The 110912-nt window shown below is 71.3% G+C and carries 108 protein-coding genes, 1 tRNA gene and 1 pseudogene (1 of these 110 only partly in view); 21 read left to right on the top strand and 89 right to left on the bottom strand.

What is annotated here, in order from left to right; translation table 11 throughout:
- The 6 genes and pseudogenes from ACIO5D_RS06030 to ACIO5D_RS06005 form a co-directional block, all read right to left on the bottom strand.
- Positions 1-127: pseudogene (locus tag ACIO5D_RS06030) on the bottom strand (DoxX family protein) (its annotated part extends 368 nt beyond the left edge of the window); the annotation flags it as partial.
- Between the two features lie 204 nt (positions 128-331).
- Entirely contained in the window at positions 332-1927 is a 1596-nt protein-coding gene (gene guaA, locus ACIO5D_RS06025; protein ID WP_363605556.1) for a glutamine-hydrolyzing GMP synthase, read from the bottom strand.
- Positions 1928-2977: 1050 nt separating this feature from the next.
- Positions 2978-4783, bottom strand: a complete 1806-nt coding sequence (locus ACIO5D_RS06020) for a GMC oxidoreductase (protein WP_400794025.1) — start codon at positions 4781-4783, stop codon at positions 2978-2980.
- A 69-nt stretch (positions 4784-4852) separates the two neighbouring features.
- Entirely contained in the window at positions 4853-6496 is a 1644-nt protein-coding gene (locus ACIO5D_RS06015) for a succinic semialdehyde dehydrogenase (protein ID WP_400756147.1), read from the bottom strand.
- A 102-nt stretch (positions 6497-6598) separates the two neighbouring features.
- A complete protein-coding gene (locus ACIO5D_RS06010) occupies positions 6599-8332 on the bottom strand; it encodes a protein kinase (RefSeq protein ID WP_400653079.1) in 1734 nt (577 codons plus the stop codon).
- Positions 8333-8489: 157 nt separating this feature from the next.
- Positions 8490-9584 (bottom strand): protein kinase domain-containing protein, encoded by a 1095-nt coding sequence (locus ACIO5D_RS06005; RefSeq protein ID WP_363605550.1) that lies wholly within the window; start codon positions 9582-9584, stop codon positions 8490-8492.
- 57 nt (positions 9585-9641) lie between these two features.
- Between ACIO5D_RS06005 and ACIO5D_RS06000 the strand changes: the two genes are divergently transcribed.
- Positions 9642-10178, top strand: coding sequence for an SHOCT domain-containing protein (locus ACIO5D_RS06000; RefSeq protein ID WP_400653075.1), 537 nt, complete (start codon positions 9642-9644; stop codon positions 10176-10178).
- Between the two features lie 9 nt (positions 10179-10187).
- Here ACIO5D_RS06000 and ACIO5D_RS05995 read toward each other — a convergent pair whose 3' ends face one another.
- Positions 10188-12197, bottom strand: a complete 2010-nt coding sequence (locus ACIO5D_RS05995) for a protein kinase (RefSeq protein ID WP_400794024.1) — start codon at positions 12195-12197, stop codon at positions 10188-10190.
- Positions 12198-12448: 251 nt separating this feature from the next.
- Here ACIO5D_RS05995 and ACIO5D_RS05990 point away from each other — a divergent pair, with 251 nt between their 5' ends.
- Positions 12449-13015 (top strand): hypothetical protein, encoded by a 567-nt coding sequence (locus ACIO5D_RS05990; RefSeq protein ID WP_400653071.1) that lies wholly within the window; start codon positions 12449-12451, stop codon positions 13013-13015.
- 67 nt (positions 13016-13082) lie between these two features.
- On the opposite strand, the gene ACIO5D_RS05985 is transcribed toward ACIO5D_RS05990, so the two are convergent.
- The 4 genes from ACIO5D_RS05985 to ACIO5D_RS05970 form a co-directional block, all read right to left on the bottom strand.
- Positions 13083-14210: a GuaB3 family IMP dehydrogenase-related protein gene (locus ACIO5D_RS05985; protein WP_363605544.1), complete on the bottom strand. Its 1128-nt coding sequence runs from the start codon at positions 14208-14210 to the stop codon at positions 13083-13085.
- A gap of 209 nt (positions 14211-14419) precedes the next feature.
- On the bottom strand, positions 14420-15922 hold the full coding sequence (guaB, locus tag ACIO5D_RS05980) for an IMP dehydrogenase (protein WP_363605543.1): 1503 nt from the start codon (positions 15920-15922) through the stop codon (positions 14420-14422).
- A 251-nt stretch (positions 15923-16173) separates the two neighbouring features.
- Positions 16174-16878: a sigma-70 family RNA polymerase sigma factor gene (locus ACIO5D_RS05975; protein WP_363605541.1), complete on the bottom strand. Its 705-nt coding sequence runs from the start codon at positions 16876-16878 to the stop codon at positions 16174-16176.
- Between the two features lie 338 nt (positions 16879-17216).
- Positions 17217-17828: a response regulator transcription factor gene (locus tag ACIO5D_RS05970; protein WP_014136228.1), complete on the bottom strand. Its 612-nt coding sequence runs from the start codon at positions 17826-17828 to the stop codon at positions 17217-17219.
- 559 nt (positions 17829-18387) lie between these two features.
- Here ACIO5D_RS05970 and ACIO5D_RS05965 point away from each other — a divergent pair.
- The gene (locus ACIO5D_RS05965; protein WP_363605540.1) at positions 18388-18714 is read left to right on the top strand and encodes a WhiB family transcriptional regulator; all 327 of its coding nucleotides are present in this window, start codon (positions 18388-18390) and stop codon (positions 18712-18714) included.
- Between the two features lie 77 nt (positions 18715-18791).
- On the opposite strand, the gene ACIO5D_RS05960 is transcribed toward ACIO5D_RS05965, so the two are convergent.
- From ACIO5D_RS05960 to groES, 3 genes are all read right to left on the bottom strand, one after another.
- The gene (locus ACIO5D_RS05960) at positions 18792-19799 is read right to left on the bottom strand and encodes a LysR family transcriptional regulator (RefSeq protein WP_400756151.1); all 1008 of its coding nucleotides are present in this window, start codon (positions 19797-19799) and stop codon (positions 18792-18794) included.
- A gap of 141 nt (positions 19800-19940) precedes the next feature.
- Positions 19941-21572 carry a chaperonin GroEL gene (groL, locus tag ACIO5D_RS05955; protein ID WP_363605537.1) on the bottom strand — a complete coding sequence of 544 codons (1632 nt, stop codon included), beginning with the start codon at positions 21570-21572 and terminating at the stop codon, positions 19941-19943.
- Between the two features lie 134 nt (positions 21573-21706).
- Positions 21707-22012, bottom strand: a complete 306-nt coding sequence (gene groES, locus ACIO5D_RS05950) for a co-chaperone GroES (RefSeq protein WP_014136232.1) — start codon at positions 22010-22012, stop codon at positions 21707-21709.
- A gap of 279 nt (positions 22013-22291) precedes the next feature.
- Here groES and ACIO5D_RS05945 point away from each other — a divergent pair, with 279 nt between their 5' ends.
- The gene (locus ACIO5D_RS05945) at positions 22292-23509 is read left to right on the top strand and encodes a methyltransferase domain-containing protein (protein WP_400794023.1); all 1218 of its coding nucleotides are present in this window, start codon (positions 22292-22294) and stop codon (positions 23507-23509) included.
- Here ACIO5D_RS05945 and ACIO5D_RS05940 read toward each other — a convergent pair.
- The 5 genes from ACIO5D_RS05940 to tsaB form a co-directional block, all read right to left on the bottom strand.
- Entirely contained in the window at positions 23491-24405 is a 915-nt protein-coding gene (locus ACIO5D_RS05940; RefSeq protein WP_400756154.1) for a polysaccharide deacetylase family protein, read from the bottom strand. The genes ACIO5D_RS05945 and ACIO5D_RS05940 overlap by 19 nt on opposite strands.
- Before the next feature lie 75 nt (positions 24406-24480).
- Complete coding sequence (locus ACIO5D_RS05935) at positions 24481-24747, bottom strand: hypothetical protein (RefSeq protein WP_400653061.1); 267 nt, start codon at positions 24745-24747, stop codon at positions 24481-24483.
- A complete protein-coding gene (tsaD, locus tag ACIO5D_RS05930; RefSeq protein ID WP_363605533.1) occupies positions 24744-25847 on the bottom strand; it encodes a tRNA (adenosine(37)-N6)-threonylcarbamoyltransferase complex transferase subunit TsaD in 1104 nt (367 codons plus the stop codon). The genes ACIO5D_RS05935 and tsaD overlap by 4 nt, the downstream gene beginning before the upstream one ends.
- A complete protein-coding gene (gene rimI / locus ACIO5D_RS05925; protein ID WP_363605795.1) occupies positions 25840-26325 on the bottom strand; it encodes a ribosomal protein S18-alanine N-acetyltransferase in 486 nt (161 codons plus the stop codon). The genes tsaD and rimI overlap by 8 nt, the downstream gene beginning before the upstream one ends.
- A gap of 23 nt (positions 26326-26348) precedes the next feature.
- Positions 26349-27005: a tRNA (adenosine(37)-N6)-threonylcarbamoyltransferase complex dimerization subunit type 1 TsaB gene (gene tsaB / locus ACIO5D_RS05920; protein ID WP_400756155.1), complete on the bottom strand. Its 657-nt coding sequence runs from the start codon at positions 27003-27005 to the stop codon at positions 26349-26351.
- Between the two features lie 172 nt (positions 27006-27177).
- Between tsaB and ACIO5D_RS05915 the strand changes: the two genes are divergently transcribed.
- A complete protein-coding gene (locus ACIO5D_RS05915) occupies positions 27178-27750 on the top strand; it encodes a hypothetical protein (protein WP_400756307.1) in 573 nt (190 codons plus the stop codon).
- A 10-nt stretch (positions 27751-27760) separates the two neighbouring features.
- On the opposite strand, the gene ACIO5D_RS05910 is transcribed toward ACIO5D_RS05915, so the two are convergent.
- The 6 genes from ACIO5D_RS05910 to glmS all read right to left on the bottom strand — a co-directional run bounded on the left by ACIO5D_RS05910 (position 27761) and on the right by glmS (position 34803).
- A complete protein-coding gene (locus ACIO5D_RS05910) occupies positions 27761-27964 on the bottom strand; it encodes a hypothetical protein (protein WP_363605531.1) in 204 nt (67 codons plus the stop codon).
- A 112-nt stretch (positions 27965-28076) separates the two neighbouring features.
- Positions 28077-28574 carry a tRNA (adenosine(37)-N6)-threonylcarbamoyltransferase complex ATPase subunit type 1 TsaE gene (gene tsaE / locus ACIO5D_RS05905; RefSeq protein WP_363605529.1) on the bottom strand — a complete coding sequence of 166 codons (498 nt, stop codon included), beginning with the start codon at positions 28572-28574 and terminating at the stop codon, positions 28077-28079.
- Positions 28575-28716: 142 nt separating this feature from the next.
- On the bottom strand, positions 28717-29949 hold the full coding sequence (locus tag ACIO5D_RS05900; protein ID WP_363605528.1) for an alpha/beta hydrolase: 1233 nt from the start codon (positions 29947-29949) through the stop codon (positions 28717-28719).
- Positions 29946-31142, bottom strand: a complete 1197-nt coding sequence (gene alr / locus ACIO5D_RS05895; RefSeq protein WP_400659887.1) for an alanine racemase — start codon at positions 31140-31142, stop codon at positions 29946-29948. The genes ACIO5D_RS05900 and alr overlap by 4 nt, the downstream gene beginning before the upstream one ends.
- A gap of 119 nt (positions 31143-31261) precedes the next feature.
- Entirely contained in the window at positions 31262-32770 is a 1509-nt protein-coding gene (locus tag ACIO5D_RS05890) for an NAD(P)H-hydrate dehydratase (protein ID WP_400794022.1), read from the bottom strand.
- A 176-nt stretch (positions 32771-32946) separates the two neighbouring features.
- Positions 32947-34803, bottom strand: coding sequence for a glutamine--fructose-6-phosphate transaminase (isomerizing) (glmS, locus tag ACIO5D_RS05885; protein ID WP_400659892.1), 1857 nt, complete (start codon positions 34801-34803; stop codon positions 32947-32949).
- A 99-nt stretch (positions 34804-34902) separates the two neighbouring features.
- Here glmS and coaA point away from each other — a divergent pair, with 99 nt between their 5' ends.
- A complete protein-coding gene (gene coaA / locus ACIO5D_RS05880; protein WP_363605522.1) occupies positions 34903-35898 on the top strand; it encodes a type I pantothenate kinase in 996 nt (331 codons plus the stop codon).
- Between the two features lie 72 nt (positions 35899-35970).
- Here coaA and glmM read toward each other — a convergent pair whose 3' ends face one another.
- The 41 genes from glmM to rfbB form a co-directional block, all read right to left on the bottom strand.
- Positions 35971-37335: a phosphoglucosamine mutase gene (gene glmM, locus ACIO5D_RS05875; RefSeq protein ID WP_400659894.1), complete on the bottom strand. Its 1365-nt coding sequence runs from the start codon at positions 37333-37335 to the stop codon at positions 35971-35973.
- A gap of 165 nt (positions 37336-37500) precedes the next feature.
- Positions 37501-38004, bottom strand: a complete 504-nt coding sequence (rpsI, locus tag ACIO5D_RS05870; RefSeq protein WP_093861727.1) for a 30S ribosomal protein S9 — start codon at positions 38002-38004, stop codon at positions 37501-37503.
- A gap of 46 nt (positions 38005-38050) precedes the next feature.
- A complete protein-coding gene (rplM, locus tag ACIO5D_RS05865) occupies positions 38051-38494 on the bottom strand; it encodes a 50S ribosomal protein L13 (protein ID WP_363605520.1) in 444 nt (147 codons plus the stop codon).
- A 210-nt stretch (positions 38495-38704) separates the two neighbouring features.
- A complete protein-coding gene (locus ACIO5D_RS05860) occupies positions 38705-40363 on the bottom strand; it encodes an ATP-binding cassette domain-containing protein (protein WP_363605519.1) in 1659 nt (552 codons plus the stop codon).
- Between the two features lie 40 nt (positions 40364-40403).
- Positions 40404-41315, bottom strand: a complete 912-nt coding sequence (gene truA, locus ACIO5D_RS05855) for a tRNA pseudouridine(38-40) synthase TruA (RefSeq protein ID WP_400659898.1) — start codon at positions 41313-41315, stop codon at positions 40404-40406.
- A gap of 77 nt (positions 41316-41392) precedes the next feature.
- Positions 41393-41881 carry a 50S ribosomal protein L17 gene (rplQ, locus tag ACIO5D_RS05850; protein ID WP_363605516.1) on the bottom strand — a complete coding sequence of 163 codons (489 nt, stop codon included), beginning with the start codon at positions 41879-41881 and terminating at the stop codon, positions 41393-41395.
- A 125-nt stretch (positions 41882-42006) separates the two neighbouring features.
- The gene (locus tag ACIO5D_RS05845) at positions 42007-43029 is read right to left on the bottom strand and encodes a DNA-directed RNA polymerase subunit alpha (RefSeq protein ID WP_030055844.1); all 1023 of its coding nucleotides are present in this window, start codon (positions 43027-43029) and stop codon (positions 42007-42009) included.
- A 131-nt stretch (positions 43030-43160) separates the two neighbouring features.
- Positions 43161-43568 (bottom strand): 30S ribosomal protein S11, encoded by a 408-nt coding sequence (gene rpsK / locus ACIO5D_RS05840; RefSeq protein ID WP_030232513.1) that lies wholly within the window; start codon positions 43566-43568, stop codon positions 43161-43163.
- A 72-nt stretch (positions 43569-43640) separates the two neighbouring features.
- Positions 43641-44021, bottom strand: a complete 381-nt coding sequence (rpsM, locus tag ACIO5D_RS05835) for a 30S ribosomal protein S13 (protein WP_030232510.1) — start codon at positions 44019-44021, stop codon at positions 43641-43643.
- Between the two features lie 176 nt (positions 44022-44197).
- On the bottom strand, positions 44198-44311 hold the full coding sequence (rpmJ, locus tag ACIO5D_RS05830; RefSeq protein WP_003956441.1) for a 50S ribosomal protein L36: 114 nt from the start codon (positions 44309-44311) through the stop codon (positions 44198-44200).
- Positions 44312-44344: 33 nt separating this feature from the next.
- On the bottom strand, positions 44345-44566 hold the full coding sequence (infA, locus tag ACIO5D_RS05825) for a translation initiation factor IF-1 (RefSeq protein WP_014047798.1): 222 nt from the start codon (positions 44564-44566) through the stop codon (positions 44345-44347).
- A gap of 179 nt (positions 44567-44745) precedes the next feature.
- Positions 44746-45171 (bottom strand): large conductance mechanosensitive channel protein MscL, encoded by a 426-nt coding sequence (gene mscL / locus ACIO5D_RS05820; protein ID WP_363605514.1) that lies wholly within the window; start codon positions 45169-45171, stop codon positions 44746-44748.
- Positions 45172-45288: 117 nt separating this feature from the next.
- Complete coding sequence (map, locus tag ACIO5D_RS05815) at positions 45289-46128, bottom strand: type I methionyl aminopeptidase (protein WP_363605513.1); 840 nt, start codon at positions 46126-46128, stop codon at positions 45289-45291.
- Positions 46129-46276: 148 nt separating this feature from the next.
- Positions 46277-46930: an adenylate kinase gene (locus ACIO5D_RS05810; RefSeq protein ID WP_400659905.1), complete on the bottom strand. Its 654-nt coding sequence runs from the start codon at positions 46928-46930 to the stop codon at positions 46277-46279.
- Complete coding sequence (secY, locus tag ACIO5D_RS05805) at positions 46930-48240, bottom strand: preprotein translocase subunit SecY (protein ID WP_363605509.1); 1311 nt, start codon at positions 48238-48240, stop codon at positions 46930-46932. The genes ACIO5D_RS05810 and secY overlap by 1 nt, the downstream gene beginning before the upstream one ends.
- A 318-nt stretch (positions 48241-48558) precedes the next feature.
- The gene (rplO, locus tag ACIO5D_RS05800) at positions 48559-49011 is read right to left on the bottom strand and encodes a 50S ribosomal protein L15 (protein ID WP_400659908.1); all 453 of its coding nucleotides are present in this window, start codon (positions 49009-49011) and stop codon (positions 48559-48561) included.
- Positions 49012-49013: 2 nt separating this feature from the next.
- Complete coding sequence (gene rpmD / locus ACIO5D_RS05795; protein WP_030251557.1) at positions 49014-49196, bottom strand: 50S ribosomal protein L30; 183 nt, start codon at positions 49194-49196, stop codon at positions 49014-49016.
- Positions 49196-49819: a 30S ribosomal protein S5 gene (rpsE, locus tag ACIO5D_RS05790; RefSeq protein ID WP_030055834.1), complete on the bottom strand. Its 624-nt coding sequence runs from the start codon at positions 49817-49819 to the stop codon at positions 49196-49198. Before rpsE ends, rpmD begins: the two co-directional genes overlap by 1 nt.
- A 48-nt stretch (positions 49820-49867) precedes the next feature.
- On the bottom strand, positions 49868-50251 hold the full coding sequence (rplR, locus tag ACIO5D_RS05785; protein ID WP_209414075.1) for a 50S ribosomal protein L18: 384 nt from the start codon (positions 50249-50251) through the stop codon (positions 49868-49870).
- 3 nt (positions 50252-50254) lie between these two features.
- The gene (gene rplF / locus ACIO5D_RS05780) at positions 50255-50794 is read right to left on the bottom strand and encodes a 50S ribosomal protein L6 (protein ID WP_363605506.1); all 540 of its coding nucleotides are present in this window, start codon (positions 50792-50794) and stop codon (positions 50255-50257) included.
- Between the two features lie 22 nt (positions 50795-50816).
- Positions 50817-51224 (bottom strand): 30S ribosomal protein S8, encoded by a 408-nt coding sequence (rpsH, locus tag ACIO5D_RS05775; protein WP_350503566.1) that lies wholly within the window; start codon positions 51222-51224, stop codon positions 50817-50819.
- A 279-nt stretch (positions 51225-51503) separates the two neighbouring features.
- Positions 51504-51689: a type Z 30S ribosomal protein S14 gene (locus ACIO5D_RS05770; RefSeq protein WP_030393303.1), complete on the bottom strand. Its 186-nt coding sequence runs from the start codon at positions 51687-51689 to the stop codon at positions 51504-51506.
- Positions 51690-51693: 4 nt separating this feature from the next.
- Complete coding sequence (gene rplE, locus ACIO5D_RS05765) at positions 51694-52263, bottom strand: 50S ribosomal protein L5 (protein ID WP_238862989.1); 570 nt, start codon at positions 52261-52263, stop codon at positions 51694-51696.
- Complete coding sequence (rplX, locus tag ACIO5D_RS05760) at positions 52263-52574, bottom strand: 50S ribosomal protein L24 (RefSeq protein WP_030055828.1); 312 nt, start codon at positions 52572-52574, stop codon at positions 52263-52265. The genes rplE and rplX overlap by 1 nt, the downstream gene beginning before the upstream one ends.
- Before the next feature lie 15 nt (positions 52575-52589).
- Positions 52590-52961, bottom strand: coding sequence for a 50S ribosomal protein L14 (gene rplN / locus ACIO5D_RS05755; protein WP_030300391.1), 372 nt, complete (start codon positions 52959-52961; stop codon positions 52590-52592).
- A gap of 102 nt (positions 52962-53063) precedes the next feature.
- Positions 53064-53336: a 30S ribosomal protein S17 gene (gene rpsQ, locus ACIO5D_RS05750; protein ID WP_030055826.1), complete on the bottom strand. Its 273-nt coding sequence runs from the start codon at positions 53334-53336 to the stop codon at positions 53064-53066.
- Positions 53336-53560 carry a 50S ribosomal protein L29 gene (gene rpmC, locus ACIO5D_RS05745; RefSeq protein WP_030055825.1) on the bottom strand — a complete coding sequence of 75 codons (225 nt, stop codon included), beginning with the start codon at positions 53558-53560 and terminating at the stop codon, positions 53336-53338. The genes rpsQ and rpmC overlap by 1 nt, the downstream gene beginning before the upstream one ends.
- Positions 53560-53979: a 50S ribosomal protein L16 gene (gene rplP / locus ACIO5D_RS05740; protein ID WP_030232476.1), complete on the bottom strand. Its 420-nt coding sequence runs from the start codon at positions 53977-53979 to the stop codon at positions 53560-53562. The genes rpmC and rplP overlap by 1 nt, the downstream gene beginning before the upstream one ends.
- 5 nt (positions 53980-53984) lie before the next feature.
- On the bottom strand, positions 53985-54809 hold the full coding sequence (rpsC, locus tag ACIO5D_RS05735; protein ID WP_188301636.1) for a 30S ribosomal protein S3: 825 nt from the start codon (positions 54807-54809) through the stop codon (positions 53985-53987).
- Complete coding sequence (rplV, locus tag ACIO5D_RS05730) at positions 54809-55156, bottom strand: 50S ribosomal protein L22 (RefSeq protein WP_030232471.1); 348 nt, start codon at positions 55154-55156, stop codon at positions 54809-54811. Before rplV ends, rpsC begins: the two co-directional genes overlap by 1 nt.
- 58 nt (positions 55157-55214) lie before the next feature.
- The gene (gene rpsS, locus ACIO5D_RS05725; protein WP_030232469.1) at positions 55215-55496 is read right to left on the bottom strand and encodes a 30S ribosomal protein S19; all 282 of its coding nucleotides are present in this window, start codon (positions 55494-55496) and stop codon (positions 55215-55217) included.
- 11 nt (positions 55497-55507) lie between these two features.
- Complete coding sequence (gene rplB, locus ACIO5D_RS05720; protein ID WP_030232466.1) at positions 55508-56344, bottom strand: 50S ribosomal protein L2; 837 nt, start codon at positions 56342-56344, stop codon at positions 55508-55510.
- Between the two features lie 45 nt (positions 56345-56389).
- Positions 56390-56707, bottom strand: coding sequence for a 50S ribosomal protein L23 (rplW, locus tag ACIO5D_RS05715; RefSeq protein WP_030280768.1), 318 nt, complete (start codon positions 56705-56707; stop codon positions 56390-56392).
- A complete protein-coding gene (rplD, locus tag ACIO5D_RS05710; RefSeq protein WP_400794021.1) occupies positions 56707-57384 on the bottom strand; it encodes a 50S ribosomal protein L4 in 678 nt (225 codons plus the stop codon). The genes rplW and rplD overlap by 1 nt, the downstream gene beginning before the upstream one ends.
- A 4-nt stretch (positions 57385-57388) precedes the next feature.
- Complete coding sequence (gene rplC, locus ACIO5D_RS05705) at positions 57389-58036, bottom strand: 50S ribosomal protein L3 (RefSeq protein WP_400794020.1); 648 nt, start codon at positions 58034-58036, stop codon at positions 57389-57391.
- A gap of 14 nt (positions 58037-58050) precedes the next feature.
- Positions 58051-58359 carry a 30S ribosomal protein S10 gene (rpsJ, locus tag ACIO5D_RS05700; RefSeq protein WP_012785157.1) on the bottom strand — a complete coding sequence of 103 codons (309 nt, stop codon included), beginning with the start codon at positions 58357-58359 and terminating at the stop codon, positions 58051-58053.
- Positions 58360-58854: 495 nt separating this feature from the next.
- A complete protein-coding gene (locus tag ACIO5D_RS05695; RefSeq protein WP_400756160.1) occupies positions 58855-60663 on the bottom strand; it encodes a hypothetical protein in 1809 nt (602 codons plus the stop codon).
- Positions 60664-60875: 212 nt separating this feature from the next.
- Entirely contained in the window at positions 60876-61652 is a 777-nt protein-coding gene (locus tag ACIO5D_RS05690) for a glycosyltransferase family 2 protein (protein ID WP_400794019.1), read from the bottom strand.
- Entirely contained in the window at positions 61649-62050 is a 402-nt protein-coding gene (locus tag ACIO5D_RS05685) for a DUF2304 family protein (RefSeq protein WP_400654542.1), read from the bottom strand. The genes ACIO5D_RS05690 and ACIO5D_RS05685 overlap by 4 nt, the downstream gene beginning before the upstream one ends.
- A gap of 110 nt (positions 62051-62160) precedes the next feature.
- Positions 62161-63477, bottom strand: a complete 1317-nt coding sequence (locus ACIO5D_RS05680; protein ID WP_400654540.1) for a hypothetical protein — start codon at positions 63475-63477, stop codon at positions 62161-62163.
- Complete coding sequence (gene rfbB, locus ACIO5D_RS05675) at positions 63474-64448, bottom strand: dTDP-glucose 4,6-dehydratase (RefSeq protein WP_363605812.1); 975 nt, start codon at positions 64446-64448, stop codon at positions 63474-63476. The genes ACIO5D_RS05680 and rfbB overlap by 4 nt, the downstream gene beginning before the upstream one ends.
- An 82-nt stretch (positions 64449-64530) precedes the next feature.
- Between rfbB and rfbA the strand changes: the two genes are divergently transcribed.
- The 5 genes from rfbA (at position 64531) to ACIO5D_RS05650 (ending at position 69353) form a co-directional block, all read left to right on the top strand.
- Positions 64531-65406 (top strand): glucose-1-phosphate thymidylyltransferase RfbA, encoded by an 876-nt coding sequence (gene rfbA, locus ACIO5D_RS05670; RefSeq protein ID WP_400654537.1) that lies wholly within the window; start codon positions 64531-64533, stop codon positions 65404-65406.
- Positions 65403-66002: a dTDP-4-dehydrorhamnose 3,5-epimerase family protein gene (locus ACIO5D_RS05665; RefSeq protein WP_400654535.1), complete on the top strand. Its 600-nt coding sequence runs from the start codon at positions 65403-65405 to the stop codon at positions 66000-66002. Before rfbA ends, ACIO5D_RS05665 begins: the two co-directional genes overlap by 4 nt.
- 155 nt (positions 66003-66157) lie before the next feature.
- Complete coding sequence (locus tag ACIO5D_RS05660; protein ID WP_363605816.1) at positions 66158-67060, top strand: glycosyltransferase; 903 nt, start codon at positions 66158-66160, stop codon at positions 67058-67060.
- A gap of 27 nt (positions 67061-67087) precedes the next feature.
- Positions 67088-68044 (top strand): NAD-dependent epimerase/dehydratase family protein, encoded by a 957-nt coding sequence (locus ACIO5D_RS05655; RefSeq protein WP_400794018.1) that lies wholly within the window; start codon positions 67088-67090, stop codon positions 68042-68044.
- Positions 68045-68159: 115 nt separating this feature from the next.
- A complete protein-coding gene (locus tag ACIO5D_RS05650; protein ID WP_400794017.1) occupies positions 68160-69353 on the top strand; it encodes an acyltransferase family protein in 1194 nt (397 codons plus the stop codon).
- Here ACIO5D_RS05650 and ACIO5D_RS05645 read toward each other — a convergent pair.
- The 9 genes from ACIO5D_RS05645 to ACIO5D_RS05605 form a co-directional block, all read right to left on the bottom strand.
- Positions 69340-69807 carry a GtrA family protein gene (locus ACIO5D_RS05645; RefSeq protein ID WP_400654527.1) on the bottom strand — a complete coding sequence of 156 codons (468 nt, stop codon included), beginning with the start codon at positions 69805-69807 and terminating at the stop codon, positions 69340-69342. The genes ACIO5D_RS05650 and ACIO5D_RS05645 overlap by 14 nt on opposite strands.
- A gap of 29 nt (positions 69808-69836) precedes the next feature.
- Positions 69837-72242, bottom strand: a complete 2406-nt coding sequence (locus ACIO5D_RS05640; RefSeq protein WP_400794016.1) for a hypothetical protein — start codon at positions 72240-72242, stop codon at positions 69837-69839.
- 99 nt (positions 72243-72341) lie between these two features.
- Entirely contained in the window at positions 72342-73355 is a 1014-nt protein-coding gene (locus tag ACIO5D_RS05635) for a glycosyltransferase (RefSeq protein ID WP_400794015.1), read from the bottom strand.
- A 203-nt stretch (positions 73356-73558) separates the two neighbouring features.
- Entirely contained in the window at positions 73559-74752 is a 1194-nt protein-coding gene (locus ACIO5D_RS05630) for an acyltransferase family protein (RefSeq protein ID WP_400794014.1), read from the bottom strand.
- Between the two features lie 208 nt (positions 74753-74960).
- Positions 74961-76154, bottom strand: a complete 1194-nt coding sequence (gene tuf, locus ACIO5D_RS05625) for an elongation factor Tu (RefSeq protein WP_363605826.1) — start codon at positions 76152-76154, stop codon at positions 74961-74963.
- Between the two features lie 197 nt (positions 76155-76351).
- A complete protein-coding gene (gene fusA, locus ACIO5D_RS05620) occupies positions 76352-78457 on the bottom strand; it encodes an elongation factor G (RefSeq protein ID WP_400794013.1) in 2106 nt (701 codons plus the stop codon).
- A gap of 39 nt (positions 78458-78496) precedes the next feature.
- Positions 78497-78967 carry a 30S ribosomal protein S7 gene (gene rpsG, locus ACIO5D_RS05615; RefSeq protein WP_030055803.1) on the bottom strand — a complete coding sequence of 157 codons (471 nt, stop codon included), beginning with the start codon at positions 78965-78967 and terminating at the stop codon, positions 78497-78499.
- 2 nt (positions 78968-78969) lie between these two features.
- Positions 78970-79341 (bottom strand): 30S ribosomal protein S12, encoded by a 372-nt coding sequence (gene rpsL, locus ACIO5D_RS05610; protein WP_014144289.1) that lies wholly within the window; start codon positions 79339-79341, stop codon positions 78970-78972.
- Positions 79342-79768: 427 nt separating this feature from the next.
- Positions 79769-80377, bottom strand: coding sequence for a DUF1707 and DUF4190 domain-containing protein (locus tag ACIO5D_RS05605; protein ID WP_363605828.1), 609 nt, complete (start codon positions 80375-80377; stop codon positions 79769-79771).
- Between the two features lie 258 nt (positions 80378-80635).
- On the opposite strand from ACIO5D_RS05605, the gene ACIO5D_RS05600 reads away from it, so the two are divergent.
- From ACIO5D_RS05600 to ACIO5D_RS05585, 4 genes are all read left to right on the top strand, one after another.
- A complete protein-coding gene (locus ACIO5D_RS05600) occupies positions 80636-81442 on the top strand; it encodes an ABC transporter ATP-binding protein (protein ID WP_363605830.1) in 807 nt (268 codons plus the stop codon).
- Between the two features lie 5 nt (positions 81443-81447).
- A complete protein-coding gene (locus ACIO5D_RS05595) occupies positions 81448-83088 on the top strand; it encodes a transporter (protein WP_400654517.1) in 1641 nt (546 codons plus the stop codon).
- A gap of 123 nt (positions 83089-83211) precedes the next feature.
- On the top strand, positions 83212-84513 hold the full coding sequence (locus ACIO5D_RS05590) for a DUF2786 domain-containing protein (RefSeq protein WP_400756167.1): 1302 nt from the start codon (positions 83212-83214) through the stop codon (positions 84511-84513).
- A gap of 55 nt (positions 84514-84568) precedes the next feature.
- The gene (locus ACIO5D_RS05585) at positions 84569-85666 is read left to right on the top strand and encodes an ADP-ribosylglycohydrolase family protein (RefSeq protein WP_400794012.1); all 1098 of its coding nucleotides are present in this window, start codon (positions 84569-84571) and stop codon (positions 85664-85666) included.
- 12 nt (positions 85667-85678) lie between these two features.
- Here the strand turns inward: ACIO5D_RS05585 and ACIO5D_RS05580 are convergent, their stop codons facing one another.
- From ACIO5D_RS05580 to ACIO5D_RS05565, 4 genes are all read right to left on the bottom strand, one after another.
- Positions 85679-87052 carry a serpin family protein gene (locus tag ACIO5D_RS05580; protein ID WP_400794011.1) on the bottom strand — a complete coding sequence of 458 codons (1374 nt, stop codon included), beginning with the start codon at positions 87050-87052 and terminating at the stop codon, positions 85679-85681.
- Between the two features lie 121 nt (positions 87053-87173).
- Positions 87174-88388: a cytochrome P450 gene (locus ACIO5D_RS05575; RefSeq protein ID WP_400756170.1), complete on the bottom strand. Its 1215-nt coding sequence runs from the start codon at positions 88386-88388 to the stop codon at positions 87174-87176.
- Positions 88389-88469: 81 nt separating this feature from the next.
- Positions 88470-89210, bottom strand: coding sequence for an SIR2 family NAD-dependent protein deacylase (locus ACIO5D_RS05570; protein WP_400756172.1), 741 nt, complete (start codon positions 89208-89210; stop codon positions 88470-88472).
- Between the two features lie 298 nt (positions 89211-89508).
- Positions 89509-89582 (bottom strand) — tRNA-Met (locus tag ACIO5D_RS05565).
- Positions 89583-89783: 201 nt separating this feature from the next.
- Here ACIO5D_RS05565 and ACIO5D_RS05560 point away from each other — a divergent pair.
- From ACIO5D_RS05560 to ACIO5D_RS05535, 6 genes are all read left to right on the top strand, one after another.
- Positions 89784-90524, top strand: a complete 741-nt coding sequence (locus tag ACIO5D_RS05560) for a Crp/Fnr family transcriptional regulator (protein ID WP_363605839.1) — start codon at positions 89784-89786, stop codon at positions 90522-90524.
- A gap of 111 nt (positions 90525-90635) precedes the next feature.
- Entirely contained in the window at positions 90636-91469 is an 834-nt protein-coding gene (locus ACIO5D_RS05555) for a hypothetical protein (protein WP_363605840.1), read from the top strand.
- Positions 91466-93766, top strand: coding sequence for a hypothetical protein (locus ACIO5D_RS05550; protein WP_400794010.1), 2301 nt, complete (start codon positions 91466-91468; stop codon positions 93764-93766). Before ACIO5D_RS05555 ends, ACIO5D_RS05550 begins: the two co-directional genes overlap by 4 nt.
- Before the next feature lie 28 nt (positions 93767-93794).
- Positions 93795-94754, top strand: coding sequence for a hypothetical protein (locus tag ACIO5D_RS05545; RefSeq protein ID WP_363605842.1), 960 nt, complete (start codon positions 93795-93797; stop codon positions 94752-94754).
- A 15-nt stretch (positions 94755-94769) separates the two neighbouring features.
- Positions 94770-95312 carry a Pycsar system effector family protein gene (locus tag ACIO5D_RS05540; protein WP_363605844.1) on the top strand — a complete coding sequence of 181 codons (543 nt, stop codon included), beginning with the start codon at positions 94770-94772 and terminating at the stop codon, positions 95310-95312.
- A gap of 88 nt (positions 95313-95400) precedes the next feature.
- Complete coding sequence (locus ACIO5D_RS05535) at positions 95401-96567, top strand: M48 family metalloprotease (RefSeq protein ID WP_363605845.1); 1167 nt, start codon at positions 95401-95403, stop codon at positions 96565-96567.
- Positions 96568-96632: 65 nt separating this feature from the next.
- On the opposite strand, the gene ACIO5D_RS05530 is transcribed toward ACIO5D_RS05535, so the two are convergent.
- The 10 genes from ACIO5D_RS05530 to nusG form a co-directional block, all read right to left on the bottom strand.
- Complete coding sequence (locus ACIO5D_RS05530; RefSeq protein WP_363605846.1) at positions 96633-100526, bottom strand: DNA-directed RNA polymerase subunit beta'; 3894 nt, start codon at positions 100524-100526, stop codon at positions 96633-96635.
- A 101-nt stretch (positions 100527-100627) separates the two neighbouring features.
- Positions 100628-104104, bottom strand: a complete 3477-nt coding sequence (gene rpoB, locus ACIO5D_RS05525; protein WP_363605848.1) for a DNA-directed RNA polymerase subunit beta — start codon at positions 104102-104104, stop codon at positions 100628-100630.
- Positions 104105-104835: 731 nt separating this feature from the next.
- Positions 104836-105216 carry a 50S ribosomal protein L7/L12 gene (rplL, locus tag ACIO5D_RS05520; RefSeq protein ID WP_363605850.1) on the bottom strand — a complete coding sequence of 127 codons (381 nt, stop codon included), beginning with the start codon at positions 105214-105216 and terminating at the stop codon, positions 104836-104838.
- A 114-nt stretch (positions 105217-105330) separates the two neighbouring features.
- Positions 105331-105894 (bottom strand): 50S ribosomal protein L10, encoded by a 564-nt coding sequence (rplJ, locus tag ACIO5D_RS05515; RefSeq protein ID WP_363605851.1) that lies wholly within the window; start codon positions 105892-105894, stop codon positions 105331-105333.
- A 363-nt stretch (positions 105895-106257) separates the two neighbouring features.
- Complete coding sequence (locus ACIO5D_RS05510) at positions 106258-107124, bottom strand: hypothetical protein (protein WP_400794009.1); 867 nt, start codon at positions 107122-107124, stop codon at positions 106258-106260.
- Positions 107125-107176: 52 nt separating this feature from the next.
- Positions 107177-107383 (bottom strand): hypothetical protein, encoded by a 207-nt coding sequence (locus ACIO5D_RS05505; RefSeq protein ID WP_400654504.1) that lies wholly within the window; start codon positions 107381-107383, stop codon positions 107177-107179.
- A 107-nt stretch (positions 107384-107490) separates the two neighbouring features.
- Positions 107491-108285 carry a hypothetical protein gene (locus ACIO5D_RS05500; RefSeq protein WP_400794008.1) on the bottom strand — a complete coding sequence of 265 codons (795 nt, stop codon included), beginning with the start codon at positions 108283-108285 and terminating at the stop codon, positions 107491-107493.
- A gap of 196 nt (positions 108286-108481) precedes the next feature.
- Positions 108482-109204, bottom strand: coding sequence for a 50S ribosomal protein L1 (gene rplA / locus ACIO5D_RS05495; RefSeq protein ID WP_363605858.1), 723 nt, complete (start codon positions 109202-109204; stop codon positions 108482-108484).
- 77 nt (positions 109205-109281) lie between these two features.
- On the bottom strand, positions 109282-109716 hold the full coding sequence (gene rplK, locus ACIO5D_RS05490; RefSeq protein WP_363605859.1) for a 50S ribosomal protein L11: 435 nt from the start codon (positions 109714-109716) through the stop codon (positions 109282-109284).
- Positions 109717-109878: 162 nt separating this feature from the next.
- Entirely contained in the window at positions 109879-110772 is an 894-nt protein-coding gene (gene nusG, locus ACIO5D_RS05485) for a transcription termination/antitermination protein NusG (protein ID WP_400794007.1), read from the bottom strand.
- Positions 110773-110912: the final 140 nt, after the last annotated feature.

Below are 110912 nucleotides of genomic sequence, written 5' to 3'. Positions count from 1 at the left end.
AGAGCTTGTCCAGCGCCGCGTAGACGAAGGTGACGCCGAGGAAGATCCGCACCGGCAGCAGCGCGTACCGCGAGGCGAGGTTCTTGCGCCGGACCGCCCGGCCGGCCGCTCCCCCGCCGGCCACCATGGAGCTGCTGGCCTCCGACATCGCTCACACCTTCCTTCCCTGCCTGCCACGCCCGGGCAGGTCCGGTCCGCATTCTGCACGGTCGCGAGCGCTTTCGGTGGGAGGTCCCACCCGTCCGGCGCCCGGTACACCGCGAACGGCCGCGCCGCCGCTCCCTTGTCCACGGGAACGACGGCGCGGCCGCTCAGTGCCGGCGGGGAGCGGTCACTCCCACTCGATGGTGCCCGGCGGCTTGCTGGTGACGTCCACCACCACGCGGTTCACGTCGCGGACCTCGTTGGTGATCCGGGTGGAGATCTTCGCCAGCACGTCGTACGGCAGCCGCGACCAGTCGGCCGTCATGGCGTCCTCGGAGGACACCGGACGCAGCACGATCGGGTGACCGTAGGTACGGCCGTCGCCCTGGACGCCGACGCTGCGCACGTCGGCGAGCAGCACGACCGGGCACTGCCAGATCTCGCGGTCCAGACCGGCCGCGGTCAGCTCCTCGCGGGCGATCGCGTCGGCGTCGCGGAGCAGGTCCAGGCGCTCCTTGGTGACCTCGCCGACGATCCGGATGCCCAGGCCCGGGCCCGGGAACGGCTGGCGCTGGACGATCTCGTCCGGCAGGCCGAGCTCCTGGCCGACCATCCGGACCTCGTCCTTGAACAGCTTGCGCAGCGGCTCGACCAGCTGGAACTGCAGGTCCTCGGGCAGGCCGCCGACGTTGTGGTGGGACTTGATGTTGGCGGTGCCGGTGCCGCCGCCGGACTCCACCACGTCCGGGTACAGGGTGCCCTGGACCAGGAACTCCACCGACTCGCCGTGCTCGCCGGCCTCGGCCACGATCTCGGCCTGGGCCTGCTCGAAGACCCGGATGAACTCCCGGCCGATGATCTTGCGCTTCTCCTCGGGGTCGCTGACCCCGGCGAGCGCGGTCAGGAACCGCTCCTGCGCGTCGACGACCTTCAGCTGGACGCCGGTGGCCGCGACGAAGTCCTTCTCGACCTGCTCGGTCTCGCCCTTGCGCATCAGGCCGTGGTCGACGTACACGCAGGTCAGCTTCTCGCCGATGGCCTTGTTGACCAGGGCCGCCGCGACCGCGGAGTCGACGCCGCCGGAGAGGCCGCAGATGGCGCGCTTGTCGCCGACCTGGGCGCGGATCAGCGCGACCTGCTCCTCGACGACGTTGCCGGTCGTCCAGGTCGGCGCCAGGCCGGCGCCGCGGTAGAGGAAGTGCTCCAGGATCTGCTGGCCGTGGTCGGAGTGCAGCACCTCGGGGTGGTACTGGACGCCGTAGAGGCGGGCCTCGTCGTTCTCGAAGGCCGCGACGGGCACCACGCCGGTGGAGGCGGTGACCACGAAGCCCTCGGGGGCGGCGGAGCAGGCGTCGCCGTGCGACATCCACACCGAGTGCTGCGCCGGGACGCCCTCGAACAGGGTGGAACCGGCGCGGGAGACGGTCAGCGGGGTGCGGCCGTACTCGCGGGCGCCGGTGTTGTCGACGGTGCCGCCGAGCGTCACGGCCATCAGCTGGAAGCCGTAGCACATGCCGAAGACCGGCACCCCGGCCTCGAAGATCGCGCGGTCGATCCGCGGCGCGCCCTCCTCGTAGACCGACGACGGGCCGCCGGAGAGGATGATCGCCTTCGGGTTCTTGGCGAGCATCTCGGCGACCGGCATGGTGCTCGGCACGATCTCGCTGTAGACCCTGGCCTCACGCACCCGGCGGGCGATGAGCTGGGCGTACTGGGCACCGAAGTCGACGACCAGGACGGTGTCGGTCTCAGGTACGGACTGGTCGGGAATAGCAGAGGACACGGACGGCCTTCCGGCAGCGGTACGAAAGGTGTCGCGCGCCACGCGTCCTACAAGGGTGGCGGCGGGCGACGGGCTGGGGGTCTAGGGCCGAGTCTACCGGGCGGCCCGGTTTCACTCGTCTGCCCGCCGCCGGGACCGTGACCGGCCGGGTGGCCGGTTCGTTGCTCCAGACGACCGTACGACCGCGCCGCGCCCGCCAGGTGCGCCGCCTCCGCCCCGGCAGGGGCGCTGCCGTACGGGCTTGCAGGACCACGCGTGGAGCTCATCCCAGTCCACCGGCGCGCGTGGCGCCGCCGCGGTCCCGGCCCCGCCGGGAGCGGTGCGCCGTGGGACCGTGCGCCGGTGCGGCGGTCGGCCAGCAGGGGACAGCGAACCCGGCCGCGACTGGAATCAGGAAGGTGGGGCGGTCGGTCCCCGGGGACGCCCGGAGGCCGACCGTCGCACCCCGGCGCATGCCCTTTGCCGTCCCACGCCGCTACGCGCGTCCCCGTGCGCTCCGGCCGACCACCATCACTACGCACCGTGATCACCGCTGTGCCCGTCGGAGCCTCCCACGCGGACGGGCACAGCCCTCCCGAACCGGCCGGGCCGAAAATGGACTGTACCGAAGTACGCCGAATCGGTTGCAGAACAAGCCCTTCGTCCAGCACGATGCTGCTTGGAAGCAGTTCTCCCGGCGGGCCCGAGGCCCTTCGCGGAGGCCGTCCCCCGATGCCGCCAAGACCCGAGGCGGCAACGATTTTCACCTCACGCTCCGTGAGCGAAGGCCCGGCGCAGACACGCGCGCCGAACCGCCGCGCCGCGAGCGTGCGCGCCCCGCGCGACCGGCCCATCCACGCCGGAGCCGCGACGGCGCGACCCAGAATCCGACCGACCCGACGGCGCTCCTCCCCCGGCGCCGTCACCTCCAGCACCGGCGCCGCCCTGACGCCGAGTGCTGAGCGACAAAGGGCCCCGTTCCCCCGCGGGGCCCTTTGCCCTGTCCGGGCCCGGGCCGGCCTGGTCCCGACGGCTCGGGGTCACCGCGGACCCTGCGGCGGCACCGGCCCTTCAGGGCCGCTTCCTCGGAACCTCCGGCACGGCGAGCAGCGGCAGCCGCAGCGCGCCGAAGGCGTCCTGCGGAACGGCCGGCCGCACCGGCGCCACCGGGGCGACCCGCCGGTACTCCTCGCCCGGAGCCGGGCGCGGGTCCTCCTCGCCATTGTTGGGCCACATCGACATCGCCCGCTCGGCCTGTGCGGTGATCGTCAGCGAGGGGTTCACCCCGAGGTTCGCGGAGACCGCCGAGCCGTCCACCACGCTGATCCCGGGGTGCCCGTGCAGCCGGTGGTACGGGTCGACCACGCCGCTCTCCGGGGTGTCGCCGATCGGGCAGCCGCCGAGGAAGTGCGCCGTCATCGGGATGTCGAAGATCTCGCCGACGGTGCCGCCGGCGAAGCCGTTGATCTCGTCGGCCAGCGCCCGGGCGCCCTGCTCGGCGGCCAAAATCCAGGTCGGGTTGGGCGCGCCGTGGCCCTGGGTGGACGTCAGCCGGCTCCTGCCGAGGCCCTTCTTCTTCAGCGAGACGGTGATCGAGTTGTCCAGGGACTGCATCACCAGGCCGATGATGGTCTTCTCCGACCAGCGGTGCTGGTCCATCGACCGGGCGAAGGTCACCGGGTGCCGGGCCGCCGTCCCCAGGTAGCGCAGCCAGCGCGGGGTCCGGCCACCGCCCTTGACCTGCATGATCGACAGCGCGCCCATGGCGTTGGAGCCCTTGCCGTAGCGCACCGGTTCGATGTGGGTGTTCTCGTCCGGGTGGATCGATGAGGTGATCGCGACGCCCCGGGTGAAGTCCGCCCGGGAGCCGTACCGCCGGTCCGTGGTCTGCGCGCCGACCAGCGCCTCGGAGTTGGTGCGGGTCAGTTCGCCGAGCCGGCCGGAGATCCGGGGCAGGTGGCCGCCGTCGCGCATCCGGTGCAGCAGCGACTGGGTGCCGTAGGTGCCGGCCGCGACGACCACCCGGGCGGCGGTGACGGTCCGCGCCCCCGCCTTCACCCGGTCGGTGGTGGAGCGCGCGTCGGTCCGGCGTAGGTCCACCGCGTAGCCCGGGCTCCCGTCCGCGCCCCGGTGCTCGCGGATCCGGGCCACCGTGGTGAGCGGGTGGATCTCGGCGCCGCCGCGCTCGGCCAGGTACAGGTAGTTCTCGGTGAGCATGTTCTTGGCGCCGTGCCGGCAGCCGGTCATGCACTCGCCGCACTCCACGCAGGCCCGCCGCTTCGGGCCGGCGCCGCCGAAGTACGGGTCCTCGGTCTCGGCGCCCGGGGCCGCCCTGGCCCTCCCTTCGGCGTCCTTTCCGTCACCGAAGAAGACCCCGACCGGTGCCAGGTGGAAGGTGTGCCCGACGCCCATCCGCTCGGCGGCCGCCCTGAGGTGGACGTCGGACGGGGTGACGGTCGGGTTGAGCCGCACCCCGAGCATCCGCTGCGCCTGGTCGTAGAAGGGCGCCAGCTCCTCCTGCCAGTCGGTGATGTGGCGCCACTGGCGGTCCTCGAAGAACGCCTTCGGCGGCACGTACAGGGTGTTGGCGTAGTTCAGCGAGCCGCCGCCGACCCCGGCGCCGGCCAGGATCAGCACGTTGGCCAGCAGATGGATCCGCTGGATGCCGTACAGGCCGAGCCGGGGGGCCCACAGGTAGTCGGCCAGGGCCCAGGAGTTCCGGGGCAGTTCGTCGCGGTCGAAGCGCCGCCCGGCCTCCAGGACGGCCACCCGGTAGCCCTTCTCGGTCAGCCGGAGCGCGGCGACCGAGCCGCCGAAGCCGGAGCCGACCACGACCACGTCGTAGTCGAAGTCCGCCGCACCGCTGGACCCCACCATGTGCCACCGCTCCTTCGGGAAAAGAACTGACGTCGGGGACGGACCGGACGAGCCGCCCGGCGGGCGCGGCTACCGGAAGCGCAGCGCCTTCAGCACCCGCAGCCCGCCGGTGAACACCGCGGCGAACTGCCGGTCGTCCAGGCCGAACGCGGGCGCGAGCGGCACCAGCCGCTGGCCGGCGATGGTCTGCGCCTCGGTGAACCGCAGGATGCCGTCGGCGCCGTGCCGCCGGCCGAGCCCGGACTCCCCCATCCCGCCCATCGGCGCGGAGACCGAGCCGTACGCCGCCGCGTAGCCCTCGTTGATGTTGACCGTGCCGGTGCGCAGGCGGGCCGCGACGGCCCGGCCACGCCGCGAATCCCTCGTCCAGACACTGGAGTTCAGCCCGTACGCGGTGGAGTTGGCGGCGGCCACCGCCTCCTCCTCGGTGTCGAAGCGGTAGACCGAGACCACCGGGCCGAAGGTCTCCTCGGCGCAGACCGCCATCTCCGGGGTGACGCCGTCCAGGATGGTCGGCTCGTAGAAGAACGGGCCGAGGTCCGGCCGGGCCCGGCCGCCGGCCAGCACCGTGGCGCCGCCCTTGACCGCCTCGTCCACGTGCCGCGTGGTGGCGTCCAACTGCCGTACCGAGACCAGCGATCCCATGTCCGCGCCGTACGCGAGGCCGCCGCCCAGGCGCAGCGCCCGGGTCCGCTCGGCGAACCTCGCCAGGAACTCCTCGGCCACCGAGCGGTGCACCAGCAGGCGTTCGATCGCGATGCAGAGCTGGCCGGCCGAGGAGAAGCAGGCCCGGACGGCGCCCTCGGCGGCCCGGTCCAGGTCGGCGTCGGCGAGCACCAGCATGGCGTTCTTGCCGCCGAGTTCGAGCGAGGCGCCGACCAGCCGGGCGGCGGCGCGCTGGGCGACGTCCCGGCCGGTCCGGGTGGAGCCGGTGAACGAGACGTAGTCGGCGTGCTCGACCACGGCCGGGCCGACCACCGGGCCGTCGCCGACCACGATCTGCCAGAGGTCGGCCGGCAGCCCGGCCTCGACCAGCAGTTCCCGGGCCCAGAGCGCGGTCAGCGCGGTCTGCGTGTCCGGCTTGTTGACCACCGCGTTGCCGGCCACGAAGGCGGGCAGGGCGTCGCCGATGGACAGCTCCAGCGGGTAGTTCCAGGGCGAGATGTGCCCGATGACACCCTTGGGCCGGCGGGCCTCGACCGCCCGGGTCAGCACCGGCAGCGCCCCGCCGTGCCGCTTGTCGCGCAGGTACGCGTGGGCGGCGCGCCCGTAGTGCCGGGCCGCCATGGCGACGGCCAGCACCTCCTCGAAGGCGTGCAGCCGGGCCTTGCCGGTCTCGGCCTGGATCAGGTCCAGCACCTCGTCCTGCCGCTTGAGCAGCAGGTCGTGGAAGCGCAGCAGGACGGCGGCCCGGCGGCGCACCGGCAGCGCGGCCCAGGCGGGCTGGGCGCGCCGGGCCAGCTCGTACGCGACCTCGACGTCGGCCGGGGTGGACTGCGGCAGGCTCGCCAGCCGCTCGCCGGTCAGCGGGGCGACGGTCTCCACCAGGTGCGGCTCGCCGCTGGCCGTGACGCCGCCGGCCAGGCGGGAGACCAGCGAGGCCGGGACGGCCGAGGCGACGGTGCGGCCGCCGCCGGGCGCGACCGGGTTGCGGGCCGCCGAGCCGTCGCCGGTGTGCTCAGTGGCCGCTGCATCTGCTGTGAGGTCCGTCATACGGCGCAGCCTAGGCGCTCGGCGGCCGGTTCGGTACCCGCCGGTAACAAGAAACCGCCCGTGTCGGGCGCGCGCGCCGCCGCGCGCGCCCGCCGAACGGGTTCAGCGGGTCGGGGTGAAGTCGTTGAGCACCGTGGTGAACCGCCGCTCGCCCTCGGGCCAGTCCGCGTCCGGGCAGGACAGGTAGACGGCGTAGCCGGTGCCGTCGCCGTCGATGAACTCCGCCTCGATCGCCCGCCGCCGGCCACCCTCCTTGGCCGCGTAGCTGAACTCCCAGACCGCCGCGTCGTGGCCGTTCACCCCGACGCTGGTCAGCTTGTGCTGGCGGTAGTCCTTCAGCTTGGAGACGGTGGTCTCCATCTGCCGCAGGTGCTCCAGCGGCTTGACCGACTGGCCGACGGTGACGGCGAACTGCAGGTAGTGCGTCTTGTTGTCGGGGCTGTAGAAGATCTGGTTCGCGTTGTCCGTGCTGCGCTGCCAGGCCGGGGTGGCGACCGGCAGCGGGAAGCGGAAGCCCGCCGGGTCGTCCACCCAGCGGTAGCCGGGGGGCGCCGGTTCCGCGTTGCCGGGGGCGCCGGCCTTCGGCTCGCCGGAGACGGCCGGGTTGAGCTCCGTGACCGGGGCGTCGTGGTGACGGGTCACCAGGAAGGTGGCCCCGGCCGCGAGCACGGCGACGGCCAGGCCGATCAGGGCGAGCCGCAGTACGGTGCGGCGCTTGGCCGGGCCGCGCGCGGGCGCGACGGGGTGCACCACCGGCGCGGTGGGCCCGGTGGGTACCTCCACGGGCGCCGGGGAGCCGACGACGGCGCCGCCCGCGCCGTCCGTCCCGTCCACCCCGCCCGCGCCGTCCGCCCCTGCCGCGGCCGGCTGCGACCCGGTCGGTGGCTCCGGCTCGACGGCGGAAGCCGACTCGGACGGCTCCCCGTTGCGGTCCACCAACGGCACCGACCGGGTCGGCATCTTGAGCGGCGCGACGGCCTTCAGGCCGATGGTGTGCCCGGCCTGCACCTCGGCCAGCATCCGGGCCGCCTCGTCCGCGGCCGGACGGTCGGCCGGGTCCTTGGCCATCAGCGCGGCCAGCACCGGGCCCAGCGGCCCGGCCCGGCGCGGCTCCGGCAGCGGCTCGGCCACCACGGCGGCCAGGGTGGTCAGCGGCGAGGTCCGGCGGAACGGCGACTCGCCCTCCACCGCGGCGTACAGGGTCGCCCCGAGGCCCCACAGGTCGGAGGCCGGTCCCGGCCGCTCGCCCTGGGCCCGCTCCGGCGCCAGGTAGTCGGGCGAACCGACCAGGTCCCCGGGCCGGGTCAGCTCGGCCGAGCCCTCGTAGGTGGCGATCCCGAAGTCCAGCAGCACCACCCGGCCGGTCCCGCGCTCCAGCAGCACGTTGGCCGGCTTCACGTCCCGGTGCAGTACGCCCAGTTGGTGGCCCCGGTGCAGCGCGGCCAGCACCTGGCTGCCGACCTCGGCGACGGCGCGCGGCTGCAAGGTGCCGTCCTGGCTGATCACGTCGGCCAGCGAGCGGCCGTCGACCAGCTCCATCACGATCCACGGGCGGCCGTCCTGCTCCAGCACGTCGTGGACGGTGATCACGCCGGGGTGCTTGATCCGGGCGGCCGCGCTGGCCTCCCGCTTCATCCGGGCGTGCAGGATCTGCAGCTCCTCCTCGGGGAGGTGACTGACAGTGAGCTCCTTGACCGCCACCTCGCGGTCCAGCATCCGGTCCCAGGCCCGCCAGACCGTGCCCATGCCGCCCCGGCCGAGCCGGTCGCCCAGCTCGTAGCGCCCGGCCAGCAGCCGCTCCACCTCGGCCGCCTCCGGCCGGTCCTGCACGCCCATCGGCGACCGCTCCCCCTCATCCACCGCCGTCACCGCGACGGAGGGCCTGGTGCAGACCACAGTTCGAACAAATCCCACGCACACACTAGGCGCACCGCCCCCACCCCGGTAATCACCCCCGTCCGCCGTACCGCGACGGCTTCCCGGGCGGGCACCGTCAGCCTGCGAACAGCACCACAGCCGCCACCCCGAGCACCAGCAGCAGGAACACCCCGGCGACCAGCAGCGGGCCCAGCAGCGCCGGCGGCACCCGCGGCGGCCGGGCCGGCTCCGGGCCGGTCTCCGCCGCCACCGGCTCCCGGCCGGGCCCGCCCCGGCCGCGCCGACGCGGTGTCAGCGGCACCAACGGGCCCTCCGGCTTCACCGTGAGCAGCCCGGCCGCCCGTTCCTCGTCGACCGGCTCCGGCGCGCCCGCCAGCAGGTCCGCCAGCTCCCGCTGGATCTGCGCCGCCGTCGGCCGCAGCGCCGGATCGGGCTGGAGCAGCCGCTCCACCAGCGGCGCCAGCGGCCCGCACACCGCGGCCGGCTCCCGTCGCCCGTCGCGCACCGCCGTCACCAGCTCCGGCACCCCGTGGTCCGGGAACGGCGAACGGCCGGTCACCAGCCGCTGCATCAGCACGCCGAGCGCCCAGCAGTCGCCCGCCGGGCCGCCGTCCAGCGGCCAGCGCTCCGCCACCGGGCCGACCAGGGTGGCCCGCACCTCGTACCGGCGGCGCCCACCGGGCCCGCCCAGCTCCTCGGCCAGCGCCTCCTGCGCCACCCCGGACAGCAGCCCGCCCAGCAGCGCCGCGCCGTCCTCGCAGACCAGCACCGACTCGGTGGTCAGGTTGCCGTGCGCGAGGCCCGCCTCGTGCAGCGCCCGCAGCGCGCCCGACAGGTCCGCCGCCACCTCGGCCACCCGGTACGGCGGGACCGGCCCGGCCGCGGCCTGCTCGGACAGCGGCACCCCGGCCGGCCACTCCTCGACCGTCCAGAGCAGCTCGCCCTCGACGAACGCCCCGACCCCCTGCAGCAGCCGGGGATGCGTCGCCGCGGCCGCGCCCACCGCCCCCACCCGGCGGACCAGCCGCTCGCCCTGCTCGGGCACCGGGTCGTCGGGATCGTGACCGCTCGTCAGCAGGCCCGGCAGCTCCAGGCCGCGCAACAGGACGAGGGCTCCCGTCCGCTCGTCCACGGCGAGCGCGCGCGCCGCCTCCGGATGATCCGTCAGCCGGTAACGACCCGCCAGCATCTGCCCCGGGACCGCTCGCATGCGTGTTCCTCTCGCTCGCCGCCCAGCCTAATTGTCTGCCGCATTACGCTCGATCCCATGGACTGGACCGATCTGATCGACGCGGCCTTCGACGTGGCCGGCAACAACAACAGCGACACCCGGGCGGAGGCCCTGCGCACCGTCGAGGCGAACGTCGCACCCGACGAAAAGCCGGTCGCATCCACGGCCGGGCGCCATCCCGACCACTTCCGCAAGGGCGTGCTGGTCCTCACCACCCACCGGCTGCTCTTCCTCAAGGACGGAAAACCGCCGGTCCCGGTTCCGCTTTCGGCGGTCACGGACGCCACCGTGACCAGGACCCGGTTCAACGGCGAGGTGCTGCTGGTGGTCGCGCTCACCGGCTCGCACCGGTTCGAGGACGTGGCCAAGGCCGAGGTCTTCGCCGAGCAGATCCGGGCGGCCGCCCGGCTGTCCCGTAACGCTACGCCCAAGTCCCTCGCCCCCGCCCCGGCCGCCGCGCCCTCCACCGGTACCGAACTGCTCGACCAGCTGGAGCGGTTGGCCGCCCTGCACACCGCGGGGGCCCTCACCGACGAGGAGTTCGGCCGCGCCAAGCAACGCCTGATCGGCTGAGCACCCCGGCTACGGCGCGGGCTGGAAGGTCGCGAAGGCGGTCTCCCTGGCCTGGACGTTCTGCGGTGCGTTCCAGTCCGTGTCCGGGGTGGTCCAGTAGATGGCGTAGCCGTACTTGGCCGGGGTGCCGGTGACGAAGCCCCGGTTGAGCGAGTGCGTGCGGGGGCTGCCGGACGTCCACTCCCAGTCGGCGGCGTTGGTCCACTCGCGGTAGTTGACGGCCTGCAGCGCCACCCGCTGGTAGTTGGTGACGCGGCCGCGGAGCCCGGGCTCGGACTCCTTCCAGTCGGCGAGGGCGTCCGGGCCTGGGCTGGTGGTCCACTCGACGGTCAGGGTGCTGCCGCCGCCCTTGAAGATGTGCCGGACGGAGTCGGAGCCGGCCGATTCCAGCCAGTCCGGCAGCACGATCGAGAAACCGGACGGGTCCTTGTACGCGTGGTACCCGGCCGGCACGGCCGCACCGGCCGGGGCCGGCGGGGTCGGCGGGGCCGACGACGGCGCCGGGGCGGGCGGGGCGACGGTCTGCTCGGCGGGCGTGGTGACGGCGGACGGCGTGGTCGGGGCGGTGCTCGGGGCGGCGGGCGTGGTCGCCTCCGGGGCGCCGCTCGCCGGTTCCGTCCCGGCCGGGGGCGTGTCCGCCGGGGGCGTGTCCACCGGCGGGGCGTCCGCGCCGGTCGACAGCCCGACGGTGACTCCGGATCCCTGCGCCGCCCCGTTGTCGGAGCCGCCGAACGCCCGCACCAGCGCCACCGCCCCGGCGATCAGCAGCAGCACCAGGACCACCGCGACCACGGCCAGCCGCCGTCGGCCCTTGCGCGGGTCCGCACCGGCCGCCTGGGTCGCGCCCAGGGTCCACTCCCCGCTCACCGGCTGGACCGGCTCGGGCCCGGCCGCGGCCTCCGCCGCGGCGACGGGCTCCTCGTCCTTGGCCCGGCTGCCCACCCGGACGGTGCCGAGCAGCCCGCCGACCGGCCGCTTGCCGGTGGCCCCGCCCGCGTTCTCGGTGTTCTCGGTGTCCTCGCCGCTCCCGGCGTCCTTGCCGTCCTCGCCGGCGCCCTTGACGTCCCCAGCGTCCTCACCGCTGCCGGACGCGCCCTGGCCGGCCGCACCGGTCACCCCGGCCGCACCCGCCACACCCGCCGCCCGCACCGGCATCGCGTGCTCGGTGGTCGACTCGGCCCGCGCGGTGTCCTCGGCGACCACCCGCTTGAGCATCGACCGGGTCTGCGAGGCGTCCAGCCGCTCGACCGGGTCCTTCGCCAGCAGCCCCTCGATCACCGGCAGCAGCGGGCCCGCGTTCGTCGGCGTGGTGAGCTCCTCGGTCATCACCGCCGTGAGGGTGGCCAGCGCCGAACCCCGGTCATACGGCGGCCGGCCCTCGACCATCGCGTACAGCGTGCCGCCCAGCGACCACAGGTCGGCCGGCGGGCCTGGCTTCTGCCCCCGGGCCCGCTCCGGCGAGATGTACGAGGGCGCGCCGACCAGCATTCCGGTGGAGGTGACCGAGGCGTCGCCCTCGACACTGGCGATGCCGAAGTCGGTGAGCACCACCCGGCCGTCCTCGCCGATCAGCACGTTGGACGGCTTCACGTCGCGGTGCAGGATGCCGAGCGCGTGCGCGGCGCTCAGCACCCCCAGCACGTCGAGCGCGATCTCGGCGGCCCGGACGGGCTCCAGCGGCCCGTCCTCCTTGATCACGTCCGCCAGCGAGCGGGACTCGACCAGCTCCATCACGATCCACGGCCGGTCGTCCTCGTCGACCACGTCGAAGACGGTGACCGCCGAGCTGTGCCGGATCCGCGCCGTGGCCTTGGCCTCGCGCAGCGTACGGACGATCAGCCGGTGCTTCTCGTCCTCCTCGACGCTGGCGTTCATCCGCAGTTCCTTGACCGCGACGATCCGGCCCAGCATTTCGTCCTCGGCGCGCCAGACGGTGCCCATACCGCCGCGCCCGAGCACCGCGTCCAGCCGGTAACGGCCGGCCAGAAGGCGGCCGGTGGAACCCTGCGCCTGGGTCATTCGGAACGTTCCCCCATGTGCTGCTGGCGGTCGAGGTGACGGCGCGTCGGCCCGGCGTCGGGCCCGAACGCCAAGCCTCCATCATCCCCTGTCCCGAGGGCCCTCGACCACCCGGCCCCCGGCCACACCTCCGGCGAACCGGACGACGGTCGCGCTCCGTGCCCGATCTGTGATCGAAACCCCTGTCCGGCCGGGCCCGGGCGCTGCTAGCGTTCGGCAGCTCACAGTCTTTCCGGGGGGATTCGACGCCCATGACCGCACCCACACCGGGCGCTGACGGCCAGTCGGGACGGCCACGAACGGCTCAGCACTACTCGGTCGCGCCCGAACCGGACACCCCCGAGGGCTATGTCGCCCCCGGTATGCCCGGCGCCCCGGTGGCCGGTTACGAACCCGCGCCCGCGCCCGCCGCCGACGGCCGGCACCACCGCACCGGCCTGGCCGCCGCGACCGCCGCCGCCGCGATGCTGCTCGGCGCCCTGGCGTACGGCAGCGCGCCGGCCCGGGTGCAGGACACCATCGGCTGGCTGGCGATCGCCCCGGCCGCCGCCGTCGCCTGGCCGCTCGGCCGGCTGGGCGGCCACAGCCGGGTCCTGCCGCTGCTCGGCGCGGCGCTCGCGGCCGGCGCGCTCTTCCTCGGCCAGCTGCTGGGCCAGACCCGGCGTCTGCACGAGCTGGCGGGCACCCCGTACGGCGAGCTGCTCGGCGACGCGCTGACGCTCTGGCGCGAGGACCGCCGGCTGCTGGACGTCGCCTTCTACGGCATCGCCCTGATCGGCGGCTTCATCCTGACCCGCCGCACGGCCTCCCGGGACTGACCCGGAGCGACGAGGCCCCCACCGGACAGTGTCCGGTGGGGGCCTCGTCAACCGTGCGTGACCGGGCTCAGCGGTGGTTGAGCGCCGGGTTGACGGTCACCTCGACCCGCTGGAACTCCTTGAGCTCCGAGTAGCCGGTGGTGGCCATGGCACGGCGCAGCGCGCCGAACAGGTTCATGGTGCCGTCGGGGGTGTGCGACGGGCCGGTGAGGATCTCCTCGGTGGTGCCGACGGTGCCGAGGTCCACCCGCTTGCCGCGCGGCAGCTCCTCGTGGACGGCCTCCATGCCCCAGTGGAAGCCACGGCCGGGGGCGTCGGTGGCCCGGGCCAGCGCCGCGCCGATCATCACCGCGTCGGCGCCGCAGGCGATGGCCTTGGCCAGGTCGCCGCTGTAGCCGACGCCGCCGTCCGCGATCACGTGGACGTAGCGGCCGCCGGACTCGTCCATGTAGTCGCGACGGGCGGCGGCCACGTCGGCGACGGCGGTGGCCATCGGCACCTGGATGCCGAGCACGCCGCGGGTGGTGTGGGCGGCGCCGCCGCCGAAGCCGACCAGCACGCCGGCCGCGCCGGTGCGCATCAGGTGCAGCGCGGCGGTGTAGGTGGCACAGCCGCCGACGATGACCGGGACGTCCAGCTCGTAGATGAACTGCTTGAGGTTGAGCGGCTCGGCGGCGCCGGAGACGTGCTCGGCGGAGACGGTGGTGCCGCGGATGACGAAGACGTCGACACCGGCGTCGACGACGGCCTTGGAGAACTCTGCGGTGCGCTGCGGGGAGAGCGCGGCGGCGGTGACCACGCCGGAGTCGCGCACCTCCTGGATCCGCTGCTTGATCAGCTCGGCGCGGATCGGCGCGGCGTAGATCTCCTGCAGGCGGCGGGTGGCGGCGGCCTCGTCGTCGAGCCGGGCGATCTCGTCGAGCAGCGGCTGTGGGTCCTCGTAGCGGGTCCACAAGCCTTCGAGGTTGAGCACACCGAGACCGCCGAGGCGGCCGATGGTGATGGCCTGCTGCGGGGAGACCACGCTGTCCATCGGGGCGGCCAGGAACGGCAGCTCGAAGCGGTAGGCGTCGATCTGCCAGGCGATCGAGACCTCCTTCGGGTCCCGCGTACGACGGCTGGGGACGACGGCGATGTCGTCGAAGGAATACGCCCGGCGGCCGCGCTTGCCTCGCCCGATCTCGATCTCAGTCACTTCGAGCCCTTCTGGTTTGTTGCTCGTACCCGCCGGGTCACCCCGGCCGTCCCCAGTATCCCGCACGCGCTGTTACTCGCGCGCTCGCCTCCGGGGCGCCCCTTCGGCTCGGCACGCTCCTTCGGCTCGGCGAGGGGCGCGCCCCTCCCGGCGCAGGAGCCGGACACGCCTGAGGGGCCCGCGGTGGCGGGCCCCTCGGGCGGACGGTGTCAGCGCGTGGTGTAGTTCGGCGCCTCGACGGTCATCTGGATGTCGTGCGGGTGGCTCTCCTTGAGGCCCGCCGAGGTGATCCGGACGAACCGGCCCTTGCTCTCCATCTCGGCGATGGTGGCGGCGCCGACGTAGCCCATGGTCTGGCGCAGACCGCCGACCAGCTGGTGCAGCACGGCGGACAGCGGACCGCGGTAGGGCACCTGGCCCTCGATGCCCTCGGGGACGAGCTTGTCGTCCGAGGCCACCTCGGCCTGGAAGTAACGGTCCTTGGAGTACGAGCGGCCCTGGCCGCGGGACTGCATGGCGCCCAGCGAGCCCATGCCGCGGTAGGACTTGAACTGCTTGCCGTTGATGAACTGCAGCTCGCCCGGGGACTCCTCGCAGCCGGCCAGCAGCGAGCCCAGCATCACGGTGTCGGCGCCGGCGGCGAGCGCCTTGCCGATGTCGCCGGAGTACTGCAGGCCGCCGTCGCCGATCACCGGCACGCCGGCCGCCTGGCAGGCGAGCGCGGCCTCGTAGATCGCGGTGACCTGCGGGACGCCGATGCCGGCGACCACCCGGGTGGTGCAGATGGAGCCGGGGCCGACGCCGACCTTGACGCCGTCCACGCCGGCGTCGATCAGCGCCTGGGCGCCGTCACGGGTGGCGACGTTGCCGCCGACCACGTCGACCTTGACGGCCGACTTGATCTTGGCGATCCAGGCCAGCGCGTTGTGGCTGTGCCCGTGCGAGGTGTCCACGACCAGGAAGTCCACCCCGGCCTCGACCAGGGCCTGGGCCCGGTCGAACGCCTCGGCGCTGGCGCCGACGGCGGCACCGACCAGCAGCCGGCCCTCGGCGTCCTTGGCGGCGTTCGGGTACTTCTCGGCCTTGACGAAGTCCTTGACGGTGATCAGGCCCTTGATCCGGCCCTCGTCGTCGACCAGCGGGAGCTTCTCGATCTTGTGGCGGCGGAGCAGCCCGATCGCGTCCTCGCCGGAGATGCCGACCCTGCCGGTGATCAGCGGCATCGGGGTCATGATCTCGCGGACCTGGCGGCTGCGGTCCGACTCGAAGGCCATGTCACGGTTGGTGACGATGCCGAGCAGCTTGCCCGCCTCGTCCGCGATCGGCACACCGCTGATCCGGAACTTCGCACAGAGCGCGTCGGCCTCGGCCAGGGTGGTCTCCGGGCCGACCGTGATCGGGTCGGTCACCATGCCGGACTCGGAGCGCTTCACCAGGTCGACCTGGTTGGCCTGGTCCTCGACGGAGAGATTGCGGTGCAGGACGCCGACGCCGCCCTGGCGGGCCATCGCGATCGCCATCCGCGACTCGGTGACCTTGTCCATCGCCGCGGAGAGCAGCGGGATGTTGACGCGCACGTTCCGGGAGACTCGCGAGGAGGTGTCGACCTGGTTCGGCAGCACCTCGGAGGCCCCGGGCAGCAGCAGGACGTCGTCGTACGTGAGCCCGAGCATCGCGAACTTCTCGGGTACGCCTGCGGCGTTGTAAGACATTTCGGGGTACCTTCCGTGGCCGGCCTATTCCGCTCGCGCCCTGAGGGTGGGGGCGCTGTCATCGCTCACTCGCTCAGGCCGCCGAAACGCTCGGTGCCTTGGAGGAACCTCCAGGGGAACCCCGCCCGCACCCACGAAACTTTGGCGACCCGCCCAGGCGCCGATACCCCATCGTACTGGCACCGCGAATGTGTCCTCGTGTGCCCTTGACAACACCGGCCGCCCATGAGCCATTCCGCCCCGGGCCAGGATCAGGAGGACTCCTCCGCGAGCGCCCGCAGCCGGCTGAGCGCCCGGTGCTGCGCGACCCGGACGGCGCCGGGTGACATCCCGAGCACCTCGCCGGTCTCCTCCGCCGACAGCCCGGCGGCCACCCGCAACAGCACCAGCTCGCGCTGACGGGCCGGCAGGTTGGAGAGCAGTTCCTTGGCCCAGGCCGCGTCGCTGCTCAGCAGCGCCCGCTCCTCCGGGCCGAGCGCCTCGTCCGGCACCTCGGGCAGGTCGTCCTGCGGGACCACCGTCGAGCCGGGCCCGCGCATCGCGGCCCGCTGCAGATCGGCGATCTTGTGCGCGGCGATGCCGTAGACGAAGGCCTCGAAGGGCCGCCCCTGGTCCCGGTAGCGCGGCAGCGCGCAGAGCACCGCCACGCAGACCTCCTGGGCGACGTCGTCCACATGGTGCCGGGCACCACCCGGCAGCCGGACCAGCCGGCCCCGGCAGTACCGCAGCGCCAGCGGGTGGACATAGGCGAGCAGCGCGTCGATCGCCGGGCCCTCGCCGCGTACGGCGGCCGCGACCAGCTCGCCGACCAGCGGCGAACTCCCGCCGCCGAGCACCGGCGGACGGCCGGGGCCTGCCTCGCCGGGATCCGCGTACGACGCGTCGTGGCCCGCGCCGGAGGGCTCGGCCTCCACCGGGTCCGCCTCGCCGGGAGTACCGGCCACGTCGTCACGCATCGGTCCATGGTGCCTGGTCGAGCGGGAAAACGCGGCACCGCGTCCGGAGTTGTGCACCGGAACGTTATGCGGTGCGGCATCGTACGCCACACCGTCGCGCACCACCGGCCCCTCCTGCACCGTGCCGCCTCCCGCCCCGCCGCCGTCGGTGGTCCTGTCCGTCGCGCTGTCCGCCGAGTGTCCTGCGGCCGTGTGGTTCGCCGCAGTGCCTGTCCGCTGGTCCCCGAGGTGCTCCACTCCTCCATGGTGCAACCTCGGGACCGTAACGTCACACGCCTGTGCGGGGCCTGTCCTGGGAATCGCGAGCAGCGCGCCGCGACCGGCGGGGCCGCCGGTGGTCAGCGGACCAGGCCCCAGCGGAAGCCCAGCGCCACCGCGTGCGCACGGTCCGAGGCACCGAGCTTCTTGAACAGCCGCCGGGCGTGGGTCTTGACGGTGTCCTCGGAGAGGAAGAGCTCGCGGCCGATCTCGGCGTTGCTGCGACCGTGGCTCATACCCTCCAGCACCTGGATCTCACGCGCCGTCAACGTGGGCGCCGCGCCCATGTCGGGGCTGCGCAGCCGGCGCGGGGCGAGCCGCCAGGTCGGGTCGGCGAGGGCCTGGGTGACGGTGGCCCGCAGCTCGGCGCGCGAGGCGTCCTTGTGCAGGTACCCGCGGGCGCCCGCGGCCACCGCGAGGGCGACGCCGTCGAGGTCCTCGGCGACGGTGAGCATGATGATCCGCGCGCCCGGGTCGGCGGACAGCAGCCGGCGGACCGTCTCGACCCCGCCGAGGCCGGGCATCCGGACGTCCATCAGAACGAGATCGGAGCGGTCGGCCACCCAGCGGCGGAGGACCTCCTCCCCGTTCGTCGCGGTGGTGACCCGGTCGACACCGGGTACGGTCGCGACCGCGCGGCGAAGCGCCTCGCGGGCAAGCGGGGAATCGTCGCAAACGAGAACGGAAGTCATGACCGTCGTCCTCCGCAGCTGATCCGCGTCACGTTGAGCCTCCTGGCTGGTACGAATCTCTCCGACACGGCCGGTCGACGACGGACTCCGGGCCGATCGCCGCTACTCCCCGCGATCGTTCCCGACATCCGGCGCCCGCTTGCCGCCTCCGCACTTCCAACGACCGTCACTCGAATGAGTTACGGCTTTCAGAGCCATCTCCACCACTGTACGTGGCCAACCCATTACCGATCAGCCGCATCGCGGTGCACACGCCGCACTTTTGTGCCGCTCGCGCGCGGTCGGCGTACGACCCGCACACGGGTACGGAGTCGCGCGCGCCCGCGGGCCACCCGATTGCCACGTCCGCGCCCGCCGGAGCCCATGCCCTCTTTGCCCTTTTTTATAGCTTTTCTACGGTCATTGACTGTTGTGCCACTCTGTGGGTGACTTGTCCATGGAGTTGCCTTAAGTCATATTTCCAGGTGTCCACACCAGCGCATCGAAGCCTCGCCGCGCCGCACAGCAACACCCCGCTGGGGCCGGCCGGCGGCCGACGAGCCTCTGAAGGGAATGAGCCATGGCAGATTTCTCCCGCCTCCCCGGCCCCAACGCGGACCTCTGGGACTGGCAGCTCTCCGCGGCCTGCCGCGGCGTGGACAGCTCGCTCTTCTTCCACCCCGAGGGCGAGCGCGGGGCCGCGCGCAGTTCGCGCGAGGCCAGCGCCAAGGAGGTCTGCATGCGCTGCCCGGTGCGCACCGAGTGCGCCGCGCACGCGCTGGCGGTCCGCGAGCCGTACGGCGTCTGGGGAGGTCTGACCGAGGACGAGCGCGAGGAGATGATGGGCCGCTCGCGGCACCGTCTGGTAGAGGTACCGCTGGTCGCGCCGACGGGGGTACAGCACTAATCGCAAACCCGCGCCACGCCGTGGAGAAACGTTTCTTCGCGGCGCTTCAGGCCGCTCTGGCGCCGTACGACCCCGGGTCAGCGTCCGCCGGCCGCGCCCGCCAGCCGCTCCAGCATCAGCGCCACGGCCGGCACCTCCGCGAGGTCCGGCAGGGTCAGGGCGACCACCTGCCGCACCGCCGGCGCCCCCGAGGCGGTCCGCACCGGCACCGTGGACACGCCGTCAGGGCGCACCGACTCCAGCGCCAGCCCCGGCAGCACCGCCACCCCGAGCCCGGCCGCCACCAGGCCGACCACCGCCGGGTAGTCGTCGGTCGCGAAGTCGATCCGGGGCTCGAAGCCCGCCCCCGCGCACAGCTCCACCAGATGCCCCCGGCACTGCGGGCAGCCCGCGATCCACTGCTCCGCCGCCAGCTCCGCCAGCTCCACCGGCCCGCCGCCGCGCCCCGCCAGCGGGTGCGCGGCGGGCAGCACGCCGACCATCGGGTCGTCCAGCAGCGGGGTGACCACCAGGTCGGACCAGTCGGTGACGGCGGTGAGCTGCTGCGCCTCCAGGTTCGCCTCCGCCCGCGCCTCGCGCGGCACGCCGTGCGCGGGCGGCGCCGGCAGGGCCGGGGCGGCCCCGGCCGTCTGCGGGTAGCGGAAGGCCAGCGCGATCTCGCACTCCCCGCCGCGCAGCATCGCCAGCGACTCCGGCGGTTCCGCCTCGACCAGCGACACGCGCACCCCCGGATGGCCGTCCCGCAGCCGGGCGACGGCCGGCGGCACCAGGGTGGAGCTCGCGGTCGGGAAGGAGACCAGCCGCACCCGGCCGGCCCGCAGCCCGGCGATCGCCGCGACCTCCTCCTCGGCGGCCGAGAGCCCGGCCAGGATCCCGGTGGCATGCTTGAGCAGCACCCGCCCGGCCTCGCTGAGCTGCATGCCCCGCCCGGACCGGACCACCAGCGGGGTGTCGACGGACTTCTCCAGGGCCTTCATCTGCTGGCTGATGGCAGGCTGCGTACAGCCCAGCTCGCGAGCGGCCGCGGAGAAGGAGCCGGTGCGGGCGACGGCACGCAGAACGCGCAGATGGCGGGCCTCGATCATGACTCAGTTATAAGGCAAACTTTGCTATAAGCAAAATTCATCTGATAGTTGAATCCCGAAGCAGACCACCGGCCCATACGCCGCAGGCCCGGCCCGCGTCCCCGAGGGGAGCGGACCGGGCCTGCGGTCACTGATCAGACGTCAGTGGGAGTGGCCGTGGCCACCGTGCGAGTGACCGTGACCGGCCTCCTCGTCCTCCTTCTTCTCCACCACGAGGGTCTCGGTGGTGAGCAGCAGGGAGGCGATCGAGGCGGCGTTCTCCAGCGCGGAGCGGGTGACCTTGACCGGGTCGATGACGCCGGCCTTCACCAGGTCGCCGTACTCGCCGGTGGCGGCGTTGTAGCCCTGGCCCGCCTCCAGCTCGGCGACCTTGGAGGTGATGACGTAACCCTCCAGGCCGGCGTTCTGGGCGATCCAGCGCAGCGGCTCGGCCAGCGCCTTGCGGACGACCGCGACACCGGTCGCCTCGTCGCCCGACAGGCCCAGGCCGTCCTCCAGCACCTTGGCGGCGTGCACCAGGGAGGCACCACCGCCGGCGACGATGCCCTCCTCGACCGCGGCACGGGTCGCCGAGATGGCGTCCTCCAGGCGGTGCTTGCGCTCCTTCAGCTCCACCTCGGTGGCGGCGCCGACCTTGATGACGCAGACGCCGCCGGCCAGCTTGGCCAGGCGCTCCTGCAGCTTCTCGCGGTCCCAGTCGGAGTCGGTGTTCGCGATCTCGCCCTTGATCTGGGCGACGCGGCCGGCCACGGCCTCGGTGTCACCGGCGCCGTCGACGACGGTGGTCTCGTCCTTGGTGATGGTCACGCGGCGGGCGGTGCCCAGCACGTCCACACCGGCCTGGTCGAGCTTGAGGCCGACCTCCTCGGAGATGACGGTGGCACCGGTCAGGGTGGCCAGGTCGCCGAGGATCGCCTTGCGGCGGTCGCCGAAGCCCGGGGCCTTGACGGCGACCGCGTTGAAGGTGCCGCGGATCTTGTTCACCACGAGGGTCGACAGCGCCTCGCCGTCGACGTCCTCGGCGATGATCAGCAGCGGCTTCGAGGAACCGCCCTGGAGGATCTTCTCCAGCAGCGGCAGCAGCTCCTGGATGGAGGAGATCTTGCCCTGGTTGATCAGGATGTACGGGTCCTCCAGGACCGCCTCCTGCCGCTCCGCGTCGGTGACGAAGTACGGCGACAGGTAGCCCTTGTCGAACTGCATGCCCTCGGTGAAGTCCAGCTCCACGCCGAAGGTGTTCGACTCCTCGACGGTGATGACACCGTCCTTGCCGACCTTGTCGATCGCCTCGGCGATCAGCTCGCCGACCTGGGTGTCCTGCGCGGAGAGGGACGCGACGGCGGCGACGTCGTCCTTGCCCTCGATCTCGCGGGCGATGGAGAGCAGGTGTTCGGAGACGGCGGCGACGGCCTTGTCGATGCCCTTCTTCAGGGCGGCCGGGCCGGCACCGGCGGCGACGTTGCGCAGACCCTCGTTGACCAGGGCCTGGGCCAGCACGGTGGCGGTGGTGGTGCCGTCACCCGCGACGTCGTTGGTCTTGGTGGCGACCTCCTTGACGAGCTGCGCGCCAAGGTTCTCGTACGGGTCGTCCAGCTCGACCTCACGGGCGATGGTGACACCGTCGTTGGTGATGGTCGGGGCGCCGAACTTCTTGTCGATGACGACGTTGCGGCCCTTGGGGCCGATGGTCACCTTGACGGTGTCGGCCAGCTTGTTCACACCGCGCTCCAGCGAGCGGCGGGCGTCCTCGTCGAACTGCAGGATCTTCGCCATGTTCCCTATTCCCTCGGGGCTGCGGCCGGCCCACCGACCGCTGAAACTACGTGAACCAACAACCACGCCCCGGGCCCCTGTCACTGGGACACGGATCCGGGGCGGGCTGGAACGTCTTGCTTCCCGACGTCGCGTTACTTCTCGATGATGGCGAGAACGTCGCGAGCCGAGAGGACGAGGTACTCCTCGCCCTGGTACTTCACCTCGGTGCCGCCGTACTTCGAGTACAGGACGATGTCGCCGACGGCGACATCGAGCGGCAGACGCTGGCCGTCCTCGAAGCGGCCCGGGCCGACGGCCAGGACGACGCCCTCCTGGGGCTTCTCCTTGGCCGTGTCCGGGATGACCAGGCCGGAGGCCGTGGTGGTCTCGGCGTCGAGCGGCTGGACCACAATGCGGTCCTCGAGCGGCTTGATGGCAACCTTGCTGCTGGTGGTCACGTCCGAGCTCCCCTTCGGAGATTACGGGGTTTTCTAACGGGTAGGGGCGAACCTGCGAGCCTGCCGTCGCGGGGGTCAGACACGCTTCATCGCGTTAGCACTCACCAGGTGGAGAGTGCCAAGGACGACCATAGGGTGCGGTTAGCACTCAGTCAACCAGAGTGCCAACGGCGCGCCCTCGTGTTGCGCGTGGCGCGGTGGGCCCACGGCGCACCGGGGCCTGCGGGCAGGCGGCCGACGACGCGTCGCGCCGGGCCCGGGACCGGGGAGAATGACCGGGTGGACACCGAGAACCTGCAGCCCCTGCTGACCCCCGAGGGGCAGTCCCTGCTCGCCGAACTGCGTGAGTTCGCGCCCGAGGAGGAGCTGGCCCTGGCCACCCGGCTGCGGCGGGAGCACCCGGCGGAGCTGGTGTCGGCGGCGTTCGGGCAGGCCCGGCTGCGGCAGCGGGCCCGGGCGAAGTTCGGCCCGGACGCCGACCTGATGTACTTCACGCCCAACGGGGTCGAGCAGTCCACCCGGCGCAGCGTCGCCGAGTGGCGGGCGCGGCGCTTCGCCGGGCTGGGCGTGCGCCGGCTGGCCGACCTCTGCTGCGGCATCGGCGGGGACGTCCTGGCGCTGGCCCGGGCCGGGATCGAGGTGCTCGCCGTCGACCGGGACCCGGCGGCCTGTGCCGCCACCGCCGCGAACGCGGCCGCGCTGGGCCTGTCCGACCTGGTGGAGGTGCGCTGCGCGGACGTCGCCGACATCGATGTCACCGGCTACGACGCGGTCTTCACCGACCCGGCCCGCCGGACGTCACGCGGCCGGGTGTTCGACCCGGAGGCGTACGCCCCGCCGCTCTCCTGGGCGATCGAGGCCGGCCGCCGCACCCCGGTCGGCGCGCTGAAGGTCGCGCCGGGCATCCCGCACGAGGCCGTCCCGGCCGACGCCGAGGCCGAGTGGGTCTCCGACCACGGGGACGTCAAGGAGGCGGTGCTCTGGTTCGGCACCGGGGCCGGGCACCCGCACCGCGCCACCCTGCTGCCGCACGGCACCACGCTGACCGGCGGCGACCTGCCCGACCCGCCCGCCGGACCGGTCGGCCGCTACCTGTACGAGCCGGACGGCGCGGTGATCCGCGCCCACCTGGTCGCCGAGGTGGCCGGCCAGGTGGGCGGCCGGCTGATCGACCCGAAGATCGCCTACCTCACCTCGGACCGCCTGGTCGCCACCCCGTACGCGCACGCGTACAAGCTCACCGACGTGCTGCCGTTCCACATCAAGAAGCTGAAGGCGCTGCTGCGCGAACGGGCCGTCGGCACGGTGGTGATCAAGAAGCGCGGGATGGCGATCACCCCCGAGGAGCTGCGCCGGCAGCTGAAGCCGTCCGGGCCGAACAGCGTCACGGTGATCCTCAGCCGCACCGACCGGGGCCCGCTGATGATGCTGGGCCGGCCGGTGACGGCCGGGACGGCGGCGGATCAGGTGGCGGCGGATCAGGCCGGGGGCGCCTGAATGTAGTCCTCGAGCCGGGCCACCGCGAAGCCCTGCTCCTGGATGCGGGCCAGCATCTCGCCGAACATCTGCGTCATCGTCTCGCCCTTGAGGTCCTTCGGGCCCCGGAAGTGGGCGAGGACGATGTCGCCGGGCTTCAGCTTCTTGTCCGCCGCCTGGTACTGCATGTCGTGGATCTGCATCGACTCGCGCCAGAGCACGATGGCCCGCGGTCCGCACTGCTGCACCGAGCCGTTCAGCGCCGGGGTGTTGGCGCCGTCCCCGTAGGGCGGGCGGAACAGCAGCGGCGCGGTGCCGTACTGCTGGGTGAGCGCGGACTGGGCGTCGCAGATCTCGGACTTCTGCTTCTCCGGCGGGACCTTGCTCATCTGCGCGTGGTCCACGGTGTGGTTGTGGATGTGGTTGCCGAGCGCCTGGAGCGGCTTGAAGTAGCCGTAGTTGTCCTTGACGATGTCCCGGGTCAGGAACATCGAGACCGGCACTTTGAGGTCGGTCAGCATCTCGACGAACTTCGGGTCCTTCTCGGCGCCGTCGTCGATGGTGATGAAGACGACCTTGTCGGCCGTCTTCACATCGCTGAACACCGGTACGGTGCCGGTCCGTTCGAGCTTGATCGGCTTGTCGGCGGGCGCGGCCGGGGCGGGCGCCAGCGGCTTGAGGTTCCACTTCGCCCAGGCCGCCGGGTCCCCGGCGGCCGGTGGTGCGGCGGGCGTGGTGGCCGCGGCGGCCGCCGGGGTCTGCGCGCCGCCGCCCGAGGGGTGGGCCGCGGTGGACGGTGTGCCGCCGGCCGCCGCCGGCGTACCGCCACCGCTGCTGCCGCACCCGGTGGCGGCGGCCAGCAGCGCCAGCGCCCCCACCGCGTACGTCTTCGTCCTGCTCCGCCCGTACTTCTTCACCGCGCCGCGCTCCCCGGATCCGTCCAGCCGTCTCGCCCTAGAGCACGGTAGCGGCCGGCGCGGCGGTTCCCGTCCTCATGGCTCGACGTGCTCGCTGGTGAAGGACCAGCGGTGCACCGGGCGGCCGAGCAGGCCGGCCGGCGGCTCGGCGAGCGGAACGGGCTCGCCGGTCCACCAGGTGATCAGCAGCACCCGCTCGCCCGGGGCGCTGAACAGCTCGGTGCGGACCAGACCGGCCGCGCCGCGCAGGGCGGGCAGGGCGACGGCGTGCACCCAGGCGGTCAGCTCGGCGGCCCGCCCGTCGGCGGCCCGGGCCTCCCACATCGCGGCGGTGGTGCTCACCGGCCACCGCCGAGGGCCTGGTAGGCCTGGCCGTGGACGTCGCCGTGCCCGGACGCCACCGCCGGTACGTGCGTCTCGGTGACGGGCAGCGAGGAGTCGGCGGAGAGGTCGAAGGCGGACGGCGCGCGGTCCCGCCAGACCATCTCGGCGCCGAGCGCGGCGACCATCGCGCCGTTGTCGGTGCACAGGCCGGGGCGCGGCACCCGCAGCCGGATGCCCGCCTTGTCGCAGCGCTGCTGGGCCATCTCCCGCAGCCGCGAGTTGGCCGCCACCCCGCCGCCGATCATCAGGTGGTCGACGCCGTTGTCCCTGCACGCCTTGACGGCCTTGCGGGTCAGCACGTCGGTGACCGCCTCCTGGAAGGACGCCGCCACGTCGGCGACCGGCACCTCCTCGCCGGCCCGGCGCTTCGCCTCCACCCAGCGGGCGACGGCGGTCTTCAGGCCCGAGAAGGAGAAGTCGTACTCCGGGTCCCTGGGGCCGGTCAGGCCGCGCGGGAAGGCGATCGCCCTGCGGTCCCCCTCGCGGGCGGTGCGGTCCACCACCGGGCCGCCGGGGAAGCCCAGGCCGAGCACCCGGGCGACCTTGTCGAAGGCCTCTCCGGCCGCGTCGTCGATGGTCGCGCCGAGCGGGCGGACGTCGCTGGTGATGTCCTCGCTGAGGAGCAGCGAGGAGTGCCCCCCGGAGACCAGGAGGGCCATCGTGGGCGACGGCAGCCGGCCGTGCTCCAGCTGGTCCACGCAGATGTGCGAGGCGAGGTGGTTGACCCCGTACAGCGGCTTGTCCAGCGCCCAGGCGTAGGCCTTGGCGGCGCTGACGCCGACCAGCAGCGCGCCCGCGAGGCCCGGGCCGGCGGTGACGGCGATCCCGTCCAGGTCGCCCGCCCTGACCCCGGCGGTGTCCAGGGCGCGCTGGATGGTCGGGACCATCGCCTCCAGGTGCGCGCGGCTGGCGATCTCGGGGACGACGCCGCCGAACCGGGCGTGGTCGTTGACGCTGGAGGCGACCGCGTCGGCGAGCAGCGTGGTGCCGCGCACGATGCCGACGCCGGTCTCGTCGCAGGAGGTCTCGATACCGAGGACGAGCGGTTCGTCAGCCATGGCGGGTGTCCTTCACGTCTTTCTGAGGCGCGTCCGTTTGCGGGTCGTCGAGGCGCATCACCAGCGCGTCGACGTTGGCGGGCTGGTAGTAGCCGCGCCGGATGCCGACCGGCTCGAAGCCGAAGCGCTCGTACAGCCGCTGGGCGCGCGGGTTGTCCACCCGCACCTCCAGCAGCAGTTCGGCGCAGCCCCGCCGGGCGGCCTCCTGAATCAGGTCGGTGAGCAGTGCCGCGCCGAGGCCGGCGCCCTGGTGGCGCTCGTCGACGGCGATGGTCTGCACGTCGCCCTCGCCGGCCACCGCCATCAGTCCGGCGTAGCCGACGACGGCGCCGTCGCGGGTGGTGGCGACGGTGTAGTGGCGGGTGCCGCCGGGGTGGGTCTCGGCCAGCTCGGACCAGTACATCCCGGTGGACCAGGCGTCCTCGGGAAAGAGCCGCAGCTCCAGTTCCATCACCGGCGCGATGTCCCACCAGCGCATCCGGCGCAGGGTGGTGTCGCCGTTCACGCCGGGAGCACCGCCTTGTAGCCGGCGGGCACCTGGGCGTCCGGGCGGCGCAGGTAGAGCGGGACGTTGGGGAGCAGCTCGCGCCCGGCGGCCAGCTCGGCGGCGGCGAAGGCGGCGAGCGCGCCGGCCGAGACGTGCTCGGGGCCGTGCGCGCCGGGGAAGGCGTCCGGGTAGAGCAGCGCGCCGGCGCCGACGGCCCGCGGCCGCGGGGTCAGCTCGGCCGGGCGGTCCACGGCGGGCCCCTCGGTCCGGTGGCCCTCGGCGTCGTACGAGGCCCAGTAGACCTCCTTGCGGCGCGCGTCGGTGGCCACCGTGAACGGCTGCCCGGCCAGGCCCTCGGCCCGGGCCTGGTGGGCGATCGCGTCCAGGGTGCAGACGCCGTGCACGGGCAGGCCGAGCGCGTGGCCGAGCGCGGCGGCGGTCACCAGGCCGACTCGCAGGCCGGTGTACGGGCCCGGGCCGACGCCGACCGCGATGCCGGTGAGCCGGTGCTTGTCGACGCCGGCCGCCCGCAGCACCCGGTCGATGGCGGGCAGGAGCAGTTCGCCGTGGCGCCTGGCGTCGACCTGGTCGGTCTCGGCGAGGACGGCCGTGCCGTCGTGGACGGCGGCGGTGACGGCGGGGGTGGCGGTGTCGAACGCGAGCAGCAGCACGGGGTCAAGGTTAGACCGGTCGGCGGCGGTCGGGACGGCCGGACCTGCTCCGCCCGATCGACAGCGCGTTCCGTTTCGGAACACACGTCCGGCACGATGCGGGCTCGCCGGGTGAACCTGGCACGATGGGGCGGACGGTTTTGGACGGCGGTAGGAGCGGCACGTGGCGAAGATGGGTCCTGGAGTGGTGGTCACCGGGCTGACCCTGGGGGCCCTGGCGGTGGTGAGCCTGCTGGCCTTCCAGGCCAACGGTGCGCAGGACCGCGCCGGCGGCGTCCGCCCGAGCGCGAGCACGGCCTCGGTGTCGAACGATCCGGCCGCCCCGGCCACCCCGTCGGCCCCGGCCACCCCGACCGTCCCCACGCTGCCGACGACTTCCGGCAGCGGGCTGCGGGTCGTCTACTCGGCCGGCAGCCACTACGTCTGGCTGGTCGACCCCAAGAAGACCCCCCAGGTGGTGGCCTCCTTCGCGGTCACGCCGGGCTCGGTGGAGCCGACTCCCGGCAGCTACCCCGTCTACAGCAGGACCCCGACCACCACGGGCACGGACGGGCGGCAGATCGAGCACGTGGTGCGCTTCGCCCAGCAGAACGGCGTCGTGTTCGGCTTCAGCGCGGCCGTGGACGGCGCCACGCCGACCACCGACCCGCAGGCCAAGACCGGCGGTATCCGCAGCAGCCGCGAGGACGGCCAGCTGCTCTGGGACTTCGCGCCGCGCGGCACCAAGGTGGTCGTGATCGCCTGAGGCGGCTCGCTCAGGCGGCGCGCGGAGCCTCGGCGGGCACGGCCTCGACCGGCGCCGCCTTCCCGCGCTCGGGCACCGGCGGGGTGGACACCGCCTCCGCGGCCGCGCACGCGGCCAGCAGCGCGCGCATCGGCTCCCCCTGAGCGCGGCGGGCGGACTCTCCGGCTCCGGTGCCGCGCGGCGCGCGCTCCGGGGCGGGGGTGGTGCTCGACATGGCGCCTCCCTAGTTAGGCAGACCTAACCGCAGCACCCATCCCATCACGCCCGGCGCCCCGCCCGCAACACTTTCCCGACAGCCTGTCGGGAAGACGCCCCGAAGACACGCCCTAGGCCAGCGCGGCCAGCGCCACCCCGTCCCAGCGCGGGCCGATCCCGGTCAGCACCACCCGGCGCGGGTCCAGGTCGTCCTCGGCCCCGGCGCCGCCGAGGGCGCGCTCGATCCGTACCTCCAGCCGGTCCTCGGACAGCCGCTCGACCTTGCCCTCGCCCCACTCGACCACCACCACCGACTCCGGCAGCGAGACGTCCAGGTCGAGGTCCTCCATCTCGTCCAGGTCCCCGCCGAGGCGGTACGCGTCGACGTGCACCAGTGCCGGACCGCCGACCAGCGACGGGTGCACCCGGGCGATCACGAAGGTGGGCGACGTGACCGCCCCGCGCACCTGGAGCCCCTCCCCCAGCCCTCTGGTCAGCGTGGTCTTCCCCGCCCCCAGTTCGCCGGAGAGCAGCACCAGGTCCCCCGGCCGCAGCAGCGCGGCCAGTTCCCGGCCGAGCCGGCCCATCCGCTCGGGAGTGGGAACGGTGAGAGTCGCGTCCGAGCCCATGCGCGTGAAATGCCCTTCGATCCGTGCGGCGCGCCGACCGCCGGCCGCCCCCGCTACGGTGCCACATCCGGGTACCGGCGTGCTCCGGGCGGCGGTCCGTACCGGAGGCGGGGCCCCGGCCCGCCCGGCTCCCGGCGCCGGATCAGAGCAGGTCGCGCACGGACGGCGGCAGCGGCGCGGTGCCGCGGTAGCCGACGGCCCGCCGGAGCAGAGCGGCCAGGCACCGGTCGACGAGCCCGGGGTGTTCCAGCATCACCAGGTGGCCGGCGTCCTCGACCAGGACCAGTTCGGCGCCGGGCAGCTGCTCGGCGATCGCCTCGCTGTGGCCGGGCGGGGTGAGCAGGTCCTTGGTGCCGGCCAGCACCAGCGTGGGGATGTCGCGCAGGGTGGCCAGCGCGGTGGTCTTCTCGTGCGCGCCGAAGACCGGGTAGAACTCGGCGACCACGTCGATCGGGGTGGCGTCCAGCAGCTGTTCGGCGAACCGGACCACGCCCGGGTCGACGTCCTTCCCGCCGAAGGAGAACTTCCGGTAGAGGACGGCGGTGAGGTCCGCGCCCGCCCGCCGGGTCGCCTCCACCAGCCCGACCTGACGGCCGAGCAGCTTCATCACCCCCGGGGCGACCTTCTTGAAGAGCTTGGCGCCGGCCGCGGGCAGGCCGAGGCTGACGGCCTCCCAGTCCCCCGCCAGGGTGCCGACCAGCGCGACCCCGGCGACCCTCCCCCCGCCTTCGGCCGGGGTCACCCCCGTCCGGAACAGCTCCGGGTGCTGGTCGGCCAGCGCCATCACCGTCATGCCGCCCATCGAATGGCCGACCAGCACCAGCGGCCCGGTCGGCGCGACGGCGTCGAGCACGGCCTTGAGGTCCCCGCCCAGCTCGTCGATGCTGGCGGGCTCGCCGGCCAGGTACGAACGCGAGCGCTCGGATCGGCCATGGCTGCGCTGGTCCCAGAAGACCAGCCGCATGCCCTCGCGCAGCGCGGCCCGCTGGAAGTGCCAGCTGTCCTGGTTGAGGCAGTAGCCGTGGCAGAACACCACGGTCAGCGGCTCCGGCCCGGCCGGCGGAGCATCGGCCCCCGCGGTGTCCTGGGCCGACGGCTCGGGCCAGCCGGTGCCGTCCAGCTCCACGTACAGCTCGGTGCCGTCCGGCGCGGTCACCGTCACCGGACGTCCGCGCAGCGAGCCGTACGGGGCGTTGGCGTCCAGCTCGGCACGGGCCCGGCGGCGGGTCGCCCGGCCGACGGTCAGCCGCTCGATCGCCACCCCGGCGGCGGCGCCGGCCGCGACCACGCCGACCGAGATCCCGATCAGGCCGGCCCGGCTCACCCCGGTCGCCGCCCTGGCCGCGGCCACGACCGGGCCGGCCTCCTCGCTCATGCCGCCGGGCCTTCGGCGACACCGCCGGTGTAGCGGCGCGGCACCCGGGCGCCGAGCCGGGTCACGATCTCGTACGCGATGGTGCCGCAGGCCCGGCCCCAGTCCTCGGCGGTCGGCTCGCCCCGCTCGCCGTTGCCGAACAGCAGCACCTCCTCGCCGATCGCGGGCGTCTCGCCGCCGAGGTCGACGACGAACTGGTCCATCGCCACCCGGCCGGCCACCGTGCGCCACTTGCCCGCGATCTGCACCGGGCCGGTGCCGCTGGCGTGCCGCGGGATGCCGTCGCCGTAGCCGACCGGCACGAGCCCCAGCGTGGTCGGGCCCGGCGTGGTGTAGTGGTGGCCGTAACTGACCCCGTGCCCGCCCGGGACGTGCTTGACCAGCGCCAGCCGGGCCGTCAGCGCCATCACCGGGCGCAGCCCGAAGTCCGCCGGCGAACCGACCTCGGGCACGGGCGACAGCCCGTACATCGCCAGGCCGGTGCGGACCATGTCGTAGTGCGACTGCGGGAGCAGCAGCGTGGCCGGCGAGTTGGCGAGGTGCCGGACCTCGGGGCGCAGCCCGGCGGCCTCGGCGTACGCCAGTGCCTCGCGGTAGGCGTCCAGCTGGATCCGGACGGACGGGTGGCCCGGCTCGTCGGCGGCCGCGAAGTGCGACCAGATGCCGACCACCCTGAGCAGGCCCTCCGCCTCGGCGCGGCGGGCGGCGGCGACCAGCTCGGGCCAGTCGTGCGGCTGGCAGCCGTTGCGGCCCAGGCCGGTGTCGGCCTTCAGGTGCACCCGGGCCGGGACCCCGGTGGCGCGGACGGCGGCCAGCAGCTCGTCGAGCGCCCACCGGCCGCTGACCGAGACGTCCACATCGGCGAGCAGCGCCTCGCGCCAGGGGCCGCCGGGCGTCCAGAGCCAGCACAGGACACGGGCCTGGTCCGGGCCGATACCGGCGGCACGCAGCGCCAGCGCCTCCTGCGGGAGGGCGGTACCGAGCCAGCCGATGCCTGCGGCGACCGCCTCGCGGGCACAGCGGATCGCCCCGTGGCCATAGGCGTCCGCCTTGACCGTGGCCATCACCGCGGCGCTGCCGACGCGCTCGCGCAGCGCGGCGAGGTTGCCGCGCAGGGCGGCCAGATCGATGGTCGCCTCGGCCCGTACGCCGTCGGTGAGAGTGGCCGTGCCGGTCGTTTTCGCAGTTGTCATCAGGGTCAGTCTCCCAGACGTCCCAGGGTCCCCGCCGAACGGCCCGGCGGCGCGGCGGCCCCGGGCCGGTGCTCCGACCGGACCGACCCGGCCGCCCCGCCCTTCCGGACGCCCACGAATCACCACCGGTTCCGCCCCGGCCCGGAGCCCTCGGCGGACTCCCGGACGTCCTGCCAGACGGCCGGCAGGGCGGCGGCCACCTCCAGGGCCGTCACCGGCGCGCCCGGCTCGCCCGCCGCGTGGCGGCCGGCCAGGCCGTGCAGGTACGCGGCCACGGCGGCGGCGTCCAGCACCGGCAGGCCGGCCGCCAGCAGCGAGCCGGCCAGGCCCGCGAGGACGTCGCCGCTGCCGGCCGTGGCCAGCCAGGAGGTCCCGGTCGGGTTGACCCGGGCGGTCCCGCCCGGGTCGGCGACCACCGTGGTGGAGCCCTTCAGCAGCACCGTCGCCCGGTAGGCGGCGGCGAGCCGGCGCGCGGTGGCCAGCCGGGCGCCGGCCAGCTCCGCGGCGCTCGGCGGCGGGGTGCCGTCCACGCCCGCCAGCAGCCGGGCCGCCTCGCCGGTGTGCGGGGTCAGCAGCGTGGGCGCCGTCCGCCCGGCGAGGGCCCGCGGGCCGAGCCGGCCCAGCTCGGTGAGCCCGTCCGCGTCCACCAGCACCGGGACGTCGCTCGCCAGCGCCTCCGCGAGCGCCTGCCGCGCCCCCTCGCCGCCGCCCGGACCGACCACCCAGGCCTGCACCCGCCCGGCCCCGGCCGGGCCGCCGGCGGTGACCAGCGCCTCCGGGAACCGCCGCACCACCTCCTCGGCCGCCGTGCCGACGTACCGCACCGCGCCCGCGCCGCCGCGCAGCGCTCCCGCGACGGCCAGCAGCGCCGCCCCCGGGTAGGTCGCCGACCCGGCGGCCACCCCGACGACGCCCCGGCGGTACTTGTCGCTCTCCGCCTGCGGCAGCGGCAGCAGCTCCGCCACCTCGGCGTGCTGCAGCGCCTCGACCCCCGCCACCGGCAGCTCCAGCCCGATCCCCACCAGGTGCACCACGCCCGCGTACGAGGCCCCCGGGTCGATCAGCAGGCCCGGCTTGTACGTCCCGAAGCAGACCGTGACATCGGCCCGCAGCGCCTCGCCCGCCACCTCGCCGGTGTCGGCGTCCACCCCGCTCGGCAGGTCCACGGCCACCACGAGGCCGGTCCGCGGCGCCCGGGCGTACGGCAGCGCCGACGGGCGCAGTCCGCCGCGCCCGCCGATGCCGACGATGCCGTCCAGCACCAGGTCCGCGCGCGTGAACCCGGCCAGTCCGGCCTCCTGCTCCGCCACCACCCGTCCGCGTGCGGCCCGCAGCGCCGCCAGCCCGCCCGGGTGGGCGTGCTCCGGCGCGAGCAGCACCGCCGTCACCCGGGCCCCGCGCCGGGCCAGCGCCGCGCCCGCGTACAGGGCGTCACCACCGTTGTCGCCACTGCCCGCCAGCACCACCACCCGGCTGCCGTAGACCCGGCCGCGACGGCGGACCAGCAGCCGCGCGCAGGTGGCGGCGAGGCCGGCGGCGGCCCGCTGCATCAGGGTGCCCCCGGGCAGCCGGGCCATCAGTTCGGCCTCGGCGGCCCGGACCTCTTCGACACGGTGAGCACGGCGCATACGGAATCTCCCAGCGGGTCGGCTGCGGCGAGGACTACCGCCGACGCTACGCCCGCGTCCGGCCCGGGCGACACCTGCCGCGGCCCGCGGTCCGGAGGCTCGCCCCCGGACAGCACGGTGCCCCCGCGGTGGGGCAGAGCCACCGCGGGGGCACCGGACCGGCGAGCGGTTCCCCGCTACTCGACGGTGACCGACTTCGCGAGGTTGCGCGGCTGGTCCACCTCGTGGCCCTTGGCCGTGGCCAGCTCGCAGGCGAAGACCTGCAGCGGCACGGTGGAGACCAGCGGCTGCAGCAGGGTCGGGGTCACCGGGATGCGGATCAGGTGGTCCGCGTACGGGACGACCGCCTCGTCGCCCTCCTCGGCGATCACGATGGTGCGGGCGCCGCGGGCCCGGATCTCCTGGATGTTGGAGACGATCTTGTCGTGCAGGATCGACCGGCCGCGCGGCGACGGCACGACCACCACGACCGGCAGCCCCTCCTCGATCAGCGCGATCGGCCCGTGCTTCAGCTCGCCCGCCGCGAAGCCCTCGGCGTGCATGTACGCCAGCTCCTTCAGCTTGAGCGCGCCCTCCAGGGCCACCGGGAAGCCGACGTGCCGGCCGAGGAACAGCACCGAACGGGCGTCGGCCAGCGAGCGGGCCAGCTCGCGCACCGGCTCCATGGTCTCCAGCACCTGCTCGACCTGCCGGGGCGCGTCACCGAGCTCCTTGATGACGGCGGAGATCTCGTCGCCCCACTTGGTGCCGCGCACCTGGCCGAGGTAGAGCGCGACCAGGTAGCAGGCGACCAGCTGGGTCAGGAACGCCTTGGTGGAGGCGACCGCGACCTCGGGCCCGGCGTGCGTGTACAGCACCGCGTCCGACTCGCGCGGGATGGTGGAGCCGTTGGTGTTGCAGATCGCCAGCACCTTGGCGCCCTGCTCGCGGGCGTGCCGCAGCGCCATCAGGGTGTCCATGGTCTCGCCGGACTGGGAGATCGCGATGACCAGCGTGCCCGGGTCCAGGATCGGGTCCCGGTAGCGGAACTCGGAGGCGACCTCGACCTCGCAGGGGACGCGGGTCCAGTGCTCGATCGCGTACTTGGCGATCATGCCGGCGTGGAAGGCGGTGCCGCAGGCGACGATGACGACCTTGTCGACCGAGCGCAGGTCGGCGTCGGAGATCCGCAGCTCGTCGAGGGTGAGCCGGCCGTCGGTGCCGATCCTGCCGAGGAGGGTGTCGGCGACGGCCTTCGGCTGCTCGGCGATCTCCTTGAGCATGAAGTAGTCGTAGCCGCCCTTCTCGGCGGCCGAGGCGTCCCAGTCGACGTGGTACTCGCGCACGTCGGCCGGGCGGCCGTCGAAGTCGGTCACCGTGACACCGTCCCGGCGCAGCTCCACGACCTGGTCCTGGCCCAGCTCGATCGCCTCGCGGGTGTGCGCGATGAACGCGGCCACGTCCGAGGCGAGGAAGTTCTCGCCCTCGCCGCGCCCGACCACCAGCGGCGAGTTGCGGCGGGCGCCGACCACCACGTCCGGGGCGTCGGCGTGCACGGCCACCAGGGTGAAGGCGCCGTCCAGGCGGCGGCAGACCGTCCGCATGGCCTCGGCCAGGTCGCCGTCGTACACCTCGGCCAGCAGGTGCGCGACGACCTCGGTGTCGGTCTCGGAGCGCAGCGTGTGGCCGCGCTCGGCCAGCTCCGTCCGCAGCTGGGCGAAGTTCTCGATGATGCCGTTGTGGACCACTGCCACCCGGACGGCGTCATCCAGATGGGGGTGGGCGTTGGCGTCCGTCGGGCCGCCGTGGGTGGCCCAGCGGGTGTGGCCGATGCCGGTGGTGCCGCCGGGAAGAGGGGTCTCGGCGAGCGACTTCTCCAGGTTGGCGAGCTTGCCCGCCCGCTTGTCGGTGGCCAGGCTCCACTGCCCGTCGGAGCCCTGTACCTGCACCGCGACACCGGCCGAGTCGTAGCCCCGGTACTCGAGTCGCTGCAGGCCTGCGATTACTACGTCAAGGGCGGGCTGAGAGCCCACGTATCCAACAATTCCGCACATGCGTGCCAGCATAAGGGCGCTCCGGATGCCCTTTTCGCACCGTTCGCCCACAGCGCGTGACCGACACCACAAGCACCGTGAACGCCGCTACGGCCCACAATGGAGCACGTGCTGACCGAACTCTGTACGCGGGGCGCCGCCACGCCCGGCCCTTCGCCGTCCCCCTATGTGGACCTCAGCCGGGCCGAGTGGAGCGCGCTGCGCGAGCGTACGCCGCTGCCGCTGACCGCCGAGGAGGTGGAACGGCTGCGCGGTCTGGGCACCGCCCTCGACCTGGACGAGGTGCGCGACGTCTATCTGCCGCTGTCCCGGCTGCTCAACCTCTACATCCACGCCACGCACGACCTGCGCGGCGCGCTGGGCACGTTCCTGGACACCCCGGACACCGAGCGCACCCGCACCCCGTTCATCATCGGTGTGGCCGGCTCGGTCGCCGTCGGCAAGTCCACCACCGCCCGGCTCCTCCAGGCGCTGCTGGCCCGCTGGCCCGAGCACCCGCGGGTCGAGCTGGTCACCACCGACGGGTTCCTGCTGCCCAACGCGGAGCTGCGCCGGCGCGGTCTGATGGCCCGCAAGGGCTTCCCCGAGTCGTACGACCGCCGGGCGCTGATGCGCTTCGTCGCGGACGTGAAGGCGGGCAAGGAGACGGTCTCCGCCCCGGTCTACTCGCACCTGGTGTACGACATCGTGCCCGACGAGCGGCTCACCGTGGAGCGCCCGGACATCCTGATCGTCGAGGGCCTGAACGTGCTCCAGCCGGCCCTGCCCGGCACCGACGGCCGCACCCGTCTCGCGGTGGCCGACTACTTCGACTTCTCGATCTACGTCGACGCCCGCACCGACGACATCGAGAGCTGGTACCTGGACCGTTTCCGCAAGCTGCGGCAGACCGCCTTCCAGGACCCGAACTCCTACTTCCGCCGCTTCACCGAGGTGCCGGAGGAGGAGGCCATGGAGTACGGCCGCCAGGTCTGGCGCACCATCAACAAGCCCAACCTGCTGGAGAACGTGCTGCCCACCAGGGGCCGGGCCACCCTGATCCTGCAGAAGGGCCAGGACCACAAGGTCCGCCGGGCCCTGCTGCGCAAGCTCTGAGACGGCCGAGGGCCCCCGCCGGAGCGGGGGCCCTCGCCATGTCCTCGGCCCGGGCACGCAGGCCCGGGCACCTCAGCCCAGGTGGGTCAGAACCGCCTCGGCCAGCCGCTCCGCGACGGCCTTGGCCTGCACCTGGTCGGCGGCCTCGACCATCACCCGGACCAGCGGCTCGGTGCCCGACGGACGCAGCAGCACCCGGCCGGTGGCGCCCAGCTCGGCCTCCGCCTCGGCGACGGCCGCGGCCAGCTCGACGCTGGTGTTCACCCGGCTCTTGTCCACGCCCTTGACGTTGATCAGCAGCTGCGGCAGCCGGGTCATCACGGCGGCCAGGTCGGCCAGCGGCTGCTTGGTGGCGGCCAGCCGGGCGCCCAGCATCAGGCCGGTCAGGGTGCCGTCGCCGGTGGTGGCGTGGTCCAGCAGGATGACGTGGCCGGACTGCTCTCCGCCGAGCGCGTAGCCCTTCTCCTTCATCGCCTCCAGCACATAGCGGTCGCCGACCGCCGTCTGCACCAGGTCCACGCCCTCGCGCTCCATCGCCAGCTTGAAGCCCAGGTTGGACATCACGGTGGCGACGGCGGTGTTGCGGCGCAGCGTGCCGGCTTCCTTCATGGCGACGGCCAGGATCGCGATGATCTGGTCGCCGTCCACCTCGTTGCCGTCCGCGTCGGCGGCCAGGCAGCGGTCGGCGTCGCCGTCGAGGGCGATCCCGAGGTCGGCCCGGTACTCCGTCATCGCGGCGCGCAGCTTGGCCAGGTGGGTGGAGCCGACGCCGTCGTTGATGTTGAGGCCGGTGGGCTCCGCCCCCAGGGTGTGGACGACCTCGGCGCCGGCCCGGGCGAAGGCCTCGGGGGCGACGTAGGCCGCCGCGCCGTGCGCGCCGTCGATGACCACCCGGATGCCGTCCAGGCGGTTGGGCAGGACGCCGATCAGGTGGGCTACGTACTTGTCGAAGCCCTCGGTGTACTCGCGGACCCGGCCGACGTCCGCGCCGGTGGGCCGCTTCCACTCCTCGCTGCCCACCGAGTACGTCCGGTAGTGCGCCTCGATGGCGTCCTCGATCCGGTCGTCCAGCTTGTGGCCGCCGCGGGCGAGGAACTTGATGCCGTTGTCCGGCATGGCGTTGTGGCTGGCGGAGAGCATCACGCCGAAGTCCGCGCCGAGCGCACCGGTGAGATAGGCCACCGCCGGGGTGGGCAGGACGCCGACCCGCAGGACGTCGACACCGGCGCTCGCCAGACCGGCGATGACCGCGGACTCCAGGAACTCGCCCGAGGCACGGGGGTCGCGGCCGACCACGGCGACCGGGCGGTGGCCGTCGAAGGCACCCGCCTCACCGAGAACGTGTGCCGCCGCCACCGACAGCCCGAGCGCCAGCTCGGCCGTCAGCCCTTCGTTGGCCACACCGCGTACGCCGTCCGTACCGAAGAGTCGTCCCACTGTCCCGTCCTCCATCGCCGCTGCTGGCAGTCAATCTGATCGAATCCTCGGCCGCAGCACAACAGCCGGGGAGCACGACGCCCCGGAGTACACGGGGTACTCCGGGGCGTGAGAGCGCAACCAGGGGGGCGCACCACCAGGGCGGTACGCACCCCTGGGGCGCAATTAGCGCTTGCTGTACTGCGGCGCCTTGCGGGCCTTCTTCAGACCGGCCTTCTTGCGCTCGACGGCGCGGGCGTCACGCATCAGGAAGCCGGCCTTCTTGAGGGCGGCGCGGTTGTTGTCCACGTCGGCCTCGTTCAGGGCACGGGCCACGCCGAGGCGCAGCGCGTAGGCCTGGCCGGACACGCCGCCACCCGAGATGCGGGCGACGACGTCGTAGCGACCGTCGAGCTCCAGCAGCTTGAAGGGCTCGTTGACGGTCTGCTGGTGCACCTTGTTGGGGAAGTAGTTCTCCAGGGTGCGACCGTTGATCTTCCACTGACCGGTGCCGGGGACGATGCGCACGCGGGCGATCGCCTCCTTGCGACGGCCGAGGCCGGCGCCCGGGACGGCCTCGCCGAAGCGGCCGGCCAGGGACTCGGAGGTGTAGTTCTCCTCGGAGGTGTACTCGCCCTCGACGACGGTCTCGTCGAACTCGACCTCAAGGGTTTCAGTGGTCTCGGCCACGATGTTCCTCAGCTCTTTTCAGTGATGGGGGGCTTGGTGGCCGGAGTTACTGCGCGACCTGGGTGATCTCGAACGGCACCGGCTGCTGGGCAGCGTGGGGGTGCTGGTCGCCCGAGTAGACCTTCAGCTTCGAGAGCATCTGGCGGCCCAGGCTGTTCTTGGGAACCATGCCCTTGATGGCCTTCTCGACGGCCTTCTCCGGGTTCTTGTCCAGGAGGTCGTCGTAACGGACCGAGCGGAGACCGCCCGGGAAACCGCTGTGGCGGTAGGCCAGCTTCTGGGTCTTCTTGTTACCCGACAGGTGCACCTTGTCCGCGTTGATGATGATGACGAAGTCACCAGTGTCAACGTGCGGCGCGTAGATCGCCTTGTGCTTACCCCGGAGGAGGTTGGCGGCCTGGGAGGCCAGGCGGCCGAGCACGACGTCGGTCGCGTCGATGACGTGCCACTGACGCTGGACGTCGCCGGGCTTGGGGCTGTACGTACGCACGGTCGTAGCCTTCGCTTTTCAGTGAGTGAGTCCTGACAGGAGCACCTGAACGAGGGATCAGCCCGGCCCGCCTTGGACGCAATTCAAGGGGGGACCGCTGGTCGTCGGTCTGGTATCTCCGGCGTACCGACCTCTCACGTGAGATGGAGCGAGCCAATACGCACAACAAGCGACCAGCCTACCGGGCGCGCCGGGGTGGGTCAAAATCCCTCAGCGCTCGCGCTCCACCCTGGTCACGTCCCAGACCGGCTCGGCCGACTCGTAGACCCGGCCGTCCGCGCCGAACACCAGGAAGCGGTCGAAGGTCCGGGCGAACCAGCGGTCGTGCGTCACACAGAGCACCGTGCCGTCGAACGCCTCCAGCCCGGCCTGCAGCGCCTCGGCGCTCTCCAGGTCCAGGTTGTCGGTCGGCTCGTCCAGCAACAGGGCCGTCACCCCGGAGAGTTCGAGCTTGAGGATCATCAGCCGGGCCTGCTGCCCACCGGACAGCGACTCGAACTTCTGCTCCTCCTGGCGGTCCAGCTCGTAGCGGCGCAGCGCGCCCATCGCCGCGCCGCGGCTGAGCGCGTGCTCCTCCTCGACGATCGAGCGGACGGTACGGCCGAGCAGCTCCGGGTGGGCGTGGGTCTGCCGGAAGTGGCCGGGCACCACCCGGGCGCCGAGCTTCCACCGACCGGTGTGGGCGACCGTCCCGTCCCCCGCCAGCAGCCGCAGGAAGTGCGACTTGCCGGAGCCGTTGGAGCCGAGCACGCCGATCCGCTCGCCGTAGTAGACCTCCAGGTCGAACGGCTTCATCAGCCCGGTGAGCTCCAGCTGCTCCATGGTGAAGGCGCGCACCCCGGTACGCCCGCCCTTGAGCCGCATGGTGATGCTCTGCTCGCGCGGGGGCTCCTCCGGGCGGCCGGCCTCCTCGAACTTCTTCAGCCTGGTCTGCGCGGCGGCGTAGCGGGTGGCCAGGGCATGGCTGACGGAGGCCGCCTGGCGCAGGGTGACGACCAGCTTCTTGAGCTTGGCGTGCTCCTCGTCCCAGCGCCGGCCGAGCTCCTCGAAGCGCGCGAAGCGGTCCTTGCGGGCGTCGTGGAAGGAGTCGAAGCCGCCGCCGTGCACCCAGACGCTGCTGCCGGCCGCCCCCGACTCGACACTGATGATCTTCTGTGCGGTCCGGGAGAGCAGCTCGCGGTCGTGCGAGATGTACAGCACGGTCTTGGAGGTGGACCGGATGGCCTCCTCCAGCCAGCGCTTGCCCGGGACGTCCAGGTAGTTGTCCGGCTCGTCCAGCAGCAGCACCTCCTCGGGGCCGCGCAGCAGCGCCTCCAGGACGAGCCGCTTCTGTTCGCCGCCGGAGAGCGTGTTCAGGCCGCGCCACTGGGCCTTGTCGAAGGGCATCCCGAGGGCCGCCATGGTGCAGACGTCCCAGTCGGTCTCGTAGTCGTAGCCGCCGACGTCGGCCCAGTCCGAGAGCGCCTGGGCATAGGCCATCTGCGTCTTCTCGTCGTCCTGGGCGATCATCGCCAGCTCGGCGGCGTCCACGGCGCGGGCGGCGACGGCGATCCGCCCGGGGGCGACGGAGACCAGCAGGTCCCGGACGGAGGCGTCGGCGGGCAGCGCGCCCGGCGTCTCCTTCTGGTCCTCACGGCCGGTGGTGCCGACGAACTGGCGCATCACCCCGAGGCCGCCGCTGATGGTCACCGAGCCGCCGTGCGGCTGGATGTCGCCCGCGATCATGCGCAGCAGGGTGGTCTTGCCGGCCCCGTTGGCGCCCACCAGGGCGACCGCGGAACCCTCCCCCACCCGGAAGGACGCGTCGTCGAACAGCACCCGCCCGTCCGGCAGGTAGTACTCAAGGTGCGAAATCTCGACGTGTCCCATGGGGAGATTGTCCCAAGCGGTCGCCCTGGACCAAAACGGATTAACCAACCACCGGCTGTCCGGGCAGCGTCCGCATCCGGCGGGCCGCCCGGTTGCGCTCGGCGAGCTGGTCGTCCGGCGGGTAGCCGACCTCCTCCAGCGTCAGTCCGTACGGCCGGATGACGTTGACGGCGGAGTTGCGGACCCCGCCCGCCAGCACCTCGCCGGGGAACTCCACCGGCCGGTGCCCGTCGCCGACCAGCAGCATCGCGCCGACCAGCGCCCGCACCATGTTGTGGCAGAAGGCGTCGGCCCGGACGGTGGCGACCGCGAGAGAGCCCTCCTGGCTGGCGTAGCCGTCGACCGGGACGCGGTCCCAGCGCAGCTCCAGCAGGGTGCGGATGGTGGTCGCGCCCTCGCGCTTCTTGCAGTACGCCGCGAAGTCGTGCTCGCCCAGCAGCAGCTCGGCTGCCGCGTTCATCAGGTCGAGGTCCAGCGGGCGGTCGTGCCAGAGCACGTGCCCGCGCAGCAGCGGGTCCACCCCGCCGGGGTGGTCGGCGACCCGGTAGGCGTACCGGCGCCAGATCGCCGAGAAGCGGGCGTCGAAGCCGTCCGGCGCCTCGCCCACGCGGTAGATCCGGACGTCCCCCGGCAGCCGCCCGGCCAGCCTGCGCAGCAGCTTCTCGCGGTGCGCGGCCCACAGCTCGGCCGGCAGGTCCACGTGCGCGACCTGGCCGCGGGCGTGCACCCCGGCGTCGGTACGGCCGGCCACGGTGAGCGGGAACAGCTCGGGGCTTCGGGTGACGATCTGCAGCGCGGTCTCGATCTCCTCCTGCACGGTCCTGCGGCCGCCGCGCTGGCGGGCCCAGCCGGAGAACTCCGCGCCGTGGTAGGCGAGATCGAGCCGGACCCGGACGTACCCGTCGGCCGGGCCGTCCTTGACCGGCGGCCGCTCGGCGCAATCGTTGACCACTGCATCACTCCCAGAGATAACGGAACGGGCCCGCTCCCCCACGAATGGGAGAGCGGGCCCGCGACACCCAGAGGGGGTCAGGCCTGCTCGGCCTCGGCCTCGTCGGCCTTGGCGACGTCGACCTTGGTCTCCTCGACCTTGGCGTCGGCCTCCTTGACGGCGCGCTTGGTGGCGGCCTCGGCCTCGCCGACGGCGTTCTGCGCGACGGTCAGCGCCTCGACCAGCTCGATCACGGCCATCGGGGCGTTGTCGCCACGACGGGGACCGATCTTGGTGATACGGGTGTAACCACCCGGGCGGTTCTCGTAGCGCGGCGCGATCTCGGTGAAGAGGGTGTGCAGCACGGCGATGTCGGTGATCGTCTTGCGAACGAGGCGACGGTTGTGGATGTCGCCCTTCTTCGCCTTGGTGATCAGCTTCTCCGCCAGCGGGCGCATCCGACGGGCCTTGGCCTCGGTCGTGGTGATGCGGCCGTACTGGAACAGCTCCCGGCACAGACCGGCGAGCAGCAGCGGCTCGTGGTGCGGGCCGCCGCCGAGGCGGGCACCCTTGGTGGGACGCGGCATGGAATGACTCCTTGAATCTCCGACGGCGGCCGTACCAGGTACCGCCGCGGGCGTACGGACACGGTGTCCGCACGACTTTCATGGTGACGGGGGCGGCCCCGGGGAACCGCCCCCGTCATCAAATCTCAGTACTGCTCGGTCTCCGCGTAACCCGCGTCGTCCAGGTCGTCGGCGCCGAAGGCGTCGGCGGCGGCGGTCGGGTCGAATCCGGGCGGGCTGTCCTTGAGGGCCAGGCCCATGCCGGCCAGCTTCGCCTTGACCTCGTCGATCGACTTCGCACCGAAGTTGCGGATGTCGAGCAGGTCGGCCTCGGAGCGGGCGACGAGCTCACCCACGGTGTGGATGCCCTCGCGCTTGAGGCAGTTGTACGACCGAACGGTGAGCTCCAGCTCCTCGATCGGCAGCGCCAGGTCGGCGGCCAGGGCGGCGTCCGTCGGGGACGGGCCCATGTCGATGCCCTCGGCGTCGATGTTCAGCTCGCGGGCGAGACCGAACAGCTCCACCAGGGTCTTGCCGGCCGAGGCCATGGCGTCACGCGGGCGCATGGCGGGCTTGGTCTCGACGTCGACGATCAGCTTGTCGAAGTCGGTCCGCTGCTCGACACGGGTGGCCTCGACCTTGTAGGTGACCTTCAGCACGGGGCTGTAGATCGAGTCGACCGGGATACGGCCGATCTCCTGGCCGGAAGCCTTGTTCTGCACGGCGGAGACGTAGCCGCGACCGCGCTCGACGGTCAGCTCCATCTCCAGCTTGCCCTTGCCGTTCAGCGTGGCGAGGACCAGCTCGGGGTTGTGCACCTCGACACCGGCCGGCGGCGCGATGTCGGCGGCGGTGACCACACCCGGGCCCTGCTTGCGCAGGTACATCACGACCGGCTCGTCGTGCTCCGAGGAGACGACCAGCTGCTTGATGTTGAGGATGAGGTCGGTGACGTCCTCCTTGACGCCCGGCACGGTGGTGAACTCGTGCAGGACGCCGTCGATGCGGATGCTGGTGACAGCGGCACCCGGGATCGACGACAGGAGCGTACGGCGCAGGGAGTTGCCGAGGGTGTAGCCGAAGCCCGGCTCCAGCGGCTCGATCACGAACCGCGAGCGGAACTCGTCGACGACCTCTTCGGTCAGCGAGGGGCGCTGAGCGATGAGCATGTTTTCAGATCCTCCAGTTGACGTCGGCACCCACTATTTGATGCCGAACAGAACCAGCGTACGGGGTCCCGCTCGAAACGAGACCCCGTACGAGGTTGTGAAACAAGACCCGCGTGCCCGAAGGCGCTGCGTCAGACGCGGCGGCGCTTCGGCGGACGGCAGCCGTTGTGCGGGGTGGGGGTGACGTCCTGGATCGAGCCGACCTCCAGGCCGGTGGCCTGGAGCGAACGGATCGCGGTCTCGCGGCCGGAGCCCGGACCCTTCACGAAGACGTCAACCTTGCGCATGCCGTGCTCCTGCGCGCGACGGGCAGCGGCCTCGGCGGCCATCTGCGCGGCGAACGGGGTGGACTTGCGCGAGCCCTTGAAGCCGACGTGGCCGGCGGAGGCCCAGGAGATCACGTTGCCCGCGGGGTCGGTGATCGAAACGATGGTGTTGTTGAACGTGCTCTTGATGTGCGCGTGGCCGTGAGCGACGTTCTTCTTTTCCTTGCGGCGGATCTTCTTCGCGCCGGCAGCCTGACGACCCTTGGGGGGCATAAGTCTGTTCTCCTACTGAGGTGGTCGGTCCGCTGACCCGCGGGCCGGAGGGATGTCCGGTTTGGGGGCGGACTACTTCTTGCCCGGCTTCTTCTTGCCGGCAATCGCGCGACGCGGGCCCTTGCGGGTACGCGCGTTGGTGTGGGTGCGCTGACCGCGGACCGGCAGGCCACGGCGGTGACGCAGACCCTCGTAGCAGCCGATCTCGACCTTGCGGCGGATGTCGGCGGCCACCTCACGGCGGAGGTCACCCTCGACCGTGTAGTTGGCGTCGATGTACTGGCCCAGCTTCACGAGGTCTTCCTCGGAGATGTCGCGAACGCGGACATCCGGGTTGACACCGGTCTCGGCCAGGGTCTGCTGGGCGCGGGTACGGCCGATGCCGTACACGTAGGTAAGGGCGATCTCGATCCGCTTCTCACGGGGGAGATCAACGCCGGCGAGGCGTGCCATTCAAGGCTCCTGTGGTTCTTCAGAGGTCTTGCGTGCTACCTACTCCGACACCTCACGGTGAGGGAGCCCCGGCCTCTGACCGGGGGCGGCAGTCCGCCCGGAAACGGACGGATCGGGTAGCCCGCTTATGACGTTTTCGCGTCGCGCGAAGTACTACGAGAAATGCTGGGGAGAGATCAGCCCTGGCGCTGCTTGTGGCGCAGGTTGTCGCAGATCACCATGACCCGGCCGTGGCGGCGGATCACCTTGCACTTGTCGCAGATCTTCTTGACGCTCGGCTTGACCTTCATGCTTCAGGTTCTCCGGGTCTAGATCTGACGTTCTTACTTGTAGCGGTAGACGATCCGGCCGCGCGTGAGGTCGTAGGGGCTGAGCTCCACGACGACCCGGTCGTCCGGCAGGATGCGGATGTAGTGCATGCGCATCTTGCCGCTGATGTGCGCGAGGACCTTGTGACCGTTCTGCAGCTCGACCCTGAACATCGCGTTCGGAAGAGACTCGATCACGGTGCCCTCGATCTCAATGGCGCCTTGCTTCTTAGCCATGAACTGCGAGATCCACCTTCCGGGACCGGCTACCGTATGCGGCGCGCTCGTGCGAACCTGGGTTCACCCCGACCCGCTAGGGAAGAGGGCGTGCTGAAGCACGCTACGAGTGAGCCGACGGTCCATCGTACGCCAGCGCGTCGGCTGCACCAAAACGGGCCCCCGTCCGGCCGAGGCCGTCACACGACCGAGGCCACCGTCAGCGGCTGGACGTGGGCGGTGCAGGCCGAACAGCGGCTGGCCGCCTGGGGGATCTCGGTCAGGCACTCGGGGCACGGCCGCTTGGGGGTCTTCGGCTTCTTCGGCATGTAGCGGGCGGTGGCCTTGGTCACCGGCAGCACCACACAGAAGTACAGCACCGCGGCGGTCATGAAGAACGCGATCAGCACGTTGAGGAACTGCCCGTACGGGAAGGTGACGCCGGCCACCGTCGCCTTGTACGAGCTGAAGTCGCCGGCGGCACCGACCACCACGCCGACCAGCGGAGTGAGGAACGCCGACACGAAACCGGTCACCACCCCGGTGAACGCGGCGCCGATGACGACACCGACCGCCATGTCGACGACGTTGCCGCGCATCATGAAGTCGCGGAATCCCTTGAGCACTGCTCTCTCCTCGCTCGAAGCCACTGCCAGCCGATAAAAATAGGACAAAAGCCCTGGAGGTCCAAACCTCCAGGGCTCTGATCCCTTGTCAGAAGCGGCAGTTGGCCACCTTAGCGGTTACGCGAGGGGGTCCGGAGCCGCGGTGATGCCCAGCTTCGCCAGCTCGGCCCGGCCGCCGTCGAAGGCCGTCAGCACCAGCGGGCCCTGCTCGGTGACGGCCACCGAGTGCTCCCAGTGCGAGGCCCAGGTGCCGTCGTTGGTGACGACCGTCCAGTCGTCCTCCAGCACGGTGGTGTGCGGGGTGCCCAGGGACACCATCGGCTCGATCGCCAGCACGGTGCCGGGGATCAGCTTGGGACCCTTGCCGCGGCCGCGCTCGACGTAGTTCAGCACGTGCGGCTCCATGTGCATCGCGGTGCCGATGCCGTGGCCGCCGTAGCCCTCGGTGATGCCCCACTTGCCCTTGGGCGGCAGCGGCTGACGGCGGATGTAGCCCTCGATCGCCTTGGAGACGTCGACCAGGCGGTTGCCCTTCTTCATCTGGGCGATGCCGGCCCACATCGAGCCCTCGGTGACCCGGCTCAGCATCTCGACCTCGGGCCGGACCTCGCCGACCGCGACGGTGATCGCGGAGTCGCCGTGCCAGCCGTCCAGGATGGCGCCGCAGTCGATGGAGATGACGTCGCCCTCCTGGAGCACCCGGTCACCGGGGATGCCGTGCACGACCTCGTTGTTCACCGAGGCGCAGATCACCCCGGGGAACCAGAGACCACCGTGGTGGGCCCGGAAGTTCGAGGTGGCGCCGTGGTCCGTGATGACCTTGTCCGCGACGTCGTTGAGCTCCTGGGTGGTCACCCCGGGGGCGACCGCCTCGCGACAGGCCTTCAGCGCCTCGGCGACGACCAGCCCGGCCGCTCGCATCTTCGCGATCTGCTCGGAGGTCTTGATCTCCACCATCTGGTCACGCCTTCCTAGGGTTCCCGCCCGGTCCTTGCCGGGCGGCCGTGCACTCGTTCCACCGTACGACGCGGTACGGCCGCGCTGCCCCGGGAGGGCAAGCGCGGCCGTACGTACGTCGATGCTGCGTTCCGCCGTACTCGGCGGGTCAGCTGTCCTGCTTCAGCGCCTCGATCGCGCGCTGGGTGACCTCGTCCACCTTGCCGAGGGCCGGGATCGTCGCCACCAGGCCCTGCTGGGCGTAGTACTCGATGATCGGCTCGGTCTCCGTGTGGTAGACCTCCAGGCGCGTGCGCACCTTCTCCTCGGTGTCGTCCGAGCGCTGGTACAGCTCGCCGCCGCACTCGTCGCAGACGCCCTCGGTCTTCGGCGGGTTGTAGTCCACGTGGAACACGTGGCCGCCGTCCTTGCGGCACAGCCGGCGGCCGGCGATGCGCCGGACCACCTCGTCCTCGGGGACCTCCAGGTCCAGCACACCGTCGAGCTTGATGCCCTGCTCGGCGAGGAACCCGTCGAGCGCCTCGGCCTGGCCCAGGTTGCGCGGGAAGCCGTCGAGCAGGAAGCCGTTGGCGGCGTCCGGCTGGAGCATCCGGTCCTTGGCCATCCCGATGGTGACCTCGTCCGGCACCAGGCGACCCGCGTCCATGTAGCTCTTGGCCTCGAGCCCCAGCGGGGTGCCCTGACCGATGTTGGCGCGGAACAGGTCGCCGGTGGAGATGTGGGGGATGGACAGGGTCTTGGCGAGCAGGTGCGCCTGAGTACCCTTCCCGGCCCCGGGAGGCCCGACGAGGACGATACGCATCAGCGGAGGAACCCTTCGTAATTGCGCTGCTGGAGCTGGCTCTCGATCTGCTTCACAGTTTCGAGTCCGACGCCGACGACGATGAGCACGCTGGTGCCGCCGAACGGGAAGTTTGTCTGCTGTCCGAAGGCGACCAGGGCGATCATCGGGATCAACGCGATCAGGCCCAGGTAGAGCGAACCCGGCCACGTGATACGGGTGAGCACGTAGTTCAGGTACTCGGCCGTCGGGCGGCCGGCCCGGATACCCGGGATGAACCCACCATACTTCTTCATATTGTCGGCAACTTCTTCGGGGTTGAAGGAGATGGCGACGTAGAAGAAGGCGAAGAAGACGATCAGCAGGAAATAGGTGGCCATGTAGACGGGGTGGTCACCCTTGACGAAGTTGGTCCTGATCCACGTCGCCCAGCCGGCCTGGCTGTTGGTCAGCTGGACCACCAGGGCGGGGATGTACAGCAGCGACGAGGCGAAGATGACCGGGATGACACCGGCCTGGTTCACCTTGAGGGGGATGTAGGTCGAGGTGCCGCCGAACGCCCTGCGGCCGATCATCCGCTTCGCGTACTGGACGGGGATCCGGCGCTGGGCCTGCTCCACGAAGATGACCAGCATCACAACGATGACGCCGACCGCGACGACGGAGAGGAACTCCACCCAGCCGTCACCGATGGTGCCGGACTGCTTGATCGCCCACATCGAGCCCGGGAAGCCGGAGGCGATGGAGGTGAAGATCAGGATCGACATGCCGTTGCCGATGCCGCGATCGGTGATCAGCTCGCCCAGCCACATGATGAACGTGGTGCCGGCGGTCATCGTGATGACCATGACAGCGATCCGGAACACCGACTGGTCCGGGACGATCTGGTTGGCGTAGATGCAGCCCGAGAACAGCGCGCCGCTGGAGGCCGTCGCGACGATGCCGGTGCCCTGGAGCACGGCGAGCGCGATGGTCAGGTAACGCGTGTACTGGGTGATCTTCGCGGTGCCGGCCTGCCCCTCCTTCTTCAGCGCCTCGAGTCGCGGGATCACGACGGTGAGGAGCTGGAGGATGATGCTGGCCGTGATGTACGGCATGATGCCGAGCGCGAAGATCGTCAGCTGAAGGAGCGCGCCACCGCTGAACAGGTTGACGAGCCCGAAGAGGCCGCTGCTCTTGGTGTCTTTCACACACTCGTTGACAGCCTGGAAACTGACCCCGGGTACGGGAATGTGCGAGCCCAGCCGGAACAGCACCATGATGCCCAGCGTGAACAGCAGCTTCTTGCGCAGGTCGGGCGTCTGGAACGCCCGCGCGAACGCACTGAGCACGGTGCCTCCTGCGCCTCCCGCACGTCGTCGGCGGGAGGGTCGGTCCTGAATGGGGAGTTTGCGGTTCGGGCCCCCGTACAGACGGCACAGGCGAGCCTACGCGCAGCCTACAAGGGAACTCCACGGACTCTAACAGTGCGCAGCCACTCGAAAGAAGCGCGAACGGCCCCTCCCCCACTCATGGGGTACGGGATGCCCGGGTTTGCCACACAAAAGAACGAGCCCCGCTCTCCCCTCCCGGGGAGGTGCGGGGCCTGGAACGCACGAGCCCCGTACCTCCCGGAAGGGAGGTACGGGGCTCGTGGGAAGTCAGCGGGCTCAGACGAGCTCGGTGACGGTACCGCCGGCGGCGGTGATCTTCTCGGCGGCCGAGCCGGAGACGGCGTCAACCGTCACCTGCAGGGCGACCGAGATCTCGCCGGTGCCGAGCACCTTGACGAGGGAGTTCTTGCGAACCGCGCCCTTGGCGACCAGACCCTCGACGGTGACCTCGCCACCCTGCGGGTAGAGCTCGGCCAGCTTGTCGAGGTTGACAACCTGGAACGTGATCTTGAACGGGTTCTTGAAGCCCTTCAGCTTCGGCAGGCGCATGTGGAGGGGCATCTGGCCACCCTCGAAGCGCTGCGGAACCTGGTAGCGGGCCTTGGTGCCCTTGGTGCCACGACCGGCGGTCTTACCCTTGGAGCCTTCACCACGACCCACACGGATCTTCTCGGTCTTGGCACCCGGGGCGGGCCGCAGGTTGTGGATCTTGATCGGCTGGTCGGCCATGATCAGTCCACCTCCTCAACCGTCACCAGGTGACGGACCGTCTGGGCCATCCCGCGGATCTCGGGACGGTCCTCCTTGACCACCACGTCGTGCATGCGCTTGAGACCAAGCGAACGCAGGGTGTCACGGTGGTTCTGCTTGCTGCCGATGTACGACTTGGTCTGCGTGATCTTCAGGCGAGCCATCAGGCGCTCACCCCAGCAGCACGCGCCCGCAGCAGAGCGGCGGGAGCCACGTCCTCCAGCGGCAGGCCACGACGGGCGGCGATCTCCTCGGGGCGCACGAGGCCCTTCAGAGCGGCCACCGTGGCGTGCACGATGTTGATCGCGTTGTCCGAGCCGAGCGACTTCGACAGGATGTCGTGAATGCCGGCGCACTCCAGGACGGCACGCACCGGGCCACCGGCGATAACACCGGTACCGGGGGCGGCCGGCTTCAGCAGCACGACGCCGGCGGCCTTCTCGCCCTGGATCGGGTGCGGGATGGTGCCCTGGATACGGGGGACCTTGAAGAAGTTCTTCTTGGCCTCCTCAACACCCTTGGCGATGGCGGCCGGAACCTCCTTCGCCTTCCCGTAGCCGACACCTACGGTGCCGTCACCGTCGCCCACCACGACCAGCGCGGTGAAGCTGAAACGACGACCACCCTTGACAACCTTGGCGACACGGTTGATCGCAACGACGCGCTCGACGTAAGCGGTCTTCTCGACGGCGGGGGCGTTACCCCGGTCGTCACGCTTACGGTCGCGCCGCTCGCCACCGCCGGTGCCGCCGCCGGCGCCGCTACCGCGGCGCTGGGGTCCAGCCATTGGAATTACCTCTCTCGATTACGTCCGTCGACTGAGCCGACGAGCGGCTTAGAAGTCGAGCCCGGCCTCACGGGCGGCATCGGCCAGAGCGGCGATGCGGCCTGCGTACCGGTTGCCCGCGCGGTCGAAGACGACCGACTCGATGCCGGCGGCCTTGGCGCGCTCGGCGACCAGGCTCCCGACCTTCTTGGCCAGCTCGGTCTTGTCGCCCTCGACGCCCTTGATGGACACGTCGAGGGTGGACGCCGACGCCAGGGTGTGACCCTTGGCGTCGTCGATGACCTGGGCGACCATGTGACGGTTCGAGCGCGTCACGACGAGGCGCGGACGCACCTCGGTGCCGACGACGCGCTTGCGAACGCGGATCGCGCGGCGCTTGCGAGCGGCGCTCTTGTAGGCGTTGCCCTTGCCGATCTTGACAGAGACGCTCATCGCTTACTTACCACTCTTTCCGACCTTGCGGCGGATGACCTCGCCCGCGTACTTGACGCCCTTGGCCTTGTACGGGTCGGGCTTGCGCAGCTTGCGGATCTTTGCGGCGACCTCGCCGACCTTCTGCTTGTCGATGCCGTCCACGTGGAACTTGGTGGGCGACTCGACGACGAAGGTGATGCCCTCCGGCGCGGGGACCAGGATGGGGTGGCTGTAGCCGAGCGAGAACTCCATGTCGGAGCCCTTCGCCGCGACGCGGTAACCAACACCGCTGATCTCCAGCGACTTGCGGTAGCCCGCGGTCACGCCGGTGATCATGTTCGCCACCAGCGTGCGGGTCAGGCCGTGCAGGGCCTTCGACTGACGCTCGTCGTTGGGGCGGGTGACGAGCAGCGTGCCGTCCTCGCCCTTGCCGATCTCGATCGGCGCGGCGACAACGTGGGTGAGGGAGCCCTTCGGGCCCTTCACCGAGACCGCCTGGCCATCGATGGTGACGTCCACGCCGGCGGGAACCGGGACGGGCAGCCGTCCAATGCGAGACATTGCTGTACCTCCGTTTCCCGAATTACCAGACGTAGGCGAGAACTTCTCCGCCTACGCCCTTCTTGGCGGCCTGCTTGTCGGTGAGGAGACCGGAAGACGTGGAGATGATCGCCACGCCCAGGCCGCCGAGCACCTTCGGCAGGTTGGTGGACTTTGCGTAGACCCGCAGGCCCGGCTTGCTGATCCGCTTGATGCCAGCGATCGAGCGCTCACGGTTGGGGCCGAACTTGAGCTCGATGGTCAGCTTCTTGCCGACCTCTCCCTCAGCGGGCTCCTCAACCTTGTAGGAGGAGATGTACCCCTCCTGCTGCAGGATCTGGGCGACGTGCGCCTTGATCTTGCTGGCCGGCATCGCCACGGTGTCGTGGTACGCCGAGTTAGCGTTACGCAGACGCGTGAGCATGTCTGCGATGGGGTCGGTCATGGTCATGATGGCCTCAGGCCTCTCTCGCCGTGGTTTCTCCGCACCAGGTCCCCCGCGCTCCAACGGAGCGCGGGGCACAGGCGCAGGGGACCTGCGACGTAGTAAGACTGGGTGCGAGCCCTCCGAAGAGGGTCACCTGCCGCCATGGGACGGCCGTGACAGGGGGCCCGACCCCACTACCTTACGGGATTCCGTACGGGAGCCCAACTCGGCTCATGGAACCGAGGGGGCCCGGGTGGGGCCGGGCGCCTCTGCTTCGCTTCTTGGTGTGCCTGGAGCTCTGGGTTACCAGGAGCTCTTGGTCACGCCCGGCAGCTCGCCGCGGTGCGCCATCTCACGGAGGCAGACACGGCAGAGGCCGAACTTGCGGTACACCGAGTGCGGACGGCCGCAGCGCTGGCACCGGGTGTAGGCCCGGACGCCGAACTTCGGCTTACGCTCGGCCTTCGCGATGAGGGACTTCTTCGCCATTGGCTCACGCCTCCTTGAACGGGAAGCCCAGAGCGCGCAGGAGCGCCCGGCCCTCGTCGTCGGTCTGAGCGGTGGTCACGACGGTGATGTCCATACCGCGCTGACGGTCGACCTTGTCCTGGTCGATCTCGTGGAACATAACCTGCTCGGTCAGACCGAAGGTGTAGTTGCCACGGCCGTCGAACTGCTTGGGGGAGAGACCACGGAAGTCACGGATACGCGGCAGGGCCAGCGTCACCAGACGGTCCAGGAACTCCCACATGCGGTCACCACGAAGGGTGACGTGGGTGCCGATCGGCTGGCCCTCGCGCAGCTTGAACTGCGCGATGGACTTGCGAGCCTTGGTCACGGCCGGCTTCTGGCCCGTGATCGCGGTCAGGTCGCGGATAGCGCCCTCGATCAGCTTGCTGTCACGAGCGGCCTCGCCGACACCCATGTTGACCACGACCTTGACCAGGCCGGGAGTCAGCATGACGTTCTCGTACGAGAACTGCTCCTGCAGCTGCCCCTTGATCTCGGAGTTGTAACGCTCCTTGAGACGCGGGGTCACCTTCTCAACAGTCGTCTCAGACATCAGATGTCCTCACCGGTTCGCTTGGCAACGCGGATCTTGTTGCCCTCGTCATCGAAGCGGTAGCCAACGCGGGTGACGACCTTCTTGCCGTCCTTCTCCACGACCAGCTGGACGTTGGAGACGTGCACCGGGGCCTCGACGGTGACAATGCCACCCTGAGTGCCCGGGCCCGGCTTGGTGTGCTTCTTGACCCGGTTGACACCCTCGACCAGGACCTTGTTCTCGGCGGGCATGGCCTGGATGACCTTGCCCTGCTTGCCGCGGTCCTTGCCGGTGATGACCTGAACCAGGTCACCCTTCTTGATCTTCATGCTGTTCGCCATGGGTTAGAGCACCTCCGGCGCCAGCGAGATGATCTTCATGAACTTCTTGTCGCGCAGCTCGCGGCCCACCGGGCCGAAGATGCGGGTGCCACGGGGGTCACCGTCGGTGTTCTTCAGAACGACCGCAGCGTTCTCGTCGAAACGGATGTACGAGCCATCCGGACGACGACGCTCCTTGACGGTACGGACGACGACGCACTTGACGACGTCACCCTTCTTCACCGAACCACCGGGGATCGCGTCCTTGACGGTGGCGACGATGACGTCCCCGATACCGGCGTAGCGGCGACCGGAGCCACCGAGAACACGGATGCAAAGGATTTCCTTGGCACCAGTGTTGTCGGCGACGCGCAGTCGCGACTCCTGCTGGATCACAGCTTTCTCCTGATCGTCAACGAGAGTCGACGGGCCGGCCGCTGCTCACACCGGCGTCCGCGGGGGACCCGGTGCACATACGGCCGTACCTCATCGGCTTCGTTACTTGGCCTTCTCGAGGATCTCGACGACGCGCCAGCGCTTCGTCGCGGACAGCGGGCGGGTCTCCGCGAGGAGAACCCGGTCGCCGATGCCGCAGGCGTTGGCCTCGTCGTGCGCCTTCAGCTTGTTCGTACGGCGGATGACCTTGCCGTACAGAGCGTGCTTGACGCGGTCCTCGACGGCGACGACGACGGTCTTGTCCATCTTGTCGCTGACGACGAGACCCTCACGGGTCTTGCGGAAACCGCGCGTCTCGTTGGTGTTCTCAGTCATCAGGCGTTCTCCACCGTCTCGATGCCCAGCTCGCGCTCGCGCATCAGGGTGTAGATCCGCGCGATGTCCTTACGGACGAGCTTGAGCCGTCCGTGGTTGTCGAGCTGCCCGGTCGCCGCCTGGAAGCGGAGGTTGAACAGCTCCTCCTTGGCCTCACGGAGCTTGGCAACGAGACCCTCGTTGTCCAGCTCGCGAAGCTCAGCAGCCTTGGTGCCGGCCGACATCAGCTCTCACCGTCCTCGCGCCGGACGATCCGGCACTTCATCGGCAGCTTGTGCGCGGCGCGGGTGAGCGCCTCGCGAGCCACCTTCTCGTTCGGGTACGACAGCTCGAACATGACCCGACCCGGGTGCACGTTCGCGATCCACCACTCCGGCGAACCCTTACCGGAACCCATGCGGGTCTCGGCCGGCTTCTTGGTCAGCGGACGGTCCGGGTAAATGTTGATCCAGACCTTGCCGCCACGGCGGATGTGACGGGTGATCGCGATACGAGCGGACTCGATCTGGCGGTTCGTCACGTAGGCCGGGGTGACGGCCTGGATACCGAACTGGCCGAACGCCAGCTCGGTGCCACCCTTGGCAGCGCCACGGCGCTTCGGGTGGTGCTGCTTGCGGTGCTTGACCCGACGGGGGATCAGCATTGCGGTCAGGCCTCCGTTCCGGTGTTCTCGGCAGCCGGAGCCTCGGCGGCCGCGGCCGCGGGGGCCTCGGCAGCGGCGGGGCGACGGCCACGGCCACCGCGCTCGCCACCACGGCGCTCGCCACCGCGGGCGGGACGACCACCCTCGGGACGGGCCGGGCGGTTGCCCGAGCGGGCAGCGGCGTTCTCAGCGCGGACCTCGGCGATGTTCTTGACGTCGCCCTTGTAGATCCAGACCTTCACGCCGATACGGCCGAAGGTCGTCTTGGCCTCGAAGAAGCCGTAGTCGACGTTCGCGCGGAGGGTGTGCAGCGGCACACGGCCCTCGCGGTAGAACTCCGAACGGCTCATCTCGGCGCCGCCGAGACGACCGGAGCACTGGACCTTGATGCCCTTGGCGCCGGACTTCATGGTGCCCTGCATCGACTTGCGCATGGCACGGCGGAAGGAGACGCGCGAGGACAGCTGCTCCGCGACGCCCTGAGCCACGAGCTGGGCGTCCAGCTCGGGGTTCTTGACCTCGAGGATGTTCAGCTGGACCTGCTTGCCGGTCAGCTTCTCGAGGTCGCCGCGGATGCGGTCGGCCTCGGTGCCACGGCGACCGATGACGATGCCGGGGCGGGCGGTGTGGATGTCGACGCGGACGCGGTCGCGGGTGCGCTCGATCTCGACCTTGGAGATGCCGGCGCGCTCCATGCCCTTCGTCATCATGCGACGAATGGCAACGTCTTCCTTGACGTAGTCCTTGTACAGCTTGTCGGCGTACCAGCGGGACTTGAAGTCCGTGCTGATGCCGAGACGGAACCCGTGCGGGTTAACCTTCTGGCCCATTACCGGGTCCCTTCCTTGCTGCTGACGACCACGGTGATGTGGCTGGTCCGCTTGCGGATCCGGTAGGCACGGCCCTGGGCACGCGGACGGAACCGCTTCAGGGTCGGACCCTCGTCAACGTACGCCTCAGAGATGTAGAGGTCGTCCACGTTGGAGTGGTTGTAGTTGTGCGCGGCGTTGGCAATGGCGCTGTCGAGCACCTTGCCGACCGGCACGGTGGCGGCCTGCGGAGCGAAACGCAGGACGGCCTGGGCCTCCGTGGCGTTCAGGCCACGGATGAGGTCCACCACGCGGCGGGCCTTCATGGGCGTGACGCGGATGTACCGCGCCTGGGCCCTGGCTTCCATGGTTGTCCCCTTAATGGAGTAAGTCATTGAGTCGTTCTGGCGCTGAAGCTCAGGGCGACTAGCGACGCTTCGACTTGCGGTCGTCCTTGACGTGACCGCGGAACGTGCGGGTCGGAGCGAACTCGCCGAGCTTGTGGCCGACCATCGACTCGGTGACGAACACCGGGACGTGCTTGCGGCCATCGTGAACCGCGATCGTGTGACCGAGCATGCTCGGGGAGATCACGGAACGACGGGACCAGGTCTTGATGACGTTCTGGGTACCCGCCTCGTTCTGTACGTCCACCTTCTTGATGAGGTGGCCGTCGATGAAGGGGCCCTTCTTAAGACTGCGCGGCATCTGACCTGCTCCTAGCGCTTCTTGTTGGTCTTGCGGCGGCGCACGATGAGCTTGTCCGACGCCTTGTTCGGGCGACGGGTACGGCCCTCGGGCTTACCCCACGGCGAGACCGGGTGGCGACCACCGGAGGTCTTACCCTCACCACCACCGTGCGGGTGGTCGATCGGGTTCATGGCGACACCACGCACGGTCGGGCGGACGCCCTTCCAGCGCATGCGGCCGGCCTTGCCCCAGTTGATGTTCGACTGCTCGGCGTTGCCGACCTCGCCGACCGTGGCGCGGCAGCGCGCGTCCACCAGGCGGATCTCACCGGAGGGCATGCGCAGGTGCGCCATCTTGCCCTCACGCGCCAGCAGCTGGATGCCGGAGCCGGCCGAGCGGGCCAGCTTGGCACCGCCACCGGGACGCAGCTCCACCGCGTGGATGGTGGTACCGACCGGGATGTTGCGCAGCGGCAGGTTGTTGCCCGGCTTGATGTCGGCGCCAGCGCCGTTCTCGATCCGGTCACCCTGCGCGATGCCGCGCGGCGCGATGATGTAGCGCTTCTCGCCGTCCGCGTAGTGCAGGAGCGCGATGCGCGCGGTGCGGTTCGGGTCGTACTCGATGTGCGCGACCTTGGCCGGCACGCCGTCCTTGTCGTGACGACGGAAGTCGATCACGCGGTAGGCGCGCTTGTGACCGCCACCCTGGTGGCGAGCAGTGACACGACCGGCGTTGTTACGGCCGCCCTTGCTGTGCAGGGGGCGAACCAGCGACTTCTCCGGCGTGGACCGCGTGATTTCTACGAAGTCGGCCACGCTGGAGCCACGACGGCCCGGCGTAGTCGGCTTGTACTTGCGGATGCCCATTTGGCTCTCTCGTCCTCGTCCTTATCGACGATCACGATCCCCTTTTCAGGAGACCGGACCACCGAAGATGTCGATGCGGTTGCCCTCGGCCAGCGTCACGATGGCGCGCTTGGTGTCCTTGCGCTTGCCAAAGCCCGTCTTGGAGCGCTTGCGCTTGCCCTGACGGTTGATCGTGTTGACAGCCTCGACCTTGACCGAGAAGACCGCCTCGACGGCCTGCTTGATCTGGGTCTTGTTGGCGCCCGGCGACACGATGAACGTGTACTTGTTCTCGTCGAGAAGGCTGTAGCTCTTCTCGGAGATGACCGGCTTCACCAGGACGTCACGGGGGTCCGTGAACGTCTTGCTCGTAACGTCGCTCATCAGGCGGCGCTCCCTTCGAGCTCGCCCTCAGCGGCAACGGCCTTGGCGGACGCGGCCGGACCGGCCACGAAACGCTCGAAGGCGGCCTGGGTGAAGACCACATCGTCGGAGACGAGCACGTCGTAGGTGTTCAGCTGACCGGCGTCCAGGATGTGCACGTTCGGCAGGTTACGAGCGGACTTGAGGCCCAGCTCGTCCGCGCGCTCGACGACCAGAAGGACGTTCTTGCGCTCGGTGATCTTGCCGAACAGGCTCTTGGCGGCCTTGGTCGACGGCGCCTCGGTCGCGGTCACGCCGGTGATGACGTGAATCCGCTCGTGACGGGCCCGGTCGGTGAGCGCACCGCGCAGAGCGGCGGCGATCATCTTCTTCGGGGTCCGCTGCGAGTAGTCGCGCGGCACGGGACCGTGCACAACGCCACCGCCGGCGAACTGCGGCGCACGGGTCGAGCCCTGACGGGCGCGGCCGGTGCCCTTCTGGCGGTACGGCTTCTTGCCGCCGCCCCGGACCTCGCCACGAGTCTTGGTCTTGTGGGTGCCCTGACGGGCCGCAGCGAGCTGCGCCACGACGACCTGGTGCATCAGCGGAACGCTGACCTTCGCGTCGAAGATCTCGGCCGGCAGCTCGAGGCTGCCGGTCTTGTCGCCAGCCGGCGACAGGATGTCAATGGTGCTCATTTCCTCACAGCCCCTTCGCCGCGGTGCGGACGAGGACGAGGCCGCCGTTCGGACCGGGGACAGCGCCCTTGATCAGGAGCAGGCCCTTCTCCGCGTCGACCGCGTGCACGGTCAGGTTCTGGGTGGTCACACGCTCGTGGCCCATCCGACCAGCCATGCGCAGGCCCTTGAACACGCGACCCGGGGTGGCGCAGCCACCGATGGAACCGGGCGAACGGTGCTTGCGCTGGGTGCCGTGACCGGCGCCGAGGCCCTTGAAGTTGTGACGCTTCATGACACCGGCGAAGCCCTTGCCCTTGGAGGTGCCGGTCACGTCGACCTTGACACCCGCCTCGAACAGCTCGGCGGTGAGCTCCTGGCCCAGCGTGTACTCGGACGCGTCCGAGGTACGCAGCTCGACCAGGTGGCGGCGCGGGGTGACACCGGCCTTGGCGAAGTGGCCCGCGAGGGGCTTGTTCACCTTGCGGGGGTCGATCTCGCCGAAGCCGATCTGGACGGCGTCGTAGCCGGCCGGGCTGTCGGCGGTGTGGACCTGGGTCACGACATTGGGCCCAGCCTTGACGACGGTCACCGGAACGATCCGGTTGTTCTCGTCCCAGACCTGGGTCATGCCGAGCTTCTCGCCCAGGATGCCCTTAATCTGCTTAGCCATCTTCGGTGCGCCTCTCAGAGCTTGATCTCGATGTCGACACCAGCCGGCAGGTCGAGACGCATGAGCGAGTCAACCGTCTTCGGCGTGGGGTCGAGGATGTCGATCAGACGCTTGTGAGTACGCATCTCGAAGTGCTCGCGCGAGTCCTTGTACTTGTGCGGCGAGCGGATGACGCAGTACACGTTCTTCTCAGTGGGCAGCGGCACCGGGCCCGCGACCTGCGCACCAGTGCGAATGACGGTCTCGACGATCTTCTTCGCCGAGGAGTCAATCACCTCGTGGTCGTAGGCCTTGAGCCGGATGCGGATCTTCTGTCCCGCCATGGCTACTCAGTAGTCCTTTGTGTCGTCTATTGCTTCTACGGCCGGATTCATCCAGGTGGACTGTGTCCGGTGGTGCCTGTGGGTGGTTACCTCCGACCCACGCGGTCGGGCGTGTCGCACTCCCGCTTGCAAAAAATCCGACACGAGGTTCCCCTCCTGCGGATTTCCCACTGGATCGGTGAGGTCTTGCACCCACCAGGCGCCGGGTCGAGGCCCTGCCCACGCTTCCCGGAAGATTCCCGTACGTCCGCCCCGCAGCTGCCGCGGTGTCGACTTCACACCACTGCGTCCACATACTTCACGTGAACACATGAACGGCCATCACGGGAACGACGAGTACATGGGACTCGCTTCCAGTCCTCCCGGCGGGAGGCGCGCAGCATCGGCACTCAACCGAGCAACTTGGACATACTGCCACACGGAGCAAGCGGAAAGCCAATCGGGGCCGGTGAGGGTCTCCCCCACCGGCCCCGATCGACGGACGGTCCTCCGCGGTCAGCCCTTCGGCGGGCGGCCGCAGACGACGGTGTAGTCCGCGCCGCTGTTGGCACACCAGAGCTTCTTCTCGTCCGGGCCGAAGGTGTACTCGGACAGCTCCATGTTGATCGGGTTGCACGCCTGCTTGCCCTTGTACGGCGAGTACTTCGGGCACTGACCGTTGTCGAGTTGCTGGATGTGCGCCCGCCAGGCGTCCAGACCCATGTCCTCGACGCCCGGGTTGGTGGACGGCATGAAGCGGTTGGCCGACCACGAGCCGCCCATCGTCGCGAACAGGGCGACCGCACAGATCAGACCGGCGGCGAGCTGGGCCAGGGCGCGCGGCGAGATCCGGGCGGCCTTGGCCGGGCTCAGCTCCTCCAGGGTGCCGCGGACCCAGCCGAAGACGCGCTGGTAGGTCAGCATCACACCCAGGACGGCCAGGATGATCAGGCAGTAGAAGATGATCCAGGTGGTGCGCGGGTAGAGCTGGACGGCCTGGTTGTGCTCCATGTGCGAGGCGAACCAGAAGCGCAGCAGCCAGGCACCCGCCAGCACGAAGCCGGCGGTCCTGACCGCGATGTTGCGCAGTCCCAGGCCCACGCCGATCCCGACGCCGAGCAGCAGCAGCACCGCGAAGCCGGTCTGGCCGGCCAGCTCACCGGACTCGGGCCAGTTGTGGTAGGTGAGCCCGCCGGAGCGGTCCGAGGCCCAGCCCAGGACGTACGCCGGGTCGATGTAGGTGTTGATGTACGCGTAGCGGTCCATGGTGGACGCGCCGAGGCGGGCCAGCTGGTACAGCAGGGGCGCGCCGATCACCGCTGCGGTGACGAACATGGCCCCGAGGAAGATCACCGCACGCTTGATCGCGGCGCGGCCACGGCGCCACGGGAACAGCATCAGGCCCAGGATGAACGAGCCGGGCGCCGCCCAGAGGTACCAGCCGGAGTACCAGAGGAACATCACGCCGAACGCGGCGCCGAAGCCGAGCCCGCGCAGCACCGCCGAGCGGGTGGACAGCTCGTCGGCCCGGCGGATCTCCCGGAAGCAGGCGGCCAGCAGCGGCAGCAGCACCAGCATCGAGCCGTGGCTGTACGGCCGGATCGGGTCGAGGAAGACGATCGACGCCGGGACCGCGATGGCCATGGCCCAGAACGGACGCAGCAGCATCCGCCAGGAGAGGTAGGCCATCGGTCCGACCAGCGCGCTGAGCAGCAGTTGGAGGTCCTTCAGCGCGTGGCCCACGCCGGGGATGCCGTTGTGGAAGAGCTTGGCCCAGACGGCCAGCAGGGCCGGGAACAGCGGCGGATAGACGCCTGGGAGGCCCTTGCCGCGCATCATGTCGTTGGCCATGCCCATGAGGTTGCCCGGGTCGCCCTCCTGGCCGCCCAGACCCCACGGGGTGCCGTGCAGCGCGACGGCGATGCCGCCGGCCACCACGCCGGTGCTCAGGCCCGCGAGCGCCGCACAGACCAGCCGCTGGGCGATCTGGTAGTGGCGCAGGGTGCCGCGGTAGGCGAGGAAGAGCAGCACCGCGAGCACCGGGATGCCGAGCATGGCCGCGTACTGCTGGATCTTGGCGAGGCCGCTGACCTGGCCGACCCGGGTGATCGGGTTGACGCTGATGTGCTGGCAGAGCGCCATGAACCCGACGCCCGCGACCACACTGACCACGACCTCCGCCAGCGGGAGGAACCAACGCTTCTCGGTCCACCGGGAGCGGCCGCCCGACCGGGCGGCCGCCAACTCACCGGACGACGCCGTGGTCTTCACTTCTTGTGGTGCCGCGGCGGGGCCACCGACGACGTCCGGGGCCAAATCCGTCATGTCAATTCGCTTCCGTGAAGCGGCAGACTGCCGCAGGTCGGGCCGGCTCGCCGGTGCGAGCGAGGTCAGCGGGCGCCGGCGGGGCGCCCCTTCGTCACAGGGCTGCCCGTCGTACCCGAACGGAACGCCCACGGACGACACGCTAGCAAGACGCCCCGGCGCGCACCGGATCGCTCATCAGGTACGCCCCCGGGGCGGTCGCTCACTGTGGATCAGCTCCGGCCGGCCAGCGCCCGCTGCGGGGCGGCGGCACGGGTGGCGGGCTGGATGGACTTCAGGTGCTTGGGCATCCGGCGGATCATCGCGAGCAGCAGCACCAGGCCGGCGCGGGCCAGGTAGATCGTCGCCTTGATCGGGGAGGCGCTGGGCGTGCCGGTGGTCCGCTCGCGCATCGCCACCGGGACCTGCCGGATGACGAAGCCGCAGCGGGCGGCGCCGACCATGCTCTCGATGGTGTCGCCCAGGTACTCGACCGGGTACCACTGCGAGAAGAACTCGATCATCGGCTTGTTGCAGGCCTTGAAGCCCGAGGTGGTGTCGGTGAGGCGGGTGCCGGTGATCCGCGAGAGCACCACCGACAGCAGCTTCATCGCCCAGCTGCGCGGGCCGCGCACCTTGTAGCTGCCCTGACCGGCGAAGCGGGCGCCGATGACCAGGTCCGCCTCCTGGAGCTTCGCCAGCAGGTCCGGCACGTACGCGGGGTCGTGCTGGCCGTCGGCGTCGCACTGGATGGCCACGTCGTAGTCGTGCAGGTGCGCGTAGCGGTAGCCGAACCGCATGGCGCCGCCGACGCCGAGGTTGTACGGCAGCTGCGCGACCCGGGAGCCGGCCTCGGCGGCGACGGCCGCGGTGTTGTCCACCGAGCCGTCGTCCACCACCAGGGTGTCCACTCCGGGGAGCTTCTCCTGGATCTCGCGGAGGATCTTGGGCAGCCCCTCCGCCTCGTTCCACGCGGGGAGGATGATCAGTACCCGCTTGCCGTCGATCATGCGGTCACCCCGGGGTCGGTCGACTTGCTGCCGTCGTTGTTGCTGCGCGCGATCGGGTAGCCGTGGTGCTCGGCCAGGTGGGCCCGCATCATGGCGACGTCCTCGGCCAGGGTCCTGGTCTCCGCTTCCAGCCGGGACGCCTCCCAGCTGAGGTGCAGGGAGACCAGCAGGACCAGCACGAAGCCCGCGAAGAGGACCAGGCTCACGCCGGACGCGATTCCGAGCCGGCGCGCGGTTGAGTCCAGAATCGTGGGGAAGAATCCGAGCGGCGCCACGACGACGCCGATCGCGAGCCAGATTGCCGCGTACTTCTCCCGGAGTTGCTGTCGGCGCAGCAGCTCCAGGATGTAGACGAGCACCAGCACGCCGGTGATCGAAGTGATGACGGTGAGATGCACGACTGGAAGCGCCTTTCAGCGGCAGTGGCGTGGCCAAGGGTAATCACATATTAAAGGCGTGGCGTGAACGGGCCGCCGCCGCCAGTTGTGCTAGGCCCGAGGACGAAGCGTCACACCTCCGACGTGTGACGCGCCGCCAGCGGTTCCTTCGGCTCCGCCACGGCACCGGCCGGGGCGGCCAGGGAACGGGCCAGCGCCCATAGCATGGCAGCCGCGCTCACACCCGCACCAGCCAGGTAGGCCAGTTCGACGCGGGTGGCGATGTCGCCGGGCACCAGGGTGACGGCCGCCAGGACCAGCGAGCCGGTCAGCCAGGCGAGCAGCTGCCGCTGGTGGCGGCCGAGCGACAGCAGCGCCTGGCCGAACACGGTGGCGAGCATGTAGCAGAGGGTGCCGAGCGACAGCCAGAGGAAGTCGACCGAGCCCAGCACGTCCTGTGCCTTGAAGAAGAGCCGGATCGCCCAGGGGCCGAGGATCACCGTCGGCAGCCCGGCGGCCGTGCACATCAGGACCACGATGCCGCCGGTGCGCAGCAGCACCTTGCGGAACTCCGCGTGGTTGCCGGCCGCCGCGGCGCCCGAGAGCGACGAGACCAGCGAGGCCTGGATCGCGGCGTAGGCGAAGAGCGGCACCCGGGCCAGGACCACCGCGTTCAGCAGGGCGGCGATCAGCGCCTTGGAGGACGGCGAGAGCACGCCGACGCTCACCACCGCGGCGTTGACCATGAGCTGCGCCAGCAGCGTCGAGCCGGTCAGCAGGCCGAGGCCGGTGACGACGTCGCGCCAGACCGGGGCGGGACCGCCGCGCCGGTCGGCGAGGACCGAACGCATCCCGATCGCCGAGGCGGCGAGCGGCGCCACCACCAGGATCAGGCTGAACGCCAGGGCCGAATGGGCGCCGAACAGCGGGATCAGCGCGGCCAGCCCGATCCGCAGCCCGCCGTCGACGCCGAGCTGCAGGCCGTAGGCGCCGAACCTGCCGAGTCCGGCCAGCGCCCCGCGGGCCACCGAGCTGACCGCCAGGCCGACCAGCGCGCCTGCCATGCCGGCCACCAGACCGAGGTCGCCGGAGAAGAAGCGGTCCGCGATCGGCCGGGCGGCGGCCGCGACCGCGGCCAGCACCACGACCAGCACCACGGCGGTGGCCAGCAGCACCCGCCGGATGGCCGGCCCCGGTCCCTGGCCGGCCACGTCGCGGGCGGCGACCAGGCGGGTCAGCTCCAGCTCGACCGGCGAGAACAGCCCGTACCCGACGGACATCACCAGGGTCCAGAGCATCGAGACCCCGGCGACCTGGGTGGTGTCCAGGCTGTGCCCGGCGAGTGCCAGGAAGATGTACGAGGAGACACCGAGGACCACGGTGCCCCCCGCCACGAGCCGCACCCCCGGGGGCAGCGCCCCCAGCAGCTTGGCCACCGGGTTCGTCATCGCAGCGTGGCCTTGGCCTTCAGCGGCTCCCACCAGGCGCGGTTCTCGCGGTACCAGGCGATGGTGGCGGCGAGGCCGTCCTCGAAACGGACCTGCGGGGCGTAGCCGAGCTCCTCGCCGATCTTGGTGATGTCCAGCGAGTAGCGCAGGTCGTGGCCCTTGCGGTCGGCGACCGGCTCGACCATGGACCAGTCGGCGCCGGCGGCCTCCAGCAGCAGGCCGGTCAGCTCCTTGTTGGTGATCTCGGTACCGCCGCCGATGTTGTAGACCTCGCCGGCCCGGCCCTTGCGCATGGCCAGCTCGATGCCGCGGCAGTGGTCGGAGACGTGCAGCCAGTCGCGGATGTTGCCGCCGGTGCCGTACAGCGGCACCTTCCGGCCGTCCAGCAGGTTCGTGGTGAACAGCGGGATGACCTTCTCCGGGAACTGGTAGTGCCCGTAGTTGTTGGAGCAGCGGGTGACCACCACGTCCATGCCGTGGGTGCGGTGGTAGGCCAGCGCCAGCAGGTCCGACCCGGCCTTGGAGGCGGAGTACGGGGAGTTGGGGGCCAGCGGCCACTCCTCGGTCCACGAGCCCTCGGAGATCGAGCCGTACACCTCGTCGGTGGAGACGTGCACGAAGCGGGCGACACCGTGCTTGCGGGCCGAGTCCAGCAGCACCTGGGTGCCCAGGACGTTGGTGACCACGAACGGGCCCGCGCCCTCGATCGACCGGTCGACGTGCGACTCGGCCGCGAAGTGCACGACCACGTCGTGCCCGGGCATCACCTGGTCGACGGCGTCCACGTCGCAGATGTCACCGCGGACGAAGGAGTAGCCGCTGTGACCGGCGACAGGCGCCAGGTTGGCCTCGACGCCCGAGTAGGTGAGCTTGTCGAAGACGGTGATCTGATCCGTTGCGTCGGCGCCGAGCAGCTGCCGGACGAACTCTGAACCGATGAAGCCGGCGCCGCCGGTGACGAGGATGCGCATAGTGCGGGCAGTCTACCGGTGCGCCCCGGGGCCATCGCCCCGGGCCAGCGGGGGGCCCGGCCACTCACATAAGCTGCGGGGCATGCGTGGAATCCTCTTGGCGGGCGGCACCGGGTCACGACTGTGGCCGCTGACCCGAGCAGTCTCGAAGCAGCTTCTGCCGGTCTTCGACAAACCGATGATCTACTACCCGCTGTCGACCCTGGTCATGGCCGGTATCAGCGAGATCCTGATCATTACCACCCCGCAGGACCAGGAGCAGTTCCAGCGCCTGCTCGGCGACGGCTCCCAGTTCGGGCTCAAGCTGGAGTACGCCGCCCAGGAGAAGCCCGAGGGCATCGCGCAGGCCTTCGTGCTCGGCGCCGACTTCATCGGCGAGGAGCCCGTCGCGCTGATCCTGGGCGACAACATCTTCCACGGCAGCGGCCTCGGCACCCGGCTCGCGCAGCGCACCGCCCCGACCGGCGGCATGGTCTTCGCCTACCCGGTGGCCGACCCGACCGCGTACGGCGTGGTGGAGTTCGACGAGAGCGGCCAGGTCATCTCCATCGAGGAGAAGCCGACCCAGCCGAAGTCCCGCTACGCGGTGCCCGGCCTCTACTTCTACGACAACCGCGTGGTCGAGATCGCGGCCGGCCTGAAGCCGAGCGCCCGCGGCGAGCTGGAGATCACCGCCGTCAACGAGGAGTACCTCAAGACCGGCGAACTGCACGTCACCATCCTCGACCGCGGTACCGCCTGGCTCGACACCGGCACGTTCGTCTCGATGGTCCAGGCCTCCGAGTTCGTCCGGGTCATCGAGGAGCGCCAGGGCTTCAAGATCGGCTGCATCGAGGAGGCGGCCTGGCGGGCCGGCCTGATCGACTCCGCGCGGCTGCGCGAGCTGGCCGAGCCGCTGTGCAAGAGCGGCTACGGCGACTACCTGATCGCCCTGCTCGACGAGGAGGGCGACCAGTGAGGTTCCGCGAGCTGTCCATCGCCGGCGCCGTCGAGGTCACCCCGCAGCAGCACGGCGACCCCCGCGGCCTGTTCATGGAGTGGTACCGCTTCGACCGCCTGGAGGAGGCCGTCGGCCACCCGCTGCGGCTCGCCCAGGGCAACCTGTCGGTGTCCGCCAAGGACGTGGTGCGCGGTATCCACTTCGCCGACGTCCCGCCCGGCCAGGCCAAGTACGTCAGCTGCGTCCGCGGCGCCGTGCTCGACGTGATCGTGGACCTGCGGGTCGGCTCCCCCACCTTCGGCCGCTGGGAGTTCGTCCGGCTGGACGACGTGGACCGCAAGTCCGTCTACCTCTCCGAGGGCCTGGGCCACGGTTTCTGCGCGCTGAGCGACGACGCCACGCTGTCGTACGTCTGCTCGGAGACCTACAACCCGACCGGCGAGCACGCGGTGCACCCGCTCGACCCGGACCTCGGGATCGAGTGGCCCACCGACGCCCCGCAGCTGTCCGCCCGGGACGCCGCCGCCCCCTCGCTGGCCGAGGCGCTCGCCACCGGTCTGCTCCCGGACTACGAGAAGTGCCGGGCGTTCACCGAGAGCCTGCGCACCCGCTGAACCGATCCGATGCCCGGGTCCGCGCCCTCCGGCGCCGGCTCGGGCATCGGCGTCCGGCCCCGGCGAGGGCCGTCCGCGGGCTCAGTATGATGGGCCCGCCGCGGGGTCTTCGCCCTGCCTCCGGCCCCGACTCCGACCAGCGGATGTGCCCCACCATGACCACTCTGGAAATCCTGCTTCCGTACTACGGAGACGTCGCGCTGATGCAGGCCGCGGTCCGCAGCGTGCTGGCCCAGAGCGACCCGGACTGGCGGCTGACCGTCGTGGACGACGGCCGGGAGCCGGGCGTCCCGGAGTGGTTCGCGGAGCTCGGCGACCCGCGGGTGCGCTACTTCCGCAACGAGCGGAACCTCGGCGTCACCGGCAACTACCGCAAGTGCCTGGGCATGGCCGAGCACGAGTACCTGGTGTTCATGGGCACCGACGACATCATGCTGCCCGAGTACGTCGCCACCGTCCGCTCGATCCTGGCCCAGTACCCCGGCGTCGCGATGATCCAGCCCGGCGTCGAGGTCATCGACGGCAGCGGGAAGCCGAGCAGCTCGCTCGCCGACGAGGCCAAGCGGCGGATCTACGCACCCCGGCAGCAGGGCCGCGTCCTGATGGGCGGCGAGGACCTCGCGGTCAGCCTGCTCAAGGGCAACTGGCTGTACTTCCCGTCGATCTGCTGGCGCACCGAGGCCGTGAGGACCACCGGCTTCCGCGACAACCTGGAGATCATCCAGGACCTCGCCCTGGTCATCGACCTGCTGCAGGCCGGCGAGCAGATGGTCGTCGACGACGTCCGGGTGTTCCAGTACCGCCGGCACACCGTCAGCATCTCCTCCAAGTCCGCCTTCAGCGGCACCCGCTTCACCGAGGCCCGGCGGTACTTCCTGGACGCCGCCGACCGCCTCGACGCGCACGGCTGGCCGAAGGCCGCGAAGGCGTCCCGGATGCACCTGTCGGCCCGGATCCACGCCCTCACCCTGGTCCCCGGTGCGATGCGCGCCGGTCAGTGGGACGGCGCGAAGACCCTGCTGCGCAACGCCACCAGCACGGCCAGCCGGCCTCGCTGACCCTCCCCACCCCTGGAGTCCCCCGCAATGACCGCACCGCACACGGCCCCGGCCCGGGTGGCCGTCCTCGGCGGCACCGGCTTCATCGGCCGGGTGCTCGGCGCCCGGCTCCTGGAGCACGGCGCCGAGGTCATCAGCCTCGCCCGCAAGGCCCCCGCCGACCCGGCCCCCGGCCGGTTCGTCGCCTTCGACCTCTCCTCCGACGCCGCGGCCGACCTCACCGAGCTGCTCGACCAGGAGCGGATCGACACGGTGGTCAACGCGGCCGGCGGCATGTGGGGCCTGACCGACGAGCAGATGTACCAGGCCAACGTGGTCCTGGTCGACCGGCTGATCGAGGCCGTCTCGGCGATGGCCGCCCCCGCCCGGCTGGTCCACCTCGGCACCGTGCACGAGTACGGCATGGCGCCGATCGGCGTCAGCCAGCGGGAGAGCGACCAGGCCGCCCCGGTGATGGAGTACGGCAGGCTCAAGCTCGCCGCCACCGAGGCCGTGGTCCGCGCCGTCGAGGCCGGCCGGATCGACGCCGTGGTGCTGCGGCTCGGCAACGTGGTCGGCGCCGGCCAGCCCGGCCACAGCCTGCTCGGCGTGATGGCCGCCAAGCTGGACGCCGCCCGGCGGGCCGGCGAGACCGCTCAGCTCTCGCTTCAGCCGCTCACCGCGCAGCGCGACTTCGTCGACCTCACCGACACCCTCGACGCCGTGATCCTGGCCGCCACCGACCGCTCGGCCCCGCCGGTGGTCAACATCGGCACCGGCTCCGCCGCCTCCGCCCGGCTGCTCGTCGAGCTGCTGATCGAGGAGAGCGGGGTGCCCACCGAGATCACCGAGGTGCCCGCGCCGGCCGGCACCGGCCCGGAGACCGAGTGGCAGCGGCTCGACATCACCGTCGCCCGTGAGCGGCTCGGCTGGACCCCCCGGCGCACCCTGCGCCAGGCCGTCTCGGAGCTCTGGCAGGCCCAGGCCGCCACGCCCGCCCCGTAGGCACCGGGCCCGGCAGGGGAAACGCGGCCCGGCAGACGCCGGGCCCACCCACGACACGGTGGCGTCCGCGACCCGACCGCGGACGCCACCCAGGCCCGCTGCGCCCGAGGAAGCCATGAGACGGCCCGCGTTGCTCCGCCCGCGCGGCACGCTCGCGCAGCTCTGCCAGGGGCGGGCGAACGGCTTCGGAGCACTGCGCCTGCTGCTGGCCGTCGCCGTCGTCGGGTCGCACGTCTACCCCATCGGCTGGGGCCGCCCGGACCCGCTCTGGCTCTGGAGCGGCCGGCAGACCGACCTGGGGAAGGCCGCCGTCCTCGGCTTCTTCGCCCTCTCCGGTTTCATGATCACCGAGAGCGCCCGGCGGCTGAGCGGCGGCCGCTTCGCCTGGCACCGGGCGCTGCGCCTCGTCCCCGGCCTCGCGGGCTCGCTGCTGTTCTCCGCCGCCGTGCTGATGCCACTGCTGTACCGGTGGCAACACGGCTCCCTGGCCGGCTTCCTGAGCCGTCCGGACGGCCCGCTGAGCTACCTGACCAGCCTGGGCGGCAGCGCGCCCACCGCCGGCTGGGACATCTCCGGGGTGCTGGCGCAGGGCATCCGTGCCGGGACCAACTTCGACCGGAGCCTCAACGGCGCCCTCTGGTCGCTGAAGTACGAGATGCTCTGCTACCTGCTGGCCGGACTGCTGGCCGCGGCCCGACTGCTGGGTCGGCGACTGGTCGTACCGGCGGCCGTGCTCACGCTGTGGATCCTGATCGCCACCGGCGCGGTGGACCTCCCCGCGGGCACGCCCCCGGCCGGCGGCCCCGGGGTGACCCTGCCGGTGCTGGGCCAGTTCTCCGTCCACCTCGTCACGACACTCGGTTTCGCGTTTCTGCTCGGCAGCGCCCTACGGCTCCACGCCGACCGGATCCCGGTCCACGACGGGCTGGCACTGGCCGCCGTGCCGGCCCTGGCCGCCTCGTTCCGCTGGGGCGGCTTCGCCGCGGTCGGCCAGCCCGCCCTGGTCTACCTGCTGTTCTGGGCGGCGGCGAGGCTGCCCGGCCGGTGCCGCCGGATCGGCGGACGCGGCGACTTCTCGTACGGCGTGTACATCTACGGCTTTCCGGTCGAGCAGGCGCTCGCGGTGCTGGGCTGCGCGGGCTACGGCAAGCCCGCGTTCCTGGGCTGCGCCCTGACCGCGACCGGCGTCCTGGCCGTGCTCTCCTGGTACGCCGTCGAGCGGCCGGCGATGCGCCTCAGGGGCTGGACACCGGGACCGCTGAAGCGGGCCGCCGGGAAACAGCGGCCCGCCGACGTCACTTCCCCTTGAAGACCCAGACTTTCATCAGCAGGAACCGGACCACGGTGGCCAGGCCGTTGGCGACGATCAGTCCGGCCACCTCGACGACCTTCGAGGCGTCCGGGGCGGCCAGATCGAGCAGCGCGAGCGCCCCCGCGCTGAGGCCGAGGCCGATCACGAAGGCGACGGCGCCCTGGAGTTGGTGCCGCAACGCCCCCTCGCTGCCCGTGATGCCGAAGGTGAACCGGCGGTTGGCGGCGGTGTTGGCGACGGCGCTGACCGCGAGCGCGATCAGGTTCGCGACCTGCGGGTCGACGAAGCGGCGGGCGACCACGTACAGCAGCAGGTAGAAGAGGGTGCTCAGGACCCCGATCACCAGGAAGGACGGGATCTGGCGCTTGGCCGTGCCCGTGCCGGAGGGCTGCACGCCCTGGCCGGCCGTCGGCACCTCGGCCGCGTCGGTCGACTCGTCGGTGGAAACCATGTGAGCACCCATGTGATCGGTTTGTCGGGTCAGGAAATCTCGTACACGGCCATCCGGCCGTTGTCGAAGACCTGTGTGGCAAGGGTCTTCAGAAGCGGGGACTCCGGCGCCAGCTTACGGTTCACCACCAGATAGCGAACGTGGTACCGATCGTGCAGCTGATCGAGAATATCGGCCGTCGGCTGGTAGATGGCGTCGTCGTTCAGCTTGAGCAGCGGCTGGTCCCAGAAGGTGCCGGACTTCTCCGACATCAGCCGCGGCGAGTACGCCCAGCCCTCCACCAGCACCGAGCGCTCGGAGTAGGCGCTGAGCCAGAAGGACAGCGAGTTCCAGCAGGTCTGGCCCGGCACCGCGTAGTCGTTCTCCGAACGGCAGTGACCGTTGGTGACCAGGACGTCCGACGGGTCGCTGTGCGCACGGACCCAGCGGCCCGCCTCGACCTGGCTGGCCGGCAGCGGCCAGGCCCCGTCCCACGGGATCTGCCGGGTCTGCTGGACGTCGAGCAGCAGCGAGGGGGCGCCGGCCGCGAGCGCGGCGGTCAGCAGGACGAGCCCGCCTCGCCGGCGCAGGGCGGGCCGCACACGGCCGACCGCCCACCAGAGCACACCGCAGACCGCCGCGATGCCCGCCAGCGCGGCGGCCGCGGCCAGCGCGGGCACCAGCGCCGTGTACGACTTGGTGCCCTTGGCGTCACCGACCGCCTTGAGGGCGAAGGTCGCCCAGTCCCCCGCGTAGTGGTAGATGCCGTAGGTGAGCAGGCCGACGAAGGCCAGCGTCCCCACCGCGAGCGCGGCCTTGGCCCGGGTGGGCAGCGCGGCGCGCTCGAAGACCTCGCAGTAGCCCCACGCCGACAGCAGCACGCCGAACGGCAGGCCGGCGAGGGTGAAGTAGCTGGCGTTGAAGCCGTTGACCACCAGGTAGACGGACGGGCCCGCGAGGGCGCCGCCGAGCAGGAACCACTGGGTCTGTTCGAGGCGGAGCCGCCGGCGCCAGAGCAGGGGGATCATGCCGACCAGCCGGAGCTGGTGGTTGAGCAGGAAGGCGCCCAGTGTGGCGGTGACGACCACGGCCTGGGTCACCGCGGTCCGGGTGTGCTCGGGGTCCGCCCAGTACCGCTCGATGTTGCCGAACGGCACCACCTCGAGGCCGTAGCTCTCGAACTTGAACAGCACCGCGGTGGCGAACAGCTGGGCACCGGCGATGATCGCGCCGAGGCCGACGATGGTCCACGGGATCCGCCGGGTACCGATCAGCACCATGAGGCCGGCGAAGGCCAGGGCCGCCAGGGTGACCGGCAGGGAGCTCGCCTTGGCCGCGCTGGAGGCCACCGCGAACAGGGCGGCCAGCACGAAGGCGCCCCGGCCGAGCGACGGGATCCGGCCCTGCCGCTCCCCGTCGTCCTCGCCGCGGCCGCGCAGGGCGTCACCGACCACGCCGATCAGCGCCATCAGCAGCGGCTGACTATACGTCAGCGAGAGGCTCGCCCACGCCATCAGCGGCACCGCGGGGGCACCGAAGGTCCAGCTCGGGGTGTTGTTGGGGTAGACGGCGTTGAACTCGCCCACCGCGAAGACCAGCAGGGCCGCGACCGGACCGGCCCACGCCCGGCCGCTCAGCCGGTGCGCCACCACGGCCGTGATCACCATCGCCAGGGCGACCAGCGCGGGGACCATCAGCCGCATCTGGACCACCGGCAGGTCGATGTGGCCGACCAGGTCGGTCATCGCCATGTGGACGAAGGTGAACCAGTGGTAGTGCAGCGGCTCCCCCGCGGCCTGCGGGAAGGTGAGCGGGAAGTTGTGCTTGGCGTTCCCGGCCAGTGAGAGCAGGTACGGCAGGTCGATGTACTGCCGGGTGGTCTCGGTGTCCGGCACGATGGGGTTCTTGCTGAGGACCACCGCGTACAGGTAGGCGCTGGTGAGCCCGACCGTCCCGGCGACCGACCAGGACCAGGCCGTCGAGGTGCGCCGGTAGCCGCGCGGGAACCAGTGCCGCCGCAGCCCCGGCACCGCGGCGAACGGGATCACGACCGCCAACGGCCAGGCCGTGGCCACCGACTGCAGGCCCAGGCCCACCAGGACGGCCCAGGCCGCCAGTTCCAGGACGAGGCCGACCACCGCACCGAACGCGAGGTCCTCGACCAGCGTGTGCGGCCGGCGGCGGAGCGCGCGGAACACCAGCGTGCCCGGGAGCAGAACACCCCAGAGGACGTAGAAGGTGTAACGCGCCACATCGCCGACCGAGGTGTCGGCCGCCAGCAGCAGGGCGACCAGGAAGGCGTAGGCCGCCAGTGCGGGGAGGAAGCGCATCAGCCGGGCGGTGGTCCCGAGCGGGGCACCCTCGGCGCCCGGCCCGTCGCCGAGCGCGGAACTGCCGCTCCCGGCGGGCGCGGTCGGCGTCCCCGGGGCGGGTGCGGTGCTGTCAGTGGTGCCCATCGCTCTTCTTCTCCTGCGGGCTCTGCATCGGCGGCCTGGCTGCTGCGGCGAGGTGTCCCGTCCCGCGACGGGCCGGCCGTCGCGGGACGGGACGGGGGGTCACGCCACGTACTCGGAGACCTTCGAGGTCCGCGCGCCGCGGTCCTCGGCCGAGTCGTAGCCCACGAAGTAGGCCGGGCGGGCCTGCGCCGCCGAGTAGATCCGGCCGACGTACTCGCCGAGCAGACCCATGCAGACGAGCTGCACGGCGCCGAGGAACAGCATGCCGATGAACAGCGAGGACCAGCCGGGCACGGTCTTGCCCAGCGCGTACTCGACCGTGGTGTAGATGCCCAGGGCGAAGCAGAGCACGAAGCTCAGCAGACCGAGCCAGGTGGCGAGCCGCAGCGGGCTGGCGGAGAAGTTGGTGATGCTGTCGATGGCCAGGCGGACCATCTTGGAGAGCGGGTAGTGGGTGCTGCCGGCCACCCGCTCCTCGCGCACGTAGACGACCTCGCCGCTGGGGAAACCCAGCCACGGCACCAGCAGGCGGTAGACCGGCTGGTGCTCGGGCAGCGCCTTGAGCGCGTCCACGGCGGCCCGGCTGAGCAGGCGGAAGTCACCGGCCTGGTTGGGCATGTTCTTGCCGACGAGCTTGCGCATCAGCCAGTAGTAGGCGCCGGCCGTGCGCCGCTTGAAGAAGGTGTCGGTACCGCGGTCGCCGCGCACGCCGTAGACGATGTCGAGGTTCCGCTCGCGGGCGAGCGAGAGCATCTCGGGGATCTTCTCCGGCGGGTCCTGCAGGTCGGCGTCGATGGAGACGACGTAGTCGCCGAAGGCACGGTGGATGCCGGCGGTGAGCGCCGCCTGGTGCCCGGAGTTGCGGGCGAAGCGGACGATCCGGAACTCCGGCCAGTCCTGGTGGATCTTCTGCATGAGCGCCGGGGTGGCGTCGGTGCTGCCGTCGTCGATGCCGACGACCTCGTAGTCGATCCCGAGCTCGTCCAGGATCGGACGCAGGCGCTGGACCGTCAACGGCAGGGCCTCCTGCTCGTTGTAGATCGGCATCACGACCGACAGCAGCGGCGCCGGCTGGGCGGCCGCCTGCTCTGCCGATACAGCTGCGTTGTACATCAGTTGTCGCCTGTCCCTTGTGTCTTCGAGAACGTTCGATCGATGCCGGAGTACACGCCGGTTGACCCGGCCGACCGAGCTGATGGATGCGAGGGGAAGTTCAGGGCCGGAGCCGGCCAGGTGGCGGCCAGGCTAGCAGCAGGATTTTGCCATGCCATGAACGAGCCTTGGGCTGGACGTTCACCCGGCTCCCGGGAGCGGCGTCAGGACTTCCGGGGCACGGGCTCGTCCGAGACGCGGCGCAAGGTCGCCATCGAACGGTCCAGGGCGTTCTTGAGCAGCCTGGACACCGGCCGTTCGATCAGCCGGTGGATCAGCCAAGCGGCGACCAGGACCGTCGCCAGGGCCGTGACCAGCGCCAGCTGGACGCTGAAGTGCCGGGTGAGCAGGTAGTGGATCAGCGTCCAGCCGATCTCCTGGTGGATCAGGTAGAGCGGGTAGGTCAGCGCCCCGGCGACGGTCAGCCACTTCCACTGCACCCAGTCGAACAGGCCCAGCGCGGCACCGAGGACGAGGGCGAACGCGGCGGTCACCGCGGCCGCCATCACGCTCCACGACAGCGTGTGGCCGAGGACGTTGACGTAGACCTCCTGGATCGAGTCCAGCCGGGTCAGCGCGAGGATCCAGGAGAAGCCCACGATCCCCCAGAGCAGCAGGTTCTGGCCGAACCTGTACATCAGGAACATGCCGACGCCGGCGATGAAGAACGGCGACTCGTTCGGCATGGCGAGGGTGGTCAGCAGGGGGATCTGCGCCTGTGGTGCCAGTACGGCGGCGATGGTCCAGATCCCGCAGAACGCGACGACCTTGCGGTAGGTCAGGCCGGTCGCGACGACGAGGGCGAACAGCAGGTAGAACCGCATCTCGACCCAGAGCGTCCAGTAGACACCGTCGACGTGCCGCATCCCGAGCGGGGTCTGAAGCATGGTCAGATTGCCGAGGATGGTGCTGGCGGTCAGCCCGTCGCCGACTCCGAGACGGGCGAACTGCTTGAAGTTGAGCACCACCAGACTGGTCAGCGCGATGCCCGCCCAGTACCCGGGGTAGAGGCGCACCACCCGGGAGACGAAGAACTCCCCCGGCCGCTTGCCCCAGCAGCTCATGCAGATCACGAAGCCGCTGATGACGAAGAACAGCTCGACGCCCAGCCAGCCGTACGCCGCCACCCGGTTCACCAGGGGCAGCGCGTCCTTGGGCGTGACGCCCTGCCACACCCCGGAGATTCCGATGTACGCGGTCCAGTGGAAGGACATCACACTCAGGGCCGCGAAGAGCCTCATCCCGTCCAGCGCGTAGAGGCGTGGACGCTTGGTGCGGCCGTCGGACGGCTGGCCCGCGCGGGCGGCAGAGCGGCGCCGGAGGAGCGAGGGCTTCGTCAGAAGCGGGGCAGAGGTCATTCCGGAGCGCTTTCGGCAGTGGGGCGGAGAGCCTCGATCAGCCTCGCCCTGGCGACGGCTGCGGGTGGCTCAGTGTATCCGGACCGGGAACCCCCTACCCGCCGGGGCCCTCCCCCGGCCACCCGACACGCCGAAGGGCCCCGCACACCCGGAAGTGTGCGGGGCCCTTCGGCTCGCCTGTGCGGTACAGGCAGGTCTAGAGCATCAATTACTTGATGATCTTGGTGACCTGGCCGGCGCCGACGGTGCGGCCACCCTCACGGATGGCGAACTTCAGGCCCTCCTCCATGGCGATCGGCTGGATCAGCACGACCGTCATGGCGGTGTTGTCGCCCGGCATGACCATCTCGGTGCCCTCGGGGAGGGTCACAACGCCGGTCACGTCCGTGGTACGGAAGTAGAACTGCGGGCGGTAGTTGTTGAAGAACGGGGTGTGACGGCCACCCTCGTCCTTCGACAGGATGTACGACTGGGCCTCGAACTCGGTGTGCGGGGTGACCGAACCGGGCTTGATGATGACCTGGCCGCGCTCGACGTCCTCGCGCTTGATGCCACGGAGGAGCAGACCGACGTTCTCACCGGCCTGGCCCTCGTCGAGCAGCTTGCGGAACATCTCGATGCCGGTGACCGTGGTGGTGGTCTTGGTCTCCTTGATGCCGATGATGTCGACAGTCTCGTTGACCTTGAGGATGCCACGCTCGATACGACCGGTGACGACGGTGCCACGACCGGTGATCGTGAAGACGTCCTCGATCGGCATCAGGAACGGCTGGTCCACGGCGCGGGCCGGGGTCGGGATGGCCTCGTCGACCGCGTGCATCAGGCCGAGGAGCTTCTCGCCCCACTCCTTGTCGCCCTCCAGCGCCTTCAGCGCGGAGACGCGGACGACCGGCAGGTCGTCGCCCGGGAACTCGTACTCGGAGAGCAGCTCACGGACCTCGAGCTCGACGAGCTCCAGGATCTCCTCGTCGTCCACCATGTCGGCCTTGTTCAGGGCGACAACGATGTAGGGGACGCCGACCTGGCGGGCCAGGAGCACGTGCTCCTTGGTCTGCGGCATCGGGCCGTCGGTGGCGGCGACGACGAGGATCGCACCGTCCATCTGGGCCGCACCGGTGATCATGTTCTTGATGTAGTCCGCGTGACCGGGGCAGTCGACGTGGGCGTAGTGACGCGCCTCGGTCTGGTACTCGACGTGCGCGATCGAGATGGTGATACCGCGCTGCCGCTCCTCCGGCGCCTTGTCGATCTGGTCGAACGGCGTGAAGGGGTTGATCTCCGGGTACGCGTCGTGCAGCACCTTGGTGATGGCCGCGGTAAGGGTCGTCTTACCGTGGTCGATGTGACCGATGGTGCCGATGTTGACGTGGGGCTTCGTCCGCTCGAACTTCGCCTTCGCCACTGCAGTCCTCCTGAGGACAGTTCTGTACGCCGTGCTGACGTCAGTTGGTCTTTGATCGGGTTGGGTACGGGGTGCCGGTGGGCACCCCATGCCGTCCCGCGGGTGGGGGCCGGAGGCCCCCGGGAGAATCCGACCGGATTCTCCCGGGTTGCCTCCTAATAGCCTAAGGGTTCGCAAACATCCCGAATGTCGGGACGTTACTCGCCCTTGGCCTTGGCGATGATGTCGTCCGCCACGTTCCGCGGAACCTCGGCGTACGAGTCGAACTGCATCGAGTAGCTCGCGCGACCGGAGGTCTTGCTGCGCAGGTCACCGACGTAGCCGAACATCTCGGAGAGAGGCACCAGCGCCGAAACGACGCGGGCACCGTGACGCTCGTCCATGGACCGGATCTGGCCACGGCGAGAGTTGATGTCGCCGATCACATCGCCCATGTAGTCCTCGGGCGTGGTGACCTCGACGGCCATCATCGGCTCCAGGAGGGCCGGACCGGCCTTCCTGGCGCCTTCCTTGAAGGCCATCGAACCGGCGATCTTGAACGCGAGCTCGGAGGAGTCGACGTCATGCGCGGCACCGTCGAGCAGCGTGACGCGGACACCCTGCAGCGGGTAGCCGGCGAGCACACCGAACTCCATGGCCTCCTGGCAGCCGGCGTCGACCGAGGGGATGTACTCCCTCGGCACGCGGCCACCGGTGACCTTGTTCACGAACTCGTAGCCCTCGCCGGACTCGATCGGCTCGATCGCGATCTGGATCTTCGCGAACTGGCCGGAGCCACCGGTCTGCTTCTTGTGCGTGTAGTCGATACGCTCGACGGCCTTGCGGATCGTCTCGCGGTACGCGACCTGCGGCTTGCCGACGTTGGCCTCGACCTTGAACTCACGGCGCATACGGTCGACCAGCACCTCGAGGTGCAGCTCGCCCATACCCGCGATGATGGTCTGGCCGGTCTCCTCGTCCGTGTTGACCTGGAAGGAGGGGTCCTCCTCCGCGAGACGCTGGATGGCGACACCCAGCTTCTCCTGGTCACCCTTGGACTTGGGCTCGATCGCGACGCGGATGACCGGGGCCGGGAAGTCCATGGACTCCAGGATGACCGGGTTCTTCTCGTCGGACAGCGTCTCACCGGTGGTGGTCTGCTTCAGGCCCATGACGGCGATGATGTCGCCGGCGCCCACCGACTCGATCTCCTCACGCTTGTTCGCGTGCATGCGGTAGATCTTGCCGATGCGCTCCTTCTTGCCCTTGACGGCGTTCAGCACCGAGGTGCCGGACTCCAGGCGGCCCGAGTAAACCCGGACGAAGGTGAGCTTGCCGAGGTGCGGGTCCGACATGATCTTGAACGCGAGCGCGGCGAGCGGCTCGTCGTCCGAGGCCTTGCGGGAGATCTTGACCGTGTCGTCACCGGGCTTGGTGCCCTCGATGGACTCGATGTCCAGCGGCGACGGCAGGTACTTGACGACCGCGTCGAGCAGGGGCTGAACGCCCTTGTTCTTGAACGCGGTACCGCAGAAGATCGGCGTGAAGGCCGACTCCAGGGTGCCCTTGCGGATCGCGGCGTAGAGCAGCTCCTCGGGGACGTCCTCGCCCTCCATGGCGAGCTCCATCACCTCGTCGCTGACGTTCGACACGGTGTCGAGCAGCGCCTCGCGGTACTCGTCGGCCTGCTCCTGCAGCTCGGCCGGGATGTCGACGATGTCGTACATCTCGCCCTTGGCGGCCTCGGCGGACCAGACCAGCGCCTTCATGCGGACAAGGTCGACAACGCCCTTGAAGTCCGCCTCGGCACCGATCGGGAGCTGCATCACCAGCGGGGTCGCGCCGAGGCGCTCCACGATGGTGTCGACGCAGAAGAAGAAGTTCGCGCCCGTGCGGTCCAGCTTGTTGATGAAGCAGATGCGCGGGACGCCGTAGCGGTCAGCCTGCCGCCACACGGTCTCGGACTGGGGCTCGACACCGGCGACACCGTCGAACACCGTCACCGCACCGTCGAGGACGCGCAGCGAACGCTCCACCTCGACGGTGAAGTCGACGTGACCCGGGGTGTCGATGATGTTGATGGTGTTGTCGACGTCGTCGACCGTCCAGTGACAGGTCGTCGCGGCCGACGTGATCGTGATGCCGCGCTCCTGCTCCTGCTCCATCCAGTCCATGGTGGCAGCGCCATCGTGGACCTCACCGATCTTGTACGAGACACCGGTGTAGAACAGGATCCGCTCGGTGGTGGTGGTCTTGCCCGCGTCGATGTGCGCCATGATCCCGATGTTGCGGACCCTGGCGAGGTCAAGGGAGGTTGCAGCCATGGTGGCTCGTTCTCTCTCTGTCTAGTGACGGGGTAGGGACTACCAGCGGTAGTGCGCGAAGGCCTTGTTGGACTCGGCCATCTTGTGGGTGTCCTCGCGACGCTTCACGGAAGCGCCCAGGCCGTTGCTGGCGTCGAGGATCTCGTTCATCAGGCGCTCGGTCATGGTCTTCTCGCGACGGGCGCGGGAGTAACCGACCATCCAGCGCAGCGCCAGGGTGCTGGCGCGGCCCGGACGGACCTCGACCGGGACCTGGTAGGTCGCGCCACCGACACGGCGGGACTTGACCTCGAGGGCCGGCTTGACGTTCTCCAGCGCGCGCTTCAGCGTCACGACCGGGTCCGAGCCGGTCTTCTCACGAACGCCCTCGAGGGCGCCGTAGACGATCCGCTCGGCGGTGGAGCGCTTGCCGTGCAGCAGGATCTTGTTGACCAGCTGGGTGACGACCGGGGAGCCGTAAACCGGGTCGATGATGACCGGACGCTTCGGGGCGGGGCCCTTACGAGGCATTCTTACTTCTCCTTCTTGGCGCCGTAGCGGCTGCGAGCCTGCTTGCGGTTCTTGACACCCTGGGTGTCAAGCGAACCGCGGATGATCTTGTAGCGGACACCAGGAAGGTCCTTCACACGACCACCGCGCACCAGCACGATGGAGTGCTCCTGCAGGTTGTGGCCCTCGCCCGGGATGTAAGCGGTGACCTCGATCCCGCTGGTGAGGCGCACACGGGCGACCTTACGAAGCGCCGAGTTCGGCTTCTTCGGGGTGGTCGTGTACACACGCGTGCAGACCCCGCGACGCTGGGGCGAGCCCTTCAGCGCGGGAGTCTTGTTCTTCTCGACCTTGTCCTGCCGGCCCTTTCGGACCAGCTGCTGGATCGTAGGCACCGTTTCTCCGTTTTCTGTGTGCCAAGGCTTGGTGGAACTAACCTGTGGTGTTCCCTCACACACGGCCCCGTGGTCGACCCACGCGGTCGGGTGTGTTGGGCTTATTCCGACACGGAATCCCATGAGCTGATGTACAGCGACGGCGCTCAACGCGCGGGGCGCTGGAAGGCGCTCCGGCTCGGCGCGGCGACCGGTGTGCATGCACGCACAAGGACCCGGGGACACCCCAGGCACAAGGTCAGAGCGTACCTAGCGCATGGAGCTCGGTCAAAACAAATGCAACGCCGCAGGTCGCGGCCGTCGGCCGGATGTCGCGGGGATGTCCCGCGAGCGGACGTCCGGTGTCGGACCGCCTACCTGCCGCTCTACCACAGTCCGGAGCCCGTCGCCACCGCAGCCGCCTCCCACCGCCCGGGGCGGGGTGCCGTCAGTACGATCCGGAGCCGCCGCCACCGCTGAAGAAGATCCCCGCGAGGAGCAGCAGGGTCCAGCCGGCGACCGAGAGCCATCCCAGCACCAGGCCGGTGACGGCCATGCCGTCGCCCTCCTCCTGCCGGACGGACAGCTGCCTCTTGGCGATGTGCCCGCAGATCACGGCGGGCAGGCCGGTCATCCCCATCGTCGGCAGGGTCAGCACGCCGAGCACCAGGGATGCCACCGCGGCGCCGTTGGTGCGGCGCGGCGGCGGAGGCAGGAAGGTCGGCGGGACCACCGGGGCCGGTGCGCCCATCGGCGTCAGCATCGGCGTCACCATCGGACCGGACGGGAGATCGGCCACCAGCCGGGCCAGCTCGCCGTAGGTCTGCGCGCCGCTCGCCGCCTCGAAGCGCTGCCCGTACTCGTCCGCGGAGAGCCGGCCCTCGGCGAAGGCGGCCTTCAGCACGTCGATCGTGCGGTCGCGGTCCGTGTGCGCCGCCCGCATCGCCGACTGCGGCGTGGGCGCGGGCTGCCAGGACCCGGCGTACGGCTTGGCCGGCACCTGCGGCGGCCGACCACCGTACCCGGGGCCCTGCTCGCCCCACGGCTGAACGGCCATCCGCCACCTCCCGACGCCCCGGCGCGCCGCGCGCGCTCACCGACCTTCATAGTGCAGGACGAACGGGGGTCCTGAGTAGTTGCCACTTTTCCCGACGAGCATGTGGCGCGCTCACACCGGTCGGGCGAGGGACCGTCACTTCGGCCTTCATCCGTTCGGCCCAGACCCGCCGAAGATCGCCCACCCGGGCGACAGTCCGCCCGGGCAATGGCAGGCTGGCCTGGACCGCAGCCCTACCACCGAACAGAGAAGGCCGCCATGCAGGCGTCAGCACCGCCGCCGTTCCCCGCCCCCGTGTCCAGCACCCCCGCCGCCGTCAGCATCCGGGGGCTGTGGAAGCGCTTCGGCAGCCAGGCCGCCGTGGCCGGGCTGAGCCTGGAGCTTCCGGCCGGCGCGTTCATCGGGCTGGTCGGCCCGAACGGCGCCGGCAAGACCACCACCCTGTCGATGGTCACCGGCCTGCTCCGGCCCGACCAGGGCACCGTCCTGGTGCACGGCGCCGACGTCTGGGCCGACCCGGTCGCGGTCAAGGCCAGGATCGGCATCCTGCCCGAGGGCCTGCGGATGTTCGAGCGGCTCAGCGGCCGTGAACTGCTCCAGTACAACGGCCGGCTGCGCGGCCTGCCCGGCGCGGAGGTGGACCGCCGCGCCGAGGAGCTGCTCGCCGTCCTGGACCTGGCCGGCGACGCCGACAAGCTGGTCGCCGACTACTCCACCGGCATGCGCAAGAAGATCGGCCTGGCCGCCGCGCTGCTGCACAACCCCGACGTGCTCTTCCTCGACGAGCCCTTCGAGGGCGTCGACCCGGTCTCCGCCCAGACCATCCGCGGCGTGCTCAAGCGGTACGCGGCGGCCGGCTCCACCGTCGTGTTCTCCAGCCACGTCATGGAGCTCGTCGAGCAGCTCTGCGACTGGGTCGCCGTCATCAACGCCGGCCAGGTGATCGCCCAGGGCCCGCTGGACACCGTCCGCGGCGAGCGCAGCCTGCACGAGTCGTTCCTCGCGCTGATCGGCGTACGCGAGGACGACGGGCAGGCCCTCGGCTGGCTCGGGGGCGGGCAGTGAGCGGCGTGGCCGGCGTGACCGGCGGGATACGCGAGGCCCGCACCCCGGTGCCCGACGGGCGCGCGGTGGTCCGCGCCCTCGTCTCGCTCAAGCTCCGGCTGCTCCGCAACGGCCTCCGGCGCAGCCCCGGACGGGCCGCCGTCTACATCATCGGCGCGGTGCTCGGCCTGCTGCTCTCCGCCCTGATCGCGCTGGGCATGGTGCTGCTGAACGGCCACCGCGGCGCCGGCGACGCGGGCGTGATGCTGGTCGGCGCGCTCGCCATCGGCTGGGCCGCGCTGCCGCTCTTCCTGTTCGCCAGCGACGAGAGCGCCGACCCGACCCGGCTCACCATGCTGCCGCTGCGCCCCGGTCCGCTGCTGCGCGGCTCCGTACTGGCCGCGCTGATCGGCCCCGGGCCACTGGTCTCCCTGGTGCTGGTCACCGGCGCGGCCCTGTCCGGCGCGAACGGCGCCGCCTCGGCGGTGGCCGCGGTGGTGGGCGTCCCGCTCGCGGTGGTCAGCCTGGTGACGCTGTCCCGCTCGGTGGCGGCCGGCAACGCCCGGCTGCTCTCCAGCCGGCGCGGCAAGGACTTCGCGATCTTCGGCGGGCTGCTCTTCGCGCTGCTGATCCAGATCGCCAACATCGGCTCCCAGAGCGTCTTCGGCAAGACCGGCGAGCACGGCCTCGACCTCAGCCCGCTGGCGTCGATCGCCTCCGTGCTGCGCTGGGTGCCGCCCGTCGGGGCGGTGGACGCCGCCCGCACCGCCGGCGAGGGGCGGTACGGGCTCGCCGTGCTCCAGCTGGCCTCCACCGCGGTGCTGCTGGCGCTGCTGCTGCGCTGGTGGCGCGGCAGCCTCCAGCAGCTGATGGTCACCGCGGACGCCTCCACCCTGGAGGTGGCGCGCGGCGTACGGGCCTCGCGCGGCTGGGGCTTCCTGCCCGAGGGCCGGACCGGCGCGGTGATGCAGCGTCACCTGCGCTACGCCTGGCGGGAGCCGCGGGCCAAGGCCGCCGTGTTCACCAGCATCGGGATGGCGCTGGTGCTCTGCGTGCTGTCGGTGATCCAGGGCTGGTCGAGCGTCTACCTGGTGGCGATGGCCGGGATGTTCCTCGGCCTGCAGATGCTCAACCTGTTCGGCATGGACGGCTCGGCGTTCTGGATGGTCGCCGCCACCCTGCGCACCCCCGCCGACGCCCGGGACGAGCTGCGCGGGCGGGCGTACGCGGTGCTCTCCTACGCGCTGCCGGTCACCGTGCTGCTCGCGGTGGCGCTGGCCGCCGTCACCGGCGACTGGGCCGGCCTGGCCCCCGCGCTCGGTCTCGCGCTGGCCCTGCTCGGCTGCGGCATCGCGCTGGGCTCCGTCCTGAGCGTGCTGGCGCCGTACACCATGCCCGCCGACAGCAACCCGATGCGCAACGCCGCCCCCGGCCAGGGCGGGCTGGTGATGCTCAACAGCTTCGGCTCGGTGTTCGGTGCGACGCTGCTCTGCCTGCCGGTCACCGGCTACCTCGGCTGGGCCCTGATCACCGACGGCCCCGCCTGGCCGGTCCTGCTGCTCGGGCCGCTCTACGGAGCCCTGGTCGCCGTCCTCGGCATCCGGCTGGCCGCCGGCCGGCTGCTGGAGCGCGGCCCGGAGATCCTCGCCAAGGCCGTCGAGCGCTGAGCCCGTCCCGCTGAAGCGTCCGCCGGAGCGCCCGGTCCCCGCGGTGGGGCCGGGCGCTCCGGCATCATGGGCGGGAGAGCCGGCCCGGTCACGGGACCGGGCGTGACGAGGACGGGACACACCGTGGGCAAGCGCAGGCAGCACGGCGGGGCCGGGGCGAACGGGAGCGCCGGGCCGTTGCTGGACCAGGCGCTGCGGGCGGTGCTGACGGCACCGGAGGACGGGCTGGATCTCGCGCTCGACACCGGGGCCTCGCTGCTGGCCGCCTCGGCCGGGCAGTGGCCGGCGGTGAGCCGGGCGCTGCTGGGCCACGCGGACACGGCGGTCGGGCGGTGCTGGTCGGCCGGGTGGCGCCCGGCGGACCTGACCCGGGTGGTGCGGCGGGAGCTGAAGCCGGTCCATCTGGCGCTCGCGGTGGACCTGATCGCCGCCGAGGGCCGACGCCACCCGGCGGCCGCGCTGGACCGGCGCTGGCAGGAGCAGCTGCGCGAGCTGGAGACCGAGGCCTGGTGGCCGGACGACGAGGCGTACCTCGCCGCCTTCGCCCACCGGCACCGGCTGGACCGCTTCGCGCTGGCCACCGCCGTACTGGAGCTGCTGCGGACCTGGGGCCGGCTGCCGCCGATCGCCCCGGTCGGCCCGGCGCCCGGGCAGGCGCCCCGGGTGGAACACCGGGCGCGGCGCCCGGTGCCGGGCGAGCCGCGGATGCTGTCGCGGATCCGGGCGCTGCTGGCGAAGGCCGAGTCCACCGAGTACCCGGAGGAGGCCGAGGCGCTGACCGCCAAGGCCCAGCAGCTGATCGCCCAGCACAGCATCGACGAGGCGCTGCTGGCCGTCAGCGCCGACCGGGACGCCCCGGCGTCGCTGCGGATCGGCGTGGACAACCCGTACGAGAGCCCGAAGGCGATGCTGCTGGACGCGGTGGCGGCGGCGAACCGGTGCCGGGTGGTGTGGGCGAAGGAGTTCGGCTTCTGCACCATCATCGGCTTCGACGGCGACCTGGACGGCGTCGAACTGCTGTACACCTCGCTGCTGGTGCAGGCCACCGCGGCCATGAACAGGTCGGGCGCCCGCCAGCACCTGGACGGCGCCTCGCGGACCAAGGCGTTCCGGCAGTCCTTCCTGGTGGCGTACGCGGCGCGGATCCGCGAGCGGCTGACCGCCGCCACCGAGCAGGCCACCAGCGCCGCGGCGGCCGGGCGGCACCTGCGCGAGGACGGCACCGAGGAGCAACTGGTGCCCGACGAGCGGCTGCTGCCGGCGCTGGCGGCCCGCTCGGAGGCGGTGGACCAGGAGGTCGGGCGGATGTTCCCGAAGCTGGTCTCGCAGCGGGTGCGGGTGAGCGACGGCGAGGGCTGGGCGGCCGGGCGGGCGGCCGCCGACCGGGCCGCCCTGCACGGCCGGGCCGGGGAGATCCGCGGCTAGGCCGTGGGGCCGGGCCTGATAGAACGGAATCCGTTGCGAACGAGGGGGACCGACGATGACGGAGTCGGGGTACACGGACCGGGTGCGCGGGGCGCTGCTCGGCGGGGCGGTCGGGGACGCTCTCGGCTGGCCGGTGGAGTTCCAGCAGCTCTACCAGATCCGGGAGCGGTACGGCCCGGCCGGGGTGACCGGGCTGCCGGCCGGCGGCCGGGTCGCCGAGGTCACCGACGACACCCAGATGACGCTGTTCACCGCCGAGGGGCTGATCCGCGGCTTCGTCCGGGGCTGGACGGGCGGCGGCTCGGTGCCGGAGGCCGTCCACGGTGCCTACCGGCGCTGGCTGCTGACGCAGCAGCAGGACGCGCCCGACCCCGGTCCACTCCCCCGCCCGTACGACGGCTGGCTGCTGCGCGAGCCGTTCCTGTACGCGCGGCGGGCCCCGGGCAACGCCTGCCTGAGCGGGGTGTCGCAGTACCCGGAGTTCCCGGCGCCGGTCGCGTTCGGGCAGCCGGGGCCGGTCAACGCGCACTCCAAGGGGTGCGGCACGGTGATGCGCTCGGCGCCGTTCGGGCTGGCCCGGCTGGGCGTCGAGCAGTCCTTCGGACTGGCCGCCCAGTGCGCGCAGCTCACCCACGGGCACCCGACCGGCTATCTGGCGGCGGGCGCCTTCGCGGCGCTGGTCGAGCGGCTGGCGGACGGGGTCGAGCCGTGGACGGCGGTCGGGCGGACCGTCGAGCAGACCGGCACCTGGCCGGGCGCCGAGGAGACGGTCCGGGCGCTGCACCGGGCGGTGCGGGTGGCCGAGGAGGGCGAGCCGTCGGCGGACGCGGTGGAGCGGGTCGGACTCGGCTGGATCGCCGAGGAGTGCCTGGCCATCGCGGTGTACTGCCTGCTGACCGCGGCCTCCGGGCCGGACCGGGCCCGGGCGGCGCTGCTGCTGTCGGTGAACCACTCCGGGGACAGCGACTCGACCGGCGCGGTCTGCGGCAACCTGGTCGGCGCGGCGTACGGCGCCTCGGCCCTGCCGGCGGAGTGGACCGAGGCGGTCGAGGGCCGGGAGACGCTGCTGCGGGTCGCCGACGACCTGGTGGTGCTGTTCGGCAGCCGGGAGCCGGCCCACCCGGCGCTCGGCGGGCGCTACCCGGCCGGGTGAGCCGGCGCCCGGTCACCCGGCCTGCGGGTCGGTGACCTGGCCGAGGAAGAGCGGCCGGCCGGTCGTGGTGTCCCGGACCAGGAACAGGAACGGCCGGTCGATGTGCAGCTCGACGGCCTGCCGCGGGGCCTGCGCGGCCGTTGCCACCACGCCCACGCCGCTGCCCGCGGCGGCCACCGTGCCCTCCTCGTCCACCTGGACGGTGGCCTTCTGCACCACCGTGCCGACCCTCAGCGACTCGTGCGCCCCCGGCCCGGTGAGGCCGCTGAGGTCGGCCGCGTCGAAGGCCGCCGCCACGCCGAGCGCGCGCAGCGCGGGCACCAGGTCGTCGGCGGTGTCGAAGCGGAAGCGCGGCAGGGTCAGATCGACCGGCCGCTCGGCGAGCGCGCCGAGGATCGTGTCGAGCTGGGCCTGGTCCAGGCCCTTGGCGAAGGCCGCGAAGCCGCCCTGCGCCGGCACCACCAGATCCATCGCCAACCCGCCGTCCTCATAGGGGAGTTCGACGGCCTGCCAGGGTTCCCCGAGGATGCCGCCGGAGCCCTCGGCATAGCGGAAGGTGCCGGTCTGGCCCATCGTGCCGACGTTCGGCGCGGAGCCGTCCAGCCGGTGGAACGGCCGGTCGGAGGTGTGCGCGGCCTTGAACGGCGAGGCCCACTTCGCCTTGAGGTAGAGCGCGTCGGTGAGCGCCAGCCTGGTGTCCGAGGTGATCGCGCCCTTCCCGAAGAGGTCCTTGATCCGCCCCTCGGTCGCCTTCTCCACGGCCGCGTTGACGGTCCTGCGGGAGCCGTCCGGGTCCTTGGCGAAGTCGGTGGCGTGGACGCCGGTGTCGAAGGCGGCGGCGAGGGTGCGCAGGTAGTCCTGGCCGAGCGGGAAGCCCTGCTGGGCCCAGAGCGCGTCGGACTGGCGCAGGGTCAGGCCGTCGGTCGGCGGGACACGGCGGTTGAGGGCGCCGGTGGCGAGCGCGTACTGCTCCGGGGCGAGGTCGGTGTGCAGGGCCCTGGCGAGTTCGTCGGCGGTGGCGCCGCGGGCGCCGGGCAGCAGCATGGCGAGCGCGGTGGCCAGGCCGGACGGGGAGAGCACGAGGTTGCGGCCCGCCTGGTCGGGGGCCGCGGTGAGGGTGTGCAGAAGGTCCAGGCCGAAGGCGCTGGTGGCGGTGGCGGTGGCGGCGACCCGGGCGGGGTCGACGGGCGCCGGGGTCTCGGGCGCCGAGACCCGGACGACCACGGGGTCGGCGGCGCCGGTGCTGCCGCAGCCGGTGAGCAGCGACGCGGCGAGCGCGGCGGTGAGCAGCAGCGCCGCCGGGCCGCGGGAGCTGCGGGCGGCGGGCGGGCGGCCGTCGCGGTGGAGACGGCGGTGGCTGCGATTGCGGCTGGTGCGGCTCGTCATGGCGGTTCGACGCGGCACCGGCCCGAGCGGTTCCGCCACGCCCTTTCCGGCGGCCCGGACCTCGGTCGGCCCGGGTCTCCCGGCGGCCCGGGTCTCCCGGCGGCCCGGGCCTCTCGGGGCCTCAGACCTCGACCAGCAGTTCCTCCAGCCCGCGGATCACATAACCCGGGCGCCACTCGGGCTCGCGGACCAGCCGCAGGCCCGGCGCCCGGCGCAGCAGCGCGCCGTACGACTCGGTGAGCTCAAGTCTGGCAAGGGGAGCGCCCAGACAGAAGTGGATTCCGGCGCCGAAGGTGATGTGCGGGTTGTCGGCGCGGCCGAGGTCGAGCCGGTCGGGGTCGGCGAAACGCTCCGGGTCGCGGTTGGCGGAGCCGAAGAGCAGCGCGATCTCGGAGCCGCGCGGGATGGTCACCCCGCGCACCTCGATGTCCTCCAGCACCCAGCGCTCGAACATCTGCAGCGGGGTGTCCCAGCGCATCAGCTCCTCGACGGCGGTGGGCAGCAGTTCGTCCACCGAGCCGCGCAGCCGGGCGAGTTCGTCCGGGTTGCGGAAGAGCGCCCACCAGCCGTTGCCGGTGGTGTTGACGGTCGCCTCGTGGCCGGCGTTGAGGAGGAGCACGCAGGTGGAGATCATCTCCTGCTCGCTGAGCGCGTCCGAGCCCTCCTGGGCCTGGATCAGCGCGCTGATCAGGTCGGAGCCGGGGGCGGTCCGGCGCTCGCGGATCAGGGTCCGCAGGTAGTCAGAGAACTCGATGCTCGCCGTGACGGCCCGGCGGGCGGCCTCCTCGGTGGGGTTGAGTTCGAACATGCCGGTGATGTCGGCGGACCACGGCCGCAGCAGGTGCCGGTCGGACGCCGGCACGCCCAGCATCTCGGCGATCACCGCGACCGGCAGCGGCTCGGCGACGGCGCTGATCAGGTCCCCGCCGCCGGCCGCGAGCAGCCCGTCCACCAGCTCCCCCGCCAGCCGCTGGACGGTCGGCCGCAGCCCCTCGACCATGCGCGGGGTGAACGCCTTGGACACCAGCCGGCGGATCCGGGTGTGGTCCGGGGCCTCCAGGTCGAGCAGCCCGTGGTCGTTGAGGGTGTGGAACGGCTCGTGCGCCGGGTCGGGCACGGGCCGGCCGAACTCCTCGTGGGTGAACCGGTGGGTGTACGTGCGCCCGAGCCGCCGGTCCCGCAGCAGCGCGCTGACATCCTCGAAGCGCGACACCAGCCACTGCCCGGTCGGCTCGTAGTACGTCACCGGCGCCTGCTCGCGCAGCTCGGCGTACGCGTCGTACGGATGGGCCACGAACGCCGCCGACCAGGGGTCGAACTTCGCCGTCGTCGTCATTGCTCGATCACTCCAGGCTGTGAGGGGAAGCCGGAAGGATTATCGTACGCATGCGGCCGGTTCGCCCCGGGGCCCACCCGGTCAGACCGATCCGGCCAGCAGCCGCCGGACCAGCGCCGGGAGGGCGATGGAGATCGGCTCACGGACCACCTCGGCGGCGGCCTCGTCGAACGGGGTCGGCTCGCCGTTGACCACGATCAGACGGGCGCCGGACTCGACGGCGATCTGCGGGAGGGCGGCCACCGGGTAGACCTGGAGGCTGGTGCCGACCGCGACGAAGAGGTCGCAGGCCCTGGCGATGGCGTCGGCCTGCTGGAGCACCACCGGATCCAGGGCCTCGCCGAACATCACCGTGCGGGGCTTGAGCACCCCGCCGCACTCCTGGCAGGCGGGATCCGGCTCGCCCGCCGCGACCCGCTCCAGCGCCTCGGCCATCGACCCGTGGACCCCGCAGCGCACACACTGCACCTCCCGTGCGGTGCCGTGCAGTTCGAGCACCTTGCGGGCGGGCAGACCGGCCCGCTGGTGCAGGCCGTCGACGTTCTGGGTGAGCACCCGCACCGGCAGGCCGCCGCGCTCCAGCTCGACCAGCGCCCGGTGGCCGGCGTTGGGCTCGGCGGCGAGCGCGCCCGCGTCCCGGCGCATCAGCCAGGCCCGCCGGCGCACCTGCGGATCGGTCAGGTAGGGGCCGATGGTGACCAGCTCCTGGGCGGCCGGGTCGCGCTGCCAGAGGCCGTTCGGACCGCGGTAATCGGGGATGCCGGAGCCGGTGGAGATGCCGGCACCGGTGAGCACGGCGATCAGCGGGCGCTTCGCGTTCATGCCCCGGACGGTACGGGCACCCGCGCCGCGGCCGCCACCGGAAATCCGGATGCGCCGCGTCAACTCCCGTCGCACACCGGCCCGTCAGCGCCTTCCCGGGGTGAGGGTGCCGCGGCTGGAGAACGGGCCTCGCTCAGGAAAGGAGGAAATGTGTGCCCGGGAAAACCCCGGCGCCATCCGCGCCCGTTCCGAAACGGCTTCGGAAGCCGAGAGCGAGTTGGGACCGCAGACACCGCCCCACCCGCCCGGAAATGCCGAAGGGCCCGGAGGCGAAATGCCTCCGGGCCCTTCAGTGCAGTAGCGGGGACAGGATTTGAACCTGCGACCTCTGGGTTATGAGCCCAGCGAGCTACCGAGCTGCTCCACCCCGCGTCGGTAAACCCGACTCTACGCTACTTCGGCCGGGAAACCGAATCGGTTTCCCCGGGCCCCTCGGGCCGCACCGGGCAGCCGGGCGAAACACCGCCGGACGGGGGCGATTTACGCCATTCACCGACGAGCCGGCCCGGTAGCGAGTAGCTTGTTTGACCGCGCTCAACCTGCCGAAGCGAGATCACGTCGGGGGCTTCAGCCATGGTCAACACGCCTGCCAGCGTGGCCGTTCAGCAGTCCGACGGCCACCGGCCCGGATCGGGGCGGAGCCTCGACGACCGGGTGCCCTTCCTCGCCCGGCTGGAACAGGCCGAGCGGACCGCTCTGCTCTCCCTGGGCCGGCGGCTCCGGTACCCGCCCCGGTCCACCGTGATCAGGCAGGAGGAGCCGTCCGACCACGTGCTGCTCATCCTGCACGGGTGGCTCAAGGTCACCGCGGCGGCGCCCAACGGCTACGAGGCGCTGCTCGCGCTGCGCGGCCCCGGCGACATCGTCGGCGAGTCCGCCGCCCTCAGCGGGCGGCCCCGCGCCGCCACGGTGACCACCCTGGAACCGGTGGAGGCGGTGGCGGTCGACCGGACCACGTTCACCGCCCACCTGCAGCGGGCCCCGGCAACGGCCCTCCAGTTGCTGGCGCTCTCCACCGACCGCCTCCGCACCGCGGACCGCCGGCGGCTGGACTTCGCCTCGCTCAGCGTGAGTGAGCGGCTTTCGGACCTGCTGCTGGAGCTGGCCCGCACCCACGGGAGCCCGACCGACGAAGGCATTCTCATCACCGTCCCGCTCAGCCAACAGGAGCTGGCCGGCTCGGTCGGAGCCTCCCGGGAGGCCGTCGCCCGGCTGCTCAGGTCGCTGCGCGACCGGGGGGTGGTGATCACCCGTCGCCGCTCCCTCGTCATCGCCCGGCCCGACGTCCTCCGGCGCAGCGGCCAATTCGGCTGACCGACGGGCGGGTTCTGTGCACACGGTCACAGAGCGAGTACGTCATCCGCCCTCACGCCGAACGGCGGTGTCCCCGCAGGCTGGTGCCCGAGGACAACCCGAGAGGCAACCATGACCGAGTCGGTGAACCGCACCATCCTGCTGTTCGACATCGAGAAGTTCGGCAGGCGCGACGATGTCGAACAGGCCTTCATGCGCCGCATGCTCTACTCCGTGCTGCACGAGACCCTTCGGAGCGCGGGGGTCGAGCCGACCGAGCAGCGCCTGGAGGACCGCGGGGACGCGGTGATGGTGCTGATCAGCCCCACCGTGCCGAAGGCGCGGCTGCTGCGGGCCCTGCTCACCGAGACGCCCGCCCTGCTGCGGAGCAACAACCGGCTGGCGGCCGCCAGCGCCCGGGTACGGCTGCGGACCGTGCTGGCCGCCGGTGAGGTCGCGGTGCAGGAACTGGGCGGCGCCCTCGGCGGCGCGGTCGGCTGGGATCTCAACCAGGCGTTCCGGCTGCTGGACTCCGACGCCCTGCGGGAGGCGCTCGCGCTCGGCGACGGCCAGAGCGTGCTCTGCGTGTCCGACACGGTGTACCAGGGAATCGTCCGGCACGGCCACCACGGCGTTCCCGCCGGGGAGTTCCGCCGGATCACCACCGAGGGCAAGGAGGGTCCGCTCACCGCCTGGCTGCACGGGAACCGGGCGGGGGCCGCCCTCGCCTCCGCAACCGGCCGGGAGCCCAGCCCCGCCGAGCCCGCCCCCGCCGAATCCAGCCCTGCCGAGCCCGCCCCCGCCGAGCGCACCGCCGGCCGGGCGGCGGCCGGCGGCATCCAGTTCCTCGGCGGAGCCCCCTCCTTCGGCGGCAGCCTGGTCGCCGGCGACCAGCACATCGTCTCCGGCGGACAGGTGCACGGCGATGTGAACATCGGCACTCCCCGCCCCGACGGTGACCGATGACCGCCGCCCAGCCGGCGGGCGAAGCCCCCCAGCCGGCCGCCGCCTCCGCCGACCAAGAGCCGGCCCAGCCCGCCGAGGAGCAGCCGGAACCGCAGGAAGCCCCGCCCGAGCAGCCGCAGAACGCCTGGGAGGCCGCCCAGGAACTGCTGGAGCACGCGCCGGAGAGCTTCACCGGCCAGGGCTACTTCTTCACCGGCGGGACACCGCACTTCGGTGGCGGCCTGGTCGGCGGCGACCAGCACACCGTGTCCGGCGGACAGGTGCACGGTGACGTCGTCACCGGCCAGAAGACGACGATCTACCAGATCGGCGCTCGGATCGGCGCCGCCTTCGGCACCCCCCTGCACGGTTCCGGCGAGGTACCCGCCCCCGAACTGGACGCCCTGGAAAGCGTCTTCCAGGACGGCCCGGTGTTCCCGGCGGCCCTCGACATGCTGCGCGAAGCCCGGGTCCTGGTCCTGGCAGGCCGGAGCGACAGCGGCCGCCGGTCGGCCGCTCTGATGCTGCTCCACCGGCTGGGCGCCCGCCGGATCCGCAGCCTCGACCCCGACGTCTCGCCCTCGTCCCTGCTCACCGGCGTCGAACGGGCCGACGGGTATCTGCTGGCCGACTACACCACGCCGCGCAGCCGGCCGTTCCGCCCGCACCACCTGCTCCGGCTGCGGGAGTACCTGGACAGGGAGAAGAGCTATCTGGTGATCACCGTCGCCAGGTCCGCGTCCTTCCGGGAGCTGGCACCGCTCGACTGGGAGCCCCCTGCCCCGGAGGACGTCCTGACAGCCCACCTGCGTGGCCTGCTGGCCGGCGCGCCGGCCGAGCGGATCACCGGGCTCCTCTCCCTGCCGCCGGTCCTGGAGTTCCTCGCCAAGACCCGTCCGATCAGGGAACTCGCCGAGTTCGCCGCGCCGTTGGCCGGCTGCGCCACCGAGGCCGACGACCAGCCCGGCCTCGCCGAGTTCGGCCAGGGGGTGGTCCAGGAACAGGTCGGCCGCTGGTTCGGGGACCCTGACCTCCCGCTCCGCGAGAAGGCGTTCCTGCTCTCACTGGCCGTCTTCGACCACGCCCCGTACGCGCTCACCGCGGAACTCTCCGACCAACTGTTCCGCCGGCTCGAAGCCATCGACGCACCGGGGCGGAAGGAGGGCATCCCGCCGTTCGGCAATTCGATCGAGGAGCGGCTGGCGCTGGCCAGGGCCGAGCTGACCGAGGAGAACGAGCAGACCCCCTGGGGCCCGGTGCCCCAGCGGATGGCATCCTTCGCGGACCACCGGACCTCGCACACCCTGCTGCGCGAGACCTGGATCAGCCACCCCTCCGCCCGGCCCGCCATCCTCGGCTGGCTCAACGCGCTGGCCACCGACCCGCGGCCGCTGGTCCGGACCCGGGTGGCCTCCGCCGCGGCCCTGCTCGCCTCCGTCGACCTCTCCTCGGCCATGGGCCGACTGCTCGGGCCCTGGTCCGAGTCGAAGGACTTCCGGCTCTGTCTGCAGGCGGCCAACACCCTCGCGCTCGCCTACTACGCGGGCACGGCGGCCGTCCCGCGCATCCTGCACGACTGGTGCCAGGACGACAACGCGCGCCGCCGCTGGAGCGCCATCCGCGGCTACGCGCTGCTCGGCCACCTCCTGCCGGCCCAGGCCCTGGAGGCGTTCGCCCTCGCCGCCGACCGGCTGACGGAGGACGAACTCACCGAACTCGCCGAGGAGGTGAAGCTCGGGGACCGGCCCCAGCCGTCCGAACACCCCACCGGGTACCAGGCGCTGGGCCTGGTCGAGGCGGCCGAGCTGCTCATCCTCTCCCCCGCCGGCCCCGAGGCCCTCGCCGCGCTGGTCCGGTGGCTGTCCGGCCCCCCTCAGCTGCGGCAGCTGGCACTCGCCGTCTTCCTGACCGCCGCCCAGCGCACCGAGGGTGAGCAGGACCCGGCCGGGCGGCCCCTGCTGCTCGGCTGGTACGCCGAGAGCCACCGGCCCGAACCGGGCGAGGCGGTGGAAGTCACCACCCTTCCGGGCCAGGACGGACCGGCGGCGGTCCGGACACTGCTGACCGTCCTGTGGCGGACCGCGCTCGCCGACCGGAGCTACGGCCCGGCCGCCCTGCGGGTCCTGCGCGGCTGGCTGTTCAGCGCTCTCCCGCTGCCCGAGGTCGAGGCCGAACTCGCCGACCTGCTCGCCGCACTCACCGTCACCGACCGCGACCGGCTGCGGCTCAGCCACCTCCTCCGGACCACGCGCGACGGCCTCGGCACCGACGGCACCGGCGCCGTGGACCGGCTGCTGCTCAACCTCAGCCCGCACTGATCCGCCCTCGACCCAGGAGCACCAGCGCATGCCGGAGCACCACCGACCCCACGCCGCGGCGGGCCACGCCACCCCGCTGACCGACCCCGTCCTGACCGTCCGCCCGCTGGGCAGGTCGGTCGGCCTGACCCGGCGGCTGGCCACCCAGGCCGACAGCGCACTGGTCCTCTCCACCGCCAAGGGCGGCTACCAGGTCTACCTCCCGCCGCATCGCCCCGGCCTCACCGATCTGGTCGGCCGCGCCTACCAGGCGGCGTACGAGGTGGATCTCGCCGTCCACCACCTCCGTCTCACCGAGCGGCTCCCCGGCCAGGACGACGTCGGCGCCTTCGAGGCCGTCGTCGACGTCGACTGGCAGGTGTCGGCCGCCGAACGCGTCGTCATGAGCCGGATCCGCGACGTCCCGGCCCTGCTCGCCCCCCGGATCCGGCAGCGGATGCGCGTCACCGCCCGCACGCTCGCCACCGACCTCAGCGGCGAGGCCGAACTGGCCGTCCAGCGGGCGCTCGACGAGCAGCCGCTCGCCGACACGGAGGGGCTCCGGGTGACCTGCGCCGTCCGGCTGGACCTCGACCCGGCCGCCCAGGCCCAGAAAGAACTGCTCCGCAGCTACCACTTCAGCCGGCAGGCCCACCCGCTCGCCCTGCGCCAGGTCCAGGAGGAGAACGAGATCCTCGCCGCGAAGTCGAAGTTCTACCAGTACCACCTGGAAGAGGGCGGGGTGGCCGCCTGGGCCCTCCAGCTCGCCCAGCACCCGGACGACCTGCCGCGGGCGCTCGAACACCTCCGCGGTGAGCAACAGGACCTGGTCCGCAACCAGATCCATCTGGTCGAAAAGCTGCTGGGCCAGGGCACCTTCGAGCAGTTCCAGCTGGAGGACTCCTCCCGGGCCGCGCTGGAGGCGATCACCGCCATCCTCCGCCAGGCTCCCGGCTCCGGCGTCACCCCGGAGCTGGGCACCGGACCGGCCGCTCCGTACCCGAACTGACCTGTGGAGCCGACCATGCCCACCGCCCCCACACCGTCCCCCGCGCCGTCCCCCACTCCGCCTCCGACCGCCGGTTCGGCCGGCGGGACCGCGCTGCTCGCCGAGTTGCGCACCGAGATAGCCCGCGCGGACAGCAAGGCCGCCATCCTGGTCGCCGCCCTCGGCGTGCTGGTCGGAGTCCTGGGAGGCCTGCTCGCCGGCGGCGACTGGCGCCCGGAGCGGCTCGCCGGGCCGGCCGAGGTGCTCCTGATCTCCGGCGCCGCCGGCCTGGCCGCCTCGCTGCTCTCGCTCCTGCTCGCGGTCCTGCCCCGCTACCGGCGGAGCACCTGGTGCCCGGGGCGTCCGCTCGCCTACTTCGGCGACATACGCCGCGCCACCCGGCAGGGCCTGCTGGCCGAAGCCCTCGCCGACACCGAACGGCTCGCCACCGAGGGCGTGCTGACGGCACTCGCCGACACCAGCCTGATCGTCTCCCGGAAGCACCGCTGGGTCCGGACCGGGGTGTTCTCCTTCGGGCTCGGGATGCTGCTGCTGGTCACGGCCCTGCTCATCGGCTGACCCCTCCCGCACGTCCGTCCGCACCGCCGCACCACTCGTCGACCGTGCCCGGCGCCGTTCCCGCGCGCCCATCACCGAGGATCCCGCCATGTCCGAGCCGACCTTTCCGGCCGCGCCCCAGCCCGCCGCACCGCAGTGCCCGACGATCCCTCCGCAGTACCCGACGCCGACGGGCGAAAGCCGGCCCGCCCCGACGTACCCGACCGTCCCACCCGTCGCACCGCCGTACCCCACACCCTCGAGGACGGCGCCCCCCGCGCCCCCGAAGACGGCCCCGCAGCCGTCCGCCGACCGGCCGGTCGACCCTGCCGTCGACATCGCACCGCACACCGGCCGGGTCCACCTCGCCGCCCGCCAGCGCGGCGCGGACGCCACCACACTCGGACAGCTGGCCCTCCAGCTGCCGCACTTCCTCTGCAGCCTGGCCACGGTCTGGCTGCTCTCGCTCCTCCTCCCGACCGCCCTCGGCTACCTGGTGATCGCCCTCTGGGTCGCCTCCGGCGCCCTGGTCTTCCACCGCCCCACCGAGCGCCTGCTCGCCCGCTACCTCTTCCATCTGCGGGTCCCGCTCCGCTCCGACCTGGAACGGCTGGAGCCGATCTGGCAGCAGGTCACCATGAAGGCCGGTGTGGACGGCTCCGTCTACGACCTCTGGATCGAGGAGAACCACCAGCTCAACGCCTCGGCGGCGGCCGGACACATCGTCAGCGTCACCCGCTACTCGCTGGAGAAGCTCCCGCCCGCCCAGCTCGCGGGCGTCCTGGCCCACGAACTCGGCCACCACCGCGGCGGTCACGCCTGGGCCACCCTGCTGGGCTACTGGTACTCCCTGCCGGGCCGGCTCACCTGGCTGGCGTTCCGGTTCGCGGCGTCCTTCCTGTTCCACTTCACCGCGTTCTTCTCCGGTCTCGGCGCCCTCGCGGTGGCCATCGCCTGCGGCGCCCTGGCCGTCGCCGCCGCGCTCGTCTTCCCGCCGCTGCTGATGGTCCTGGTCACGCCCTACCTGATCGCGGCGGTCGGCCGGCGCTCCGAGCTCCGGGCCGATCTGCAAGCGGCCGAAGCGGGATTCGCCGACGCCATGCTGGAGGTCCTGCACACCTTCCGGGCCGCGGAGGCGGCGGAGCTCGAAGCCGCCCGGAGGGCCAACGGGGGCCGGCAGGTGCGGCCGGGCCTGGTCGCCCGTCTGCTCTCCACGCACCCCGACCCCCACACCCGGATCCGGCGGCTGGAGGACTGGCGCGCGGCCCGGCGGTGACCGCCCCCGAAACGCCGCAGGGCGGTCACCCCGATTCGGGGTGACCGCCCTGCGGTACGAGACCGTCAGCCCGTGTAGGGGCCGTAGTCGTAGTCGTCCAGCGGAACCGCCTGGCCGGAGCCGGCGCCGAAGGGCGACAGGTCGTAGTCGTCGTAGCCGACGGCCGAGTACATCGCGGCCTTGGCCTCTTCGGTCGGCTCGACCCGGATGTTGCGGTAGCGGGGCAGACCCGTACCGGCCGGGATGAGCTTACCGAGGATGACGTTCTCCTTGAGGCCCAGCAGCGGGTCCGACTTGGCGTGGATCGCCGCGTCGGTGAGGACCCGGGTCGTCTCCTGGAAGGAGGCGGCCGACAGCCAGGACTCGGTGGCCAGCGAGGCCTTGGTGATACCCATCAGCTGCGGACGGCCGGAGGCGGGGTGACCGCCCTCGGAGACCACCCGACGGTTCTCGGTCTCGAAGCGGCCGCGCTCGACGAGCTCGCCCGGGAGCAGCTCGGCGTCGCCCGACTCGATGATCGTCACACGGCGGAGCATCTGCCGGATGATGATCTCGATGTGCTTGTCGTGGATCGACACACCCTGCGAGTTGTAGACCTTCTGGACCTCGGCGACCAGGTGGATCTGGACGGCACGCTGGCCCATGATCCGCAGCACGTCGTGCGGGTTGGTGGCACCCATGGTCAGCTTCTGGCCGACCTCGACCGCCTCGCCCTCGCTGACGAGCAGCTTCACACGCTTGGAGACCGGGTAGGCGATCTCGTCGGTGCCGTCGTCCGGCGTGACGACCAGCTTGCGGGTCTTCTCGGTGTCCTCGATGCGGACCCGGCCCTGGGCCTCCGAGATCGGGGCCACACCCTTGGGGGTACGGGCCTCGAAGAGCTCGACGACACGGGGCAGACCCTGGGTGATGTCGTCACCGGCCACACCACCGGTGTGGAAGGTACGCATGGTCAGCTGGGTACCGGGCTCACCGATGGACTGGGCGGCGATGATGCCGACCGCCTCACCGATGTCGACCAGCTTGCCGGTGGCCAGCGAACGCCCGTAGCACATGGCGCAGGTGCCGACGGCCGACTCACAGGTCAGGATCGAGCGGGTCTTGACCTCGCCGATGCCGTGGCGGATCAGCTCGTCGATCAGCACGTCACCGAGGTCGGTGTTGGCGGTGGCAAGGAGCTTGCCGTCCACCGTGATGTCCTCGGCGAGCATGCGGGCGTAGACGCTGGTCTCGACGTCGTCGGCCTTGCGGAGCACACCGTCGACGCCCACGGAGCCGATCGCCAGCTTCAGGCCGCGCTCGGTGCCGCAGTCCTCCTCGCGAATGATGACGTCCTGGGAGACGTCGACCAGACGACGGGTGAGGTAACCGGAGTCGGCGGTACGCAGAGCGGTGTCGGCCAGACCCTTACGGGCACCGTGGGTGGAGATGAAGTACTCCAGCACGGACAGGCCCTCACGGAACGACGCCTTGATGGGACGGGCGATCGTCTCGTTCTTCGCGTTCGACACCAGACCACGCATACCGGCGATCTGGCGCATCTGCATCATGTTTCCACGAGCACCCGAGTCGACCATCATGAAGATGGGGTTCGTCTTCGGGAAGTTCTCGTTCATGGCCTCGGCGACCTCGTTGGTCGCCCGGGTCCAGATGCCGATGAGCTCCTGCTTGCGCTCGTCGTTGGTGATCAGACCGCGCTCGTACTGCTTCTGGATCTTCTCGGCCTGCGCCTCGTAGCCCTCAAGGATCTGGCCCTTGCTCGGCGGGACGACGACGTCGGAGATCGAGACGGTGACACCGGAACGGGTCGACCAGTGGAAGCCGGCCGCCTTCAGGTTGTCCAGGGTCGCCGCGACGACGACCTTCGGGTAGCGCTCGGCCAGGTCGTTGACGATCGCGGAGAGCTGCTTCTTGCCCACCTCGTAGTCGACGAACGGGTAGTCCTCGGGCAGCAGCTCGTTGAAGAGCGCGCGGCCCAGGGTGGTGCTCAGGCGGAAGGACTCGCCCTCGAACCAGGACGACTGGCCGTCCTCGTCCACCGGCGGGGTCCAGCCGCGCGGCGGGACGGTGCCGATCGGCAGACGCAGCTCGATCGGGGCCTGGACGTCCAGCTCGCGGGCGTCGAAGGCCATGATCGCCTCGGCGGTCGACGAGAAGGTGCGGCCGGCGCCCTTCACGTTCTCGCGGTCCGAGGTGAGGAAGAACAGACCGAGCACCATGTCCTGGGTCGGCATGGTGACGGGGCGACCGTCGGCCGGCTTCAGGATGTTGTTCGAGGACAGCATCAGGATGCGGGCCTCGGCCTGCGCCTCCGCGGAGAGCGGCAGGTGGACGGCCATCTGGTCGCCGTCGAAGTCCGCGTTGAACGCGGTGCAGACGAGCGGGTGGATCTGGATGGCCTTGCCCTCGACCAGCTGCGGCTCGAAGGCCTGGATGCCGAGGCGGTGCAGGGTGGGCGCACGGTTCAGCAGAACCGGGTGCTCGGCGATGACCTCTTCGAGGACGTCCCACACGACCGGGCGGGCGCGCTCGACCATGCGCTTGGCCGACTTGATGTTCTGCGCGTGGTTCAGGTCGACCAGGCGCTTCATCACGAACGGCTTGAAGAGCTCCAGCGCCATGGCCTTGGGCAGACCGCACTGGTGCAGCTTGAGCTGCGGGCCGACGACGATGACCGAACGGGCCGAGTAGTCGACTCGCTTGCCGAGCAGGTTCTGACGGAAACGACCCTGCTTGCCCTTCAGCATGTCGCTGAGGGACTTCAGCGGGCGGTTGCCCGGGCCGGTGACCGGACGGCCGCGGCGGCCGTTGTCGAACAGCGCGTCGACGGCCTCCTGGAGCATGCGCTTCTCGTTGTTCACGATGATCTCGGGGGCACCGAGGTCGAGCAGGCGCTTCAGGCGGTTGTTGCGGTTGATCACGCGGCGGTACAGGTCGTTCAGGTCGGAGGTCGCGAAGCGGCCACCGTCCAGCTGCACCATCGGACGCAGGTCCGGCGGGATGACCGGGACGCAGTCCAGCACCATGCCGTTGGGCTTGTTGGTGGTCTGCAGGAACGCGGAGACGACCTTGAGGCGCTTCAGCGCACGGGTCTTCTTCTGGCCCTTGCCGGTGCGGATGATCTCGCGCAGGCGCTCGGACTCCTCCGCCAGGTCGAAGGTCTCGAGGCGGTCCTTGAGGGCCGCCGCGCCCATCGAGCCGGAGAAGTAGGTGCCGAAGCGGTCGCGCAGCTCGCGGTAGAGCAGCTCGTCGCCCTCGAGGTCCTGGACCTTGAGGTTCTTGAAGCGGGCCCACACCTCGTCGAGGCGGTCGAGCTCGCGCTGCGCGCGGTCGCGCAGCTGCTTCATCTCGCGCTCGGCGCCCTCGCGCACCTTGCGGCGCACGTCGGCCTTGGCGCCCTCGGCCTCCAGCTCGGCCAGGTCGGTCTCGGCCTTCTTGGCACGGGCCTCGAGGTCGGAGTCGCGGCGGTTCTCGATCTGCTGACGCTCGACCGAGACGTGCGCCTCCAGGGACGGGAGGTCGCGCTGACGGCGCTCGTCGTCCACCCAGGTGATCATGTAGGCGGCGAAGTAGATGACCTTCTCGAGGTCCTTCGGCGCCAGGTCGAGCAGGTAGCCCAGACGCGACGGGACACCCTTGAAGTACCAGATGTGGGTGACCGGAGCGGCCAGCTCGATGTGGCCCATCCGCTCACGGCGCACCTTGGCGCGGGTCACCTCGACGCCGCAGCGCTCACAGATGATGCCCTTGAAGCGGACGCGCTTGTACTTGCCGCAGTAGCACTCCCAGTCCCGGGTCGGGCCGAAGATCTTCTCGCAGAAGAGGCCGTCCTTTTCGGGCTTCAGGGTGCGGTAGTTGATGGTCTCCGGCTTCTTGACCTCGCCGTGCGACCACTGGCGGATGTCGTCGGCGGTGGCCAGGCCGATGCGGAGCTCGTCGAAGAAGTTGACGTCAAGCACTGGTCGTCAAGCCCTCTTTCGTAAGTCGAGAGTCGTTCATGTGGTCTGAGGGGGGCCTGGGGGCGGGCCGGCTGCTCAGCGGGCAGCCGGCCCAACCTCCGTCAGACCTCTTCGACGCTGCTGGGCTCGCGCCGGGACAGGTCGATGCCGAGCTCCTCGGCGGCGCGGAACACGTCCTCGTCGGAGTCCCGCATCTCGATGGACTGGCCGTCCGAGGACAGCACCTCCACGTTGAGGCAGAGCGACTGCATTTCCTTGATGAGCACCTTGAAGGACTCGGGAATGCCGGGCTCGGGGATGTTCTCGCCCTTGACGATGGCCTCGTAGACCTTCACGCGGCCGAGAACGTCGTCGGACTTGATGGTGAGCAGTTCCTGCAGCGCGTAGGCCGCGCCGTACGCCTCAAGGGCCCACACCTCCATCTCACCGAAGCGCTGACCACCGAACTGCGCCTTACCACCGAGCGGCTGCTGGGTGATCATCGAGTACGGACCGGTCGAACGGGCGTGCAGCTTGTCGTCGACCAGGTGGTGCAGCTTGAGGATGTACATGTAGCCGACCGAGACCGGCATCGGGAACGGCTCGCCGGAGCGGCCGTCGAACAGCCGGGCCTTACCGGTGGAGTTCACCAGGCGCTCACCGTCACGGGTGAGGGTGGTGTTGTCCAGCAGGCCGGTGATCTCGTCCTCGCGGGCGCCGTCGAAGACCGGGGTGGCGAGGTTGGTGCCACCCTCGACGGTGTCGGCGCCGATCGCCTGCAGGCGCTGGGCCCACTCGTCGGCGAGGCCGGAGACGTCCCAGCCCTGCTTGGCGAGCCACCCGAGGTGGATCTCCAGGACCTGTCCCGGGTTCATTCGGGACGGGACACCCAGCGGGTTCAGGATGATGTCGACCGGGGTGCCGTCCTCCAGGAACGGCATGTCCTCGACCGGCAGGATCTTGGAGATGACGCCCTTGTTGCCGTGACGGCCGGCGAGCTTGTCACCGTTGGTGATCTTGCGCTTCTGGGCCACGTAGACGCGGACCAGCTGGTTCACGCCGGGGGGCAGCTCGTCGCCCTCTTCGCGGTCGAAGACGCGGACGCCGATGACCTTGCCGGACTCACCGTGCGGCACCTTGAGCGAGGTGTCGCGGACCTCACGGGCCTTCTCACCGAAGATCGCGCGCAGCAGGCGCTCCTCCGGGGTCAGCTCGGTCTCACCCTTCGGGGTGACCTTGCCGACCAGGATGTCGCCGGTGACGACATCGGCGCCGATGCGGATGATGCCGCGCTCGTCGAGGTCGGCGAGGACCTCCTCGGAGACGTTCGGGATGTCCCGGGTGATCTCCTCGGGGCCCAGCTTGGTGTCACGGGCGTCGACCTCGTGCTCCTCGATGTGGATCGAGGAGAGGACGTCGTCCTGCACGAGGCGCTGCGACAGGATGATCGCGTCCTCGTAGTTGTGACCCTCCCAGGACATGAACGCCACGAGCAGGTTCTTGCCGAGGGCCATCTCGCCCTCGTCGGTGCAGGGACCGTCCGCGAGCACCTGGCCGGACTCGACCCGGGCGCCCTCGTCCACGAGCACCTTCTGGTTGAAGGCGGTGCCCTGGTTGGAGCGGGTGAACTTGGCGGCGCGGTACGTGGTGTACGTGCCGTCGTCGTTGGCCACGGTGACGTAGTCGGCCGAGACCTCCTGGACGACACCCGCCTTCTCGGCCGTGATGACATCGGCGGCGTCGACCGCGCAGCGGTACTCCATGCCGGTGCCGACCAGCGGGGCCTCGCTCTTCAGCAGCGGCACCGCCTGGCGCATCATGTTCGAGCCCATGAGCGCGCGGTTGGCGTCGTCGTGCTCGAGGAACGGGATCATGGCGGTCGCGACCGACACCATCTGGCGCGGCGAGACGTCCATGTAGTCGATCTCGCTGCCCGGGATGTAGTCGATCTCGCCGCCACGGCGGCGGACCAGGACACGCGGCTCGGCGAAGTGCAGGTCCGCGGTCAGCGGGGCGTTCGCCTGGGCGATGACGTAGCGGTCCTCCTCGTCGGCGGTGAGGTAGTCCACCTGCTCGGTGACCACACCGTCGACGACCTTGCGGTACGGGGTCTCGATGAAGCCGAAGGCGTTGACCCGGCCGTACGAGGCCAGCGACCCGATCAGACCGATGTTCGGGCCTTCGGGGGTCTCGATCGGACACATGCGGCCGTAGTGCGAGGGGTGCACGTCACGGACCTCGAAGCCGGCGCGCTCACGGGAGAGACCGCCGGGGCCGAGGGCGGACAGACGGCGCTTGTGGGTCAGGCCCGACAGCGGGTTCGTCTGGTCCATGAACTGCGACAGCTGGCTGGTGCCGAAGAACTCCTTGATGGAGGCGACGACCGGCCGGATGTTGATCAGGGTCTGCGGCGTGATCGCCTCGACGTCCTGGGTGGTCATGCGCTCGCGCACGACGCGCTCCATACGGGCGAGACCCGTACGGACCTGGTTCTGGATGAGCTCGCCGACGTTGCGCAGGCGGCGGTTGCCGAAGTGGTCGATGTCGTCGACCTCGACCACGATGTCGCGGCCGGCGTCGTCACGCCACTCGGTCTCGCCCGCGTGCAGCTTCACCAGGTACTTGATCGCACCGATGATGTCGGGCTCGGTGAGCACGCCGGAGTCCAGCGACTCGGCGTTGCCCAGCTTGCGGTTGACCTTGTAGCGGCCGACCTTCGCGAGGTCGTAGCGCTTCGGGTTGAAGTAGAGGTTCTCGAGCAGCGTCTGCGCGGCCTCACGCGTGGGCGGCTCGCCCGGACGCAGCTTGCGGTAGATGTCCAGCAGCGCGTCGTCCTGGCCCTGGGTGTGGTCCTTCTCCAGGGTGGCGCGCATCGACTCGTACTCGCCGAACTCCTCGAGAATCATCTCGTTGGTCCAGCCGAGAGCCTTGAGCAGCACCGTGACGGACTGCTTGCGCTTGCGGTCGATGCGGACACCGACCATGTCACGCTTGTCGATCTCCATCTCGAGCCAGGCACCACGCGAGGGGATGACCTTGCAGGAGTAGATGTCCTTGTCGGACACCTTGTCCAGGGTGGAGTCGAAGTAGACACCGGGGGAACGGACGAGCTGGGAGACGACGACACGCTCGGTGCCGTTGATCACGAACGTGCCCTTGTGGGTCATGAGCGGGAAGTCGCCCATGAAGACCGTCTGAGACTTGATCTCACCGGTCTCGTTGTTCGTGAACTCGGCCGTGACGAAGAGCGGGGCGGCGAACGTGAAGTCGCGGTCCTTGCACTCGTCAATCGAGTTCTTCGGCGGCTCGAAACGGTGGTCGCGGAAGGTCAGCGACATCGACCCACTGAAGTCCTCGATCGGGGAGATCTCTTCGAAGATCTCCTCCAGACCGGACTTCGTGGGGACGTCCTGACCACTCTCCAGGGCCGCCTCGACCCGGGACTTCCAGGCCGCGTTGCCGAGCAGCCAGTCAAAGCTCTCGGTCTGCAGGGCCAGGAGGTTCGGGACCTCAAGGGGCTCCTTGATCTTCGCGAACGAGACGCGGAGCGGGGCGGTGGATGCGGCGGAATTGTTCGAGGCGTTGCGCGGCGCGGCCAAGAGGGGGGTCCTTCCGAGGGCTCGGAGCTCACTGCGCGCGTACCAGCCGGGCCTGGACGGGTTTGGTGCCGCCTTCCGCCACTGGCCTCCGCCGGGATCGAAATCCCAGGTCAGAGCCGTTTTGCGAAGGCAGTGCCAGACCCCTTCAGGGCAACGCCGACTCCGGGCGACGAGTCACGGAGCAGCTAACAGGCAGCGCAAAGGGACAGTGTAGCCAAACGGCACACTGCTGTCCAGCTCTGATTCGGAGACCGAATCGGAGACTCCTCCCGGTAGCCGGCGGACGCGTACGTCCACCGGGTACTGCACTGGCCCGGACACCGCCGGGCCCCATAACTCACGTGGAGTCACTTCCCGCTGAAGCCGCTGGTTATGCATCCAGCGGCGAACCAACCGGGCGGACTCGCGCCTTGAGAATCGCGCGCCGCGCCTGGTTCGTCAAGGGCCGGCCTCCGGCGCGGACCTCGACCCGTCCATCGGCCGGAAGCCCCCTGGCGTTACAGAAGCCGTGGTGGGGGCCACAGACGATGACAGCGATCACCATACCCGCCCGCACCGACAGTGCCGAGTGGGCTCTCGGCCACACTGGCGGCGGGCCTCCCGGGGGCCCGCTGGGGCCGGGTACGCGAAAAGGCCGGGCCGACCACCCGCAAGGGTGATCGGCCCGGCCTCGGGCCCCCTCAGAGGGGGCTCGGGGGTACTGCCTCCCGGCCGTCAGGGCCGGGAACAAGTCACTTGACGGTGACCTTGGCGCCGGCGGCCTCGAGGGCGGCCTTGGCCTTCTCGGCAACGTCCTTGGCAACCTTCTCCAGGACCTTGGCACCAGCGGTGTCAACGAGGTCCTTGGCCTCCTTCAGGCCGAGGGAGGTCAGGGTGCGCACCTCCTTGATGACCTGGATCTTCTTGTCGCCGGCACCCTCGAGGATGACGTCGAACTCGTCCTGCTCCTCAGCGGCCTCGACCGGGGCGCCCGGGGCAGCGATGCCCACGGCGACCGGGGCGGCAGCGGTGACGTCGAACTTCTCCTCGAAGGCCTTCACGAAGGCGGCGAGCTCGATGAGGGTGAGCTCCTCGAACTGCGCGAGCAGCTCGTCCTGGGACAGCTTCGCCATGATTGGCGTCCTTCCACTAAATCGGCAGGTGGTGCCGTATGTACGGGTTGGGCGGGCACGGGCCCGCAGCGAGGCGGTCAGCCTGCGGCCACGTCCTGGAGGGACATGGTGGTACTACTCCGCGGCCTCGTCCTCGGCGGCGGGAGCCGGCGTACCGGCACCGCCCTGCTCGACCTTGTCGCGAAGCGCGTCCACAGTGCGGACGAGCTTCGAGGGCAGGGCCTGGAAGAGCGCGGCAGCCTGCGACTGCTTGCCCTTCATGGCGCCGGCCAGCTTGGCGAGCAGCACCTCGCGGGACTCGAGGTCCGCGAGCTTCTTGATCTCATCGGCGGTCAGCGCCTTGCCGTCAAGGACACCGCCCTTGATGATGAGAGCGGGGTTCTCCTTGGCGAAGTCACGCAGAGCCTTCGCCGACTCCACCGGGTCACCGGTGACGAAGGCAACAGCCGTCGGACCCGCGAACAGGTCGTCCAGCTCCGTGATCCCGGCCTCGTTGGCAGCGATCTTGGTCAGCGTGTTCTTCACCACGGCGTACTGGGCGTTGTCACCCAGCGAGCGACGCAGGGTCTTAACCTGCTTCACCGTCAGACCGCGGTACTCGGTCAGCACGGCCGCGTTCGAGGCACGGAACTTGTCCGTGATCTCGGCGACGGCGGCAGCCTTGTCGGGCCTTGCCATAGGCTTACGCCTCCTTCCGTGATGTCGAAGTCGGGCCGACCGCGAAAGTCGACCATCTGCGCCTCGGACCGACCGGTCGTACGGAAGGAAAGCTCCTGCGGAAAAGCAGATGAGCCCCGGTGCGCAGGCGCACGGGGCTCAGTTCGACCTCGACAGGTGCACGCGAGACGCGCGAACCCGGAAGTCCAAGCTCCAAACACTCCTGCGCGGGCTGCCTGCGACAAGTCGCAGATCCTTCGGTCCCGTACTCCTCGCGGAGGCACGGCGACAACCAGCGGTCTTTGGCTCCGGTAACAGTAGCCGTACTCCGCCGTCCGGGGCAAATCGGCGCAGGTCGGCCCCTCGGAACGGCCGGCGGCGCGGTCAGCGGGCCAGTGAGGAGACGGTGCGGGTGCCGACGTCCTTGGTGTCCGCCTCGGCGGGGGCCTGCACCGAGAGGGGGCCGGCGAAGTCGGTGTAGAGCACCGAGTCGTCCGTCCGGCCGCTGTCCCCGGTCCCCGTGCGCTCCAGCTTGACCAGCTGGTCCTTGTCGTTCAGCCAGAGGTCCAGGGTCAGCGAGACCGAGCCGCCGGGAGCCAGCGCGGCCCGCAGCCCGTCCCGGCGGGCCTGGCTCAGCTGGGTCTGGGCGGCCGCGTACCGCTCGGCGCTGGTGGTGACCCGGTAGTGCTCCACCGTCGAGTCGTCGAACTTCTCCTCGCCGACGTACTGCGGGTCCGTCCCCTCGGCGGTGGCGGCGGCCAGCGCCTCGACCGGGTTGAGCAGGTCGATCAGCCCCGCGTACGGGATCTCCCGGTGGCCGTCCTGGCCCGGCTCGCCGGAGAACCGCTCCCAGTGCTTCCCGCCCAGCCGGGCCGCGGTGGCGGTGTCGCCGCCCTGGTAGGCCACGGTGTCCACGACGATCAGCTGCTCGGCGTCGGCCGGGGTGGAACGTTTGACCTGGAGGGCGGTCTTCGGCTGCCAGAACAGCGGTCCGGAGCCGGCGTCCGCCCCCAGCCGGTAGCTGACCTTGGCCCGGCGGGCGGTCTGCATCGCGAGCTGGGCCGAGAGCAGGACACCGTGCGGCGACCGGTCGGTCGGCTTGGCCGGGCCGGTCGGGGAGGCGCTGGTCGGGGTCGGGGTCGGGGTGCCGGACGGCTCCGGCGAGAGGCCGGAGGCCTGGCCGCACGCCGTCAGACCGCTCGCCAGCAGCACGGCAGCCACCGTGGCCGCCAGTCGCCGCCGCACCACCATTGCCCGACTCCCCTTTCGACCGGCCACCGGTCCCGGCGGCTCCGCTCCCCGCTCACCATGCCACCCGCTCCGCGACCTGCCGCCGCCACCCCCCTCGTACGCGAGCCGGGCGGGCTCGGCCGAAGAGCGCGAGCAGGTCCTTCTCGCCGCCGAGGTCGCCGTCCGTGCCGACCACCCGGATCCCGATCGCCCCGGCCTCCCCCTCGCCCGTCACGTCGGCCGCGGTGACGGCGACGGAAGCGAGGCGCGGAGCGCGCATGGGGGGTCCCCCATGTGATCGAACTCCAAGCTGATTCTCAGCTCATGTGCAGCGGACTCTAACGGATCGCCAGGTCCGCCCGGCCACAACGCGCGGCCCCCGGCGGCTCAGTCCGTCGCGGCCGGTGGCTCCGTACCCGCCCCGGGCTCGGAGACGTCCGTCGTGGTGACCACGGTCGCGCCGGTCCCCTGGGCGGTGGCGCGCAGCCGCAGCAGGCGGTCCCCCGGCGCGACCCAGAAGTCGTAGCCGATCGCCGTGACCCCGCGTTCCCGGTAGTAGGCCAGCACCGCGGCGAGCCGGTCGGCGGTGAGCCCCTGATCGGCGCCGAAGAAGTCGGTCACCGGAGCGGTGGCCCGGTAGTGCGCCACCGTGGCGCCGGCCAGTTCCTCGCCACCGAGCGAGGTGAACCTGCCGGTCAGCGCCATCGTGTACGCCCGGCCGCCCGGGTTGGCGACCAGCCCGGTCATCCAGCCGCCCGCGTAGCCGCCCGGGCCGGCGCCGGCCGCCGCGCGCGGGTCGAGCGACTCAGCGTCGGCCCGGTCCGCGTGCCTGGCCGGCCCGCCCTGGTACGCGAGGTCGAGCGCGCCGTTCCGGGCGGTCAGCAGGCCGGTGCCCAGCTCGTCGGTGACGGTCAGATCGGCCGTGTCGCGGGCGCCCCAGACCAGCGTGCCGCTCGCGGTGCGCCGCCCGGCCGGGCCCTCCTCGACCACGTCGACCCGCGCGCCGCCGACGTCGTCCAGCGTCCGGACGGCCGAGAGCAGGACCTGCTTGGGCGGCCGGACGGTGCCCCGCTCGCCGTCGGGGGTGCGGTTCCCCGGCACTCCCATCCCGCTGCACGCCGCCGTGGCGCCGAGCAGCAACAGGGCCGCCACGAGGGCGGCGGGTCGAAGGGCTGGCGGCACGGCAACACTCCGGCGGTCGGCTGATCGATCACATGCGCGGACCGGCCGAGCGTACGACGGACCGCGCACCGGTCGCGCCCCGCCCCGGTCCCGGTCCGGGAACGACGACGGGCCCGCACCCCCGGTGAAGGGGTACGGGCCCGTCGTACGGACTACTGCTGCGCCCAGGACGCGGCTACCGGTCGGAGCGGGAGGCTCAGAGGGCGGCCGGGTCCTCCTCGACCAGGAGGTTGCGGGTGCGGTTCGGGTCCACCTGGATGCCGGGGCCGATCGTGGTGGAGACCGCGGTCTTCTTGATGTAGCGGCCCTTGGCGGCGGACGGCTTGGCGCGGAGCACCTCGTCCAGCGCGGCGGCGTAGTTCTCGACCAGCTGCTCGTCGGTGAAGGAGACCTTACCGATGATGAAGTGCAGGTTCGAGTGCTTGTCGACGCGGAACTCGATCTTGCCGCCCTTGATCTCGTTCACGGCCTTGGCCACGTCCGGGGTCACGGTGCCGGTCTTCGGGTTCGGCATCAGGCCACGGGGACCGAGCACGCGGCCGAGGCGGCCGACCTTGCCCATGAGGTCCGGGGTGGCGACGACGGCGTCGAAGTCGAGGCGGCCCTTGGCGACCTCGTCGATGAGCTCGTCGGAGCCGACGATGTCGGCGCCCGCAGCACGCGCGGCCTCGGCACGCTCGCCGGTCGCGAAGACCAGGACCCGAGCGGTCTTACCGGTGCCGTGCGGGAGGATCACGGTGCTGCGGACCATCTGGTCGGCCTTGCGCGGGTCGACGCCCAGACGCATGGCGACCTCGACGGTGCCGTCGAACTTGGTGGTGCTGGTCGCCTTGGCGAGGCGGATGGCCTCGAGGGGGGCGTAAAGGCGCTCGCGGTCGACCTGAGCGTCCGCGGCCTTCAGAGCCTTGCTGCGCTTCACTGCTGCTCCTGAATGATGAATGGAGTTGTGGTATCAACGGGCCGCGCTGGCCCTACCACAGGGACGAAAAGAGCTGGTCAGCCCTCGACGGTGATGCCCATCGACCGGGCGGTGCCGGCGATGATCTTCGACGCCGCGTCCAGGTCGTTGGCGTTCAGGTCGGGCATCTTGACCGTGGCGATCTCGCGGACCTGGGCGCTGGTGAGCTTGGCGACCTTGGTCTTGTGCGGCTCGCTGGAGCCCTTGTCGACGCCCGCGGCCTTCAGGATGAGGCGCGCGGCCGGCGGCGTCTTCGTGATGAAGGTGAAGGAACGGTCGTCGTAGACCGTGATCTCCACCGGCACGATCATGCCGCGCTGCGACTCGGTCGCGGCGTTGTAGGCCTTGCAGAACTCCATGATGTTGACGCCGTGCTGGCCCAGCGCGGGGCCGACCGGCGGCGCCGGGTTGGCCGCACCGGCGTTGATCTGGAGCTTGATAAGCCCCGTGACCTTCTTCTTCTTGGGAGGCATTTCTCTCCGGGTCCTTCCGAGAGGTGATTGCTGGCGCGTGCGAGGCCGGGGCGACACCCGGCCGCCTGCACACACATCGGACCAGGCTAACGCGGATGCGCCGCTGGACCAAAACGACTTCGGGGCGGGGCCGAAGCCCCGCCCCGAAGCAGTGGCTTCGTACTAGTTCTTCTGGATCTGGTCGAAGGAGAGCTCGACCGGGGTCTCCCGGCCGAAGATCTCGACCAGGCCCTTGACCTTCTTCGAGTCCGGGTTGATCTCGTTGATGGTCGCCTGCAGGGTCGCGAACGGGCCGTCGGTGACGGTGACCGAGTCGCCGACCTCGAAGTCGAGCACCTGGATCTCGCTGGGCTTGACCGGGGAGGGCTTGCCGGCCTCCTTGGCCGCCTGGCGCTCCACGTCCGGGGCGAGCATCTTGACGACCTCGTCCAGGGTCAGCGGGTACGGGTCGTAGGCGTTGCCGACGAAGCCGGTGACACCGGGGGTGTTCCGCACGACGCCCCAGGACTCGGGGGTGAGGTCCATGCGCACCAGGACGTAGCCGGGGAGCTTGTTCTGGCGGATGGTCTTGCGGTCGCCGTTCTTGATCTGGACGACCTCCTCCTGCGGCACCTCGGCCTGGAAGATGTACTCCTCGACGTTCAGCGAGACCGCGCGCTGCTCCAGGTTCTGCTTCACCCGGTTCTCGTAGCCGGCGTAGGTGTGGATCACGTACCACTCGCCCGGCATGAAGCGCAGGTCCTCGCGGAACTTGGCGACCGGGTCGACCTCGACGGCCGGCTCGGCCTCCTCGGCGGCCTCGTCGGTGGCCTCCTCGTCGGCGGCGTCCTCGGCGGCGGGCTCCTCGTCGGACTCCACGTGCAGCGCGGCCTCCTCGGCGGGCTCGCCGGCCTCGGCCTCGTCGTACGCCTCGGCCTCGTCCTCGTCGCTGTCCGCGGCGTCCACGATCTGCTCGGCGGACTCGGCTTCGACAGCCAGCTCGGCCGCGTCCAGCTCGGCGGCGACATCCGCCTCGCGGACGGTCTCGTCGGCGTCGTACAGGGGGGACTCAGACACGGTGGCTGCTTCTTTCCTGGAGATGGTGAAGGTGGCGCGCTCCGGGATCGACTTCGGCGCGGCTCCGCTCACGCGGGCGCCAGGAGACGTCTCGGAGACTTCAACAGTACCGAGTCAACGGTAGCGGCCTCGTACGTTCG

This window comes from Kitasatospora sp. NPDC087315 (assembly GCF_044744345.1).
Taxonomy (GTDB): domain Bacteria; phylum Actinomycetota; class Actinomycetes; order Streptomycetales; family Streptomycetaceae; genus Kitasatospora.
This window is presented reverse-complemented; position numbering and strand designations above follow the sequence as displayed.

What these genes read in the sequence shown, in the direction of transcription:
- ACIO5D_RS05660 (WP_363605816.1), top strand. Translation starts at nt 66,158, where the DNA reads ATGACCACTCTGGAAATCCTGCTTCCGTACTACGGAGACGTCGCGCTG.
- tsaD (WP_363605533.1), bottom strand. Translation starts at nt 25,847, where the DNA reads ATGGCTGACGAACCGCTCGTCCTCGGTATCGAGACCTCCTGCGACGAG.
- rpsC (WP_188301636.1), bottom strand. Translation starts at nt 54,809, where the DNA reads ATGGGCCAGAAGGTTAACCCGCACGGGTTCCGTCTCGGCATCAGCACG.
- ACIO5D_RS05550 (WP_400794010.1), top strand. Translation starts at nt 91,466, where the DNA reads ATGACCGCCGCCCAGCCGGCGGGCGAAGCCCCCCAGCCGGCCGCCGCC.
- ACIO5D_RS05555 (WP_363605840.1), top strand. Translation starts at nt 90,636, where the DNA reads ATGACCGAGTCGGTGAACCGCACCATCCTGCTGTTCGACATCGAGAAG.
- ACIO5D_RS05630 (WP_400794014.1), bottom strand. Translation starts at nt 74,752, where the DNA reads ATGACCTCTGCCCCGCTTCTGACGAAGCCCTCGCTCCTCCGGCGCCGC.
- ACIO5D_RS05505 (WP_400654504.1), bottom strand. Translation starts at nt 107,383, where the DNA reads ATGCGCGCTCCGCGCCTCGCTTCCGTCGCCGTCACCGCGGCCGACGTG.
- rplX (WP_030055828.1), bottom strand. Translation starts at nt 52,574, where the DNA reads ATGAAGATCAAGAAGGGTGACCTGGTTCAGGTCATCACCGGCAAGGAC.
- ACIO5D_RS05915 (WP_400756307.1), top strand. Translation starts at nt 27,178, where the DNA reads ATGGGTCCTGGAGTGGTGGTCACCGGGCTGACCCTGGGGGCCCTGGCG.
- ACIO5D_RS05655 (WP_400794018.1), top strand. Translation starts at nt 67,088, where the DNA reads ATGACCGCACCGCACACGGCCCCGGCCCGGGTGGCCGTCCTCGGCGGC.
- rplK (WP_363605859.1), bottom strand. Translation starts at nt 109,716, where the DNA reads ATGCCTCCCAAGAAGAAGAAGGTCACGGGGCTTATCAAGCTCCAGATC.
- rplV (WP_030232471.1), bottom strand. Translation starts at nt 55,156, where the DNA reads ATGGAAGCCAGGGCCCAGGCGCGGTACATCCGCGTCACGCCCATGAAG.
- rpsG (WP_030055803.1), bottom strand. Translation starts at nt 78,967, where the DNA reads ATGCCTCGTAAGGGCCCCGCCCCGAAGCGTCCGGTCATCATCGACCCG.
- rimI (WP_363605795.1), bottom strand. Translation starts at nt 26,325, where the DNA reads ATGCGCTGGTGGGACATCGCGCCGGTGATGGAACTGGAGCTGCGGCTC.
- ACIO5D_RS05645 (WP_400654527.1), bottom strand. Translation starts at nt 69,807, where the DNA reads ATGGTTTCCACCGACGAGTCGACCGACGCGGCCGAGGTGCCGACGGCC.
- ACIO5D_RS05900 (WP_363605528.1), bottom strand. Translation starts at nt 29,949, where the DNA reads ATGAGCGAGGAGGCCGGCCCGGTCGTGGCCGCGGCCAGGGCGGCGACC.
- ACIO5D_RS05810 (WP_400659905.1), bottom strand. Translation starts at nt 46,930, where the DNA reads ATGCGTATCGTCCTCGTCGGGCCTCCCGGGGCCGGGAAGGGTACTCAG.
- rfbB (WP_363605812.1), bottom strand. Translation starts at nt 64,448, where the DNA reads ATGCGCATCCTCGTCACCGGCGGCGCCGGCTTCATCGGTTCAGAGTTC.
- guaB (WP_363605543.1), bottom strand. Translation starts at nt 15,922, where the DNA reads ATGTCTTACAACGCCGCAGGCGTACCCGAGAAGTTCGCGATGCTCGGG.
- ACIO5D_RS06020 (WP_400794025.1), bottom strand. Translation starts at nt 4,783, where the DNA reads ATGGTGGGGTCCAGCGGTGCGGCGGACTTCGACTACGACGTGGTCGTG.
- rpsK (WP_030232513.1), bottom strand. Translation starts at nt 43,568, where the DNA reads ATGCCCCCCAAGGGTCGTCAGGCTGCCGGCGCGAAGAAGATCCGCCGC.
- ACIO5D_RS05535 (WP_363605845.1), top strand. Translation starts at nt 95,401, where the DNA reads ATGTCCGAGCCGACCTTTCCGGCCGCGCCCCAGCCCGCCGCACCGCAG.
- alr (WP_400659887.1), bottom strand. Translation starts at nt 31,142, where the DNA reads ATGACAACTGCGAAAACGACCGGCACGGCCACTCTCACCGACGGCGTA.
- ACIO5D_RS05640 (WP_400794016.1), bottom strand. Translation starts at nt 72,242, where the DNA reads ATGGGCACCACTGACAGCACCGCACCCGCCCCGGGGACGCCGACCGCG.
- ACIO5D_RS05575 (WP_400756170.1), bottom strand. Translation starts at nt 88,388, where the DNA reads ATGACGACGACGGCGAAGTTCGACCCCTGGTCGGCGGCGTTCGTGGCC.
- rpsJ (WP_012785157.1), bottom strand. Translation starts at nt 58,359, where the DNA reads ATGGCGGGACAGAAGATCCGCATCCGGCTCAAGGCCTACGACCACGAG.
- rplJ (WP_363605851.1), bottom strand. Translation starts at nt 105,894, where the DNA reads ATGGCAAGGCCCGACAAGGCTGCCGCCGTCGCCGAGATCACGGACAAG.
- rfbA (WP_400654537.1), top strand. Translation starts at nt 64,531, where the DNA reads ATGCGTGGAATCCTCTTGGCGGGCGGCACCGGGTCACGACTGTGGCCG.
- ACIO5D_RS05510 (WP_400794009.1), bottom strand. Translation starts at nt 107,124, where the DNA reads ATGGTGGTGCGGCGGCGACTGGCGGCCACGGTGGCTGCCGTGCTGCTG.
- ACIO5D_RS05965 (WP_363605540.1), top strand. Translation starts at nt 18,388, where the DNA reads ATGGCAGATTTCTCCCGCCTCCCCGGCCCCAACGCGGACCTCTGGGAC.
- rpmJ (WP_003956441.1), bottom strand. Translation starts at nt 44,311, where the DNA reads ATGAAGGTCAAGCCGAGCGTCAAGAAGATCTGCGACAAGTGCAAGGTG.
- groL (WP_363605537.1), bottom strand. Translation starts at nt 21,572, where the DNA reads ATGGCGAAGATCCTGCAGTTCGACGAGGACGCCCGCCGCTCGCTGGAG.
- rplE (WP_238862989.1), bottom strand. Translation starts at nt 52,263, where the DNA reads ATGTCTGAGACGACTGTTGAGAAGGTGACCCCGCGTCTCAAGGAGCGT.
- ACIO5D_RS05990 (WP_400653071.1), top strand. Translation starts at nt 12,449, where the DNA reads ATGACCGCACCCACACCGGGCGCTGACGGCCAGTCGGGACGGCCACGA.
- rplD (WP_400794021.1), bottom strand. Translation starts at nt 57,384, where the DNA reads ATGAGCACCATTGACATCCTGTCGCCGGCTGGCGACAAGACCGGCAGC.
- ACIO5D_RS05560 (WP_363605839.1), top strand. Translation starts at nt 89,784, where the DNA reads ATGGTCAACACGCCTGCCAGCGTGGCCGTTCAGCAGTCCGACGGCCAC.
- ACIO5D_RS05910 (WP_363605531.1), bottom strand. Translation starts at nt 27,964, where the DNA reads ATGTCGAGCACCACCCCCGCCCCGGAGCGCGCGCCGCGCGGCACCGGA.
- rplC (WP_400794020.1), bottom strand. Translation starts at nt 58,036, where the DNA reads ATGGCTAAGCAGATTAAGGGCATCCTGGGCGAGAAGCTCGGCATGACC.
- ACIO5D_RS05890 (WP_400794022.1), bottom strand. Translation starts at nt 32,770, where the DNA reads ATGCGCCGTGCTCACCGTGTCGAAGAGGTCCGGGCCGCCGAGGCCGAA.
- ACIO5D_RS05605 (WP_363605828.1), bottom strand. Translation starts at nt 80,377, where the DNA reads ATGGCCGTTCAGCCGTGGGGCGAGCAGGGCCCCGGGTACGGTGGTCGG.
- ACIO5D_RS06015 (WP_400756147.1), bottom strand. Translation starts at nt 6,496, where the DNA reads ATGACGGACCTCACAGCAGATGCAGCGGCCACTGAGCACACCGGCGAC.
- rpsH (WP_350503566.1), bottom strand. Translation starts at nt 51,224, where the DNA reads ATGACCATGACCGACCCCATCGCAGACATGCTCACGCGTCTGCGTAAC.
- ACIO5D_RS05970 (WP_014136228.1), bottom strand. Translation starts at nt 17,828, where the DNA reads ATGACTTCCGTTCTCGTTTGCGACGATTCCCCGCTTGCCCGCGAGGCG.
- ACIO5D_RS05580 (WP_400794011.1), bottom strand. Translation starts at nt 87,052, where the DNA reads ATGACGAGCCGCACCAGCCGCAATCGCAGCCACCGCCGTCTCCACCGC.
- ACIO5D_RS05690 (WP_400794019.1), bottom strand. Translation starts at nt 61,652, where the DNA reads ATGATCGACGGCAAGCGGGTACTGATCATCCTCCCCGCGTGGAACGAG.
- rplQ (WP_363605516.1), bottom strand. Translation starts at nt 41,881, where the DNA reads ATGCCGCGTCCCACCAAGGGTGCCCGCCTCGGCGGCGGCCCGCACCAC.
- ACIO5D_RS05585 (WP_400794012.1), top strand. Translation starts at nt 84,569, where the DNA reads ATGACGGAGTCGGGGTACACGGACCGGGTGCGCGGGGCGCTGCTCGGC.
- rpmD (WP_030251557.1), bottom strand. Translation starts at nt 49,196, where the DNA reads ATGGCTCGCCTGAAGATCACGCAGACCAAGTCGTACATCGGCAGCAAG.
- ACIO5D_RS05860 (WP_363605519.1), bottom strand. Translation starts at nt 40,363, where the DNA reads ATGGGACACGTCGAGATTTCGCACCTTGAGTACTACCTGCCGGACGGG.
- rplR (WP_209414075.1), bottom strand. Translation starts at nt 50,251, where the DNA reads ATGAGCGTCTCTGTCAAGATCGGCAAGGGCAACGCCTACAAGAGCGCC.
- ACIO5D_RS05975 (WP_363605541.1), bottom strand. Translation starts at nt 16,878, where the DNA reads ATGCGTGACGACGTGGCCGGTACTCCCGGCGAGGCGGACCCGGTGGAG.
- infA (WP_014047798.1), bottom strand. Translation starts at nt 44,566, where the DNA reads ATGGCTAAGAAGCAAGGCGCCATTGAGATCGAGGGCACCGTGATCGAG.
- ACIO5D_RS05695 (WP_400756160.1), bottom strand. Translation starts at nt 60,663, where the DNA reads ATGACGGATTTGGCCCCGGACGTCGTCGGTGGCCCCGCCGCGGCACCA.
- ACIO5D_RS05770 (WP_030393303.1), bottom strand. Translation starts at nt 51,689, where the DNA reads ATGGCGAAGAAGTCCCTCATCGCGAAGGCCGAGCGTAAGCCGAAGTTC.
- rpsE (WP_030055834.1), bottom strand. Translation starts at nt 49,819, where the DNA reads ATGGCTGGACCCCAGCGCCGCGGTAGCGGCGCCGGCGGCGGCACCGGC.
- rplW (WP_030280768.1), bottom strand. Translation starts at nt 56,707, where the DNA reads ATGAGCGACGTTACGAGCAAGACGTTCACGGACCCCCGTGACGTCCTG.
- rpsS (WP_030232469.1), bottom strand. Translation starts at nt 55,496, where the DNA reads ATGCCGCGCAGTCTTAAGAAGGGCCCCTTCATCGACGGCCACCTCATC.
- tsaE (WP_363605529.1), bottom strand. Translation starts at nt 28,574, where the DNA reads ATGGGCTCGGACGCGACTCTCACCGTTCCCACTCCCGAGCGGATGGGC.
- ACIO5D_RS05635 (WP_400794015.1), bottom strand. Translation starts at nt 73,355, where the DNA reads ATGTACAACGCAGCTGTATCGGCAGAGCAGGCGGCCGCCCAGCCGGCG.
- glmS (WP_400659892.1), bottom strand. Translation starts at nt 34,803, where the DNA reads ATGTGCGGAATTGTTGGATACGTGGGCTCTCAGCCCGCCCTTGACGTA.
- ACIO5D_RS05570 (WP_400756172.1), bottom strand. Translation starts at nt 89,210, where the DNA reads ATGAACGCGAAGCGCCCGCTGATCGCCGTGCTCACCGGTGCCGGCATC.
- rpsM (WP_030232510.1), bottom strand. Translation starts at nt 44,021, where the DNA reads ATGGCACGCCTCGCCGGCGTTGATCTCCCCCGTGAGAAGCGGATCGAG.
- rpsQ (WP_030055826.1), bottom strand. Translation starts at nt 53,336, where the DNA reads ATGACTGAGAACACCAACGAGACGCGCGGTTTCCGCAAGACCCGTGAG.
- map (WP_363605513.1), bottom strand. Translation starts at nt 46,128, where the DNA reads ATGGTGGAGATCAAGACCTCCGAGCAGATCGCGAAGATGCGAGCGGCC.
- ACIO5D_RS05600 (WP_363605830.1), top strand. Translation starts at nt 80,636, where the DNA reads ATGCAGGCGTCAGCACCGCCGCCGTTCCCCGCCCCCGTGTCCAGCACC.
- ACIO5D_RS06010 (WP_400653079.1), bottom strand. Translation starts at nt 8,332, where the DNA reads ATGGGCGTGCAGGACCGGCCGGAGGCGGCCGAGGTGGAGCGGCTGCTG.
- coaA (WP_363605522.1), top strand. Translation starts at nt 34,903, where the DNA reads ATGGAGCACGTGCTGACCGAACTCTGTACGCGGGGCGCCGCCACGCCC.
- ACIO5D_RS05650 (WP_400794017.1), top strand. Translation starts at nt 68,160, where the DNA reads ATGAGACGGCCCGCGTTGCTCCGCCCGCGCGGCACGCTCGCGCAGCTC.
- ACIO5D_RS05680 (WP_400654540.1), bottom strand. Translation starts at nt 63,477, where the DNA reads ATGACGAACCCGGTGGCCAAGCTGCTGGGGGCGCTGCCCCCGGGGGTG.
- fusA (WP_400794013.1), bottom strand. Translation starts at nt 78,457, where the DNA reads ATGGCTGCAACCTCCCTTGACCTCGCCAGGGTCCGCAACATCGGGATC.
- ACIO5D_RS05540 (WP_363605844.1), top strand. Translation starts at nt 94,770, where the DNA reads ATGCCCACCGCCCCCACACCGTCCCCCGCGCCGTCCCCCACTCCGCCT.
- rplP (WP_030232476.1), bottom strand. Translation starts at nt 53,979, where the DNA reads ATGCTGATCCCCCGTCGGGTCAAGCACCGCAAGCAGCACCACCCGAAG.
- ACIO5D_RS05845 (WP_030055844.1), bottom strand. Translation starts at nt 43,029, where the DNA reads ATGCTCATCGCTCAGCGCCCCTCGCTGACCGAAGAGGTCGTCGACGAG.
- rplO (WP_400659908.1), bottom strand. Translation starts at nt 49,011, where the DNA reads ATGGCCGACCAGCCGATCAAGATCCACAACCTGCGGCCCGCCCCGGGT.
- ACIO5D_RS05960 (WP_400756151.1), bottom strand. Translation starts at nt 19,799, where the DNA reads ATGATCGAGGCCCGCCATCTGCGCGTTCTGCGTGCCGTCGCCCGCACC.
- rplL (WP_363605850.1), bottom strand. Translation starts at nt 105,216, where the DNA reads ATGGCGAAGCTGTCCCAGGACGAGCTGCTCGCGCAGTTCGAGGAGCTC.
- ACIO5D_RS06005 (WP_363605550.1), bottom strand. Translation starts at nt 9,584, where the DNA reads ATGCGAGCGGTCCCGGGGCAGATGCTGGCGGGTCGTTACCGGCTGACG.
- ACIO5D_RS05545 (WP_363605842.1), top strand. Translation starts at nt 93,795, where the DNA reads ATGCCGGAGCACCACCGACCCCACGCCGCGGCGGGCCACGCCACCCCG.
- ACIO5D_RS06000 (WP_400653075.1), top strand. Translation starts at nt 9,642, where the DNA reads ATGGACTGGACCGATCTGATCGACGCGGCCTTCGACGTGGCCGGCAAC.
- ACIO5D_RS05995 (WP_400794024.1), bottom strand. Translation starts at nt 12,197, where the DNA reads ATGACCCAGGCGCAGGGTTCCACCGGCCGCCTTCTGGCCGGCCGTTAC.
- rplB (WP_030232466.1), bottom strand. Translation starts at nt 56,344, where the DNA reads ATGGGCATCCGCAAGTACAAGCCGACTACGCCGGGCCGTCGTGGCTCC.
- rpmC (WP_030055825.1), bottom strand. Translation starts at nt 53,560, where the DNA reads ATGTCGGCCGGCACCAAGGCTGCTGAGCTTCGCGAGCTGGACAACGAG.
- rplF (WP_363605506.1), bottom strand. Translation starts at nt 50,794, where the DNA reads ATGTCTCGCATTGGACGGCTGCCCGTCCCGGTTCCCGCCGGCGTGGAC.